Origin of the sequence: Burkholderia sp. BCC0322 (assembly GCF_902833045.1) — a bacterium.
Taxonomy (GTDB): Bacteria; Pseudomonadota; Gammaproteobacteria; order Burkholderiales; family Burkholderiaceae; genus Burkholderia.
This window is the reverse complement of the sequence record NZ_CADFDU010000008.1, coordinates 170,930-282,650: the sequence shown is the minus strand read 5'-3', so window position 1 is coordinate 282,650 and position 111,721 is coordinate 170,930. Positions and strand designations below refer to the sequence as shown.

Here is a 111,721-nt window from a genome sequence, read left to right as displayed (position 1 = left end):
GCGCAAGCGGTTCGCCGTACACAAGTGGACTGGGTTTCGAAGGGCGGGTCAAGGGCGCAAGCCAACCGCACACCCATCGCCATCTAATAAACTGGAGTTGTTCGTCATGCCTAAGATGAAGACCAAGAAGAGTGCTGCAAAGCGCTTCGTGGTGCGGCCGGGCGGTACCGTCAAGCGCGGTCAAGCCTTCAAGCGTCACATCCTGACCAAGAAAACCACGAAGAACAAGCGTCACCTGCGCGGCGCAACGGCAGTTCATGATTCCGATCTGAACTCCGTCCGCGCGATGCTGCCGTTCGCGTAACCCCTAACTGATACTCTAAGGAGAGAAACATGCCTCGAGTCAAACGTGGGGTAACCGCACGGGCCCGCCACAAGAAGATCATCAACCTGGCCAAGGGTTATCGCGGCCGCCGCAATAACGTCTACCGCATCGCCAAGCAGGCGGTGATGCGCGCTGGTCAGTACGCGTACCGCGATCGCCGCAACAAGAAGCGTGTGTTCCGCGCACTGTGGATCACGCGTATCAACGCGGCAGTTCGCCAGCACGACATGACCTACAGCGTGTTCATCAACGGCCTGAAGAAGGCGTCGATCGAACTCGACCGTAAGGTGCTGGCCGATATGGCGGTGTTCGACAAGGCTGCTTTTGCTGCGATCGTCAAGCAGGTGAAAGCCGCCGTTGCAGCCTAATTGCGAAATTAGCACTGCGTGGTTAGTTGCAGCGATGTTCCGGTAGTCTCGGCCGCTGCAGCGAAAACGGGGCTCTTCCGAGCCCCTTTTTTGTTTGGTGGGCGATTTCGCTCGCCAAGACCGAATGACGTTGGAAATGATGGGATCTATGGATCTGGACCAGATTGTCGCCGACGCGCAGCAGTCCTTCGAACAGGCTGCCGACATCACCACGCTCGAAAATGAGAAAGCACGATTTCTCGGCAAGTCGGGCGCGCTGACCGAGTTGCTGAAGGGTCTCGGCAAGCTCGATCCCGAAGCACGCAAGACCGAAGGCGCACGCATCAACGTCGCGAAGCAGCAGGTTGAAGCCGCGCTGACCGCACGCCGTCAGGCACTGGCCGACGCGCTGCTGAATCAGCGCCTCACTGCCGAAGCGATCGACGTGACGTTGCCGGGCCGCGGCGCCGGAGCAGGCAGCCTGCACCCCGTGATGCGCACGTGGGAGCGTGTCGAACAGATTTTCGGCTCGATCGGCTTCGATGTGGCCGATGGCCCCGAAATCGAGACCGACTGGTACAACTTCACGTCGCTGAACAGCCCGGAGAACCATCCGGCGCGTTCGATGCAGGACACCTTCTACGTCGAAGGCAAGGATGCCGACGGCCGCCAGCTGCTGCTACGCACGCACACGAGCCCGATGCAGGTGCGTTACGCGCGCATGAACCGTCCGCCGATCAAGGTGATCGCGCCGGGCCGCACGTATCGCGTCGACAGCGATGCGACCCACTCGCCGATGTTCAATCAGGTCGAGGGGCTGTGGATCGACGAAAACATCAGCTTCGCCGACCTCAAGGGCGTCTATACCGACTTCCTGAAAAAATTCTTCGAGCGCGACGACATCCTCGTGCGCTTCCGTCCGTCGTATTTCCCGTTCACGGAACCGTCGGCCGAGATCGACATGATGTTCGAGCAAGGCAAGAACGCCGGCAAGTGGCTCGAGATCTCCGGTTCGGGGCAGGTGCATCCGACCGTGATTCGCAACATGGGCCTCGATCCCGAGCGCTACATCGGCTTTGCGTTCGGCAGTGGCCTCGAGCGCCTGACGATGTTGCGCTACGGCGTCCAGGATCTCCGGCTGTTCTTCGAGAACGACCTGCGTTTCCTGCGCCAGTTCGCGTAACGCCGCGCGCCGCGCCGACCTGTGCCCGCACACGCCCCGACGGCCGATCCGACGGGGCCCGGGCGTCGATCTAACCTGTTTCGAACGTAGACATCCATGCAATTCCCTGAATCCTGGTTGAGAACCTTTGTCGACCCGCAGCTGACGACCGACGAACTGTCGCACGCGCTGACGATGGCGGGGCTCGAAGTCGAATCGCTGAGCAAGGCTGCGCCGCCGACGTCGAAGATCGTCGTCGGCCGCGTGCTCGAAGTCGTCAAGCATCCGGATGCGGACAAGCTCAATGTCTGCCAGGTCGACGCCGGCACTGGCGCGACGCTGAATATCGTCTGCGGCGCACCGAACGTCGCGCCCGGCATCAAGGTGCCGGTCGCGCTGGTCGGCGCGGAACTGCCGCCGGCAGAAGAGGGCGGCAAACCGTTCGCGATCAAGCTGTCGAAGCTGCGCGGCGTGGAGAGCCAGGGAATGCTGTGCTCGGCCCGCGAGCTGAAGCTGTCCGAGGATCACAGCGGCCTGCTGGTGCTGCCGGAAGATACGCCGGTCGGCCAGGACATCCGCGAGACGCTCAATCTCGACGACACGATCTTCGAAATCAAGCTGACGCCGAACAAGGCCGACTGCCTGTCCGTGTTCGGCATCGCACGCGAGACGGCCGCGATCACCGGCGCGCCGCTGACGCCGGTCGACATCCGCCCGGTGCGCGTCGAGCTCGACGAGACGCTGCCGGTGCGCATTGCCGCCCCCGATCTGTGCGGCCGTTTCTCGGGGCGCGTGATCCGCGGCGTGAACGCGCATGCGAAGACTCCGCAGTGGATGGTCGAGCGCCTCGAGCGTTCCGGCCAGCGCAGCGTGTCAGCGCTCGTCGACATCTCGAACTACGTGATGTTCGAGCTCGGCCGTCCGTCGCACGTGTTCGATCTCGACAAGATCCACGGCGGCATCGAGGTGCGCTGGGGCAAGCGTGGCGAGTCGCTGAAGCTGCTCAACGGCAACACGGTCGAACTCGATGAAACGGTCGGCGTGATTTCGGACGACCGCCAGGTCGAAAGCCTGGCCGGCATCATGGGTGGCGACAGCACGGCCGTTACGCTCGATACGACCAACATCTACCTGGAAGCCGCATTCTGGTGGCCGGACAGCATCCGCGGCCGGGCGCGCAAGTACAACTTCTCGACCGATGCGGCCCATCGCTTCGAGCGCGGTGTCGATTACGCGACGACCGTCGAGCACGTCGAGCGCATCACGCAGCTGATTCTGGATATCTGCGGCGGCAAGGCCGGGCCGGTCGACGATCAGTCCGTGAACCTGCCGCAGCGTGCGCCGGTGAAGATGCGCGTATCGCGCGCGAACCGCATCATCGGCGTGCAGATCGGCGCCGACGAGATCGCCAGCATCTTCACGCGCCTCGGCCTGCCGTTCGAGCGTGAAGACGACGCGTTCCTCGTCATGCCGCCGTCGCATCGCTTCGACATCGAGATCGAGGAAGACCTGATCGAGGAAGTGGCGCGCATCTACGGCTTCGAAAAGATCCCGGCGCGTCCGCCGGTCGCGACGAGCGAAATGCGCGCGACCAACGAGACGCGGCGCTCGATCCACGACATCCGTCACGCGCTCGCCGCGCGCGACTACGCGGAAACCGTCAACTTCAGCTTCGTCGATGCGGAGTGGGAGCGCGATTTCGCCGGCAACGACAACCCGATCCGGCTGCTGAACCCGATCGCGAGCCAACTGTCGGTGATGCGTACGACGCTGTTCGGTAGCCTGATTTCCGTGCTGCGCCACAACCTGAACCGCCGCGCGGATCGCGTGCGGGTGTTCGAGGCTGGCCGCGTGTTCCTCGCCGATGCGGCGGCGAAGGCCGGTGAGCTGACGGTCGAAGGTTATGTGCAGCCGAAGCGCGTCGGTGCGCTTGCCTATGGTCCGGCGCTCGATGAGCAGTGGGGCGCAGCGACCCGCGCGGTCGATTTCTTCGACGTGAAGGGCGATCTCGAGGCGCTGCTCGCGCCCGCTGCCGCGCGTTTCGTGAAGGCGGAGCATCCGGCCCTCCATCCGGGCCGCAGCGCGCGGATCGAAGTCGACGGCCGCGCGGTCGGCTGGATCGGCGAGCTGCACCCGCGCCTGATGCAGAAATACGAGCTGCCGCAAGCGCCGGTGATGTTCGAGATCGATGCGGACGCGCTGATTGCGCGTGCGTTGCCCGCGCCGACCGACGTGTCGAAATTCCCGCCGGTTCGTCGCGATATCGCCGTTGTCGTCGATCAGGCGGTCGAGGTTCAGGCACTTTTCGACGAAATGAAGAAGGCGCTTGCGGAAGAGGCCTGCCGATTCGTTCAGAAGGTTGTACTCTTCGACGAATTTCGTGCAAAATCAAATACTTCCGGTGGTCTTGCCGCGCACGAGAAGAGCCTTGCCTTCCGCGTGACGTTGCAGGACGCGGCTGGCACGCTACAGGATGAGGTCGTCGATCAGGCGATCCAGACGCTGGTCGAGCGGATGGCTCGCGCCGGTGCGCGCCTGCGCGGCTAAGGAGAGGGCCCGCCCGTTCGCGGGCGGCTTTTTCCCATCGTAAGTTTTGATTCAACGCGCTGTATGGCAGATATGAACGACATGACCTCGAGTGAATTCGAAGCCCTCCTGACGGCGCAACGCAGCGCCATGAACCGCGACGCTTCGGCGCCGGCGTCCACCGAGACGCCCACGCTGACGAAGGCGGAACTGGCGGAGCTGCTGTTCGACAGCGTCGGGCTGAACAAGCGTGAAGCGAAGGACATGGTCGAGGCGTTTTTCGAGGTGATTCGCGACGCGCTCGAAAACGGCGAAAGCGTCAAGCTGTCGGGGTTCGGCAATTTCCAGTTGCGCGACAAGCCGCAGCGTCCGGGCCGCAATCCGAAGACGGGCGAGGCGATTCCGATCGCGGCCCGCCGGGTGGTAACCTTCCACGCGAGCCAGAAGCTGAAGGCGCTGGTCGAAAACGGCGCGGAGTAAGCCCGCGCGCTGACGCCCCCGCGCGGCCGCCGCGCACCCTTTACCGACGGTTAACCGACGATGACCACTACGGTTGAGAAAGTCGTCTTGCCTCCGATTCCCGCGAAGCGCTATTTCACGATCGGTGAAGTCAGCGAACTGTGCGGGGTCAAGCCGCATGTGCTGCGTTATTGGGAACAGGAATTTACTCAACTGCGGCCGGTGAAGCGGCGTGGCAATCGCCGGTACTACCAGCACCACGAAGTGCTGCTGATCCGGCGGATTCGCGAATTGCTGTACGAGCAGGGATTCACGATCAACGGTGCGCGCAACCGGCTCGATTCGCCGGCCGCCGAGCGGGCTGCGGCCACTCCCGTCGAGCCGGAAGCGCAGGCTACCGATGCACGCGCGCCGGGCAAGCCGGGCGCGACCGTCGACGTCATTGCATTGCGGCAGGCGCTGCTCGACGTGATCGACGGACTGAAGCACGACTGAGCGCGAAGGATGAAATGAAAAGCCCGGTTGGCGACGTGCCACCGGGCTTCTTTCATGCGTGTCGTGTGCGCTTCAGCGTGATGCGAGCGGGTTTTTCTGCCCCATGTCGACGACCAGCGTGCCGTCCGGCAGCATCCGCACCGAGCCTTGCGCGACCTGGCTGCGGTAGTCGTACAGGTCGAAACGCATCGGGCCGGCCTCGGCCGAATTCCGGATCAGCGCGCGCACGTTCAGTTCGAGCACGTTGAACATCTTCATGTCGCCGCCTTCCATCCACATGTAGCTCGGAGCATCGATCTGCGGCCGTTGCGGCGCGGGCGCGCCTGCCATGCGCCTGAACGTGAGGCGCAGCCCGTCGCGCTCGACCGTTGCCTGTCCGAGCTTGCCGTTCAGCACGGGTGGCGGGAACACAGTGTATTGGTCGAGCACGAGCGTGTCGCCGCGTAGCTCCGCGCCGCGCCGCTGCAACGGTGTCAGCGAAGCGAGCTCGATGCCGAGCGAACGCAGCAGCTTCGCCTGCGGAATGCCGAGCACCGACACCTGGGACGGCTTGAACGCGAGGTGCCGATCGTCGAGCACGGACAGCGTGCCCTTCATGTCGGTCGGCAGCCAGACGCCCGGCACGTGATTCCACAGCTTGATGCCGCCCTGGACACGCAGGTTCGTGCCGTCCGCGCTCAGTTGCAAGTCGTTGAGCGAGCGCGGCGAGTAGTCGAGCAGATAGTTGTTGAAGAGCGCGGACATTGCCTTCCACGACTCGACGACCGTGCCGCCGAGAATGCGGATGTCGTACTGGTTCGGGTCGTCGAGATCGACGGGCTCGCCGGGCCGCTTCGATACGAGTTCCACGTCGAGATCCTCGACGTGAAAGCCGATATCGCCGGACAGGTTGAAGTCGACGTTGCGCAAGTGGATCGTCGGGTTGCGGTTCGACACGTGCCGTTCGTTGAACGGCGTGGTCGACGTGCGGCGCATCGCGACCTTCTGCATGCGGGGGGAGGCGGTGTTTGCCGCGAGCGCATAGGCTTCCCAGTGCTGTCGTATGTCGCGCAGCGCATTCTGCTGCGCGGCGAGGAAGCTGTCGTTCAGGCGCGCGGCCGCGTTGCCGAGCGGCGCGCCGCTGGCCGGGCCCGCATACGAGGGCATCCGGATCGCCATCGCCCCGCTTTCGTCGAAGTTGAAGTAGCCGGCCGATACCTGGTCGCGGTAGTGATACAGGTCGAACACGAAAGTCTGGCCGGGCTTCGTGGAATCGACCGGGCGGATCAGGATGTCCGCGTTCATCGGCATCGAGCGCATGAACTTCACATCGCCGCCGCGAATGACCATCGCCTGCTGCGGCGCGTTCGCGGGCATCGCGAAGCCGGCGTGCGTGCCGTCGTCGAGCTTCAGGTCGAGGCCGGCCGGCGTCACGCGCAACGCGGTGATCGTGAGCTTCAGGCGTGGCGGCGGCATCAGCTTGTCGACCGACATCACGAGATCGTCGCCGGCGAGCTGCGCGATCGGCGTCTGGACTTTCAGCAGGTCGGCCATCTTCACGTTGGCCGCGCGCATCACGGGCTGCGCGTTGATGCCGGAGACGTGCACGCCCGTTGGATGGAACACGAGTTGGCTGCCGTCGCGAATTGCGAGCGTGCCCGTCAGCGAGAACGGCACCCAGCCGTCGCGCTGCATCTCGCCTTGCAGGTGAATCACGCCGTCGCCGGCCGATACGGCGAGCTTGCGCAGCGGTGCGTTGCGGTAGCCGAAGATGTAGGTGTTGAAGAGGGCGGTCAGCTTCGCGTTGTCGAGCGTGACCGTGCCTTCATGCACGTCGATCTCGAAACTTGTCGGATCGTCGAATACGATCGGCGCGCCGGCCTGCGTCGGCACGAGCGTCGCTGACAGCTGGTGGATGAAGAAACCGAGGTTGTTGACGATACGGAAATCGACGTCGCGCAGGAACGTCATCGCGCCGTTCTGGCCCGAGTCGCGCAGCGTGAACGGGCGCGATTGCGTGAGGCTGATCGATGCGAGCGACGGCACGGTGCGTGCGACCTGCTGCTCGCGGGCGAGGCGTTCGGCCTTGGTGCGTTCGATCTTCGTCGACGCGGCCGACGTGTTGCCGTCGCGCTGCGCGGATGATTCCGCGCAACCGGCACACAGCATGGCGAGCGCCAGTACGCCGCAGCCGAACGCGCGGGATGTCCTGGACGAGATGGGGCGGGCCGCGCGTGGCGGGCCGGAAAACCAGTCGAAAATTGCCAAAGGCGAGCGATGGCCGCGCCGGACCGCATTCCGCATCGTCTGTCTCCATGTCTTGTCGTGATCGACGGCCGCGCGCGCCACTGCACGGCGCGAGCGTCGATGCGGTGCAGTGTGGCATAGCGCGCTAGAGCGGCGTTACCAAACAACGGGCGCCCGGACGGGGCCGGCCGGCGGGCTGCGGGACAACGGATTCGAGGTGGTTGGACGGCTGGATCAAACGGTCGTTTGGTTTACACGACCGGTCCCCGGCGGATCTTGTTGGGTCCGGGCAAACCCCCTCCAGCCTCGGCCAGCGCGGGTTTAGTCGGGCTTGCGTTGCCGCGGTCGCAGCGGTCGCGGCGTGGATGCGGTCCGGCCCCGTCGCAGCGGCTTGCGGGGTGATCAGACCAGCATGCGCTGCCGGATTGCGTTCAGCGTCGCCTGGTCGAGTTGCAGGCCGTTCGCGATATACGACGCCATCGAGCCGTACGACGCGGTGACCTGATCGAATGCCGCCTGCAGATAGTCGGTGTGTGCGCCTTGCAGCGCGGTCATCATGTCTGCCGCATTTTGCCCGCCGGCTTTTTGCGCCTGGGCGACCGAAGCGGCGATTTCCGATGCGCTATAGACGTTCGTTAGCAGATAGTCGGCGAGTATCGTCTGCTCGGATGTGCCAAGGATCGTATGCAGGATCGCGGTTGCCCAGCCCGTGCGATCCTTGCCGGCCGTGCAGTGGAACACCAGGTTTTCGCCGGAGGCAGCGAAGCCGGTGAAGAGCGCGTGATAGCGGGCATGCGCGGTGTCCGACGTGACGAACGCGCGGTACATGCTCAACATGAAAGCCGTCGCGGTGGCGCCGGTGGTCGGGATCGGATCGATGCTGGCGGCCCCGAGCACGTTGAGGTTTTGCCAGGTGGCGCCAGCCAGCGGCACATCCGGTTGCGTCTTGATCTCGGCGGGCGTGCGCAGGTCGCAAACCTGCCTGACGCCGAGCGTGCCGACGGTGGCGACATCCGCGGCCGACAACGCGAGCGCGGATGAACGATAGATCACGCCTTTCTTCATCCTGGCGCCGTTCGTTGTCGCGTAGCCGGCGCCGTCCGGCCCGGCCGTATCGCGAAAATTCGATGCGGAACTCAGCCGCGGTGTCGTGACGGGCGCGACCGAAATCGAGTCGCCTCCGCATGCCGACAGAAGCGATGCGCTCCCCAGCGCCATGCCTATCGTGCCGACGCCCAGCCGGAGAAAATGTCGACGGGAAATTTCGTTTTTCTGATGCATTCAATGCCCTGTGTCGAAGACGGTTACAAGAGGTCGCGACTGCGGTGGTGACAGAAACCGCCTCCTGTATCACGCGCGACGCGGCAAAGCCGGGGCGGCCGGGTCGATCGGCATGCAGTCGGACGGTTCACCCGCGCGCATCGATCTCGCGCCGGGTAACCGCACGGTAGCGATTTGCGGCGAACCGGCCATCGTCCTTTTCGATTAGGTTGGAAAGCGGGTTGCCACCGTCGGTTGCGCGTTCGGGCAGGTGGGATCGGTGGCAGCGGCGAGGTAAGATCGGCAGCAGTGACTGTATCGACCAAAGCACGGTAGCCATCACGGGGAAGCGTCATGGATCTCAAGGAAGTCGACGTATTAGGTGCAGGCGTGGGCGATCACTGGTACTACGCGTCGAAGGCGAGTGCGATCCGTCGGTTCCTGGGGGCGCCAGGCGCGAACCGGATACTCGATGTCGGTGCAGGCTCCGGCTTCTTCTCGAAGCACTTGCTGGAGCGTACGCAGGCGACGGAAGCTTGGTGTGTCGATACGAGCTACGCCGACGATACCGATGGCGAGGCGGCTGGCAAGCCCATCCACTTTCGGCGATCCGTTGATCGATTCGATGCCGATCTCGTGTTGCTGATGGACGTGCTCGAGCATGTCGACGACGACGTCGGTCTGCTCACGCAGTATGTAAAGGATGCGCCTTCGGGCAGCCGCTTCCTGATCACGGTTCCCGCGTTCCAGTTCCTCTGGAGCGGTCATGATGATTTTCTGGAGCACAAGCGCCGATATACGCTCGGCAGTCTCGAGGACGTGGTACGTCGCGCGGGGCTCGACGTCGAGCACGGCGCCTATTATTTCGGCCTCACGTTTCCGCTCGCGGCAGCGTTGCGGCTCGGCGAGCGCGTGCGTCGGCAACCGCGCGTGCCGGCGTCGCAATTGCGTCGTCACCATCCGTTCGTGAACGGCCTGCTCAAGACGATCTGTCGGATCGAGTTGCCGATGTTCCGTTTCAACCGCGTCGCCGGGCTGACGGTCATCTGTGTCGCACGCAAGCGGTGAATGCAAGGCCGTCTGGCCGGTGCGCAGCGTCGTGCCAAGCGCGTCGTTGCTTGCATCGGAACCGCCACACCCAAAAAAATTCACAAGAACATTCACAAAATGCATGCGACCCGTTCTAAATCGGAAAACTGTCTGTTATAATTTTTTTCTTTCGGGGCGTAGCGCAGCCTGGTAGCGTACCTGCATGGGGTGCAGGTGGTCGGAGGTTCAAATCCTCTCGCCCCGACCAGACAAGAACCCGCGTCAGCTTAAGCTGGCGCGGGTTTTTTCTTGGCCGTCGCTTTTTTGCACATCGTGGCGCGGCCCCGGTAAAATGCAAGGTTGATCCACGGAAAGCGCCGTGATTTAGCGGAAGAGGATTCCCCGAACATGACTGATCTTCGTCTTACCATGCGGTTCGCTGCAGTGCTCGCCACCGGCGCGCTCGTTGCCGGTTGCGGTACGTCGTCGCCCACGAAAGTGGACTACAAGAGCGATTCGAAATCGAAGGAAGCGTCGCTCGCAGTGCCGCCCAATATGCTCGACGAGACGGCCGATCAGCGTTCGCTGCCGCCCCAGGGCGGCGCGACTTCCCTTTCCGCGCTTCAGCAGGTCCAGCAGGCAGCGCCTGCGCTGGACACTGTCGCTCCGGCTGTGACCGGCATGCATATCCAGCGCGATGGCACCGAGAGCTGGCTCGTGATCGACGGCAAGCAGCCGGCCGACGTCTGGCCGCAGGTTCGCCGCTTCTGGCAGGAGCAGGGCTTCCTGCTCGTCGTCGACCAGCGCGACAAGGGCGTGATGGAAACCGACTGGAACGAAACTCATCCGCAGATCAACGACGGCCTGATCCGTAGCGTGATCTCGAAGGCGATGGGCAACTCGTACGTGACGGCCGAGCGCAACAAGTACCGTACGCGTCTCGATTCGGCGCCGAATGGCGGCACCTATGTCTTCATCAGCCAGAAGGGGATGCGCGAAGCGATCACGGGCTCGAACAACGATTCGAGCAAGTGGGAACCGAAGCCGAACGATCCGGCACTCGAGACCGAATACCTGAAGCGATTGATGGCGGTGCTCGCGCAGAACGAGCAGCGCGCGAAGAACGGCGAGCCGCCAATCGCGAACATCAAGGACAACACGGTCCCGAAGGACAAGAAGGCCGACGCCGACGCATCGTCGAAGGCTGCTGCAGCGATTGCCGCGCAAAACGTTTCCCGCACGTCGGCGCAAGGCAACGATGCGGCCGACGCTGCCGTTCCGTCGGAAGTCACGCTTGGCGAGCCGTACGACCGGTCGTGGCTGCACGTCGGTCTCGCGCTCGATCGTGCGAACTTCACGGTCGACGATCGCGATCGCACGAAGGGCCTGTATTTCGTGCGCTATGTTGATCCGAAGGATCTGACTTCGGCCGAGCAGGGCTTCTGGAGCCAGTTGTTCCACGGCAAGAAGGAAAAGCAGGCGAAGCAATACCGTGTCAACGTGAAGGCACTCACGGCCGACCAGACGCGTGTCGCGGTCGTCGACGATTCGGGCGCGATCGACACGTCGTCACCGGCTCGCCAGATCATGGGGCTGCTCGTGAATCAGCTCCGCTGATTTCGGCGTTTCTCCGCGCTACTGAAAAGCCCGCCATATGGCGGGCTTTTTTATGGCCGCTCGCCGGCGCGCACCTGTGCTGGAGGTTCGGTCCCTTCTCGTGACGTTACGTAACATCCGCGCGTTACGGCGGAAAAACGCATGCGGCATTGTCGGCGGAAAATTTTTTCCCTTATAAATCAACGAGATGGTCGGTTTGGTGCAGTTGGCACGCAACCTGCTTTATATGTTGAAATTGATGGAACAGGGAGGATGGCGTCAGAAACCGGGGGTGTGCCGCGAGCGCCCGATAAACGGTATCGACGTTTTCGAATGTCGGCGCGACGAGCGTCGGCGCAACTGATGACGATCCGCGCCAGCGTGCGGATCTCGATGGCCCCGTCGCCTATCCTCGTAGGGCGACGGTTTCGCCCGCGCTTCTCTGAAGCGCGGGCTATTTTTTTGGGGCTGTCGTGCGATACCGTGCTGGCGCAGCCGATGCGCGATTCGCGTATTCTCGGGCTTCTCAAGACGAAGGAGGCGGGAATGGCGGAAATTGCAGACGTGGCGCTGATCGTGGCGAAGCCGGGCGCCGAGGAGAAGTTGCGTGTCCAGCTCGAAGGGATCGTCGAGCCGACCCGCAACGAAGCAGGGGCATTGCAGTACGACCTGCACCGGGACTTGAAGGAGCCCGCGCGGTTCGTATTCGTTGAGCGCTGGGAAAGCGGGGAGGCGCTTGCTGCTCATGCGCGCTCCGCGCACATTCTCGCTTATCGCGAAGCGGCCGCGAATTGGATCGAGCGTTCCGAAATCCGCGTGCTGTCGAAGCTCGCCTGAGCCGGGTGGGGCGACCGGACCTGTTCGGTCGCGGGGTGCGTCAGTGCGACGTGTTGGGTACGTCGAGGATCAGGATGATCGTCCAGTCTGCGTCGCCGTCGTGATGGTACTGGCGCTCTGCGACGATGAACGGTTGCTGCTTGCCTTGCGGGCCGAGGAAAAGCACGTCGCCCTCCATCGGCAGGCACTCGATCGGCGGCAGCGCGAGGAACGCGTCAGCCGAGCCGCGGGGCATCAGTTGCTTGATCTGGCGAGTGGCTGCTTCGGTCCACTCGATGTCGAGTTGAATGTTGCTCATGCTGTCCTCCGCACCGGGGTGCGCACGGGTGGAAAATTTCGGTGCGCGACTTTAGCACAGCGCACGGGCACCGCAACCAAAAAAGCCGAACCCGGTTGCCCGGATTCGGCTTTTCGCTTGTGCGGTGCCGCCGAACTTACTGGCTGGCAGCGTCTGCGGCCTTGGCAGCCTTCTTGCCGGCCTTCTTCGCAGCAGCCTTGTGGTGAGCAGCCTTCTTGCCGTGGTGATGCTCTTCCTGCATCGCCGGCTGTGCGGCTTCAGCCGCTTGCTGCTGTTGCAGCGCCTGTGCGCGTTGCTCGATCTCGGAGATCTTGGCCGGATCGGTAATCGTCTTGATTTCCGTGCTCTCTTGCGCATACGCTGCGCCAGTCAGCGCCGACATCGCAACCAGGATAGCCAGGGACGTCTTCTTCATTGCTTTACCTCCGCTAAGTGGTGATGAACCCGAGTGTTGCCGTTTTGTCTGGCGACTGCAATCGAGTGCGTGTCGAGTGTAACAAAAGTGACGGATCAATGTGCATCGGATCGTGGCGCGACGCAAGGTCTCGTTGAAGTCGCGCAACACTTCGCACGCTTCGTCACGCGCCTGCCATCGTAGCCGCCGTAGTCATTTCCGCTCCGGTTTCCATGCAGCGGTCAGAACCATCCAAACCATCGATAGACATGGAATTGAGCGATGCCGACCAGTTCGTGCAGCGCTTGCGCGGCGTTGACGACATTGAGCCAGCGCGGCAGCCAACCCGTTTGAGCGCGTCGGCGATTCGCATAAACGGGCTGCGGATCGATCCCGAAACGGTGGAAATCGAGCAATGCGCGGCGCATCTGGTATGACGAAGTGACGAGAATGCGTGCGTCGTCATACTGTGAGCGTAGTATAGATGCAGTGAATTTCGCATTTTCGTAGGTTGTGCGGCTATCCGGTTCCAGAACGAGATCCGCGGGCGCGACGCCTTCGGCGACGAGTTGGCGGCCGTATACGGCAGCCTCGGTTTCGCCGTGATTCTGCGGGTCACCGCCAGACATCACCACGGTGCAGCGCTCGGCCCGTTGCCGGCAGGTGCGGTAGAGCGCGGCGATCTTGTGGATGCGGGCGGCTCCATCGGATGGCGGCCGCAGCCCGGAGTCGGTGCGCTTCGTGCCGGCGCCGATGAGAATCAGTGTGGTCCGTCCGTGCATGTCCGGGTGCTCGACGGGTACGACGCCCGCCTCGCTCCAGGCGATCAGCGGCGCGGCGAGCCAGCCCGTCGCGAGCAGCCAGAACAGCGCAACGGCGGCGATCGAGATGATTCGTCGCCGCTTGCGGCAGAGCATGAAACAGATGAAGAGAAGTACAAATGAATCGAACAGAATCAATTTGATTGGGGTATGGTGTCTTTTTATGGACGGCTGACGATCCGGCCCTGACGCGACGCCGAACGTCGGCTTCCAGAATCGGTGGCGGTATCGGCGGGCGGTGACGCCGCCCGGCGCGCCGCTTCGCATTGTCGCTGCACTTTAAGAAAGAATCGAGATGGCCACGTATTCCAATGAAGCGGTGCTCGACGCATTGAGACGAGTGCAGTACCGCCAGGTACCGTGGGCGCGCCGCCCGGGCGTGTTCGAGTATCTCCGTTCGCTCGGGCTGATGGACACGGTCAGGCAGAAAACCGTTGCTCCAGCGCCGGGCTTCCATGCACCGGTCGACATTGCCGTGCTGACCGAAAGCGGTCGAGCCGAATTCTCGCGCCTCGAGCGTGACGAGAAATTACTTTCCTGGACAGATCGCCGCATGGCCGACTACGCATTGAGCGAAGCGAGTGCCGTGGCAATTCTCGAAAGCCGCCTGTAGCGGCCGATCATCCCGCCGCCCGCATCGCCGTGCGGCTGGCGATGCCCCAAAAAAAAGCCCGTATCACGAGGATACGGGCGTACCGGATACTTTTGCTGTTGCCACGCTGTGCTCATGGCAACGTTGTGACTCATCGCGTGCGGCGCAGTTCCCGACTGCGGGTATTTTCTTTGGCGAAATCCCGAATTTGGCAGGACTACGGATGACGCGGTCCGTCGGACGGTTGCGAGCCGATGCGCGCTCGCGCATTGCTGGCGATGTCGCCGCGCAGGTCGCCACGCGGCACGGTCTGCCGGCTGGACGGGTTGGCGGACGGCGGTTGGCGGGGCGTGTTCCGGTGATCCTGCTGGCGATGGGGCGGCTTCGCGCGATCGTCGGCATGGGCTGGAGCGGACAACGCCAGGGAAATGACAATGCCGCATGCAACGAGCAGTGACATTGGTTTCATGGCGGGGCTCCCTTCAAGCCGTCGATGCGGCCTGTTGATATCTCGCTAAGGTAAGCGTGGGAGTGCAGGCTTGCTGTAAATATTGGTAAATAGATGTATCGCGGCACGACAACGGTAATCGACGGCAACGCCGGCGTCGCGAACAAGTCGCGTCGCAAAAAGAAACCGGGCGGCCGAGGCCGCCCGATCGATCATTCGTTACGCCATCTTCACGGGCGCGCGCCAGGATTCCGGGTTGGTCCAGAAGGCGCCGCGCAGCCGGTCGCGGCTCGGCGGTGCAGGCGGCTTCGCGGCGCTTGCGCCGATGCGCCCGCGCAGGGAGATCTGCCGACCGCTCGTGCCGAGTCGCTTCACGATTTCGGCGAGCGTGCCGTCGGCCTGCCATTCGTCGAAGCGACGGCGGCAAGTCGGCGGCGACGGATAGCGGCCCGGCAGCTTCGACCAGCCTTCTCCGGTCGACAGCACCCACAGCACGGCGTTCACCACCGAGCGGGCTTCCACCCGGGGGCGGCCGCGCCGCTCACTCCGTGCGGGTTCCGAGCAAAACAGACCCTCGACCAGCGCCCACTCGTTATCTCTCAAATCGTCGAACAGCATCATGTCCTCACCTCAGCGAAGCTAACTCCGGTGCGCTGCCCTGCGCCGCGCACTCTTCAAGCACTCGATCGTCGAGTGCCGGGTGGGGGCGTCCGGTTGGCCGGCAGCGGCGTTTCTGCTCTTCCGTCCGACGAAACCTGCGCCCTGTGCGTCAGGTAATGCACGAAGCGTGCCATGTCGGAGGTAATTCCCTCGAGAGCCGCTTGGCAGCGAGCTAACGGCTAAGTCAGCTAGGGGCGTATAAGACGCCAAAATAACCCACCAGCAAATCGGGACAATCACCAATCTTGTGCAGTTCGCCCGCACCACGTGCGTTCGCGGATGTATTGCACCGCAGCGAAACATGTGGGGCCGGTGCCTGATTCGCACATCGACGCCGGATTCGCGCATTAAAATCGCGCATCGATATCGACGATTGATGAGGTCATGAAATGAACGTCACGCTGCGCCAGCTTCGCGTCTTCATCGAGGTCGCGCGGCTCAAGAGCTTCAGTCGCGCGGGTGACGAGATCGGGCTCACGCAGTCTGCGGTCAGCCGCTGCGTGCGCGAGCTCGAGGCCGAGCTCGGATTGAAGCTGATTGACCGCACGACGCGCGACGTGCAACTGACCGATGTCGGTGCGAACCTGATCGCGAGCGTGTCGCGTCTGCTCGACGATCTCGACGACACGCTGCGAGAGATTCGCGAAATCGGCGAGCAGCGCCGCGGGCGCGTGATCGTCGCAGCAAGCCCGACGATTGCGTGCCGGCTGATGCCGCGCGTGGTTGCATCGTGCGAGCGCCAGTTTCCGTTCGTGACGCTCGGTTTGCGCGACGACGTGCAGAGCGACGTGTTGCGAAAGGTGAAGTCGAGCGAGGTCGATTTCGGTGTCGTGATCGGGCCGCTCACGGTGGCCGATCTGTTCTGCGAATCGCTGATGACCGATTCGTTCTGCCTGGTCGCGCGCGCCGACCATCCGCTCGCGGCGCGTGCCGAGGTGCCCTGGACGGCGCTGGACGGCGAGCGCCTCGTGCTCCTCGATCATGCGTCGGGAAGCCGGCCGCTGATCGATGCCGCGCTGGCTGCCCATCGCGTCAACGCGACGGTCATGCAAGAGCTTGGGCATTCGGCGACCGTATTCGGACTCGTCGAGGCCGGTGTCGGCGTGAGTGTGCAGCCGTGGCTGTCGCTGCCGCTCCCGGCCGGCTCGACGCTCGTCGCGCGGCCGCTCACGCCACGCACCGAGCGTACGGTCGAACTCGTGCGCCGCCGCGACCGGTCGTTGTCACCCGCTGCGCAGGCGATCTGGGAACTCGTGCGGCAGATGCCTGCGAGGGCGGAGGATCTCGACTGACGCGCTCCGACGCGCGCCAGTCCGGCTTAGGGGCCGGTACACTACGCGGATCGTGTTCCTCGAAGGTGGTTCTCGATGGCGCATTTCGCAGAGTCTTTTCCGGTAGCCGGCGCGCCTGCGGCGCGCGACGCAGTGCACGCGTTGCGTCCGTCGCTGATCCGGGAGGTGGCAAACGCCGGCTTTGGCGTGTCGGACATGCTGCCGTTCTGGTTCGGCGAATCCGATCGCGTGACGCCGAACTTCATCCGCGACGCCGCGGCGGCGGCGCTGCGCGACGGCGCGACCTTCTACACGCACAACCTCGGCACAGCGCCGCTGCGCGACGCGATCGCGACCTACGTCAGCGCTCGTCACGGTGTCACGACGGCCGACACCGTGGCCGTGACGAGTTCGGGCGTGAGCGCGCTGATGCTGGCCGCGCAGATGCTGGTCGGTGCGGGCGAACGCGTCGTCGCGGTCACGCCGCTGTGGCCGAATCTCGTCGAGATCCCGAAGATCCTTGGGGCTCGGATAGAATGCGTCCCGCTCGGCTATGGCGCTGCGGGCTGGCGGCTCGATGTCGGGCGGTTGCTCGCGGCGCTGACGCCCGATACGCGGATGCTGCTGATCAACTCGCCGAATAACCCGACCGGCTGGACGATGTCGCGCGACGACCAGCAAGCCGTGCTCGCCCATTGCCGTCGCCACGGCATCTGGCTGGTTGCCGACGAGGTGTACGAGCGGCTCGCTTTCGACGCATGTGGTGCGGACGGCGCGCCATCGTTCCTCGACATCGCATCGCGCGACGAGCGGGTCGTGGTCGTGAACTCGTTTTCGAAAGCGTGGGCGATGACGGGCTGGCGCCTGGGGTGGCTCATCGCGCCCGCAGCGGTGATGGCTGACCTGGCGAAGCTCGTCGAATACAACACGTCATGTGCGCCGGGCTTCGTGCAGGCAGCGGGTGAAGTCGCACTGCGCGATGGCGAGCCGTTCGTACGGTCGTTCGTTGCGGCGCTGCGCGATGCGCGCGATCACCTGGTTGCCGCGCTGCGTACGCTGCCGGGGGGCGAGGTGCCGCCTCCGTCGGGCGCGATGTATCTGTTTCTGCGCCTCCCGGGCGCGTCAGACAGTCTTGCGTTCTGCAAGACGCTGGTGCGCGAGGCGGGGCTCGGTCTTGCACCCGGGCGGGCGTTCGGCCCGGAGGGGGAAGGGTTCGTGCGCTGGTGCTACGCTTGTGATCCGGCACGACTCGACGCGGGTGTCGAGCGGTTGCGCCGGTTCCTCGCACTCGGCGCAGCTGTCCGCTGAAGCGGGGCCGGAGCGGACGCGGCGCGCGGGTGGCGGCTCGTTCGGCTCATCTTTACGCACCGGGCAATTTTGCGTAATATGGCGCTCAGTCACGCGGTTCCGTCGTTGAGCCGTGCTGTTCCGTCCGGTTTGGGCCTGGCCTGAAGTTGGTTCGCCGCCCCCGGTTCGTGCTCCCATCAATATGACCGATCAGAATCGGGCGAGCGCGTCTTCCGTTCCTTTCGTCTGTTTGTTGATCCGGTTCGTTTGACCACAGGGTCTGGCCTAGCTGCATGAATACCCAAGAGGCGAAGATCGTCCTCGAGACTGCTTTGATCTGCGCGCAGGAACCGCTGAAACTCGGCGATTTGCGCAAGCTCTTTGCCGACGGCGTGTCGGCTGACACGGTCCGCACGTTGCTCGAAGATCTGAAACAGGATTGGTCCGGTCGCGGCGTCGAACTGGTGGCGCTCGCAACCGGGTGGCGCTTCCAGAGCAAGCCGGCGATGCGTCACTATCTGGATCGCCTGCATCCCGAGAAGCCGCCGAAGTATTCGCGTGCCGTGCTCGAAACGCTCGCGATCATCGCGTACCGGCAGCCCGTCACGCGCGGCGACATCGAAGAGATTCGCGGCGTAACGGTCAATACGCAGGTGGTCAAGCAACTCGAGGATCGCGGCTGGATCGAAGTGATCGGTCATCGTGACGTACCGGGGCGCCCGGCGCTGTATGCGACGACCAAGCAGTTCCTCGACGACCTCGGCCTGAAGGCGCTCGATGACCTGCCTGCGCTCGAGGAACCGGCCGCGAACATCGAGGCCGCGCTGCTTGCGCAGCAGGCGATGGATTTCGACGAGGGCATGGCGGTCGCAGGCGACGCAGCGGGCGACGCGCCGCAAACGGATGAGGCATTCGCCGGTCAATCGGCAGGATTGCCGGATGATCCCGCGGCGGACGTCGCGTCGACGCATGAAATCGCGAGCCGCGATACGCTCGATACTGATCGCGGGCAAACGGAACAAATCGAACAGGCTGGCGCCGAAGCAGTGCCAGCCGGTGTGCAGCCCGAGGCGCTGCGCGCGGATTGGAGCGAGGAAGATCGCAAGCCGGCGGCCGAAGCGGTTGCCGGAGACGGAGCGGAAGCGGCCGGCGACATGCCTGGCGAGGCTGGTCGGGCCGACGCCCCCCGTTCCCGTCCTGCGGACGACGAGATGCTGGACGACACGTCCGACAGTCTCGCCGATGCCGTACGAAGCGCCAGTGCACCCATCGGTGCCGACGCGCTGCCTGACGACGAAGCAGAACCCGAACAGCGTCGCGCCTGATCGCGGCCAACTTCTTGCCGCGCCCGCGTCGGGCGCGAGACCTGACATTTTGAGGTTGTTTTGACAGATATCCACGATATTGAATCGTCCGCGCCTGCCGTGCAGGCGGCGCGTGCCGACGATGCACCGGAGCAGGGCGCTTCGGCCGAGGGTGGCGACGAGCGTCCCCGCCGCGGTCTGCGGCGAGGCCCGCGCAGCCTGATCGCGCGGCGTCGCGCGGCGGCCAAGTCGAAGGGCGCCGAAGGCGAACCGCAGGGCGGCGAAGGCGCTGACGCGCAGCCGGCCGAGGCCGCCGAAGCGCAGCAGCCGGCGCGTGCACCGCGCAAGGAAGGTGCGGCCAAGGGTGCTCGCAAGCCGGCCGCCAAGCGCGAAGGTGCTGCGGCCAAGTCCCAGGGCGGCCAGGGCCGTCGCGGTGGCGCATCGAAGGCTGAAGGCGGTGCGGCGAAGGTGGAGGGTGGCGATGCGTCCCAGGACGAGCTGTTCGCCTACGTGACGTCGCCGGCATTCGACGCCGACAACTCCGCGGGCGGTAGCGGCGTGCGCGCGCCGATGCTGCGTCGCGGCCGCAACCAGCCGGCGAACAAGCGCGTGCTGTCGCCTGACGACGACGCGCCGAAGCTTCACAAGGTGCTGGCGGAGGCGGGCATGGGCTCGCGCCGCGAAATGGAAGAGCTGATCGTTGCCGGCCGCGTGTCGGTGAACGGTGAGCCGGCGCACATCGGCCAGCGCATCATGCCGACCGACCAGGTGCGGATCAACGGCAAGCCGGTCAAGCGCAAGCTGCCGAACAAGCCGCCGCGCGTGCTGCTGTACCACAAGCCGACGGGCGAGATCGTCAGCCATGCGGATCCGGAAGGCCGTCCGTCGGTGTTCGACCGCCTGCCGCCGATGAAGACGGCGAAATGGCTCGCGGTGGGCCGCCTCGACTTCAATACCGAAGGTCTGCTGATGCTGACGACTTCGGGCGACCTTGCAAACCGCTTCATGCACCCGCGCTACAGCGTCGAGCGCGAGTACGCGGTGCGCGTCGTCGGCGAGCTGGCCGAAGGCATGCGGCAAAAGCTGCTGCACGGCGTCGAGCTCGATGACGGCCCGGCGAACTTCCTGCGCATCCGCGACGGCGGCGGCGAAGGCACGAATCACTGGTATCACGTTGCACTGGCCGAAGGCCGCAACCGCGAAGTGCGCCGGATGTTCGAGGCGGTCGGCCTGATGGTGAGCCGCCTGATCCGCACGCGTCACGGCCCGATTCCGTTGCCGCGCGGCCTGAAGCGCGGTCGCTGGGAAGAGCTCGACGACACGCAGGTGCGCAAGCTGATGGCGACCGTCGGGCTGAAAGCGCCGTCCGAGGAAAAGGGCAAGCGCGGCGCTGCCGGCCAGGCCGAGCGACGCCAGCCCGATCCGATGCAGACGTCGATGGGCTTCATCAGCCGTGAGCCGGTGCTGACGACGCACGGGCAGCTGGATCAGCCGCGTCGTGGCGGTGGTCGCCGCGGCGGGCCGGGCCTGCCGGGCCTGAGCGGCTACGGCAGCCTGCCGGTCGCGCCGTCGGGCTACGGCAATCGCGCCGGCGGCGGTCGAGATGGCAACCGTGCGGGCGGAGGTGGGCGCGATGGCAATCGCGTCGGCGGTGGCCGTGGCGATGTCGACGGCAACCGCGCGTCGTATGGTGCAGGCCCCAAGCGCGACAGCGCGGGCCCCAAGCGCGGCGGCAGCAAGGGCGGTAATCGCAACCCGAACGGCAATCGTGCCGACGGCGCCGGCAACGGCGGCGGCCCACGCGGCGGTCAGCGTCCGCAGCGCAGCCGCACGCGTAGCCGCTGAGCATTCAGGCATGCGGTGCAAGGCCGTCGGCGTGCCGGCCGGTCTTGTCGACGCGAGGCATCGCGTTTATTGCTTTCGGCTGTATATATGTCGCGCGGCGCTGGATGGCCGCCGGCATGACCGATTACCGGCATGCGTCGATCGCGCCGGTTGATCGAACAGCCCGATTTCGCTTTTTTGGGCCCGTAAAGGCAGTCGACACGCTGCTTTTACCGGCTGGCTTGGCGTTTGCGCCAAAAATCGCTATAATCGCGAAGTCGCTGGGCGTACGGATTCAATGTGCGGCTCAGGTGCGACCACCAGTAAGAAGATGGGCGTTCCGCCCATTTTTTTTTGCTGAAACGGTTAGGCATCTCGGGTAGCGCTTCCTGCGCCGGCTAAGGCGCGCGCCCGCGGGTGAATCGCGAGCGGCGGGCGCGAACACCTGAGAGGACACTGTGCAACTGACGGAACTGATAGAAACCACGGTCACCGGGCTCGGCTACGAGCTGGTGGATCTCGAGCGCACCGGGCGCGGCATGCTTTGCATCTATATCGATCAGCCTGCCGGCATCTCGCTCGAAGATTGCGAAAAGGTCACGCGTCAGCTCCAGCACGTCTTGACGGTCGAAAACATCGATTACGAACGGCTCGAAGTCTCGTCCCCGGGGCTCGACCGCCCGTTGAAGAAGCTGGCCGACTTCGAGCGCTTCGCCGGCAGCGAAGTTTCCGTGACCTTGAAAAAGCCGCTGGACGGGCGCAAGACGTACCGGGGCATTCTGCACGCGCCGAATGGCGAAACGATCGGTTTGGAATTTGAGGGGAAGAAGGGCGAGGCAGCCATGCTGGATTTCACGCTGGCCGATATCGACAAAGCCCGCCTGATTCCGCAAGTTGACTTTAGGAGCCGCAAATAATGAGTCGCGAAGTGTTGATGCTGGTGGATGCGCTGGCGCGCGAGAAAAACGTCGACAAGGATGTGGTGCTGGGCGCCCTCGAGGCCGCGCTCGCGTCCGCTTCCAAGAAGCTGTTCGACGAAGGCGCCGAAATCCGCGTCCATATCGATCGCGAAAGCGGCGAGCACGAAACCTTCCGTCGCTGGCTCGTCGTGCCCGACGAGGCAGGCTTGCAGGAGCCGGATCGCGAGATCCTGCTGTTCGAAGCACGTGAGCAGAAGCCCGACGTCGAAGTCGGCGAGTATGTCGAGGAACCCGTTCCGTCGATCGAGTTCGGTCGCATCGGCGCGCAGGCCGCGAAGCAGGTGATCCTGCAGAAGGTGCGCGACGCCGAGCGCGAGCAGATCCTGAACGACTACCTCGAGCGTGGTGAAAAGATCATGACGGGTACGGTGAAGCGCCTCGACAAGGGCAACTTCATCGTCGAGTCGGGCCGTGTCGAGGCGCTGCTGCGCCGCGACCAGCTGATCCCGAAGGAAAACCTGCGCGTGGGCGACCGCGTGCGCGCGTATATCGCGAAGGTCGACCGCACCGCGCGCGGCCCGCAGATCGAGCTGTCGCGTACGGCGCCCGAGTTCCTGATGAAGCTGTTCGAGATGGAAGTGCCGGAAATCGAGCAGGGTCTGCTCGAGATCAAGGCGGCTGCTCGCGACCCGGGCGTGCGCGCGAAGATCGGCGTCATCGCATACGACAAGCGGATCGACCCGATCGGCACCTGCGTCGGCATCCGCGGTTCCCGCGTGCAGGCCGTGCGCAACGAGCTCGGTGGCGAAAACATCGACATCGTGCTATGGTCGGAGGATCCCGCCCAGTTCGTGATCGGCGCGCTCGCGCCGGCAGCTGTCCAGTCGATTGTCGTCGATGAAGAAAAGCACTCGATGGACGTCGTCGTCGACGAGAACGAGCTGGCTGTCGCGATTGGCCGCAGTGGTCAGAACGTTCGCCTTGCAGGCGAACTGACCGGCTGGCAGATCAACATCATGACGCCGGACGAATCCGCCCTGAAGCAGGGTGAAGAGCGCGACCGGCTGCGTGCGCTGTTCATGGCGCGTCTCGACGTCGACGAAGAAGTTGCCGACATCCTGATCGACGAAGGCTTCACGAGCCTGGAAGAGATCGCGTACGTGCCGCTCAACGAAATGCTCGAAATCGAGGCGTTCGACGAGGACACCGTGCACGAACTGCGCAACCGCGCACGCGACGCGCTGTTGACGATGGCCATCGCGAACGAAGAAAAGGTCGAGAACGCAGCGCTGGATCTCAAGAGCCTCGACGGCATCACGCCGGAGCTGCTCGCGAAGCTGGCCGAACACGGCGTGCAGACGCGCGACGATCTCGCCGAGCTGGCTGTAGATGAACTGGTCGACATGACCGGAATGGAAGAGGATGCCGCTAAGGCGTTGATCATGAAAGCACGTGAACATTGGTTCCAGTGAGAAATGACCATGGCGCACTGATTTGATGGCGGCCGTATGGCCTGACCCGATGCTAACCGCAAGGAATCGGTCCTTGCACTAAGAGGAATGAATGGCGAGTAACAACGTAGCCCAATTTGCCGCGGAACTGAAAATGCCTGCTGGTGTGCTGCTCGAACAGCTGCAGGCAGCGGGCGTCCAGAAAGCGAGTGAAGACGATGCGCTGTCCGAAACGGACAAGGCGCGTCTGCTCGATCATTTGCGCAAGTCACACGGCGCAACCGACGGCGACAAGCGCAAGATCACGCTGACCCGCAAGCATACGTCGGAGATCAAGCAATCTGACGCGACGGGCAAGGCTCGCACCATTCAGGTCGAGGTCCGCAAGAAGCGTACGTTTGTCAAGCGCGACGACGTGAGCGAGGGTGCGGAACAGGGTCAGGCGCAAGTCGCCGAAGCGGACGACGATGCAGAACTGAAGCGTCGCGAAGAAGAGGCGCGCCGCGAGGCCGAGCTGCTCGAGAAGCAGGCGCAGGAACTCCGCGAGCGTCAGGAGCGCCTCGAGCGCGAGGAAGCGGAACGCCGCGCCCGCGAGGAGGCGGCCGAAGCCGAGCGCCGTCGCGCCGAGGAAGAAGCGGCGGCGAAGCGTGCCGCGGCCGAAGCTGCGGCGGCACAGCAGCAGGCGGTCGCGCAGCAGGCCGCTGCAGCCGAGCAGCAAGCGGCGCCTACGCAGTCGCAGTCCGCGCAGGACGAAGCACGCGCAGCCGCCGAACGTGCGGCGCAGCGCGAAGCGGCGAAGAAGGCTGAAGACGCTGCCCGCGAGGCGGCCGACAAGGCGCGCGCCGAGCAGGAAGAGATCAGCAAGCGCCGTGCGGCGGCGGAAGCCGAAGCGCGCGCGATTCGCGAAATGATGAACACGCCGCGTAAGGCCGTGGTCAAGGCAGTCGAGCCGCCGAAGCCGGTCGAGCCGCCGAAGCCGGCCGAAGCGAAGGGCACGCTGCACAAGCCGGCAAAGCCGGAAGGTGCGCAGGCGCGTCCGGCCGTGAAGAAGCCGGCTGGCGCAGCACCGGCAACGACGCAGGCGCCGGCAGGTGCGGGCGACCGCAACAAGAAGCCGGGCGCAGGCAAGGGCGGCTGGCAGGACGACGCGGCGAAGCGTCGCGGCATCAAGACGCGCGGCGATTCGAGCGGCGGCGTCGACCGCGGCTGGCGCGGCGGCCCGAAGGGGCGCGGCCGTCACCAGGACAGCGCATCGTCGTTCCAGGCGCCGACCGAGCCGATCGTGCGTGAAGTGCACGTGCCGGAAACCGTTTCGGTTGCCGATCTCGCGCACAAGATGTCGATCAAGGCCTCCGAAGTCATCAAGGTGATGATGAAGATGGGCCAGATGGTCACGATCAACCAGGTGCTGGACCAGGAAACGGCGATGATCGTCGTCGAGGAACTGGGCCACCGCGCGGTTGCCGCGAAGCTCGACGATCCGGAAGCGCTGCTCGTCGAAGGCGAAACCGGCACCGACGCAGAGCAACTGCCGCGTCCGCCGGTCGTCACGGTGATGGGCCACGTCGACCACGGCAAGACCTCGCTGCTCGACCACATCCGTCGTGCGAAGGTTGCCGCGGGCGAAGCGGGCGGCATTACGCAGCACATCGGCGCTTACCACGTCGAAACGCCGCGTGGCGTCATCACGTTCCTCGATACGCCGGGCCACGAAGCGTTTACGGCAATGCGTGCACGCGGCGCGAAGGCGACCGACATCGTGGTGCTGGTGGTCGCCGCTGACGACGGCGTGATGCCGCAGACGAAGGAAGCAATCGCCCACGCGAAGGCGGGTGGCGTGCCGATCGTCGTCGCGATCAACAAGATCGACAAGCCGGAAGCGAACCCCGATCGCGTCAAGCAGGAGCTGGTCGCGGAAGGCGTCGTGCCGGAAGAATACGGTGGCGATTCGCCGTTCGTGCCGGTGTCGGCAAAGACGGGCGCAGGCATCGACGATCTGCTCGAGAACGTGCTGCTGCAGGCCGAAGTGCTGGAACTGAAGGCACCGGTCGAGGCGCCGGCCAAGGGTATCGTGATCGAAGCGAAGCTCGACAAGGGCAAGGGCCCGGTCGCGACGATCCTCGTTCAGTCCGGTACGCTGAACCGCGGCGACATCGTGCTGGCGGGTACGGCCTACGGCCGCGTGCGTGCGATGCTCGACGAGAACGGCAAGCCGACGAAGGAAGCTGGCCCGTCGATCCCGGTCGAAATCCAGGGTCTGTCGGAAGTGCCGGGTGCGGGCGAGGAAGTGATCGTGCTGCCGGACGAGCGCAAGGCGCGTGAAATCGCCCTGTTCCGTCAAGGCAAGTTCCGCGACGTCAAGCTTGCGAAGCAGCAGGCCGCGAAGCTGGAAAGCATGCTCGAGCAGATGGGCGAAGGCGAAGTGCAGAACCTGCCGCTCATCATCAAGGCGGACGTGCAGGGCTCGCAGGAAGCGCTCGTACAGTCGCTGCTCAAGCTGTCGACCGACGAAGTGCGCGTGCAGATCGTGCACAGCGCGGTGGGTGGCATCAGCGAAAACGACGTCAACCTCGCAACGGCATCGAAGGCTGTCATCATCGGCTTCAACACGCGTGCGGATGCACAGGCGCGCAAGCTGGCCGAGTCGAACGGCATCGACATCCGCTACTACAACATCATCTACGACGCAGTGGATGAAGTGAAGGCGGCAATGTCGGGCATGCTGGCGCCGGAGAAGCGCGAAGTCATCACCGGCATGGTCGAGGTGCGCCAGGTGTTCAAGGTGCCGAAGGTCGGTACGGTCGCTGGCTGTATGGTCACGGACGGTATCGTCAAGCGCTCGTCGTCGGTTCGCGTGCTGCGCAACAACGTCGTGATCTTCACGGGCGAACTCGAATCGCTGAAGCGCTTCAAGGACGACGTGAAGGAAGTGAAGCAAGGCTTCGAGTGCGGTATGTCGGTGAAGAACTTCAACGACGTCATCGAAGGCGACCAGTTCGAAGTCTTCGAAGTGACCGAAGTCGCGCGTACGCTGTAATCGTCGCGCATCGGCTCATGGGCGGGGCAGGCTTGGGCCTGTCCCGCCCATTTTCATGGTGGCGTGCCAACACTGGCCGCCGCTTCATCCTGATAAAGGATACGGATCGATCATGTCCAGGAAACGGACTTCCCCCAATCGCAACGTTCAGATCGCCGACCAGATTCAGCGGGATCTGTCCGAACTCATCATGCGCGAGGTCAAAGACCCGCGCATCGGCATCGTGACCATCCAGAGCGTGGAGCTGACGCCGGATTACGCACACGCGAAGGTCTACTTCACTGCGTTGACCGGTGATCCGGCCAAGACGCAGGAAGCGCTGAACCACGCGTCGGGTCACTTGCACAACCTGTTGTTCAAGCGCCTGCACATTCATACGGTGCCGACACTGCATTTCCACTACGACCAGACGATCGAGAAAGCCGTGGAAATGTCGCGCCTGATCAAGGAAGCGAACTCGACGCGCGCGAAGGACGACGACGAGGCCGACGCGGCCACCAAGGACGACTGAGCTCGACCGGCCTATGACGACTGCAGCATCCCAACGTCCGCGCGTGCCCCGGCGCGTGCTGGACGGCGTCCTCCTGCTCGACAAGCCGGTCGGCCTGTCGAGCAACGACGCGCTGATTCGCGCGAAGCGCCTGCTGCTCGCGAAGAAAGCCGGTCACACCGGCACGCTCGATCCGCTGGCTTCGGGCCTGCTGCCGCTGTGCTTCGGCGAGGCGACGAAGTTCTCGCAGGATCTGCTCGAGGCGGACAAGACCTACGAAGCAACGATGCGGCTCGGCCAGCGTACGGCCACCGGCGACGCGGAAGGCGAGGTGATCGACACGCGGCCCGTCGAATGCGATCGCGCGGCGGTGGAAGCCGCGCTCGTCCGCTTCACCGGCGAGATCGTACAGGTGCCGCCGATGTATTCGGCGCTCAAGCGCGACGGCAAGCCGCTGTACGAATATGCGCGCGCGGGGCAAACCGTCGAGCGGGAGGGCCGCAACGTGACGATCCTCGCACTCGCGCTGCTCGCGTGCGAATTGCCTGACGTGACGTTTCGCGTGACCTGCAGCAAGGGCACGTACGTGCGCACGCTGGCGGAGGATATCGGCGAGGCGCTCGGTTGCGGTGCGCATCTGACGATGCTGCGTCGCACGGGCGTCGGTGCGCTGACGCTCGAGCATGCGGTGACGCTCGATGCGCTGTCCGATGCGGACGACGCGTCGCGCGATGCGTGGCTCCAGCCGGTCGACGCGTTGTTGTCGAGGTTTCCGCTGGTTCGTCTCGATGAGACCAGCGCGAAGCGGTTCCTGCACGGCCAGCGTCTGCCGCTGTCGGCGCTCGACCCGATCGATGCGGCCGAAGGTGAGCGTGTGCGTGTTTACGACGCGACTCGGCTGCTCGGTGTGGCTCGCAAGGCGAGCGGCGTACTGGCGCCGGAGCGGCTCGTCGTCACGGCGGCCTGACGCAGCCGAGCGAACGCGCGCCCGTCGAAATGAAAAAGCCCGGTCGACCGGGCTTTTTGTTTGCGTTCAGGCTACGTGCTCAGTGTGCAGCCGATGCCGCGGCACCTGCATCGCCACCACCGGAGCGCTCGGGCTTCGTGATCCAGATCAGCCCGATCAGCAGCACGAAGATCGCTGCCGAGATGTAGAACAGGTCGTTCACGCCGAGCTGCGCGGCCTGCTGCGTGGCCATGTTGTTGATCAGCCCGTGCGCCTGGTCCGGCGTCAGCCCGAGGTTGCCCATCTGCGTGACGGCCTGGTTGAACGTCGGGTTGTAGACGTTCGCCTGCTCGACCAGTTGCGCGTGATGGAAGTTGTTGCGATGGTCCCAGGCCGTCTGGAAGATCGATGTGCCGATACCGCCGCACATGATCCGCACGAAGTTCGACAGGCCCGATGCCGCAGGGATGCGATGGCCGGGCAGGCCGGACAACGTAATCGACACCAGCGGGATGAAGAAGCCGGCCATCGCGATGCCCTGCACGAGCGTCGGCAGCGTCAGCGACCATTCGTCGACACCCGTCGTGTAGCGCGACCGCATCCAGAAGCACAGCGCAAACGTCAGGAACGACGCCGTCGAGATAAAGCGCGGATCGGTGCGCGGCAGATACTTCCCGGTGAGCGGGGACAGCAGGATGGCGAACAGCCCGACCGGCGCCATCACGAGACCGGCGTCGGTCGCGGTGTAGCCGATCTGCGTCTGCAGCCACAGCGGCAACAGCACGAGGTTGCCGAAGTACAGGCCGTACCCGATCGACAACGCAACCGTGCCGCCGGTGAAGTTCCGCATGCGGAACAGCGACAGGTCGACAACCGGATGCTCGGCGGTCAATTCCCAGATGACGAAGAACGCGAACGCGATGACGGCAGTCAGTGCGAGCACGATGATGGTCGTCGACGCGAACCAGTCGAGATCCTTGCCCTTGTCGAGCATGATCTGCAGCGAGCCGACCCAGACGACCAGCAGCGCGAGGCCTACGCCATCGATCGGCGCGCGGCGCACGGCCGACTCCCGATTGCGGTAGATCGCCCACGTCGCGGCGGCGGCGGCGATGCCGACCGGGATGTTGACGTAGAAGATCCACGGCCACGAGTAGTTGTCCGAGATCCAGCCGCCGAGAATCGGGCCGGCAACGGGCGCGATCAGCGTCGTCATCGCCCATAACGCGAGCGCCATCGGCGCCTTGGCGCGCGGATAGCTCGACAGCAGGAGCGCCTGCGACAGCGGAATCATCGGGCCTGCGACCGCGCCTTGCAGCACGCGCGACGCAAGCAGGAACGGCAGGGTGGGCGAGAGCCCGCACATCCACGACGAAATCACGAACAGGATGATCGACGCGAGGAACAGGCGCACCTGCCCGAAGCGGTCGGTCAGCCAGCCGGTCAGCGGCACCGAGATTGCGTTCGCGACCGCGAACGACGTGATGACCCACGTGCCCTGGTCGGACGACACGCCGAGGTCGCCCGAGATGGTCGGGATCGCGACGTTCGCGATGGACGTGTCGAGCACGTTCATGAACACCGCGAGCGATACCGCGATCGTTCCGATCACGAGTTGCCCGCCCTGCAAGGGCGGGTGAGAGACAGGAGCCTGTGCCATGTCGGTTGTTTTTCCGGAGTCGGAACGGTTACATCATCTTCGCGGCGGCATTCGACTTCGACGCAGCCGGCGCCGATGCGTTGCCGCCTGCGTTCTCTGCGACGATGCGGGCGATTTCGGCGTCAGCTTCGTCGCCGTACTTCGCGAACACGTTGGTCTCGTAGACGGTGTTCGGCGCGTTGACGAGCTGGTCGCCGCGTTCGTCCTTGATGTCCACGTCGACCTGCATCGACAGGCCGATGCGCAGCGGGTGCTTGTCGAGATCCTTCGGATCGAGTTCGATCCGTACCGGCAGGCGCTGCACGACCTTGATCCAGTTACCCGTCGCGTTCTGCGCCGGCAGCAGCGAGAACGCCGAGCCCGTACCGGCCGAGAAGCCGACCACCTTGCCGTGGTAGACCGCCGACGAGCCGTAGATGTCGGCCGTCAGTTCGACCGGCTGGCCGATGCGCATGTGCTTGAGCTGGACTTCCTTGAAGTTCGCATCGACCCACACCGCGTTCAGCGGCACCACCGACATCAGCGGCGTGCCCGGCGATACGCGCTGGCCGACCTGCACCGAGCGCTTCGCGACATAGCCGGTCACCGGCGCGGGCAGTACGTTGCGGGCGTTCGCAAGATACGCGTCGCGCACCTTCGCGGCCGCGGCGAGCACGTTCGGGTGCGAGGCGATCGTCGTGTTCGCGGTCAGCGCGCGATTCGATGCGAGCTGCTGCTGTGCGGCGTCGAGCGATGCCTGAGCGGCCTTCACGGCGTCGCGCGCGTGCGAGATTTCTTCCTGCGACACGGCGCCCGTCTGCGCGACGGCCAGGCGGCGACGCAGGTCGTCCTCGGCCTTCGACAGGTCGGACTGGCGCAGCGCGACTTGCGCGCGGTACTGGTCGTCGTTGACGAACAGGCCGCGCACCTGGCGCACCGTTTGCGCGAGATTGGCCTCGGCCTGCTGCAGCGCGACCTGCGAATCGGCCGGGTCGAGCACGACGAGCGGATCGCCGGCCTTGACCGTCTGCGTGTCGTCGGCCTTCACCGCGATCACGGTGCCGGTGACCTGCGGCGTGATCTGCACGACGTTGCCGTTCACGTACGCGTCGTCGGTCCCTTCATGGAAGCGGGCGACGAGGAAGTAGTACAGGCCATACGCGATGGCCGCGATTACGATGACCGCGACGAGCAGCGTCATCATCCGTTTGCGCTTGCCGTTGTTCTGCGGCTGCGCGCTGGCGGCGTTTTGTTGGTCGCTCATGGCGATTTTCTCCGTCCGTTATTTCGAGTGTCTGCGTAGTGGTGGCGCCGGATCAGTTGGCGGCCTGTTTTGTCGGCTTGTCGGCGTCGGGTGCGGCGAGCGGCGTGCCGGTCGCGTCGAACCCGCCACCCAGCGCCTTGATCAGCGCGAGCTGCATGTCGCGGCGGCGCATCTTCAGGTTGGTCACCGTCTGCTCCGATGCGAGGCGGTTGCTGTCCGCGGTCAGCACCTGCAACTGCGGCGACAGGCCGGCCTTGTAGCGGATGACTGCGAGGTCGTAGGCGCGCGTCGATGCGTCGAGTGCGCGTTGCGCATCGCCCATCTGGCGATCGATCGCGCGGATCGATGCGACCTGCGTCGCGACGTCGTTCAGCGCATTGATCAGCGTCTGGTTGTAGTTCGCCACCGACAGGTCGAAGTCCGCGTAACGGCCCTTGAGCTGCGCGCGCAGCGCGCCGGCATCGAAAATCGGCAGGTGGATCGCCGGGCCGAACTGCGCCTGGCGGCTCGCGAAGTTCAGGAATTTGCCCCAGCCGAACGCATCGAAGCCGAAGCCGGCCGCGAGGTTCACGTCGGGATAGAACTCGGCCTTCGCTTCCTTCACGTCGTGCATCGCGGCTTCGACCTGCCAACGCGCGGCGACGATGTCGGGGCGGCGCGAGACGAGATCGGCCGGCAGGTTGCCGGGCAGCGCCACTTCGCCGCTCGGGTTCAGCACGGGCGCCGCGATCTGCAGCCCGCGATCCGGACCCTTGCCGAGCAGCGCGGCGAGCTGGTAGCGCACCGTCGTGATCTGGCCGTCGAGATCCGACAGCGAAGCCTGGGTCGTGGCGATATTGCCGCGAGCCGTCTGGCGTTCGACGTTGGTGTCGAGGCCGGCCGACACACGGCCGTCGGTGATCTTGCCGACCGTCTCGCGGTTGGTGATCTCGCGTTGTGCGATATCGCGCAGCGCATAGAGTTGCGCGAGCGAGTTGTAGGTGCGTGCGACCGACGACGCGAGCGTGATGCGCGCCTGCTGCATGTCGGCTTCGGCCGCCTTTTCCTGCGATACGGCGGTATGCAGGCGTTCGCGGTTCTTGCCCCACAGGTCGAGTTCCCACGACGCGCTCGCGAGCGCATTGTTCTCGCTGTACCACTGGCCGCCGTACGGGGGCGGGAACAGCGCGTTCGACGAATACAGCTCGCGCGTCCACGAATAGCTGGCTTCCGCCTTCGGCATCAGGTTCGAACGCGACGATTCAATGTATGACGACGCCTTTGCGATGCGCGCCTGCGCCTGCGCGATCGACGGATTGCCCTGCAGGGCTTCGTCGATCAGCTTCGGCAGTTGCGGATCGCCGAACTGGCTGGCCCAGTCGAGCGCCGGCCACTGGCCGCCTTGGGCCGGCAGGCTCTGGGCGGATTCGAATTGCGACGCGGGGGCGATCTGCTTGTCGCTCTTGATGCCGATGTAGTTCGCGCAGCCCGCCAGCGCCAGTGCGGCGGCCGCGGCGGCGACGGCGGTGCGGCACGACCTGGCGCGCACGGACAACGGGGAGGATTTCATCGCGCTGATCCCTGACTCGGAATGAATGATGGACACTGCAAGGATTTCCTTACATTAATCTGTCAAAAGTAATTGTTATGGCAACTATTACGTGATGCTGCCGCCGGCAGTCTCGCAGTAGTTGCTGAGAATGCGGCGCAGCATGCTCTTCAGGAACCCGACTTCTTCCGGCGTAAACCCGTCCAGCACCTGGTCGAGCACACTGCGGAAAATCGGCGGCAGCCGTTCGGCGAGCGCACGGCCTTCGTCGGTCAGCTCGAGGCGCACGACACGCCGATCCTCGATGCTGCGGACGCGAGACAGCAGGCCGCGTTTCTCGACCCGGTCGAGCAGGCGCGTGACCGCGCTCGCGTCGATCCCGTATTCGCGCGCGAGCTCGGCGGCCGTCGAGCACTTGCCGACCGCGATCATGAACAGCATGCTCGCCTGCGTGCCTGTGATGCCGAGCTCTTCCTGCGTGCGTTGCGTGACGAGGTTGGTCATCACCGACTTCACACGCGACATCAGATAACCGACGCTGTCGTTCATCTGATATGAGGACAGCGGCGAAACAGGTGGTGGGGTAGAAGAATCCGACATAAAACCCTGAAGCTGCAATAGTTGACTAGGCAGTAGTATAGGCACAGTTGCTTGCCGCGGCAAATGTTAATCGAACGGCAAAGGGCGCGCTTTACGTCACACAAATCCCTTGTCCCCGTAAGGGTTTTGGGCCCGCCGGTGACGTAGGCCATCGATTGATGGGCATGTCCGGGAGGAGGGCGAGCCGGCCGGCTTTTGTTGCGTCGCAACGTACCCGTCAGCTCTCGACATTCGCACGTGCTATAATTTGTGGCTTTCCAAGCTGCAATGCGCGCGCCCGTGAAAAACGAGCGGGCGCTTTTGCGCGTTCAAACGATTTCCAGGTTTCTATGACCCGCGCCCTTCGCAATATCGCCATCATCGCCCACGTCGACCACGGCAAGACCACGCTCGTCGACCAACTGCTTCGCCAGTCCGGCACCTTCCGCGAGAACCAGCAGATTGCGGAGCGGGTGATGGATTCGAACGACATCGAAAAAGAGCGCGGGATCACGATTCTCGCGAAGAACTGCGCGGTCGAGTACGAAGGCACGCACATCAACATCGTCGACACGCCGGGGCACGCGGACTTCGGTGGCGAGGTGGAGCGCGTGCTGTCGATGGTCGACTCGGTGCTGCTGCTGGTCGACGCGGTCGAGGGCCCGATGCCGCAGACGCGCTTCGTCACGAAGAAGGCGCTCGCGCTCGGCCTGAAGCCGATCGTCATCATCAACAAGATCGACCGTCCGGGTGCGCGGATCGACTGGGTCATCAACCAGACCTTCGACCTGTTCGACAAGCTCGGTGCAACCGAAGAGCAGCTCGACTTCCCGATCGTCTACGCATCGGGCCTGAACGGCTATGCGTCGCTCGACCCGGCTGCGCGCGAAGGCGACATGCGCCCGCTGTTCGAGGCGATCCTCGAGCACGTGCCGGTCCGTCCGGCGGATCCGGATGCGCCGCTGCAGCTGCAGATCACGTCGCTCGACTATTCGACGTATGTCGGCCGGATCGGCGTCGGCCGGATCACGCGCGGCCGCATCAAGCCGGGCCAGCCGGTCGCGATGCGCTTCGGCCCGGAAGGCGAAGTGCTGAACCGCAAGATCAACCAGGTGCTGTCGTTCACGGGCCTCGAGCGCGTTCAGGTCGAGTCGGCCGAAGCGGGCGACATCGTGCTGATCAACGGTATTGAAGACGTCGGCATCGGCGCAACGATCTGCGCGGTGGATACGCCGGAAGCGTTGCCGATGATCACCGTCGACGAGCCGACGCTGACGATGAACTTCCTCGTCAACTCGTCGCCGCTCGCCGGCCGCGAAGGCAAGTTCGTCACGAGCCGCCAGATCCGCGACCGCCTGATGAAGGAACTGAACCACAACGTTGCGCTGCGCGTGAAAGACACCGGCGACGAAACGGTGTTCGAAGTGTCGGGCCGTGGCGAACTGCACCTGACGATTCTCGTCGAGAACATGCGTCGTGAAGGCTACGAGCTTGCCGTGTCGCGTCCGCGCGTCGTGATGCAGGAAATCGACGGTGTGCGGCACGAGCCGTACGAGCTGCTGACCGTCGACGTCGAGGACGAGCATCAGGGCGGCGTGATGGAAGAGCTCGGTCGCCGCAAGGGCGAGATGCTCGACATGGCGTCGGATGGCCGCGGCCGCACGCGTCTGGAGTACAAGATCTCGGCGCGTGGCCTGATCGGCTTCCAGAGCGAATTCCTGACGCTCACGCGCGGCACGGGCCTGATGAGCCACATCTTCGACTCGTACGCTCCGGTCAAGGACGGTTCGGTGTTCGAGCGCCGCAACGGTGTGCTGATCTCGCAGGACGACGGCGCTGCCGTGGCCTACGCATTGTGGAAGCTGCAGGATCGTGGCCGCATGTTCGTGAAGCCGGGTGACGCGCTCTATGAGGGCATGATCATCGGTATCCACAGCCGCGACAACGACCTCGTCGTGAACCCGATCAAGGGCAAGCAGCTGACCAACGTGCGTGCGTCGGGTACCGACGAAGCCGTGCGCCTCGTGCCGCCGGTCCAGATGTCGCTCGAGTACGCAGTCGAATTCATCGACGACGACGAGCTCGTCGAAGTGACGCCGCAGTCGATCCGCCTGCGCAAGCGCTTCCTGAAGGAGCACGAGCGTCGCCGCGCGAGCCGCGAAGGCGCGATCGACTAAGCGTTTCGTCCGTTCGCTGCATCACGGGAAAGGCTGCCTGCGGGCAGCCTTTTTCGCATCTGCGCAGTGCGCAATCGGGGTGTCTGCAAAACACTGTTCCTGCGGGTCGTGGCAATCCGGCAAAACCCCGTCGCGCGGTGCTTTCAGGCACATTTCGCCGTGAACTTCGGTATCGGTTCTGTGATATGCTGCGCGCACGCAAGTTTTAGGTCCTTCCAAGCAAGACTTGATTCGCAATCCGCTAAACGGTCAGGCCGTGTCGCGGAAGGTTGAGCAACCCGCTATTTCTCGAGAAGCTCGAAGAAAGGTGAGCGTAAAATGTCAGATGTAATGAAGCAGTTTCAGCTGAACTCCTATCTGTTCGGCGGCAATGCTTCGTACGTTGAAGAACTGTACGATGCATACCTCAACAATCCGGCATCGGTGCCGGAGAACTGGCGAGAGTATTTCGACGCGCTGCAGAATGTCCCTGCAACCGACGGTTCGAATGCCAACGACGTCGCCCATTTCCCGATCGTCGAATCGTTCGCCGAGCGTGCGAAGGCCAATGCCTTCATCCCGCGCGAAAGCACCACCAATCTGGCTGCGGCACGCAAGCAAGTGCACGTCCAGTCCCTCATCAGCGCCTATCGCTTCCTCGGCTCGCAATGGGCCAATCTGGATCCTCTGAAGCGTCGCGAACGTCCCGCCATTCCCGAGCTCGAACCCGCGTTCTACGATTTCTCCGAAGGCGACCTCGACCAGACGTACAGCGCAAGCAACCTGTACTTCGGTTTCGACCAGGCTTCGCTGCGCGACATCGTCAAGGGTCTGCGCGACACGTACTGCGGCACGATCGGCGCCGAATACATGTACATCAGCGACCCGGAACAGAAGCGCTGGTGGCAGGAGCGACTGGAGTCGATCCGCGCGACGCCGAATTTCTCGGCAGACGAGAAGAAGCACATCCTGAATCGCCTGACGGCCGCTGAAGGCCTCGAGCGCTACCTGCATACCAAGTACGTCGGCCAGAAGCGCTTCTCGCTCGAAGGCGGCGAAAGCTTCATCGCGGCGATGGACGAAGTCGTCCAGCACTCGGGCAAGCGCGGCGTGCAGGAAATCATCATCGGCATGGCCCACCGTGGCCGTCTCAACGTGCTGGTCAATACGCTGGGCAAGATGCCGGCCGACCTGTTCGCCGAATTCGAAGGCAAGCACGTCGACGACCTGCCGGCCGGTGACGTGAAGTACCACAAGGGCTTCTCGTCGGACGTGTCGACGGAAGGCGGCCCGGTCCACCTGTCGCTCGCGTTCAACCCGTCGCACCTCGAAATCGTGAACCCGGTGGTCGAAGGTTCGGCGAAGGCGCGGATGGATCGTCGCGGCGACGAAGACGGCCTGCAAGTGCTGCCGGTGCAGATCCACGGCGACGCGGCCTTCGCTGGCCAGGGCGTCGTGATGGAAACGCTGAACCTCGCGCAGACGCGCGGCTACGGCACGCACGGCACGCTGCATATCGTCATCAACAACCAGATCGGCTTCACGACGTCCGACCCGCGCGATGCGCGCTCGACGCTGTACTGTACCGACGTCGTCAAGATGATCGAGGCGCCGGTGCTGCACGTGAACGGCGACGATCCGGAAGCCGTCGTGCTCGCGATCCAGATCGCGATCGACTACCGGATGCAGTTCCACAAGGATGTCGTGATCGACATCGTCTGCTTCCGCAAGCTGGGCCACAACGAGCAGGACACGCCGGCGGTCACGCAGCCGCTGATGTACAAGAAGATCGCGCAGCACCCGGGCACCCGTGCGCTGTACGCCGAGAAGCTCGTGCAGCAGGGCGTGATCACCGCGGAAGACGCCGACAACTACGTGAAGGCGTACCGCAAGGCGATGGACGACGGCCACCACACGGTCGATCCGGTCCTGTCGAACTACAAGAGCAAGTACGCAGTTGACTGGGTTCCGTTCCTGAACCGCAAGTGGACGGATGCAGCCGATACGGCCGTGCCGCTCGCAGAGCTGAAGCGCCTCGGCGAACGCATCACGACGGTCCCGGAAAACTTCAAGGTCCACCCGCTCGTCGAGCGCGTGATCAACGACCGTCGCAACATGGCGCGTGGCGACCAGCCGCTCGACTGGGGCATGGGCGAACACCTCGCGTTCGCGTCGCTCGTCGCATCGGGTTACTCGGTGCGCCTGACGGGCCAGGACTCGGGCCGCGGCACGTTCACGCACCGTCACGCGGTGCTGCACGACCAGAACCGCGAGCGCTGGAACGACGGCACGTACGTGCCGCTGCAGAACATCGCTGATGGCCAGGCGAAGTTCACGGTGATCGACTCGGTGCTGTCGGAAGAAGCCGTGCTGGGCTTCGAATACGGTTACTCGACCGCCGAGCCGAACACGCTCGTGCTGTGGGAGGCGCAGTTCGGCGACTTCGTCAACGGCGCGCAGGTCGTGATCGACCAGTTCATCTCGTCGGGCGAAGTGAAGTGGGGCCGCGTGTCGGGTCTGACGATGCTGCTGCCGCACGGCTACGAAGGCCAGGGTCCGGAACACTCGTCGACGCGTATCGAGCGTTTCCTGCAACTGTGCGCGGATCACAACATGCAGGTCGTTCAACCGACGACGCCGGCGCAGATTTTCCACCTGCTGCGTCGCCAGATGATCCGCCTGTTCCGCAAGCCGCTGATCGTCGCTACGCCGAAGTCGCTGCTGCGTCACAAGGAAGCTGTGTCGGACCTGTCGGAACTCGCGAAGGGTTCGTTCCAGCCGGTGCTGGGCGAAACCGACGGCGGCATCGACGCGAAGAAGGTCAAGCGCGTGCTGGTGTGCTCGGGCCGCGTGTATTACGACCTCGTCGCACATCGCCGCGAAACGAAGGCGAACGACGTCGCGATCATCCGTATCGAGCAGCTGTATCCGTTCGCGCACAAGCAGTTCGAAGCCGAAATGAAGAAGTACGAGAACGCGACTGAAGTGGTCTGGGTGCAGGACGAGCCGCAGAACCAGGGCCCCTGGTTCTACGTCGAGCACCATCTGAAGGAAGGCATGAAGGAAGGGCAGAAGCTGGCATACAGCGGCCGTCCGGCTTCGGCCTCGCCGGCGGTTGGCTACTACGCGAAGCACTACGAGCAGCAGAAGGCCCTCATCGAAGGTGCGTTCGGCCGCCTGAAGAGCGCATCGATCGCGAAATAACCGACGGAAGCGAAACGGGAAGGCGCCATGCGCTTTCCCGTCTCTTTTGGCCTGCCGGGCGCGTTGCGCGCCGCACTGGCTGAAGGAATCGCACGAACCTCGTCATACCCCAGATTAAGCATCCAGGAAAATCACATGGCTATCGTAGAAGTCAAAGTCCCCCAGCTTTCGGAGTCGGTTTCGGAAGCCACCATGCTGCAGTGGAAGAAGAAGCCGGGCGAAGCAGTTGCTCAAGACGAAATCCTGATCGAACTCGAGACCGACAAGGTCGTGCTCGAAGTGCCGGCGCCGGCCGCGGGCGTGCTCGCGCAAGTGCTGCAGAACGACGGCGACACGGTGGTTGCCGATCAACTGATCGCAACGATCGACACTGAAGCGAAGGCAGGTGCGGCCGAAGCTGCGGCGGGCGCCGCCGAAGTCAAGCCGGCGGCAGCACCTGCTGCAGCCGCGCCGGCAGCGCAGCCGGTCGCCGCTGCGGCATCGTCGGCGACCGCATCGCCGGCCGCATCGAAGCTGCTGGCCGAGAAGGGCCTGTCGGCGGGCGACGTCGCAGGTTCGGGCCGCGACGGCCGCGTCACGAAGGGCGACGCGCTGGCAGCAGGCAGCGCAACGAAGGCCGCTCCGGCTGCCGCACCGGCCAAGACGGCCGCTGCGAAGCCGTCGCTGCCGGAAGTGAAGGTGCCGGCATCGGCTGCGACCTGGCTGAACGACCGTCCGGAACAACGCGTGCCGATGTCGCGCCTGCGTGCGCGTATTGCCGAGCGTCTGCTCGAGTCGCAGCAGACCAACGCGATCCTGACGACGTTCAACGAAGTGAACATGGCCCCGGTCATGGAGCTGCGTAACAAGTACAAGGACAAGTTCGAGAAAGAGCATGGCGTGAAGCTCGGTTTCATGTCGTTCTTCGTGAAGGCGGCTGTCCACGCACTGAAGAAGTTCCCGCTCGTGAACGCGTCGATCGACGGTAACGACATCGTCTACCACGGCTACTTCGACATCGGTATCGCTGTCGGCTCGCCGCGCGGCCTCGTCGTGCCGATCCTGCGCAATGCGGATCAACTGAGCCTCGCCGAAATCGAAAAGAAGATCGCCGAGTTCGGCCAGAAGGCGAAGGACGGCAAGCTGTCGATCGAGGAAATGACGGGCGGTACGTTCTCGATCTCGAACGGCGGCGTGTTCGGCTCGATGCTGTCGACCCCGATCATCAACCCGCCGCAGTCGGCGATCCTCGGCGTGCACGCGACGAAGGAGCGTCCGGTCGTCGAAAACGGCCAGATCGTGATCCGTCCGATCAACTACCTCGCGCTGTCGTACGACCACCGCATCATCGACGGCCGCGAAGCCGTGCTGTCGCTTGTCGCGATGAAGGATGCGCTGGAAGATCCGGCACGCCTGCTGCTCGACCTGTAAGCCGAGTTTCACCGCATTGACCCGCATCGCACGGGCGCGCGACACGCGCTGCCCGTGCGGTTGCACAAGAAGAAAGGATTGTCATGTCCAAGGAATTTGACGTCGTCGTGATCGGCGCCGGCCCCGGCGGCTACATCGCCGCGATCCGCGCCGCGCAGCTCGGCAAGACCGTTGCGTGTATCGAGAAGTGGAAGAACCCGGCCGGCGCGCTGAAGCTCGGCGGCACGTGCCTGAACGTCGGCTGCATCCCGTCGAAGGCGCTGCTCGCGTCGTCGGAAGAGTTCGAGAACACGTCGCACCACCTGGCCGACCACGGCATCACGGTTGACGGCGTGAAGATCGACGTTGCGAAGATGCTCGGCCGCAAGGACGCGATCGTCGAGAAGATGACGAGCGGGATCGAGTTCCTGTTCAAGAAGAACAAGATCACCTGGCTGAAGGGCCATGGCAAGTTCACCGGCAAGACCGACGCCGGCGTGCAGATCGAAGTGAGCGGCGAGGGTGAAACCGAAGTCGTCACCGCGAAGAACGTGATCATCGCGACGGGCTCGAAGGCGCGTCACCTGCCGGGCATCCCGGTCGACAACAAGATCGTGTCGGACAACGAAGGTGCGCTGACGTTCGACGCGGTGCCGAAGAAGCTCGCCGTGATCGGTGCCGGCGTGATCGGCCTCGAACTCGGTTCGGTGTGGCGTCGCCTGGGTGCCGAAGTGACGGTGCTCGAAGCGCTGCCGGCATTCCTCGGCGCTGCTGACGAAGCGCTCGCGAAGGAAGCGGCCAAACTGTTCAAGAAGCAGGGCCTCGACATCCATCTCGGCGTGAAGATCGGCGAAGTGAAGACGACCGCGAACGGCGTGTCGATCGCCTACACGGACAAGGACGGCAACGCGCAGACGCTCGACGCCGACCGCCTGATCGTGTCGGTCGGCCGCGTGCCGAACACCGACAACCTCGGCCTCGAGGCGATCGGCCTGAAGGCGAACGAACGCGGCTTCATCGACGTGGACGACCACTGCCGCACGGCGGTGCCGAACGTGTACGCGATCGGCGACGTGGTGCGTGGCCCGATGCTCGCGCACAAGGCGGAAGACGAAGGCGTGCTGGTCGCGGAAGTGATCGACGGCCAGAAGCCGCACATCGACTACAACTGCATTCCGTGGGTGATCTACACGTACCCGGAAATCGCGTGGGTCGGCAAGACGGAGCAGCAGCTGAAGGCGGAAGGCCGCGAGATCAAGACGGGCAAGTTCCCGTTCTCGATCAACGGCCGCGCGCTCGGCATGAACGCACCGGACGGTTTCGTGAAGATGATCGCGGACGCGAAGACCGACGAACTGCTCGGCGTGCATGTGATCGCGGCGAACGCGTCGGACCTGATCGCGGAAGCCGTGGTGGCGATGGAATTCAAGGCGGCGTCGGAAGACATCGCCCGTATCTGCCATCCGCACCCGTCGATGTCGGAAGTGATGCGCGAAGCGGCGCTCGCCGTCGACAAACGTTCGCTGAACAGCTGAGCGCGGTATAGCGCCGGCCGGCCATCGGCCGGTGCAGCCGTCTCATGACGAGGGCGGGCGGGGTTACCCGTCCGCCTTCGTTTTTTCCGGTTTGCCCGATGAACGTCACCGAATACTACACGCGCGAACTGACCACGCGCGGCTATCAGTCCGATCCCGCGCAGCGCGCGGCCGTCGATCGCCTGCAGCTCTGTTTCGACGAGTGGGTCGAGTACAAGGCGCGCCGCTCGAACGCATTCAAGAAGCTCATCAATCATCCCGACCTCCCGCGCGGTGTCTACATGTGGGGCGGCGTCGGTCGCGGCAAGAGCTTCCTGATGGACAGCTTCTACGCGGTCGTGCCCGTGCAGCGCAAGACGCGCCTGCATTTTCACGAATTCATGCGCGAAGTGCATCGCGAGCTCGAGGAATTGAAAGGGCAGGCCGATCCGCTCGACGAACTCGCACGGCGCATCGCGAAGCGCTACCGGCTGATCTGCTTCGACGAGTTCCACGTGTCGGATATTGCCGATGCGATGATCCTTTATCGTCTGCTCGACCGCCTGTTCAACAACGGCGTGCAGTTCGTGATGACGTCCAACTACGATCCCGACGACCTGTATCCGGACGGCCTGCATCGTGACCGCATGCTGCCGGCGATCGCGCTGATCAAGTCCAAGCTCGACGTGCTCAACGTCGATGCGGGCGTCGATTATCGCCAGCGCACGCTTGCGCAGGTGAAGATGTATCACACGCCGCTCGGTGCGGATGCCGATCGCGAATTGCGGCATGCGTTCCAGAAGCTTGCTGCGGTTCCCGACGAAAGCCCGCTCCTGCATATCGAGAAGCGCGAACTGAAGGCGCTGCGCAAGGCGGACGGCGTCGTATGGTTCGACTTCGCGACGCTGTGCGGCGGCCCGCGCTCGCAGAACGACTATCTCGAGCTCGCAAGCCGCTTCCACGCGATCGTACTGTCCGAGGTGCCGCAGATGTCGCCGCGGATGGCGTCCGAGGCGCGCCGCTTCACGTGGCTCATCGACGTGCTGTACGACCACAAGGTCAAGCTGCTGATGTCTGCAGCGGTGCCGGCGGAGCAGTTGTACGTCGAAGGCCCGATGGCCAACGAATTTGCACGTACGGTGTCGCGAATCGTCGAGATGCAGTCGAAGGAATATATCGAAACGCCGCGCCGCATCGTCGATACGTCGCTGACCTGAGTGCGATTCCCGGCAACGGCCGGGATTCAAACGTCAATTCCGGTCAAATTCAGGTAATCTCGGGGTATTTTCGGATTTGTCTTATATTCATTGTTGAGGTGAGCCGATATCGTTGTGTCATGGTTACTAAGGCTGGAGAGATCCATGACACCGTATCGCGATCTGACCGAACACGAGTGGCGCTGCGTCGCGCCGCTTCTGCCCGAAATGCAGCCGCGCACCGAGTTGCGCGGCCGTCCGTTGGCCAATACGCGTGCCGTCCTGAACGGCGTGCTCTGGGTGATCTACAGTGGCGCAACGTGGTCGGCCATGCCGCGCCGTTACCCTTCGTACCAAACTTGCCATCGACGCTTCAAGGTCTGGCACGAGACAGGTACGTTGATGAGTATCATGCGTGAACTCTATGGCGACGCAGGCGTCAATCTGTGCAATGAATTGTCCACGCGAATGCGCAAGCACACGCAATCGAAAGCGGCGGAAGCGCGCAGCAATGTGGCGCCTGTGTATCGCGCACCTGGCAGCTATGCATCAGATACGCTGAAACATGCAGCGTGATGTCCGCGGGTTCCAGTTTTGCGCGCATCAAAACAAAATCGGCCTGACGACTTCGTCGCAGGCCGATTTTTTCATTGAGCCGCGCGTTTAAGCGCGAGTCGCATTATTGCTGGCGAACCCAGGTCTGCGAACGACCGAGCAGCGACACGCCGATGTAACCGCGCACCACGAGTTTCTGGCCGCCGTCTTCAAGCGTCATCTTGCACTTGTAGACCTTGCCGTTCTCCGGGTCGAGAATGTTGCCGCCGTCCCAGTGGTCGCCATCCTTCTTCATTGCCTTGATGATCGTCATGCCCTTGATGAGCTGATCCTTGCGCTCGTCCGTGCAGGCGGTGCAGCGGCGATCAGGCGTATCGTTCGCGCCGAGGCCCTTGACGACCTTGCCGGTCAGCGCACCGTCGCCGTCCTCGGCGATCTGCACGAGTGCCTTCGGCTGATGCGTGTTGTCGTCGATCGTCTGCCACATGCCGATGGGGCTGTCTGCTTGTGCGAACGTGGGGGCAGCGCAAGCGAGCAGTACGCCGGCGACGGCGATTGCACGAAACGGGCGGGTCAGTTGAATCATTGTCGTCCTCCTTGTTTTGCATGTCGTGTTCGATTTGCCCGCACGACCGTCTGCATGGGGCGGGCATGTTGCGAGCTGTGCCAGAATACGTGAAACAGCGCGCCACGTTTGATAGAGGGGACTCTAATCGAAACAGCCCGCGTGGCGCGGGCTGTTCGGTGACCGTTCAGTTGAGCTGATACGAGAATGCGGCGTTGATGCGCGGGCTGCGTGACGCGCTTTCGACGGGCGCGTCACCCACCGGCTTCGCGACGTTCAGGTCGAGGCTGTAGAAGCGGCTGTCGGTGAAACGCACGCCAATGCCGACCGATGACATGCGATTCGGCGACGGTGTACCCGCGTGCAGGTACACACGGGCCATATCGTAGGCGATGTACGGCGTAACGGACTTCATATACGTCCAGCCCGGCGTGAAGCCGCGGTTGACCTCCAACGACATCCCCCATCCCGAGTCACCCGACGCTTCGCCCGGCTGATAGCCGAGCGCGTAACGCGTCGAGCCGAACGAGATCTGCTCGGACGTCGGCAGCGAGTCGGGGCTGTATTGCCCGGTTAGCGAGACCGACGTGCCGATCCGGAACGGCCACTCGTTGGTTTGCGTGAAGGTCGCGCCGGTGCGGACGAAGGTCAGCGATGTCGGGTCGGCGTACGTAATCGTCGAGCCGTTCACCTGGGCGACCTGCGATTTCGACGCGCCGAGAATGTCGAACGCCTTGGCCACATTGACGCTCAATTTTCGTACCTGTTTCGGCTGGACGTTCGTGTAGTCGAGCTGCAGTTGCAGCACGCGAACCTGCGACCGGTTCTCGAGCGTCGCGCCGTTGATCTGGTTCTGGTAGTTGTCCTCGTTGTGCGCCGCGTAGCCCGACACCGTGCCGAGCAGGCTGCGCTGGTTGTTCAGCAATATCGGATAGGATGCCGAAAGACCCAGCTTCTCGTTCTTGACCGTACGCTGCACGTATGACGGCAGCCCCGGGTTGTCGGTCGGCTTGCCGCGATAGGTGCTCGCGTCGAGGCGCGTGATCAGGCCGCTGCTGCCCACGGGTACCGCGCCGCTGAATGCGAAATAAGTCTGCTTGTCGCGCCCCGGCGGCGCCAGCGCGGAAATGCTCAGTTGCTCGCCGAACGACGTGAGGCCGTTTTCCGTGGCGGTGATGAGGCCCTGGACGCCCGGGTGGTTGAAGTCGATACCGGTGCTGACGTTGAACGGCTTGCGGTCGACCGCGAGCTCGAGCGTCGTGGCACCGTCGGTGGTTTGCGGCGGCGGTACGTTCGCCTTTACCGTGAGGCCGGGCAACAGGCCGAACGTGTTCACGTAGCGTTCGAACGTCGCGCGGCGCAGCGGGCGATCGGCAGTGATATGTGCGGCGATCGCACGAATCTTCGGTTCCATCGCACCAGGCTTGCCGGTGACCTTGACGTCCGATACATAGCCTTCGACAACCGTGATGCGCACGACGCCGTTCTCGAACGTCTGCGCGGGAACGAACGCGAACGACAGCGCGTAGCCGCGATCCTGGTACAGCTTCGTCACGCCGTTGGCCGTTTCGATCAATTCGCCGATCGTGATGTCCTTGCCGACGAGAGGGGTGAAGCGACGCGAGATTTCCTCGAACGGAACGGACTTCACGCCTTCGACCTGGAACGTCGTCGGTGTCAGGTGGCGCGACAACAACTCCTGCAATTGGGGTGCTTGCGGTGCGACCTGCACGGTCACGCTCGGGCCGGTTTTCGGCGCGTTGATCTGCGGTAGGGAATCGAGCGGGTTACCTCCGACGCGTGTTTGTGCATGTGCCGTGCCTGCTGCCGCGATGGCGAGCATCATCATCCATCTGTCGAGTCTGGATTTCATTGTTCTTCCTCGTAGGCCTTGCTCTTCGTCTTCTTTGTAATGCCGGCGCGCGACACCAGGGTGCCGCGCGCCGCGTGCCGCAATGCCGGTTGTATTTGTACGGTCGCGCCATCCGCTCCGGCTGCGAAGGTGCGACCGTCCTCCTTATTTGCCAACGCTACCCAGCGTACCCAGCAATCCCGTTACCGGTGCCAGCAGACCCGTCGAGCCGCCGCCCGACGTCGCCGTACCCGTGACGCTGCCGACCAGCGACGTGACCGGCGCGAGCGGGCTCGCGCCACCGGATCCTGCTGCACCGCCAACTGCTCCGGTGACAGTATTCAGCAAACCGGTGACAGGCGCGAGAGGGTTTGCACTGCCTGCACCACCCGTTGCGCCGCCGAGCGTGCCCGTGACCGTCGACACGAGATTCGTGACCGGGGCGAGCGGGCCGCCGCTGCCGCCCGCCGCACCGCTCAGTGCGCCGGTAACGGTGGAGACGAGGCCCGTGACGGGTGCGAGCGGGCCGCTGCCCGAGCCGCCGGTTGCGCCGCCGAGTGCGCCGGTGAGCGAGCCGAGCGGCGTCGAGCCGAGACCCGACAGCAGGCCGCCGAGCGGATTCGTCGAGCCGGAACCCGACGACGTGCCGTTCTGTACGGTCGCCGTCGAGCCGCCGACGAGGCTCGTGATCAGGCCGGGGATCGGTGCCGCGCCGTTCGGGCCGTTCGGGTTGACGAGGCCACCCGCGTTGGTCACGGTGTTGCCGACCGCAGTCACGAGTTGACCCACGTCGCCGACGAGCGGCTGGCTTGACGTGCCGCCAACCTGCTTGCCGGCCGAGCTGATCGCGCCGCCGACCTGGCCGAGCAGGCCCGAGACGGGTTGGCCGAGGCCGGTCGTCGTGCCGACCTGTTGCGTGACCTGGCCGGCGGTGATCACGAGTGGCGTGATCGCCGAGCTGAGCGGCTGCGTCACCTGCTGCACCGCGCCCGACGACAGCGTCGAGCCGATCGTCGTGCCGGCGGCCGTCAAGCCGTTGGCCACCGTGTCGAGCACGGTGCCGACCGGGGTCGTGACGGGCGCGAGCGGCGCGAGCGGGCCCGTGCCGAGTGCCTTGACCGTCGAGCTCAGCCCGGACACCGTGTTGCTCGTCGCGCCGACCACATTGCCGAGGCCAGCGACGGTTGTGCCGACCGGATCCTTAGTCGTGCCGATCTGTCCCAGCCCGTTGCTCACGGCATCGGCGGCTGCGCCGACGATCGTGCCGGTGCTGGAGAGCGTGCTGCCGACGCCCTTCGTCACGCCGTCGCCGAGGCCCGGCACGCTGATGTTGCCGACCGTGCTGCCGAGGTCGGTGGCTGTCTGGCCAACCGTGCTGACGACACCCTTGGTGCCGGTTGACGTGCCGCTGGTGCCGCTCGTGCTCGGCGTGCCGCTCGTGCTGCTGGGGTTGTTGTTGCTGCTGGTCGGCGGCGAGCTCACGCCGCCGCCGCCGCAGGCGGCCAGCAGGCAGGCGGCGGCGAAGGCGGTGAGGGGCACGCGCCACTGGCTCAGGGCGGCTGTCGTGAGAGAACGTTGCTGGGACATGATTGACTCCTCGCTGTCTTGTCGATTGATGGATGTTGGTTTACTTGCCGTGCGTGCCGCCGAGCAGGCCACCGATCAGCGACGTGACGGGCGCGAGCGGATTCGACGACGAGCCCGAATTCGTCACTGCGCCCGTACCGCCGGTCAATGCCGGTGCGCCGACTGCGCTGGTCACCGTGGAGACGGCGTTCGTCACCGGGGCGAGCGGGCTGCTGCCGCCTGCACCGCCTGTCGCGCTGCCGAGTGCACCCGTCACCGCGCCGAGGAGACCCGTGACCGGGGCGAGCGGGCTGCTGCTGCCGCCCGTTGCGCCGCCGAGTGCGCCCGTGACCGTGGAGACGAGGCCGGTGACCGGGGCGAGCGGACCGCCGCTGCCGCCTGCTGCGCCGCCGAGTGCACCGGTAACCGTGGAGACGAGGCCGGTGACCGGGGCGAGCGGACCGCCGCCGCCGCCTGCTGCGCCGCCGAGTGCACCGGTAACCGTGGAGACGAGGCCGGTGACCGGAGCGAGCGGGCCGCTGCCGCCGCCCGTTGCGCCGCCGAGTGCGCCCGTGACCGTCGAGACGAGGCCAGTGAGCGGTGCGAGCGGGTTGGTCACGCCACCGGTGCCGCCCGTGAGCAGGCCGCCGACGGCCTTCACGGTGTTGCCCGTCGACGAGACCGTGTTGCCAAGGCCGGTCGTGACGGGGTTGCCGCCCGTCGACGCGAGCAGGGCGCCGGCCTGGTTCAGGCCGTTGCCGACCGTGCCGAGCAGTGTATTGACGGGCGCGCCGAGGCCGGTCGCCGTGCCGATCGTCTGGGTCGTCTGGCCGACCATCGTCGTGATCGGCGTGATGGCAGAGCTGACCGTCTGCGTGACTTGCTGGATCGGGCCGGTCGACAGTGCGTTGGTGAGGGTGGTGCCGCCGTTCGAGACGGCACCGCCGAGCGTCGACACGAGGCCGCCGACGGCGCCCGTGACCGGTGCGAGCGGTGACAGGGGCCCGCTGCCGAGGCTCGTGACCAGGTTGCCGGTCTGCGTGACTGCGCCGCCGAGCTGGTTGACCACGCCGCCCGTGCTGGCGAGCGTCGTGCCGAGCGGATCCTTCGTCGCGCCGAGCTGGCCGAGACCGTTGCCGAGTGCGGTCACCGCACCGCCGACGCTTTGCACGATGCCGCCGGCGGCTTGCGTGGTGGCCGGGTTGACGCCCGGCAGCGACTGGCTGCCGATGACGGAGCCGAGACCCGAGACGGTTCCGCCGACACCCGTGACGATGTTGCTGCTGCTTGCGAGGACAGTTCCCACTGGGTTCGACGACACACCCGAGGTGCCCGAGGTACCGCTCGTGCCCGACGTGCCGCTGGTGCCGCTCGTACCCGAGGTTCCGCTGGTGCCGGACGTACCGCTCGTGCCTGAGGTTCCGCTGGTGCCGGACGTGCCGCTCGTACCCGAGGTTCCGCTCGAGCCGGACGTGCCGCCGCCCGAAGTCGAGATCGAATCGCCGCCGCCGGAGCTCGAGCCGCCGCCAAGACCCTGGCTGATGGAGCCGGAACCACCGCACGCGGAGAGGGAAAGCATGGCTGCAACGGTGGCCGCGATCAGAGTCGTCCGGAACACGCCATGGGGGATAACCTTAATGTCCATTTTGTCCTCGCATTAAAAATGTGTTGTGAACTGCGTTGTGTTGAGTGGTGCGAGAACTACTCTGCAACTGTCGTGCCATTTCGATGGCCGACGGTTCGACAACAGGTTTTAAACGGGGCAATTCCTTGTCGGAAAAGGAGGTTATGGAAATTGAAAGATTGTTGAATCTTTTTAAGGGCAGACGAATGAGAACGGTTTCGAGCGTTGCGTAACGTAACGTCACAACATTGGCGTTACGCGTACGACGTAACGTGGGGGATGCGCAGGCTTGGTGGACGAGGCAATTGTTTTACTGGTGGATTAGGTGTGCACATCTAACCTATCGTAAATCCTATGTGTAAGCCGTACCGAAACGCCGTACAAATACGTTGTGCTTCCGGTCATTTTTTTCCATCCAAGTCGTTGAAAGAGGTTGGAAATTAAATGGGATCGGATATAGAATCCGAAGCAGATGTAAGGAAATGTACGGTTCGGTACACAGCGTTCGAGGAGGATCACTATCGCGAATGTTAACTTGCATCAAATGTTGAGCCATGCCCCTCGGGGCAACCTATAAAGAAAGCGCACCCGGTTGACGTCGCAGCAGATGTGGCGAACAGCGCGGGGCAATGGCCGGATATGCGGGGACGTTTACGTATAAAAGGCCAAAGAACGTAAATACAGGCACGAGGAATAAAATGAAAGCAATCATCAAGCGTTTCCTTAAGGAAGAAGACGGGGTTACCGCGATCGAGTATGGTCTGATTGCGGGTCTCATTGCTGTCGCAATCGTTGCCGGGGTGACGAACATCGGCAGTAGTCTTGGAAACATGTTCACCAATCTTGGCACTTGCGTGTCCTCCCCTTCGGCTACCAACTGTTCTGCCAGCGCGATCCGGGCAACCCCGGCGGGCTAAGCTGACACTTCTGTTTCGGGAGTCGTCTTGGCGCAGTAGCGGGCGGATTGCCTCGGTAATCCGCTCGCCCTCGTATTTGCTGCGGATCGTGGCGCGATGGGACATATTATTTTCAGCGGGGTATTTCTGACCTGGGCAGGTTTTGTCGTGGTCAGCGATATTCGTTTCCGCCGTATTTCGAACGCGCTTGTTCTGGTCGGACTGGTCGGCGGGTTCGGCGGCGCATGCGTGGCCGCGAATCCATTTGGCATTTCCATGCTTCAGTCAATGGTCGGCTTGCTGGTCGGCTTGATTGGGCTTATGCCGTTCTTCCTTCTACGCATGATGGGCGCAGCCGATGTAAAGATTTTTGCCGTGCTCGGCATCTGGTGTGGTGCGCATGCGCTGCTTGGACTGTGGGTGGCCGCCAGTCTGGTTGCGGGCCTGCATGCGTTCTCGCTGATGGTGCTGTCGCGCACCTCGCTCGGGGGCTTGTGGCGACCGCGCGAGCCTGCGCTGAGACTCGGGAGATATAGGGCAACGCCCTATGCCGCATGCCTTGCGGTGCCGGCTGCCGTATGGCTGATCTATCTTGCGGCAGCGGGGGGCGTGCAATGAAACGGCAGAACGCCTGGCGAGGACGTCGGCGGCAACGCGGAGCGACAGCGGTCGAGTTTGCGATCGTGTTTCCGCTGTTCTTCGTGATTTTCTACGCGATTCTGAGTTTCGGGATGATTTTTCTCATTCAGCAGAGCTTGACTTTGGCGGCAAGCGAGGGCGCGCGCGCTGGGTTGAGCTACGCACCTGATCTCACGGCACGCGTCGCGAACGCGAAGGCGACAACCCAGAACGTCCTCGGCTGGCTGAACAGTAGTCCGCCCAACGTTGTGGCGCAGCAGTGCAACTACAACGGGACGCCGACGCCGTTGCTGTACTGCCTGACGGTCACGGTGAGCTATACGCCGGACAACTGGATGACGATCATGCCGTTCCTGGGAACATTCATGACGGCACCGTTGACGGGCTCGGCAGTGGTGCAAATCCCGCAGGCCATGCTGTGAGCACGCCATCCACGAATCACGTAGCAAGAAGCTAACTGGATTTTTATTCCTGCATCCATTCGAGAACATGGCCAACAACGTAACGAAGATCATTGCGGGGCTGCTGATTGCGATCGCCGTTCTGCTTGGAATCTATGCATGGGTGCTTGGACGCAGTGCTTCGCGTCCCGTGCCGGTCCAGCAAGTGGCGACGGCAACAGCCGTACCTGTCGTGATTGCGACGCGCACCTTGCCGGGCGGTCAGCCGATCCCGGCTGACGCACTGAAGGTCCAGTCGACCGCGCTAGTACCGGTGGGCGCGTTTAGTGATCCCGTTCCGCTTGTCGGACGCGTGCCGGTTCGGGAAATCCCGGCTTCGGCGCCGGTCGTTGCGGATGCGCTGGTATCGGGGCTTGCCGAAGACGTACAGCCCGGCGAGCGCGCGGTTGCAGTTCGCGTCGACGAATCGAATGCGGTTGGCAACCGGCTGCGGCCCGGCAACTATGTCGACGTGTTCCTGAATCTGAAGCGTGAAGGTGGCGGCACGATGCTGGACGGCGAGGTCTCGCAGACGCAGGCGCGTCTTCTGTTGTCGAAGGTCCGCGTGCTGTCGTTCGGTGATGCGACATCGGATCGCGACAGCGGGAACAACAACGGTGGCAATGGGCAACAGGCCGGCGTCCGCATCGCGGTGCTCGCGGTACCGACCGCGCAGGTCGATGCGCTGACGCTCGGCGAGGCGAGCGGCCGGCTGACGTTCGCCTTGCGTAACCCGCGTGACGACGAGCTCGCGATACAGACGGTTGCGGTACGTACGGACAACAAGCTGTCGCCGTCGGCACTGGCCGCAGCGGGCGTTTCGTTGCAACAACTGTCGGGTACACCTAGAACGCCGGTGGCCAATGTGAGCGTGCCACCTTTACCGCCCCGTTTGCTGCCGGTGGCGCGGCCGAGCGGGGGCGGCGGCAACATCGAAGTGATCCGCGGCGGCCGGTCGGAAACGGTTGCCTATTGAAAGACATCGACGGCCATCGATATCAGCGACGACAAGTAAAGGGCCGCGCGACGGTCTACCAAACGATGAAAAAAACACTGATTGCATTCGCGACTGCCATCTTCACCCTGACTTTCGCATCGCTCGCGACTGCGAGCGACACGATCGAGCTAGCGGTCGGCGCGCAAAGACAGATTTCGGCGAGCCGCACGCTGCAGCGTGTCGCGGTCGGTGATCCTGCGATAGCCGACGTGCTGATTATGAAGGGGAGCCGCTCCGGATCGGTGCTGCTTACCGCGAAGGCGCCCGGCGCGACGAACGTCATGCTGTGGGAGCGCGGTCACGACGAGCCGACGGTCTGGAACGTCGAGGTCGTCGACGCGGCCGCGCAAGCGGTGCTCGACGGCGCTACGCCGCGCGTGAATGCATACGGTGGAACGGCGGTATTGCAGGGCTCTTCGGCGTCGCTCGAGGCGCACGCGCGGGCTGCCGCGGTCGGCAAGAATATGAGCGGGAAGGGGGCCGTGATCGACCGCTCGACGGTTCCCGGCAAGAGTGTCGTGCAGGTCGACGTGCGGGTCGTCGAATTCAGTCGTTCGGTGCTCAAGCAGGTCGGGTTCAATTTCTTCAAGCAAAGCAACGGCTTTTCGTTCGGATCGTTTTCGCCGGGAGGCGTGCAGTCTTATAGCGGAGGGTCCGGCCCAGGTACCGCGGGTTACGTTCCGACTCTCGGATCCCCTGTCGCGTCGGCGTTCAACCTGGTCGTGAACGCCGCCGGGCGCGGCATTTTTGCTGATCTGTCACTGCTCGAGGCGAACAATCTCGCTCGCGTGCTGGCGGAGCCGACGCTGGTCGCGCTGTCCGGGCAGAGCGCGAGCTTTCTCGCGGGCGGCGAGATTCCGGTGCCGTCACCGCAAGGGCTCGGCTCGACCGCGATCCAGTGGAAGCAATATGGCGTCGGGCTCTCGCTGATGCCGACGGTTCTGAGCCCGAACCGGATCGCGTTGAAGGTTGCCCCCGAGTCGAGTCAACTCGACTTCGTGAACAGCGTGACGATCAGCGGCGTTGCGGTGCCCGGCATCACGACTCGCCGCGCGGACACGACCGTCGAGCTCGGCGATGGTGAAAGCTTCGTGATCGGCGGGCTGATCGATCGCCAGACGATGTCGAACGTGAGCAAGGTGCCGTTGCTGGGCGATCTGCCGATTATCGGTACGTTCTTCAAGAATCTGAACTATCAGCAGAACGACAAGGAATTGCTGATCATCGTGACACCTCACCTTGTCGCGCCGATCGCCAAGGGGGCCGTGCTGCCCGCGACGCCCGGAGAGCTGTCCGAGCAGCACGACGGACCGGTCTGGAAATCATATCTGGGCGGAGCTGCGTCGCCGGACGCCGCTCCGGGGTTTTCGAAATGAGTGGGATGTCTCGCGGATTGCGACGCGTCGCCACGCTTTGTGTAGTCGGGAGTGTTCGACATGAACGCGCGAATCCAGTCATTGTGTGAACCCGCCGTGACCGACTATTTCGTTTGCGCGTCACAGCACGAGGCGCATGTCCGCTGGCTGGCCGACACGCTCGTATCGGCCGGTGCGGTCGAAGCTGCGCCGCTCGAGCCGGGCGTACTTGCCCAGCGCATCACGGGGCTCAATCCGGCACTCGTGTTCATCGATTTTTCTGACGGCAGCGCAGCTGCGAGCGTGGTCGCCGCGGCCGTACGTGCATCGCACCCGGGGCTGCCGATCATCGCACTCGGCTCGCTCGCGCAGCCGGAGAGCACGCTCGCCGCATTGCGCGCCGGTGTGCGCGATTTCATCGACGTGTCGGCTGCGGCGGAAGAGGCGTTGCGCACGACGCGCGGGCTGCTGGCAAACGTCGACGAGCCGGCAAGCCGTCACGGCAAGCTCGTCGCATTGCTTGGCGCGCGCGCCGGCATGGGCGTGAGTACGCTCGCGGCGAATCTCGCCGTGTGGCTGCAGAAGCGCGCGGTGACCCCGGGGGCAGCCGGCGAGCCGAATGGCGGCACACCGGCCGGTCGCCAGACAGCGCTCGTCGACCTGGGGCTGCCGGCAGGCGATGGCGCGCTGTTCCTGAATACCCGCTGCGAATTCCATTTCATCGATGCCGTTCACAACCTGCGCCGAATCGACCGGACCTTTGTCAATACCGCGTTGACCCGGCATGAGAGCGGCGTTGCGTTGACGACGTTGCCGGCCGATCTCGGAGGGCTGCGCGACGTCTCGTATGCGTCGTGTGTTGGTTTGTTGAACCGGTTTCGCGCATTCTTCGATCAGCAGGTCGTCGATCTCGGTGGCTTTTCGAACCGCGAGTTCGTTGCCCAGATTACGACCTCGGCCGATGAAGCATGGCTCGTCTGCGATCAGAGCGTCGCGTCGATCGTGTCCGCGGCCGATCTGCTCACTGGGCTGCGCGACGCGGGTGTCGACATCGATCGCGTACGGCTCGTCGTCAACCAGTACGATCCCGCACTCGACCTGACGCCCGCACAGATCGCCGAGCGTCTCGGCCTGGCGCTGGTGGGTACGTTGCCGTCGCGCCGCGTCGCGATCGGCCATGCGGCAAACCAGGGCCGGCTCATCGTCGACATGACGGAGCGCGACCCGTACGTGCGCGCGCTCGAGTCGCTCGCCGCGCGGCTGCCAGGCGTGTCGGTCAGATCGGCCGCTGCGCGACCGGCTTCAGGCCTGTCTGCGCTGAAGCGCTTCATTCAACCCTCGTCCAAGCGGTCGTAAGCGATGGCACACGACATTCAATTCGCCGACGGCGCAGCGCCGTTCTCCCAGACGCAGCAATTCCACGACATCAAGAATGCCGCGCATGAACATTTGCTGACACGCATCGAAGAACTGGGCGCCGAATTTGGCCGATGGTCCCGCCAGGCGATCAATCAGTTCGTCGATCTCGAGATCGACAGCTTCGTGCGTCTGCGCCGCATTCCGCTCAACGAGAACGAGGTGCGGGCGATCGCCGAGGCCCTGACGAAGGAGCTTGCGGGCTTCGGGCCGATCGAGGACCTGCTCGCGGACCCGGCGGTAGAAGACATCCTGATCAACGGCTACAACGACGTGTACGTGTCGCGTCACGGCATCCTCGCGAAGCTGCCGGTGCGCTTTACCGACAACGCGCATCTGCTGCGGATCGTACGCCGGATCCTCGCGCCGATCGGCCGACGTCTCGACGAGTCGAACCCGATGGTCGACGCGCGGTTGCCCGACGGTGGCCGCGTGAACGTCGTGATCGAACCGCTGTCGATCGACGGCCCGGTCGTATCGATCCGGAAGTTCCGCAAGGATCCGCTGAAGCCGTCCGATCTGCTCGGCAACGGGACGTTCAACGAAGAGATCAACACGCTGCTCCAGGCGGCGGTCGAGGCGCGATGCAACATTCTCGTGTCGGGCGGCACGAGTTCCGGCAAGACGTCGTTGCTCAACGCGCTCGCGTTCCACATCCCGGAGATCGAGCGTGTCGTGACGATCGAGGATACGGCGGAACTGTCGCTGAACCACCCGCACGTCGTGCGGCTGGAGAGCCGTCCGGGCGGTTTCGACGGCACCGGTGTCGTGTCGATTCGCGACCTGTTGCGCAATACGCTGCGGATGCGTCCGGACCGGATCATCGTCGGCGAAGTGCGCGGCGGCGAAGTGCTGGAAATGCTGCAGGCGATGAACACGGGCCACGACGGCTCGATGGGCACCGTGCATGCGAGTTCGCCGCGTGAGTGTCTGTACCGTCTCGAGATGCTGGCGGGTTTTGCCGGCTTCCAGGGTACCGAGTCGAGCTTGCGCAGGCAGATCGCGAACGCGATCGACTTCATCGTGCAGATCGGGCGCCTGTCGAACGGGCGGCGCCGAATCCTGTCGATCACCGAAGTGACAGGGCTGTCCGACAACATCATCGCGACGCAAGAGTTGTATCGCTATGAAGCGCGCGTGACTTCGGAGGGTGAGGAAGTCGACCACTGGGAGACGCTGGGCATTCATCCGCATTCGCCGAAGCTCGCGCGCTTCCGCCAGACACTGACGAACGGCGGGTTCGGCGACGGCGGGTTTGGCGGAGGTTTCGGTGGTGGCGGGTTCGGCCGCGGCGGTGGGGGCTTCAATGTATAGCGCGATGGTGTGGGCGCTGGCCTTCGCGATGCTGTGCGTCGCGGCCGCGATGATGCTGTGGCGTCACGCGGAAACCCGTCGCGCACGAACCGACGCCAAGCGCTTCATCGACAGCCGGCTCGAACCCGGCGCACGTGCCGGTGCCGCAGCGCAGGCAGCACGGCCACCGGCGGCAGGTGCCGCGCGCGCGGTGCCGATGCAGCCAAGCGCGGCACGGAACATATCGTCCGACGCATTCTGGGCACATTGGTATGCGACGGCGTCCGAATATCTGTCGAACCTCGCGAGCCGTGCAGGGATAGACGACGCGCGCGGCAAGGCGTTCATCGCGCTTGCAGTGCTTGTCGTGGTTGCATTCGTCGCGGGTAGTCACGGCGGCATGCTCGCATGCTTCGCGGCGCTCATTTGCGGAAGCGCGATACTCGGCGTCTGGCTCGCGTCACGAATTCAGCGGCGGCGATTGAAGATCGTCCGGCAGATCCCGTCGTTCCTCGACGGGATCGTGCGTCTCGTCACGCTGGGCAACAGCGTGCCGGCTGCCTTCCAGGCCGCACTCCTGACGACCGAGGAGCCGCTGCGCGGCTGCCTGGACGTCGTGTCGCGGATGCTGCGCGGCGGTATCGAGATCGATCGCGCGATGATGCACATCGCGAAGATCTACCGGACAGAAGAGTTTGAACTCGTCGGCTCGGTGCTGCGCTTGTCGGTCAAATACGGCGGTCGCGCGGACGTGATGCTCGAGCGGATGTCGGTGTTCATGCGCGATCTCGAGCAGGCCGAACGTGAATTGACTGCGATGTCGTCAGAGACGCGGCTGTCGGCGTTTGTCCTCGTCATGCTGCCGATTGCGATCGGCAGTTTTGTCGTGATGACAAACCCGAGATATCTATACGGGATGTGGGGCGACCCGAGCGGTCGGTCGCTGCTCACGATCGCATTCCTGGCGCAAGTGGCCGGCAGCATATGGCTGTACCGAATGGCTCGGCTCAGGTGAGGCTATGACAGCAAATCAAATCGGAGCGATTGCGCTGGCAGCGGGCGCACTTGGGGTGCTGCTGCTGGGCATGGTTGCCGTGCTGCGTGCGCATGCAGCGGGGCGTGCCGAACGTGCTCTGGTCGATGCGCTGGATCAGCGCATGGCTGCACTCGAGGCAGCGAAAGCACGGACCGCGCCGAACGGCGATACGCTTGCGAAACCCGATGTGCGCGGCGGGCAACGCGTCCAGCGTTTGCTGGACCGGTTGTCGGCGGCGGGCATGCGCTGGCTGGATACGGGATTCGGCAAATACGCCGTCGCGGAAGAGGATCGCCGCCTGCTCGAGCAAGCCGGATATGTCGACGCGCGCACGCGCGGGCTGTTTCTGAGCGCGCGGGTTGCGTGCGGGATCGTGCTGCCGCTGCTGTTTGTGACCTTCGCGAGCGGGCGCATGAAAGGCGGTGTCTGGATGGTCGGCATGTTCGTCGCTTTCGGGCTCGGCTTCATGCTGCCGAAACTCTATGTGCAGCGCCGCGCGGCGTCGCGGCGGCAGAGCGTTGTCGACGAACTGCCGCTGCTCGTCGACATGTTGCGCCTGCTGCAAGGTGTCGGGTTGTCGCTCGATCAGAGCCTGCAGGTCGTGACGAACGATTTTCGCGGGATGCTTCCAGTGCTGTCGTCGGAGGTGGGAATCGCGCAGCGTCAGTTCGCTGCAGGACGTACGCGCGAGCAGTCGTTGCAACGGCTGTCCGGCGGATTCGACAACGAGGATTTGCGCGCGATCGTGCGATTGATGATTCAGGTCGACAAGCATGGTGGTGCGGTGCAGGAGCCGCTCAAGCAGTTCGGCGATCGTTTGCGCGAGACGCGCCGCGCGATGCTGCGCGAACGTATCGGCAGATTGACCGTGAAGATGACGGGCGTCATGGTGCTGACGCTGTTGCCAGCATTGCTGATCGTGACGGCCGGGCCGGGCATGCTGGCAGTAATGCGCGCATTATCGTCGCAGCATTGAAAGACGGAAGGACAGATCATGAAGCGAATCGGCGAAACGGTGACGCGGGCAGGCATGTTGACAGCAGTGCTGCTGCTTGGCGCATGTGCCACCAAGGAAAGCGGGTATGGCGTCGGTGCGCAGACCGAGCGTGCGGCGCTGATGCAGGCAGCAGATCAGAAGCAGTCCGTGCCGGATACGCCGGGGATGTACCTGGGCCTGATTCAGCGCATGCAAACGCAAGGGCTCTATTACGCTTCGCTCGCGCACATCGACGCGTACGACAAGACATACGGCGTCATGCCGGAATCGGTTCTGCTGCGCGCGGATGCGCTGCGGATGACCGATCAGCCGGCCGCGAGCGCGGCCGCGTATAACCAGTTGCTGAAGACGCCGCTTGCTGCGCGCGGCTATCGCGGGCTGGGGTTGCTGGCGGGTGCCGCAGGGGATTTCGACCGTGCGGTGCAGGCATTGACGCAGGCGTCGGAGCTTGCGCCGACGGATCCGTCGCTGCTTTCCGACCTTGCTTACGCGAAGTTGCGCAGCGGCGACGTCGTCGGTTCGCGGGTGCCGCTGATGAAGGCGGCCGAACTCGATCAGCGCAATCCGAAGATCGTCAGCAACCTCGCGCTGTATCTGTTTGCGGCAGGACGTTCGCAGGATGCGCAACGGTTGATGAACCAGCAGCATCTGTCGGCCGATATTCGCAAGGACATCAACAGCGATGCCGCGAAGATCGCTATGGCCGTGCGCGCCCTGCAGCGTGCAGTTGCGACACCACCGGTGGTGTCGCGACGCGGCGCTCCAACACCGATCACGCCGATGGCGAACAACGTTGGCTATGACCAGACAGTGCCGCTGTTGCAACGGTTTGCACAATGAATGGATATCCGGGGAGCAACATGAACGACAACAAACATAATCGAAGCGCACGCATCGGCTGGATCGCGACGTTGGGCGCAATCGCCTGCATCGTAACGAGCTCAGGCGCGGCATATGGTCAACAGGCCGTGGCACCGGGCGCGTCAGACGTTGGCCGTTCCACCAAGGACTGGCTCTCGATGCAGCGTGACAATCGCGCGGCGGCGCCGGCGCAACCGGTGTTCGGCGATGTCGCATCGCTTGCCTACCAGCGCTATCTTGATTCGTTCAAGAACAAGATCCCTGATTCGATAAGTTCGCAACTCGGTGCAACGGGTGGCATGTCAGGCGGCGGGCAGGGCGCGCAATAAGAGATGACCATGCGCGCAGATCAATCGCACGCGGCGCGGCGGTGTGGCGCTGGCGGCCCGGGGAGAAGTCGCCAGCGGGGGAGCGTCGCGGTCATGGCGACGATCTGGGCACTGGTTGCGATTATCGTGCTGGGCGCGATCGACGTCGACCATTTCTATGCTGAAAGACGTCGAATGCAAGCGGCGGCCGATTTGGCCGCGCTGTCAGCGGTGTCGCAAATTGCCAGTGACTCGACTTGTCAGGCAGCGAAGACCGCTGCCGGTCAAATCGCCAACCCATCGAAGAACCCGTTGCCGACAGGTTCGAGCGTCTCCGTGTCTTGCGGCATCTGGTCCGCGCCTCAGGGCAGCGGCAGCGCGCAGTTCACATGGATTTCGGGAGACCCGATCAGCGGTGGCCAATGCGCCGGTCTGTCGGCCGGAACAGTCAATGGGCAATCGACTAATGCGGTTTGTGTCACGGTAGCCGAGCCGGTCGACGGGATATTTCGCGGTGGCGTCACGATCGGTGGATCCGCCATCGCCAAGAGCGTGCCGACCGATACCTTTACGCTGACCACGTCGCTGGCGACATTGAACGGCGGCTTGGCCAATCAGTTGCTCAAGGTGCTGACGGGGTCTCCGAATGCGCTGAGTCTGCAGGTTCTCGACTACCAGGGGCTGGCACAAGTCAATCTGAAACTGGCCGGCATTCTCGCCAATCTGCCGGTCGGCACGACCACAGGCGTATTGAACGGTACCGTGACGCTCGGGCAACTGGCGAACGCCGCAGTGCAGGCGGCGACGCAGCAGAATCTGGTCGGGGCGAACCTGAACGTTCTGAACGCGATTGTCGCTGCGCTCTGTTCCGGCAGCGTCTGCGGCGGTCCGCAGATCGCGCTCGGCCAACTGGTTTCTGCTGCTACCGCTACGGGAACCTCCGCCGTCGACGCCAGCGTCAATGCACTCGGATTGCTGTCGACGGCATTGCAGATCGCGAACGGCACGAATTCGGTCAACATCCCCAGCGTCACGGTTCAGACGCCCACCTTGCTCGCGCCGCTGCTGAACGTGAACGTATCGGGTTCGGTCAAACTCGGTGCGAATCCGCCGTCCACCGCGAGCGGTCCGCCGGGGCCGTCGAACTGCGGGACGTCCAATTGCACGACCAACACGTCGACCGCGCAGGGGAACATTTTCCTCAATACGTCGATATCGTTGCTGTCGACCTGTCCGACCGGCGGGCTGGTCTATCCGGGGGGCACGTGCCCGTCGGGTAGTCCCACGCCGCTCGCGGCGGTGCAACTGCCGATCACCGCCTATGTGGCACCGGCAACGGCGGGCCTGGCGTCGGTCACCTGTACTGCGGACGGCACGAAAAGTGCGACGGTGAACGTGCAGACCGGATTGGTTGCCGTGTATCTCGGCGGCTCGGCGAATACGCCGATCAACCTCAATGCACCGAGTGGATATACACAGAACGGTAGCGCAACACCGATAACGCTGGTGTCCGTCAACCTGCAGAGCCTGCTCAATCTGCTGAACTTGGGCGGTCTGATTTCCGGGTTGTCGACGTTGGTCAAGACCTTGACGCTCGGGCTCCTCGACCTGAGCCAGATCTCGGTCAACATTAACCTGACGCCTGGACAGTTGACCATTCCTGTTGCCAATCAGAGTGCGACACCATTGGCGTTTACCTATCCTGGTCCTGGATCATCCGCGTCGCCGGCTCCTGCATCGCCATACATGTTGAGCACCGGCACGGATCAGATTCTGTCACCCGCGGTTCAGAGCGCACTTAACAGTGGGCTGTCGATCCAGTTGACCGCCAACAGCGGTTTGCTCGCATTGCTGGGCGATGTTGTCACGCCGGTGCTGAACGTCGTTCTCGGGCCGATTTTGTCCGCACTGGGAACTACACTCGTCCCGCTGCTCCTGCAACCGATTGATTCGCTCCTGACCTCGGTCACGGGTCTGCTCGGCCTCAGCCTCGGGAATGCCTATGTCACGAACACACCGGACTCGATCAAATGCGGTAACCCCATGCTGGTTCAATAAATGCCTGAACGTTCCGTCATCAAAGCAGGCAGTGTCGCTGCCGCCTGCATTCGCTCACTGAGCAGCAATGCCGAGCAACTTGTCAATTACTGAAGCCGCACCCGAATCATGAGAACCACGCCCGCAATCGAAGAGCTCGACCTGTACGTCTGGGAAGGCAAGGCGGACATTGTCGACCGTGTCGCCCGGTGCATGGCGAGCTTCGACGTCGAAGTGATCCGTGCCGACAACGCGGAAGTCTCGCCCGAGCGCGCCGCATTGCGGCCATCGCTGGCGATCATCAGCGTGTCGATGATCGAGACCGGCGCGGCATTCCTGCGCGACTGGCAGGCCAACATCGGCATGCCGGTCGTCTGGGTCGGCGCGGCGCGCGATCACGACGCGTCGCAGTATCCGCCCGAGTATTCGCATATCCTGCCGCTCGACTTCACCTGCGCCGAACTGCGCGGCATGATCGGCAAGCTCGTCACGCAGCTGCGTGCGCATACGGCCGAAACGTCGCAACCGTCCGAACTCGTCGCGCACTCGGAATCGATGCAGGCGCTCCTGCACGAAGTCGATACGTTCGCCGACTGCGACACCAACGTGCTGCTGCACGGCGAAACCGGCGTCGGCAAGGAGCGCATCGCGCAACTGCTGCACGACAAGCACTCGCGCTATCGGCACGGCGAATTCGTGCCGGTGAACTGCGGCGCGATTCCCGATGGCCTGTTCGAATCGCTGTTCTTCGGTCATGCGAAGGGATCGTTCACGGGCGCGGTTGTTGCGCATAAAGGCTATTTCGAGCAGGCGGGCGGCGGCACGCTGTTCCTCGACGAAGTCGGCGATCTGCCGCTGTACCAGCAGGTCAAGCTGCTGCGCGTGCTCGAGGATGGCGCGGTACTGCGCGTCGGTGCGACGACGCCGGTCAAGGTCGATTTCCGCCTGGTCGCGGCAAGCAACAAGAAGCTGCCTCAACTCGTGAAGGATGGCCTGTTCCGCGCCGACCTCTACTACCGGCTCGCGGTGATCGAGCTGAACATTCCGTCGCTGGAAGAGCGCGGCGCCGTCGACAAGATCGCGCTGTTCAAGTCGTTCGTCGCGCAGGTCGTCGGCGAGGAGCGGCTCGCTCAGTTGTCCGATCTGCCGTACTGGCTGACGGATTCGGTCGCGGACAGCTATTTTCCCGGCAACGTGCGTGAACTGCGCAACCTCGCCGAGCGTGTCGGCGTGACGGTGCGACAGACGGGCGGGTGGGATGCCGCGCGGCTGCAGCGGCTGATCGCGCACGCGCGCAATTCGGCGCAGCCGGTACCGGCGGAGAGCGCGGCCGAGGTCTTCGTCGACCGCAGCAAGTGGGACATGAACGAGCGCAACCGCGTCATCGCGGCGCTCGACGCAAACGGCTGGCGGCGTCAGGATACGGCGCAGCAGCTTGGCATCAGCCGCAAGGTACTGTGGGAAAAAATGCGCAAGTATCAGATCTTCGACGAGGAGCCCGAGACCCGCGAAAGTGAGTAATTAATGAGATAAAATCGCGCTGAATTACAACGACTCGGGCGGGAATAGAACTTCATGAGCCATATGACGGGGTTGGGAAGGGCGTGCGTGTTGCTCGCCGTGGTGGGAGGCATCCAGGGCGCATACGCGCAAAGTCTGGCCGACAGCGGTTCGCCGGCCGTACAGCAGGCGTCGGCGCCGGTGGCGGCGATTCCGGTGATCGATTCGCAGACGTCGGTGCAGCCGCAGGCGGGCGAGTCGACGGGGCCGAGCACGGTCGATGAGTTGCAGCGCCAGATCCAGGCGCACACGCTGACGGAAATGCGCACGAGCTACAACGGCAGCTACGGCGCGAGCCTGCTGTTCAACGTGAAGGACGGTACGTACTTCGTCGCGTTGTTCCAGCAGAAGGCGTTTTGGCGCGTCATCAAGACTTACGACGAAACGCGTGCGGAAGCGATCTATCGCGATTTCTCGCGCCAGGCGGAGCGGCTGGCCGTGAACGAACTGCGGGCAGCGAAGCTGGAATCGCAGAAGGCGCAAATGGACAAGCAGATCGAAGTCACGCAGGATCGCGCGCGGCGTCTGCAGGCCGATATCTCGATCGCACGGCAGCAGCAGGCCGCGGTCGCGGATCGCCAGAAGAGCGTACGCAACGAGACGGCCGCATTGCAGGCGCAGCAGGCCGAGCTTCAATCGCAACTGCGCGCGTTGCAGCAGCAGGTGCGTTCGTTGCAGCGTGAGGCCGACGCGGGCCTGCCGACGACGGCGCGCTGAACCCGGCGGCGGTGCGGCGACATGCCGCGCCGGCCGCACAAGTAAGAAGGGCAAGCCGGTTGGCTTGCCCTTTTGCTTTACTGGCCGTCCGGCACGATTCGCCGGCGGCGCGTCACGATGACCGGCCCGGTGCCGCCGCGGGAGTCCGACGGCGATGCGTTGCCGGATGCGTCGCCGGTGTCGCGCGGCGCGCCGTAGTTTTCGCGCGGTTCACGGGGTTCGCGCGGGGCGCCGTAGCCTTCGCGCGGCTCACGCGAGCCGTAACCCTCGCGCGGTTCGCGCGAGCCGTAGCCGCCGTCGCCGCGCGATTCACGCGGGCCGCCGTGCGAGCCGTACGGGCTGTGACCGCCGCCTTCACGGCCGCCGGGGCGCCCGCCGGTACGCGGCCCGCGGGGGCCGCTGCCGCCCGGGCGCGAGCCGCCCGTGTCGAGCTGGATCGTGGAAATCGCGCGCTTGTAGATGCCTTGCAGACCCACGGGGGTGCGCAGCATCACCAGGTACTGGTCGAACGACTCGATACACCCCGTCAGACGAATGCCGTTGACGAGATAGATTTCAACGCGCTTACGTTCCTTGCGCGCCGAATTGATGAAGTCGTTTTGCGGATGGGATTCTGCGGGATTGGCCATTGAGGTGCGGCAGGAGCCTGCGTCAGAGAATATGTTGTGCGTGTGTGTGGCGTGTTCGTCCACAAGGTGTTTGGCGGGATTCTACCCTGTTCGATCGGGGAGCGCGAAATCGTGATTGTGTCGAACCGTAACCCACTATAGACGTTCCGGCGCATTTTCGCGATTCGGCCAAACGGCTAATGCCATTTCGTTAGGCCGCGTTACGACTCTCGCAGTGCCGTATCACCTGGGTCTACGCGCGGCGCTTACATTGGCCGCGCGAGCCGGGCGGGCCGGCATATCAGGAATTCGGAACATGAACAAGAGACGATGGGCAGCATGGGGCGGCGGCGTGGGGTTGCTGGCTTCCGGCAGTGCGATGGCGGGGCATGTCGACCTGTCGGTCGGCATCGGCGTTCCGGTCGCACCGGTCTATGTCGAGCCGGCGCCGGTCTATGTAGCGCCGCAGCCGGCCATGGTCGCCTATCCGGGCTACGGATACGACTACTACGGCGATGACGACGATCGCTACCGGAAGTGGCGCAAGCACGATTACAAGGTGTGGCACCGGCACCATGGCGACGATGATGACGATTGAGCCCGAGGTCGGCCCTGCCGGCGCGCATCAGAACGCGTAGTCAGGGTTTTTCGGGTCGAATGCGGTGTCGTCGAGCGTCGCTGGCGCGATTTTCTCGATGACGATCCGCTCGAAGATCTTGCCGTCGTTGTCATAGGACTCGACGGTCCGGAAATAGGGCGCGTGCAGATCGAGCCCCAGGACTTCCTTCTTCGCGTAGAACTGCGGCCGGCCGGTCGGCGTTTCGTAGGTGAGCGCAACGACCCGCACGCCGTTGATTGTCCTGGCGTCAACATCGGTCGGCCGTTGCACGCCGGCTTCCACGTATTTTTTCCCTTCGGTCAGGTACAGGTTCGTGATGAACTCGGTGCCGAGATCCTTCACCTGGTGATTCGACTGGGCGCGCGCGAGTGCGCCGTCGATTGCCGTCCACAGCGGAATCTTGCCGAGCAGGCCGCCGAGGTGGCCGTACATCTCGTCCTTGCGCTGCGTCGTGTCGTAGATGGTCTCCTGTCCGGCATGCGCGCCGCCCGGCAGCCATTTCGCATAGACGCGCAGTGGCTCGCGGGTGGTCTTCACGAGCATGCGGTCGGGTGTCTCGGACCATTTTCCGTTGATGCGCTCCTGGCGCACCATCGTGAACTGGTAGGACGGATAGCCGTTTGGGCCGTTACGGATATAGAGGGGTACTGCGAGCGGATCGAGTGCCTTGAAGAGCGCGGTGAGCGTCGCGTCGTCGAGCTGCGCGAGCGTGCCGCGCTGCGCGGCCGTGCGCAGCCAGCGCGCCTGCTGCGCGACCGGCTCGCGCGTGACTTTCGCGAGTTCCAACGGCAGTGTGACACCCGCTGCCGCACTCGCGGCGTCGGCCGTTTCCTGTGCATGCAGGCCTGCCTGTACGAGCGACAACAGGCAGGCGACGGCCACGGCGGCGGCATGCCGTGCGTGGCGCTTCTTTCCTTCGTTCATCGACGGCGTCTCCGGAGGCGATGGATCGTTCAGCCTTGCTTCGCGGCCTTGATTTTGGCGAGTTCCTCGTCGCGCAACGCGCGGCGCAGGATCTTGCCGACGTTGGTCTGCGGCAACGCGTCGCGGAATTCGACGAATTTCGGCATCTTGTAGCCGGTCAGGTTCTTGCGGCAGTGCGCGAGCACGTCGTCGACCGTCAACGACGGATCGCGGCGCACGACGAACACCTTGATCCGTTCGCCCTGTACCTCGTCGGGAATGCCGATCGCCGCGGCTTCGCTGATGCCCGGATGCATCACGAGCACTTCCTCGATTTCGTTCGGATACACGTTGAAGCCCGACACGAGGATCATGTCCTTCTTGCGGTCGATCAGGCGAATGAAGCCGCGTTCGTCCATCACGCCGATGTCGCCGGTGCTGAGCCAGCCGTCGGCGTCGATCACCTTGGCCGTCTCGTCGGGGCGCTGCCAGTAGCCGCGCATCACCTGCGGGCCGTGCACGCACAGCTCGCCTGGTTCGCCGATGGGCGCCCAGGTGCCGTCCTCGCGACGAAAGCGCACGACGGTGGACGGCGCGGGCAGGCCGATCGAACCGCTGAACGCGGCCATGTCGTTCAGGTCAACGGGGTTCATCGTGACGATCGGCGAGCATTCGGTCAGGCCGTAGCCTTCGACGACCGGCCGGCCCGTCACCTGCTGGAAGCGCTCGGCGACTGCGCGCTGCATCGCCATCCCGCCGGCCATTGCGAGCTTCAGCTTCGAGAAATCCCGCTTGCGGAATTCTTCGTTGTCGAGGAACGCGTTGTACAGCGTGTTGATGCCGGTGATCCCGGTGAACGTCTCGTTGCGGATGATCTTCATCACCATCGTCATGTCGCGCGGGTTGGCGATCAGGATGTTGCGCCCGCCGAGTCCCATGAAGATGAATGCGTTCACCGTCAGCGAATAGATGTGATACAGCGGCAGCGGCGTGAGCACGGTTTCGACGTCGCCGGATACCTGGTCGGCGATCCAGGCCTTCGCTTGCAGCAGGTTCGCAATCAGGTTGCCGTGCGTGAGCATCGCGCCTTTCGCGACGCCGGTCGTGCCGCCCGTGTATTGCAGGAACGCGAGGTCGTCGCGCGTGATCTGCACGGGCTGCGGCTTGCCGCGCGCGCCGAGCGCGAGGGCGGAGCGCAGCCGGACGGCCTGCGGCAGGTGGTAGGCCGGCACGAGCTTCTTCACGTGCTTCAGCACGAAATTGATCAGGCGTCCTTTCGCATTGAAGCCGTCGGCGAGCAGGTCGCCGAGCGCGGTGACGACGATGTTCTTCACCTGCGTTTCCGGCAGCGCGTCCTGCAGCGTGCGCGCGAAATTCTCGAACACGACGATCGTCTGCGCGCCGCTGTCCTTCAGCTGATGCGCGAGTTCGCGCACGGTGTAGAGCGGATTGACGTTGACGACGATCGCGCCGGCTTTCAACGTGCCGAACAGCGCGACCGGGTACTGGAACGTGTTCGGCAGCATGATCGCGACGCGGTCGCCGGGCTTGACGCCGATGCTTTGCAGGTACGACGCGAACGCGTCGACCTTCTGCGCGAGCGTGCGATAGGTCATCGATGCGCCTGCGCTCACGTAGGCGACGCGCTCGGCGAAGCGGCTCGTGCATTCGTCGAAGAACTGCACGAGCGATGCGTATTGCGTGACGTCGATGTCGTGCGGGACGCCGGGCGGGTATGACGCGTACCAGATGCCGTCGGTGTTCGGCGGAACCTGGGCCGCTGCGGTTGCTGCGGAAGATGACATGACGAGTCTCCGTTCTTTGCTCTCGGCGAGGGCGGACGTTTCAGCGCCGGCCCTTGCCCTGTGCCGCACGGTCGATCGACGGGGCGCCTCGACGCCCCGCACGACCGCGCGTTTCAATCAAATCGTGAACAGGTAGCCGCGCGTGGCCTCGCGCGCTCAGTTCGTGGAATGCAGCGTCGTCGCATCGACGGCGGTCGCGGCCGACTGCGGCAGCCCGAACGCTTCGCTCGCGCCCGCGTCGTCGAGCACGGCCGCGAAGATCGACAGTTGCGCACTGTCGGGCATCGGCGCTTTCAGCGCGGCGACGATCAGCGACGACAGTCGCGCGATCATCTGCACGTCGTTCATCGTGCGGCCTTGCGAGAACTCGTCGATCAGGCTTTCCGTTTCAGCGCCCGCGAGCGCGCCGGACAGCGCGCCGATCGCGAAGTGCAGACGCCAGCCGAGCTCCGTGCGCGGCAGGTGCGGCAATGCGCGCTGGAACGCATCGAAGAAGCGGCCCGCGACGCTTGCGTAGTGCGCGGTCAGGAAGTTGCGCACGAACGGCGACGGATCGGTGTACGCACGGCCGATCAGCCGCAGGAACCCGGGCCCGCCGCGCTCGGGATCGCGCGACGCCTTCAGCGCGGGAATGAACATCGCGCCGAGCACGTGCTCGCAGGTGATGTGCGTGCCGAGCTGCGCATCGAAGCGGTCGAGGATGCCCAGGCGCTCCTGGTTGAGCTGGTCGAGCCGGCGCGACAGCATCGCGTGGATCAGCGCTTCCTTGCTGCCGAAGTGGTAGTTGACCGCGGCGAGGTTGACCGCCGCGCGCGACGTAATCTGGCGCATCGACATCGCCTCGAAGCCATGCTCGATGAACAGGTCCTCGGCCGCATCGAGGATGCGCGCCTTCGTCCCGCCGTTCTGCCGCGTGCCGGATGACCGTGCCCCGGACGGCCGTCCCGCGGATGGCCGTCCCTCCTGACTTACTGCCATGTCCCGCCTCCCATGCCGGTCGCCCGGCCGCGAACTGGTGATTTTTTGTCTGATTCAAACAGTCGTTTTTATTAAGATAAAAAATCGCGGACGGAGCGGGCAAGCAGGGAATCTGGACAAATTCCTCTAGTTCGATGTGCGAATGCGGAAAGTATCGTGCGTGCCCTCGACCGGACGGGGCACGCGCGATGATGCGGTGCGGCAATGCGCGGGTTCAGGCGACCGTGCTACGCGTATTGACCGATTGCGTCATGTCGATGCCGCGCCGCTCGCGGCTGAACAGGATCAGCACGGCGATCACGACGGCAACGATGCCGGCCACGAGCGCGAGTGCGAAGCTGTAGTTGTTGTGGTTCGAAACGGCGAGCGACGCCTGCATCGTCGCGTTGCCCGACGCGAGCAGGTTGCCGAGCTGATAGACGACGCCGGGGAAGGTCGCGCGGATCTCGTCGGGCGAGATCTCGTTCAGGTGAACCGGGATCACGCCCCACGCACCCTGCACCGAGATCTGCATCAGGAACGCGCCAGCGGCGAGGGCAACCGGGCCGCTCGAGAACGCCCACAGCGGCAGCACGGGCAGGGCGATCAACGCGGCGATGAAGATGGCCCGACGTCGGCCGATCCGCTCCGAGATCGTGCCGAACGACAGGCCGCCGACGATGGCGCCGATGTTCAGCACGATCGTGATCCACGACACGGTATGCGGATCGAAGTGATGCTGTTCGCGCAGGAACGTCGGATAGAGATCCTGCGTGCCGTGCGAAAAGAAGTTGAACGCGGTCATCAGCACGATCGCGTAGATCGTGAGCTTCCAGTTCTGCTGCAACGTGGCGCCAAGGCTCGGGCGCTGGCGCTTCTCCATCTGTTTCCACGCCGGCGATTCGGGCACGTGAGCACGCACGTACAGCACGAGCAGCGCGGGCAGCACGCCGACCATGAACATCCCGCGCCAGCCGATGTACTGGTAGAACAGGCCGAACACGACGGACGCGAGCAGGTAGCCGCTCGGATAGCCGGCCTGCAGCAGCCCCGACACGAAGCCGCGCGCATGGGTCGGGACGGTTTCCATCGTCAGTGCCGAGCCGACACCCCATTCGCCGCCCATCGCGACGCCGAACAACGCGCGCAGCACGAGCAGCGCGGTCAGGCTCGGCGCGAAACCCGATGCGAGTTCGAGCAGCGAGTAGCACGCGATGTTGACCATCAGCGTCGGGCGGCGGCCGAAGCGATCGGCGAGCCGGCCGAAGATCAGTGCGCCGAGCGGGCGCATCGCGAGCGTCAGTGTGAGCGCGAACGCGACGGCGGGAATTGTCGACCCGAATTCGGCGGCGATGTCCTTCAGCACGAAGACCATCAGGAAGAAATCGAACGCATCGAGTGTCCAGCCGAGGTAGGCGGCGATCGTGACGTTGCGTTGTTCGCGGGTCCAGCTCATGTCCGAGTTCTCCTCGTTGGCTTGCGCGCCCTTGATGTGCATGCGGATGCCGGCCGGCTTGCGCGCGGTGCGGGGGCATGGATCGAGTGTAGGCCGCGACGCCGGACGAGGTGGGGCGCGATAACGTCGAATCAGGAATAATCCCTAGGAAATGAACTGTTTCGGAATGGGAAACGCCGTCGCACGAAACAGGCGGCACGCGTCTGTATCATTCTGGAAAGCTGTTTGTATCTGTTGTGTAATGTGCCCTATGCGCATCGTCACCGAATCAGGAGTCCCGATGACCGAACGTTCCGCCGCGACGCTGCCCGTGCTCGAAACTGCCCGGCTGTGGCTGCGTCCGCGTGTGCTGGCCGACCTCGATGCGTGCGTGGCGATGGATCGCGATCCCGAAGTCACGCGGCACATCGCGGGCCCGTGGCACGATCCCGTCGAGCATCGGCGCTTCGTCACGCACCGGATCACGCGCGACTATCCGCCGGGCCTCGGCTACTGGTCGATCTTCGAGAAGGCCGCGCCCGATGCGTTCATCGGCTGGATCCTGCTGATTCCCGACTATGCGGGCGGCGCACGCGACGTCGAGATCGGCTGGCGGCTGGTGCGGGCGGCATGGGGGCGTGGGATCGCGAGCGAAGCGGCGGCGGCGGTCGTGCGCCACGCCTTCGACACCGTGCATCTGCCACGCGTGATCGCCGATATCGCGGAGGCCAACAGCGGCTCGCTGAATGTCGCGCGCAAGCTCGGGATGCGTCGCGTGAGCGTCGTGCACGATGGTATTCCTTACATTCGACATCGTCTCGAACGCAACGATCTGCGTGCGTAGCGCGGCGCCGCACGGGCGTAGGCGGTTGTCAGAGATCGTTAACCGGATGCGTATCGAGGTCATGACGTATTAACGGCTCGCAGGATCAGGAGTATCGTTGCCGGAATTTCGCAACATGGGGTACGACCATGACGCTCGGCAACGATGTTCACCTGATTCCCGTCAAGCTGGAAGAACTGCGTCCCACGCAGATGACGGTCGGCTATCGCGAAGTCAAGGCGAAGCGCAAGCACTGGAAGGCGCTCAGCAAGCGCGCGCGCAAGACCGCGATCGAATCGCACTGGTTCCCGACGGTGCTCGGCCCGGATGGGCTGCACTACATCACCGATCACCACCACCTCGGCCTCGCGCTGATCGAGGAGGGCGAGGCACGCGTGAACGCGATGCTGCTGAAGGATCTGTCGTGGCTCGACCACACGATCTTCTGGCGGATGATGGAGCACAACCAGTGGGTGCATCCGTTCGGCGCGGACGGCACTCGCCGTGACTACGCGAATCTGCCGAAGGCGCTGACGGGGCTCGTGGACGATCCGTACCGCAGCCTCGCCGGCGAGCTGCGCACGGCGGGCGGCTATGCGAAGGACGCGACGCCGTTCAGCGAATTCCTGTGGGCCGACTACCTGCGCCAGCACGTGTCGCTCGACCAGATCCGCAAGAACTTTGCGAAGGCGCTCGACATCGCACTGCATCGCGCGCATGAGCAGGACGCACGCTATCTCCCTGGCTGGTCAGGCGTCATCGCCGTCAAGCCCTGACCCGCTCATGACGACCGCCCCGATCCGCCCCGACGCCGGCCCGCAGCATGCCGACCATTTCGCCGCGCTCGACGCGGCCTCGCCGCCGCCCACGCGACGCATCGGCCTCGATGCGCTGGCCGGCCTGTCGATCGCGGGCCTGCTGATCCCCGAGGCGGTCGCGTACGCGGGGCTGGCGAACCTGCCGCCGCAGGCCGGTCTCATCGCATTGCTGTCGGGGCTCGTCGTCTATGCGCTTACCGGCAGCAGCCGCTTCGCGATCGTGTCGTCGACGTCCTCGTCGGCCGCCGTGCTCGCGGCGACCGTGCTGGCGGAGTCGGGGATGGCGCTCGCCGCGCAGCTCGCGCTCGCGGCGGCGCTCGTCGCGATGACGGGCGTGCTGTTCATCCTGGCCGGTGCCGCGCGCCTCGGCGGCATGTCGGACTTCGTCGCGCGGCCGGTGCTGCGCGGCTTCACGTTCGGCCTTGCGCTGACGATCGTCATCAAGCAGTTGCCGAAGATTCTCGCGATCTCCGTGCAGCACAGCGATGCGCCGCATGTCGCGCTCGACCTGATCACCGGCGCGCCGCATGCGAATCTCGCGAGCGCCGTGCTCGGTGCGATCGCACTGGCGTTGCTGTTCGCGCTCGGGCGGAGCTCGCGCGTGCCCGCGACGCTCGTCGTGATCGTGCTGTCGATTGCGGCCGGCTATGCGATCGACTGGCAGCGATACGGGATCGCGATCGTCGGCCATATCGATTTCAAGCATCTCGAGTTCGGCCTGCCGACCCTCGACCGCAATGCGTGGATGCAGACCATCGAGCTTGCGTTCGCGCTGATGCTGATCCTGTACGCGGAATCGTACGGATCGATCCGCAACTTCGCGCTGAAGCATGGCGACAGCGTATCGCCGAACCGCGACCTCGTCGCGCTCGGCTGCGCGAATCTCGTGTCGGGCCTGCTGCACGGGATGCCGGTCGGCGCCGGCTATTCGGCGACCTCGGCGAACGAAGCGGCCGGCGCGCAATCGCGCTTTGCCGGCCTGTGGGCGGCGGGCGTGGTTGCGCTGATCGTCTTGCTGCTGCTGCCGCAGCTCGCGCGCACGCCGGAGCCCGTGCTCGCGGCGATCGTGATCTTCGCGGTCAGCCACTCGCTGCATCCGTCGGTATTCCGGCCGTACTGGGCCTGGCATCGCGACCGGCTCGTCGTGATCGCCGCGCTGCTCGCGGTGCTCGTGCTCGGCGTGCTGCACGGGTTGCTCGCGGCCATCGGCGTGAGCCTGCTGCTGACGCTGCGCAAGCTGTCCGAGCCGAACGTCAGCGTGCTAGGCAGGTTGCGCGACAGTCATGATTTCGTCGACGTGGCGAGCCATGCCGACGCGAAGCCGGTGCCGGGCGTGCTGATCGTGCGACCCGAGGCGCAACTGTTCTTCGCGAATGCGGACCGGATGCTGAACCGTGTGCGTGCATTGATGAAGGCCGCGCCGGACGCGCATACCGTGATGCTGAGCCTCGAGGAAACGCCGGATATCGACAGCACGACGATCGAATCGTTGCGCACGTTCGCGGCCGAATGCACGGCGCGCGGGTTGCGGCTCGCGATCGTGCGGCTCAAGGTGCACGCGCTGCACGCGTTGCGCCGCGCGGCCGACGATACGCTGCGCGACGACGCAATGTCGGAACTGAGCGTCGACGAGAGCCTGCAACTGCTGCAGGCCGGGATGCCGGCGGACGGTGGCGCCGGCACGACCGCCGGGTGACGGGGCGGCGCGCCGGCGCGTGCTATTGGGAAACGACGACGTCGGCGGAGCGATCGATCATGCTGGTCACTTCGGCTGCCGTCGGCGCATAGGCGCCGGCATGCGCACAGGCGACCGCCGCGCACGCGGCTGCGTAGCGCAGGTGTTCGGCGGCTGATGCATCGGGACGCGTGAGCTGGCTGGCGAGCCAGCCGCCGATGCTCGCATCGCCGCAGCCGACGGTGTCGGCCACTTCGGTCGGGAACGCGGGCTGGAACAGCACGGTGTTGCGATGCAGAAGCTGCATGCCGGATGCGCCGCGCGTGACGAGCATCGTCGCGTCGGGCGCCCACGTACGCAGTTGCGCGAGCGCGGTGGCTTCATCGAGTTCGGGAAACAGCCCGCGCAGATCCTCGTCGGAGACCTTGATCCAGTCGGCGAGCCCGGCCAGCCGGCGCAGCGTGTCGCGATACGACGGCGCGGCCATCGGCGCACGAAAGTTCGGGTCGAACGAGATCCGCTTGCCGGCCGCCCGCGCAGCTTGCGCAACTTCAATCAGGCGCGATGCGAGCGGCTCGCGCACGACACCGAGTGAACCGATGTGCACGATCTCGGTCGCGTCGAGTGCGCCGGCGGGCAGGTCCGCCGGATCGAACGCGAGATCGGCGCTGTTCTCGCCGATGAAGAAGTAGTGGGGCGGCTGCTTCGACACGATCATCGCGAGCAGCGGCGCGCGATCGACCTGCCGCATGAAGCGCAGGTCGAGCCCGGCGTCGGCGCTCTTGCGCATCAGCTCGTCGCCGAAGGTGTCGCGGCTGACCGTGCCGGCGAAAGCCGTCGGCACGCCGAGTCGCGCACCGACACGCGCGACGTTCCAGCACGAGCCGCCGGCGACGCTGTGCCAGTGCTGCGCGTCGTCGCGGATGAAATCGGTCAATGCTTCGCCGAATACGATCAGGCGGGGAAACGTCGTCGTCATGTCGAAACCTTGTGCCGCGGCGTTGTGCGCGGCCATGCAGCGATTGATCTGAAAAGGCGGGCAGTGCGGGCCGTCGCACGTTGCGATGCGGCCCGGCACTGCCCGGTTGCGCGGGTGAACGGGCGGCGCGATCAGCGCGGCGCGCTCCAGCCCTTGTAGGTCTTCACGTTGTCGCGCGTGATGAGCGTCGGTTCGATCAGGATCATCGGGTTGGCCGGCTTCTGGCCGTTCATGATGCCGTAGCCGACGTTGACTGCCTGCTGCGCCATCGCCCACGGATCCTGGCTCGACGACGCCTGCACGAGCGTATTCGACTTGAGCGCGACCTCGATGTCGGGCGCGCCGTCGACCGACGTGATCACGATGCCCGGGCGGTTCAGCTGTTTCGCGGCGAGATCGCTGCCGATCGCCTGCGGGTCGTTGATCGTGAATACCGCATCGAGCTTCGGAAAACGCGTCAGGTAGCCCTGCATCGCATTCATCCCGCCTTCACGCGAGCCCTTGCCGTCCTGGTCGCTCGACAGCACCTTGATGCCGGCGCTTTTCGCGAGCACGGTCTTGCAGCCGTTGACGCGATCGATCACGGCCGACACTTGCGGGCCGTTCTCGATGATCACGTTGCCCTTGCCGTTGAGTTTCTTCGCGATGTAGTCGCATGCCAGCTCGCCGGCCTTCACGTTGTTGGTCTGCACGGTCGCGTTCGCGCCGGCGGCCGCGACGTCGACCGCAACGACCGTGATGCCGGCCGCCTGCGCCTTCTTCACCGCCGGCTCGATCGCCTTCGGATCGGTTGCGTTGAGCAGGATTATGTCGACTTGCGCGGAGATGAAGTTGTCGATCTGCGTGAACTGCTTGTTCAGGTCATAGTCGGCCGACACGGCCGTGACCTTCGCATTCGGGTTGATCTGTTTGGCGCGCGCCTCGGCGCCCTTGACGATCGTGACGAAGTACGGGTTGCCGAGCGACCCGACCGTGACGCCGATCGATTTGAGCGGCTTGTCGGCCGCGTGCGCGACGGAAGCGCCGAAGGCGAGTGCGCAGGCGACGGCGGTGAGGGCGGCTTTGTGCTTGAACATGTCGTTGTGTCTCCGTGAAGTTGCTTGTCGAGCGGGCGCAGGGATCGGTCTGCGCCGCAAGGTTGAATGAATGGAAAGGCGCTCAGGTACGCGCCGAATCGCGCTGGCGGTAGCGGTCGAGCGCGACGGCGCCGATGATTACGAGCCCCTTGATGATGTACTGCCAGATGTCGGACACGCCGAGCAGCACGAGGCCGTTCGTCAGCACCGCGATGATCAGCGCACCGATCAACGTGCCGACGATCGAGCCGACGCCGCCGACGAAGCTGGTGCCGCCGAGGATCACCGCGGCGATCGCGTCGAGTTCGTACGACTGGCCGAGCTGCAGGCCATTGGCCGCGTAGAGCCGCGCGGCCGACATCACCGCACCGAGGCCGGCGAGCAGGCCCGACGCCGCATAAACGAACATCTGGATCGCGCGCACGTTGATGCCTGACAGGCGGGCGGCTTCCGGATTGCCGCCGACCGAATAGATGCGCATTCCGAGCACCGTGCGGCGCAGGATGAACCACGAAATCGCGATCACCGCGCACGCGATCACGACGAGCCACGGCACGCCGAGGATCGTGCCGTTGCCGATGAACGCGAACGGCAACTGCGGATTGAACACGGTCGTGTCGTTGCCGATCAGGCGCGCGACGCCGCGCACGGCCGTCATCGCGCCGAGCGTGACGATGAACGGCGGCAGGCGCAGGAACGAGATCAGGCCGCCGTTGATCGCGCCGAACACGAGGCCGACGAGGAGCGCGAACGGCACGCCGAGCCAGCCCCAGCCCGGGATGGTCGACGCGAGCAGCGCCGCGACGGCGGCGGCAGCGAGCACCGAGCCGACCGACAGGTCGATGCCGCCCGTCAGGATCACGAAGGTCATGCCGGCGGCGAGCACGATGTTGATCGACGCCTGCTGCGTGACGATCGACAGGTTCTGCAGCGTGAAGAAACCGTCGGTCAGGAAGCCGAAGCCGATGCACAGTACGAGCAGCACCGGCAGCATCCCGGCGGTGCGGATCAGCGACTGCATGCGGGCGCGGTGATCGGCGCCGCGCATCAGGGGCGTACGGTTGGCGACCGGATGGGCCGTCGCGGAAGCGAGGTTCCGCTGCTTGGTCGGGTTGATCATTTCGGTAACCTGATTGTAAGAAAGAAATGAATTGAGCTCAGTGCGCGTCGGCGAGTTCGGCCTGCGAGCCGGTGGCGAGCGCGATGATGGCTTCCTGCGTGATGGGCGTCGGCGTGTAGCCGCCGAGTTCGCCCGCGATCTCGCCCTCGCGCATCACGAGCACGCGATCGGCGACACCGATGATCTCCGGCAGTTCGCTCGAGATCACGATCACACCGACGCCGGCGCGGGCCAGTTCGTTGATGATCCGGTAGATCTCGGATTTCGCGCCGATGTCGACGCCGCGGGTCGGTTCGTCGAGGATCAACACGCGCGGCTTCGTCTCGAGCAGCCGCGACAGCAGCACCTTCTGCTGGTTGCCGCCGGACAGCGCGCCGACGTTGACGTTCGCGTGGGGAACGCGGATCGACAGCGATGCGATGGCGTCGCGCGCGCGTTCGGCGCCGCGCGCGAGGTCGAGTGCGCCGAGCCGCGCATCGCGGTTGCAGACTGAGATGTTGATGTTGTCGCGCACGCTCATGTCGAGGAACAGGCCCTGGCGCTTGCGATCTTCGGTCAGGTAGACGAGGCCGGCATCGATCGCGTCGCGCGGCGAGTGCGCGCCGAACGTGCGCTCGCCCACCTTCACATCGCCGCGCACGCGCGGCTCGGCCCCGAAGATCAGTCGTGCGAGTTCGGTGCGGCCTGCGCCGACGAGCCCCGCGATGCCAAGCACTTCGCCGGCGTGCAGGTCGAGGCTGCAGCCGCGCACACGCGAGCCGTCGGCGATGTCGCGTACCGACAGCAGCAGGTGGCCGGGGTCGTACGGCGCATGTTCCTTCTTGTAGAAGCCGGAGATGTCGCGGCCGACCATCATGGCGACGAGACGCTCGGCTGACAGCGACGCGCGTTCGAGCGTGCCGACGTACGTGCCGTCGCGCAGCACCGACACCCGGTCGGACAGTTCGTAGATCTCCGCCATCCGGTGGCTGATGTAGATGATCGCGAGACCCTCCTCGCGCAACTGGCGGATCAGCCGGAACAGGTGCTCGGTTTCGCGCGACGACAGCGGCGTGGTCGGCTCGTCCATCACGAGAATGCGCGCACGGGTGTGCACGGCGCGCGCGATCTCGACGAGCTGCTGCTCCGCGATCGACAGCGTATCGACAAGCGTGTCGGGCCCGAACGATGCGCCCAGGCGCGCGAGCACGTCCTCACAGCCGCGCGCCATCGCCGCGCGGTCGATCGTGCCCCAGCGCCGGTTGCCGCGCCGCAGTTCGCGGCCGATATAGATGTTTTCCGCGACGGTCAGATTCGGCGACAGGCACAGTTCCTGGTAGATCACCGCGACGCCCGCATCGCGCGCGGCAAGCGGGCCGTCGATGTCGATGCGGGCGCCGTCGATCAGGATCTCGCCGCCGGCGTCGGCGCGGTATGCGCCCGACAGGATTTTCATCAGCGTCGATTTGCCCGCGCCGTTTTCGCCCATCAGCGAATGGATCTCGCCCGGATAGACGGTCAGGCTGACGTTGTCGAGCGCGCGCACGGCCGGGAACGTCTTGCTGATCCCGCGCATCTCGAGCAGCGGGCGGGGCGACTCAGATCGCGACATGGTTGACCTCCTGCGAGTCGGTGCGGGCGCCCTTGAGAATGCCGGCCCGCGGGGAGAAGTTGAAGAACATCGGCAGCGTGGCCGCGCCGATCGCACCGGCGTCGGCGCCGAACGTGCCGCGTACGAGTACCGGCGTGCCGCGCGCTTCGGGCGCGGTGGCCACGAGCGCTGCACGCAGGCGCGTCGTGACCGCGTCGAGCAGGCCGGCGTCGGTATCGGCGTCGAGCACGACCACCGGCGCATCGATCACGCATAGCATCGCGCGCAGTGCGGGTGCCAGCGCGTCGACGCAATCGTCGATCCATTCGTCGACGGCTGGCAGGCCGCGGGCGATGCACGCTTCGAGATCGGCCCGGTTGTCGACCGTCTCGCCGTGATGGCGCAGGTGGCGCACCAGCGCATGCAGCGATGCGCGCGCGAGCAGGATGTCCCACGGGCCGCGCGGCGGCGGCGCGGAAGCCAGCCGGCTCGGCGGCACGGGAATCACGGCGATGTCGCCCGCATTGCCGGTCACGCCGCGCAGGCAGTCGCCATCGATCGCGATGCCGCCGCCGATTGCCGGCCCGATGAACAGGTAGACGAAGTCGTCGCACTGCCGGCCGTATCCGTAGAACAGTTCGGCGATCGCGGCCGCGTTGCCGTCGTTTTCGCCGAAGACGGGCAGCGATTGCGTGCGACCGAGGTCGGCCGCGAAATCGACGTCTTCCCACGCGCGGAACGTGTCGGGTGCGAGGCCGAGTTCGCGCATCCAGGCGCCGAGGTTGTAGGGCTGAGCGACGCCGATGCCGGTCAGGCGCGCGCGCTCGTGGTCGGGGAGCAGGGCCTGCATGGCGTCGATGTCGTGGCGGACAATCTCGAGCACGTTGGCGGGCGGCGGCAGCAGCGTGTCGTGCGAGCGTCGGCCGAGCACGTCGCCCGCGAAGTTGACGAGTGCCGTTTCGATGCGCATGCGGTCGAGATGGACGCCGATGCCGAACGCGCCGCGCGGATCGAGGCGGATCAGCGAGGCCGGCTGGCCGCGCTGGCCTTCGGTGCGGCCCGCGAATTCGATCAGCTTCGCGCTGGCGAGCGACGTGATGATGCTGCCGACCGCCGTTCCCGTCATGTTCGCAAGGCGGGCGAGGTCAGCCTTCGACGCGCTGCCCGCGCGCCGCAGCGTCTTCAGCAGCAGGCGCTCGTTGTAACGGCGCACGTTGGCCGAGTTGCTTCCCTGGCCGAAGTGCGGGCTTCTCATGGCGTCTCCTTCCATGGTGCGCCGTTCGGCGGCGCATTAAATAAATCACGTTGATTTATTTAACCGCGTGAGCGGCGGTATGTCAGCCTAGGGAAATCCCGGTTTGTGGTGGAGGCGGGGATGCTGGTGCGGGGTGTCCGGAATCGGGGATGGGCGCGGAGATCGAGAAAATCCGGCCCAGGGTGGCTTGTGGCGTGGTCCGAACCCGGGCAATGGGTTGTCGCCGGGTTTGCCGCGTGCCGTTACGGTTCGCTGGCGCTGGCCGCGCAAACCGAAGTGACCGGTTTGCTTTCGGGATGGGGCGGCCGGAAATGAAAAAAGGCCGGCTAGAAGCCGACCTTTTTAAATACAGATGGTGCCCAGGAGAGGACTCGAACCTCCACGATGTTGCCACCGCTAGGACCTGAACCTAGTGCGTCTACCAATTCCGCCACCTGGGCACGTTTTGCAGTAGTTGCTTGCTGCAAAGAAGCGAAATTATAGCGCGTATTGCTTGGCTGTCAACAGAATTTGAGGTCACGAACGAAAATAATTTGGCAGGCTTGTTCGGGGCATCGGGCGGGGCGCGCACACGTCGCGGTCGCCGACGTGCATCGTCGAATTTGTGATTCCGGTTGTGCACGCGGACACATCAATACCGCGGTCGGGAATGAAAAGAGATCGACTGGAAGCAGGCCGCTTTTGAAAGCAGATGGTGGTCAGGAGGGGAGGGTTCGGTCACGCATGCGCGCCCCTGGTTTCACTCGCAGGCGCAGCCTTTCGAGACCTCGTGCGAAGCGAGCAGGCGCTTTGCTTCCTGGGCCGGAAATGAAAAAAGGCCGGCTAGAAGCCGACCTTTTTAGAAAACAGATGGTGCCCAGGAGAGGACTCGAACCTCCACGATGTTGCCACCGCTAGGACCTGAACCTAGTGCGTCTACCAATTCCGCCACCTGGGCACGTTTCGCTTATTTCTGCAGTGCGAAGACCGCTATTATAGCGTGTTGGCAGAGTCTGTCAACACAATTTCACTCAAGGCGATAAAAATTATTGCCCCTTGCGCGACGGATTCTCGCGCGCCCGGTGGATCAACGCGTTTCGCGGGGAAATTCCAGCGCTGGGCCCCTGGCTCGTGTCGACGCGGGCCGGCAGCAGTCCGGCGGTGGCGAACGTGTCGGCGATCTTCTGCTGCTCGCCAAAGTTTCGCGCGACTACTGCGCGGACGACGTAACTGCGGCGCGCGTTCGTCGTCGCCTCGAGCCCGCAGATCGGCGCTCGCAGCCTCCTGCGGGTGGCCGCGCAGTCATGTGCCCGCCTGCGACAGCTGGTCAAACAGGATCTGAAACCGAGGGGGCGGGGTGTTCGTGCTCGTGAAGGCACGCAATCCGATTACGTCCGAGATGGACGCGGCGTTGAAGGATCTCGATATCAGGGCGCAGCAAATGGGTGTCCTGCTGCCCCTGCGCACCGACAGTGCGGCGACGCCTTTCGAACTACGAAGCTGCTCTGCGTCGACACCGGGCTGATGGCGCGCGTGCTCGACAAACTGGAGGGCAGGGGCTCGTCGAGCGGTCGCGCAGCGTGAGCGATCGGCGGGTAGTGAGCCTCGCGCTGACCGAAGCGGGGCGGGCGGTTGTCGTGCGGACTCCGGAGATTGCGCCGAAGGTGCTCAACGCCCGCTTGCGGAAATTTTCGAAGGCCGAGTTTGACGAACTGTCACGGTTGCTGCACACGTTCATCGGCGAGTAAGCCGAACGCCATTCCTTGGCGCCGGAAATGAAAAAGGCCGGCTAGAAGCCGACCTTTTTAAATACAGATGGTGCCCAGGAGAGGACTCGAACCTCCACGATGTTGCCACCGCTAGGACCTGAACCTAGTGCGTCTACCAATTCCGCCACCTGGGCACGTTTTGCAGTAGTTGCTTGCTGCAAAGAAGCGAAATTATAGCGCCCCAATTATTCGTGTCAACACATTTTTGCGATGCATCGCAATCCGGGCTCCGCTGCGCCTGCTGGCGGCATTCCGGTCTTTTGGTGACACAGGCGGATGATAGAATGACCCGCCGCCGTCAATATAGAACTGTCTGAAGGACACCTCTATGTTGATGCCGTGCACCATCAATCAACGCAACGAGAACAACCATCGACAAACCCTTGAGCAAATATCCGTACCCCATTCCGAGCCGTGAAGAAATTCTCGGCGTGCTGCGTACGAGCGACGCGCCGCTGGCCGCCAACGACATCGCAGAAGCACTGTCGATCAAGCGTCAGGAGCGCGAGGGGTTCTTCCGGCGTGTCGCCGCGATGGAACGCGACGGCCAGATTCGCCTCGACAAGCGCGGCCATTACCAGTTGACCCATCCGTCGAACTTCGTCGCCGGGCGCGTGCAGGGGCATCGCGACGGCTACGGGTTCGTCATCCGCGACGACGGCCAGGACGACCTGTTCCTGCCGAACGGCGAAATGCAGAAGGTGATGCACAACGATCGCGTGCTCGCGCGGATCGTCGGCTACGATCGCCGCGGCCGCCCGGAAGGGCATGTCGTCGAAGTCACCGAGCGCGCGAACAAGCGCGTGATCGGCCGCCTGCTCAACGAGAACGGCGCGCTGATCGTCGCTCCGGAAGACAAGCGCATCGGCCATGACATCCTGATCACGCAGAACGTGAAGAAGGCGAAGGTCGGGCAGGTCGTTGTCGTCGAGCTGACCGATTTCCCGAGCCGCCATTCGCAGCCGCTCGGCCGTGTCGTCGAGGTGCTCGGCGACATCGACGATCCGGGCATGGAAATCGAAATCGCGGTGCGCAAGTACGGCGTGCCGCACGAGTTCAGCCAGCCGGCGCTCGACGAAGCGGCCGCGCTGCCCGACAAGGTGCGGCCGACCGACCTGCGTTTCCGCGTCGACCTGCGCGACGTGCCGCTCGTGACGATCGACGGCGAGGACGCCCGCGACTTCGACGACGCCGTCTACTGCGAGCCGGTCAAGGTCGGCCGTGGCGACGGCTACCGGCTGATCGTCGCGATCGCCGACGTATCGCACTACGTACAGCCGGGCAGCGGGCTCGATGCCGATGCGCTCGAGCGCAGCACGTCGGTCTACTTCCCGCGCCGCGTGATTCCGATGCTGCCGGAGAAACTGTCGAACGGCCTGTGCTCGCTGAATCCGCATGTCGACCGCTGCGTGCTCGCGTGCGACATGGTGATCACCGCGCGCGGCGAGATCAAGGCGTACCAGTTCTATCCGGCCGTCATCCATTCGGCTGCGCGCCTCACGTACACCGAAGTCGCCGCGGTGCTGTCGAACACGAAGGGGCCGGAGGCTGCGCGCCGCGCGGACCTGCTGCCGCACCTGCAGGACCTGTACGGTGTCTACAAGTCGCTGTTCGCCGCGCGGCAGAAGCGTGGCGCGATCGACTTCGACACGACCGAGACCTACATCGTCTGCAACTCGCAGGGCAAGATCGAGCAGATCGTGCCGCGCCAGCGTAACGATGCGCACAAGCTGATCGAGGAATGCATGCTGGCCGCGAACGTCTGCGCGGCCGATTTCCTGAAGCGCAACAAGCATCCGGGCCTGTACCGCGTGCACGCGGGGCCGACGCCGGAGAAGCTCGAGAACCTGCGCGCGTTCCTGCGCGGCATGGGCCTGTCGCTCGGCGGCGGCGACAAGCCGCATGCGAGCGACTACGCGGCGCTGATGGCGCAGATCCGCGACCGGCCCGATGCGCAGATGCTGCAGCCGATGCTGCTGCGCTCGATGCAGCAGGCCGTCTACAGCCCGGACAACATCGGTCACTTCGGCCTTGCCTACGAGGCGTACGCGCACTTCACGAGCCCGATCCGCCGCTATCCCGACCTGCTCACGCACCGCGCGATCTACGCGATCCTGTCGGGCAAGAAGTATGTGCCGAAGGCACCGGATGGCTTCGAGCTGAACACCGCGCTGTCGCCGCGTGCCCGTGCGATGCAGCAGGCCGACGACGAAGCGCGCGGCCGCTCGCGCTCGAACAACACGGCGATCTGGGAAGAACTTGGACTGCACTGCTCGGCGAACGAGCGACGCGCGGACGAAGCGTCGCGCGATGTCGAGGCATGGCTGAAGTGCTATTTCATGCGCGACAAGCTCGGCGAGGAATACGGCGGGATGGTGAACGGCGTCACGTCGTTCGGCATCTTCGTGCAGCTCGACACGCTCTTCATCGAAGGGCTCGTGCACGTCACGGAACTTGGCTCGGACTACTTCCAGTACGACGAGATCAAGAACGAGTTGCGCGGTGAACGCACGGGCATCCGCTATCGCCTGTCGGATCGCGTGCGCGTGCAGGTGAGCCGCGTCGATCTCGATGCACGCAAGATCGACTTCCGTCTCGTGCGCGATACGCCGGTGAAGGCGCCGCGTCCTTCGCCCGCGCCGGCTTCGGCTGGCGGCGCTGTCGACCGCGGCAACGGCAACGGCCCGCGCGTACGCGCGCTGCCCCAGGCGGAGGAGCCTGCGCTGCGTCGCAAGAAGGCCGCGAGCGCGCCGAGCGTCGCGGTGAAGGAAGCGCGCGCCGCGCGTGCCGCCGCGAAGAAGAAGGGCCCAAGCGGCGGCGGCGCGGCGGCGAAGCCGGCCGCGAAGAAGACGCGCGCCCGCAAGAAGTATTGAGCATTCGGGGCGGCGTCAGCGTCCGCCCTGCAGTATCGAGAGACGCCGCGTTACCGGTCATCAGCCGGCAACGCGGCGCTTTCCTTTTCCATGGATCGCGGCTGCGCGCGTCGCGCGGCCGCACGTTTGATCGAAGGTTGTTCCAGTCATGTCACGTCTGAAGGTTCTTTACGGTTTTCATGCGGTGACCGCACGTTTGCGGCACGATGCATCGACGGTTGCGGAGGTGCTGTATGACCAGACGCGCCGCGACCGCCGCATGCAGGACTTCCTGCACACCGCGAAGGAAGCGGGCGTGCGGCTGATCGCGGCCGACGAAACGCGCCTGTGGGGCCTCGCCCATACCGAGCGTCACCAGGGCGTCGTCGCGCGTGTCGAGGACATCCCGCTCGCGCAGAACCTGTCGGAGCTGCTCGACGGCATCCAGGGCCCGGCGCTGCTGCTGGTGCTCGACGGTGTCACCGATCCGCATAACCTCGGCGCGTGCCTGCGTGTCGCCGATTCGGCCGGCGCGCACGCGGTGATCGCGCCGCGCGACCGTGCGGTCGGCCTGAACGCAACCGCGGCCAAGGTCGCGAGCGGCGCGGCCGATACGGTGCCGTACATCACGGTGACGAACCTCGCCCGCGCCCTGCGCGAGCTGAAGGACGCCGGCGTGTGGATCATCGGCACGTCGGACGAGGCATCGTCAACGCTCTACGAAACGAAGCTCGACGGCCCCGTCGCGCTCGTGATGGGCGCGGAAGGCGAAGGCATGCGCCGGCTTACGCGCGACACCTGCGACGAAGTGATGAGCATTCCGATGGCCGGCAGCGTGGAGAGCCTGAATGTGTCGGTCGCAAGCGGCGTGTGCCTGTACGAAGCCGTGCGCCAGCGGCGCGTGAAGGGCTGACGCAGCCCGTCCCGCGCGCCCTGCGCGGGCCTTGAATGACCCGAACGCCGCGTGCCGCGATCCGATGCGGCACGCGGCTCTCCGGAGTTCGCAACCGATGACCCCGTTTCGCGTTGGTGCATCCTGCGCCGTGCTGTGCCTGCTGGCCGCCTGCACGTCGCCGTCGCTCGTCGAACGCGGCACTTACTACGCCGACACGAGCTTGCACGCACGTGGCGCCGATTCGCGGATCCGCTTCCTCGTGATGCATTACACCGAAAGCGACGAGGCGAAATCGCTGCGCACACTGACGGGCGATTCGGTCAGCGTGCATTACGTCATCCCGCCGCAACCGCGCATCGAGCGCGGGATGCCGGTCGTCTACCAGCTCGTTCCGGAATCGGAGCGTGCATGGCACGCGGGCGTCAGCGAGTGGCAGGGAACGACCGAGCTGAACGCGGTGTCGATCGGCATCGAGAACGTGAACCGCGGGCCGCTCGATCCGCAGAACCGCACCTGGCAGCCCTATCCGCCCGAACAGGTCGCGGCGCTGACCCGGCTGTCGAAGGACATCGTCGCGCGCTACGGGATTCCGCCGACGCGCGTGGTCGGGCACAGCGACATCGCGCCGCAACGCAAGATCGATCCGGGGCCGCTGTTTCCTTGGCATGCGCTGGCCCAGGCCGGCGTCGGCGCGTGGCCGGACGATGCGACCGTGACCGCGCGGCTCGGTGGTCGTGATCCGCATGCGCCGGCCGACGTGCGCGAACTGCAGATCAAGCTCGCGCGCTACGGTTACGACGTGGCCACCGATGGGGTGCTCGACGCACGCACGCGACGCGTGTTCGCGGCGTTCCAGATGCATTTCAGGCCGTCCGACTATGCGGGCAACCCGGACGCCGAAAGCGACGCAATCGCGCAGGCGTTGCTCGACAAGTACTTCCCCGGCACGCAGCCGGCGGACGACGCGCCCGCGGCGGGCGCGCCCTGACTCCACAGTGCACCGTGTGCCGAAAAACGCGAGCCGTCGTCCGAGTCCGGTAAACTGGCAGTTTTCCGCAATCCCGCAGCATTACCACTCCATGACTCAAGACGAACTCAAACGCCTCGTCGGCCAGGCCGCCGCTGATTACGTGATCCAGAACGTGCCGGAAGGCGCCGTGATCGGCGTCGGCACCGGCTCGACCGCCAACTGCTTCATCGACGCGCTCGCCGTCGTCAAGGCGCGCTATCGCGGCGCCGTGTCGAGCTCCGTCGCCACGACCGAGCGCCTGAAGTCGCACGGCATCAAGGTGTTCGACCTGAACGAGGTCGACTCGCTGCAGGTGTACGTCGATGGCGCCGACGAGATCGACGCGAGCGGCGCGATGATCAAGGGCGGCGGCGGCGCGCTCACGCGCGAGAAGATCGTCGCGTCGGTGGCCGACACGTTCGTCTGCATCGCCGACGCCAGCAAGCGCGTGCCGGTGCTCGGCGCGTTCCCGCTGCCTATCGAGGTCGTGCCGATGGCGCGTACGGCGATCGGCCGGCGCGTGACTGCCCTCGGCGGCGTGCCCGTGCTGCGCGTGACGAAGGACGGTGCGCCGTACATCACCGACAACGGCAACGAGATCATCGACGTGAAGGGGCTGCAGATCGCCGATCCGCGCGGCTTCGAAGCGCAGGTGAACGCATGGCCGGGCGTCGTGACGGTCGGCCTGTTCGCTGAGCGCGGCGCGAATCTGTGCTTGCTCGGCACGGAAAACGGCGTTGAAACGATCCTGTATTCGGCTACTTGAAAGACATGGCAAGCAGTCCGTAATGACGTGTCACATGCCGTAATGGACTGAATGTTTAAATCTTGTGGAAATCGGGGCCCGGCAGGCGCAATGCGCTTCCCGGGCCTTATTTTTAGCCGTATAAATCACCCCGTCAAAAAGAGGGATAACCCTGTCAGGTGTTTACCAGATAGCGAAATATCCCCGAACTCATCAACTTATAGATCATAAGAACAGTCGTAACCAGGGCCGGCGGAACTGCGGAGCAGGAGTTCGCAAATCGACGCACGGGGAGGTGTCATGGAGCAGGGCAAAGACCGGTCACTGGTCGCCAAAGTGATGGATGGGCTTGTCTCGGGTATCGTCGAGGACAAGTACGGCGGCATCTTGCCGCCGCAGGACGTGCTGTCGAAAGAGTTCGATGTGAGTCGCACCGTGATGCGGGAAGCGTTGTCGATGTTGCTTGCGCGCGACATGCTCGACGTGCGTCCGAAAGTCGGCACGCGCGTGCGGCCGATGCGTGACTGGCGGATGATCGACGAAGACGTGGTGAGCTGGCGATTCCGGGCGAAACCCGATCCGCAGTTCATGCGCGATGTCATCGAATTCCGGATGTTGATCGAACCGCGCGCGACCGCGCAGGCGGCGGTGCGTGCAACGGCTGCCGACATCGCGGGTATCCGCGAAGCATTCGATGCGTTCAAGGTGCTGCAGCCGGGAGACCCTGGCTACGACACGGCGGACGAGTTGCTGCACACGCGGATCGTCCAGGCAAGCGGCAACCAGTTTTTCCAGCAGATGGCGGCGATCGTGCGCGGTGCGGTGCGTCTCGTGAATCCGCGTGTCGTGCAGAAGGAAGGTGCGCACGACATCGTGGTGAAGGCGCATGCGCGTGTGGTCGACGCGATCGAGCGGCGCGACCCGCGCGAAGCCGAAGCCGCTTCGCTCGCGCTGATCGATTTCAGCGCCGACGAGATCTCGCGCGATTTCTCCGTCGACGTCCCCATGCGCGCCTGACGCTGCGCGTGTCGCTCATCCGTGTGCCGCCGGGCCGTTTATCATGACGGCCGGCCGGCAGCGTGCCGGCCATCGTCATACGACCGACACGGAAGATCAGGATGAACGACAACGACCATCACTCGGTGCGCTTCGGCATCGTCGGTGCAGGCAGCATCGCGCGCCGTTTCGCGCAAAGCCTCGCACACGTGCCGGGCGCCACGCTCTCCGGCGCCTGGGCCCGCCGCGCCGATGCCGCGGCAGATTTTTGCGGCGCATACGGCGGCACGCCTGCCGCAAGCCTCGAAGCACTCCTCGCGAGCGATATCGACGCGGTCTACATCGCGACGCTCCATGACAGTCATGCGCAGTACACGCTGGCCGCGCTTGCTGCCGGCAAGGCCGTGCTGTGCGAAAAGCCCGCGACGCTGAACGCGGCGCAACTCGACACCGTGCTGCGTGCGGCACGCGACGCCGGGCGGCTTTTCATGGAGGCGATGAAGCCTCCGTTCTTTCCGCTGTACCGTCAGGTGCGCGCGCATCTGCATGACGATCCGATCGGCGAGATCCGGCTCGTGCGGGCAGGGTGTGCATCGTCGTCGGTCCCGGACGACCACTCCGTCTATCGTCTCGATCGAGCGGGCGGCGCGCTGCTCGATATCGGGATCTACGAGGCCTTTCTCGCGGTCGACTGGCTCGGCGCGGCGCTCGACGTGCAGACGCTCGGCCGCGTCGGCGCGACGGGAGTCGACCTGTTCGCGAGCCTGAACAGCGTGCATGCGAACGGCGGGATCGCGCAGCTCTTTTGCGGGCTCGACGTGATGGGGCGCGGCGACGCGCTGATCGCCGCGGCCGGCGGCCACGTGACGATTCACGAGAAGTGGTGGAACCCCGCGCGTGCGACGATCCGCTACGCGGACGGGCGCACCGTCGAACTCGATGCGCCGGTCGACGGCGGCGGGCTGAACTACGAGACCGCGCATTTCTGCGACCTGCTGCGCGAGGGCAAGACCGAAAGTCCGATCATGACGCACGACCATTCTCGGCAGATGATCGCGATGACCGATGCCGCGCGAGCGGCGCTGGGCGTGCGCTATACGGGGGAATAAGCGGGAAGAAGGAGGCCGGGCGCGCGCGTGCGGCCCGGCGGACGGCGTGCGCTCAGTGCCGAGACGGCAGCGACAGGCGTTTTTCGTACCAGCGCTGCACCCATTCGAGGATCTGGCACAGGATCCAGTACACGGCCGCGGCGGCGAGATAGAGCGGCAGCGGTTGATAGGTCGCCGCGATCACTTCCTGCGCGCTGCGCAGCAGTTCGGTCACGGTGATCACGGACACGAGCGACGTGTCCTTGATCAGGCTGATCAGGCTGTTCGACAGGCTCGGTACCGCGATGCGCAGCGCCTGCGGGCCGATCACGTAGCGCAGCGTCTGTCCCCACGACAGCCCGAGGCTGTACGCGGCGAGCCATTGGCCGCGCGCGATCCCGTTGATCGCGCCGCGCATGCTTTCCGACATGTAAGCCGCGACGTTTGCGGACAGCGCGATGACGCCGGCGGGCGTCGGGTCGAGCGAGATGCCGAGGCTCGGCAGCCCGTAGTAGATGACGAAGATCTGCACGAGCAGCGGCGTGCCGCGCATCAGGCTCACGTACGCGCGTGCCAGCCACGCGAGCGCGTTGACCCAGATGCGTTCGAAGCCGTCGAGCGCTTCGCTTTGCCGGATGCCCATCATCGCGAGCACGACGGCGCCAAGCAGGCCGAACACCATCGACAGCACGGCGAACTTGACGGTCAGAACGGCGCCCTGGGCGAGCACCGGCAGCGATTGGACGAGCAGGGACGTTGTCGACATGGAATACGAATCGAAGGCGTGCGCGAAAGCGCAATCATAAACCGGACGAACAAAACAAAGGGCGGCATCGTGACGGATGCCGCCCTTTCCGACCCGCCGTCAGGCGGGAAATGCAGGCGTGCTTACTTGATCGGTTTCGTCACGTCGACGCCGAACCACTTGTCCGAGATCTTCGTGAAGGTGCCGTCTGCTTCGAGTTGTGCCATCGCGTCGTCGATTGCCTTCTGGAACTTCGGGTTGCCCTTCTTGAACGGGATGCCCGACGGGTTCGCCGAGCCGACGTTCGCACCCGGGCGCAGCGGCAGCTGCGAGTTCTTGGTCAGGTACGCGAGCATCAGGCGGTCGTTGAGCGCCGCGTCGAGACGGCCGGCCGCGAGGTCACGCAGGTACTCGGGCGCGCCCGGGTACGTCTTCACGTCGATGCCGGGCACCGACTTCGCCATGTCCATGTAGTTCGTGCCGAGCGCGACGCCGAGCTTCTTGCCTTTCAGGTCTTCGAGCGACTTGAACTGGCGCGTGTCGTCGTTGCGCTGGATCAGTTGCGCGGACGAGTACGTGTATGCGGGCGAGAAGTCGAGCGTTTCCTTGCGCTTGTCGGTGATGCCGACCTGGTTGGCGATCACGTCAAACTTGCCGGCCTGCAGGCCCGCGATGATGCCGCTCCATTCGGTCGTCACGAATTCGGCCTTCACGCCGAGCTTCGCGGCCACGGCCTTCGCAATGTCGACGTCGAAGCCGACGAGTTCGCCTTGCGGGTTCTTCGAGTTGAACGGCGGGAACGTGCCTTCGAGGCCGACCCGCAGCGTGCCGCGTTGTTTCACCTGGTCGAGGAGGTCGGCCGCATGCGCGGTGGCGGCAGCGAACGACGTGCCGATCAGGCCGGCAACCAGCAGCTTCTTCAGCAGCGCAATCTTCATCGTGTGTTTCCTTGCCCTGTCCGGGTCATTGATTCTGATAACGGGGCCGATGATAGCAAAAATGCAATCGACCGCTAAATATCGTTTGTTTATGCCTATATTACGCGGTGCGTTCGCGGGCGACGGCCTTCACGCATTCCGCGACGAGCGCGGGGCCGCGGTAGATGAACCCCGTATAGAGCTGCACGAGCGCCGCGCCGGCCGCGAGCTTTTCACGGGCATCCTCGCCCGAGAAAATGCCGCCGACGCCGATGATCGGCACTTCGCTGCCGACTTCGGCGTGCAGCTTGCGGATCACTTCGTTCGACGCGTCGAACACGGGGCGGCCGGACAGGCCGCCGGCTTCGTCTGCATGCGGCAGGCCCTGGACGGCCGCGCGCGACAGCGTCGTGTTGGTCGCAATGACCGCCTCGATCTTGTGGCGCAGCAGCGTATCGCCGATTTCCTTGACCTGTTCGTCGTCGAGATCGGGCGCGATCTTCAGGGCGAGCGGCACGAGCTTGCCGTGCAGGTCGGCGAGGCGCTGCTGCTTGTCCTTCAGCGCCGCGAGCAGCGCGTCGAGCTCGCCCGCACCCTGCAACTGGCGCAGGTTCTTCGTGTTCGGCGACGAGATGTTGATCGTCACGTAGCTCGCGAACGGGTACACGCGCTCGAGGCAGTACAGGTAGTCCTCGGCGGCGCGCTCGATCGGCGTATCGGCGTTCTTGCCGATGTTCAGGCCGAGGATGCCGCGATAGCGCGCGGCCTGGACGTTCTTCACGAACTGGTCGACGCCATGGTTGTTGAAGCCCATCCGGTTGATCAGCGCGTCGGCTTGCGGCAGGCGGAACATCCGCGGGCGCGGGTTGCCGGGCTGCGGGCGCGGCGTGACCGTGCCGACCTCGATGAAGCCGAAACCGAGCGCCGCAAGGCCGTCGATGGCCGCGCCGTCCTTGTCGAGGCCGGCCGCGAGGCCGACCGGGTTGCGGAACGTGAGCCCCATCACGGTGCGCGGCGCGTCGGGCACGCGGGCCGACAGCGCGCAGGCAAGGCCCGTGCGGCCGGCCGCGCCGAGCGCGCGCAGCGTGAGGTGGTGAGCGTCTTCCGCATCCATCTTGAACAGGGATGCGCGGGCCAGCGGATAGAGGGAACTGAACACGGGAATTGGGCGGACAGCCGGAATGAATGACAACCCGCTATTTTACCGGGAGTTGAGCGGCAGGGGCGCGCTTCGCTTCGTCACCCCCGCGGCGCGCGTCAACCCGAGCCGGAATGCCCGCCCGGCAACGGCGCACGGGCCAGCGCCGCGTCGACGGGCGGCAGGTCGATCCGTTCCGGATCGAGAATCTTCCAGCGGCCGTCGATCAGCCCTTCGAGCGGGTGGAAGTTTGCCTTGTACGCCATCTTCGGGCTCTCGCGGATCCAGTAGCCGAGGTACACGTAGGGCAGGCCAAGGCTCTTCGCCTGCTCGATCTGCCACAGAATGTTGTAGGTGCCGTAGCTCGTGTGCTGGTCGTCCGGCTCGAAGAACGTGTAGACGGACGACAGCCCGTCGCCGAGGATGTCGATCATGCTGACCATGCGCAGCTTGCCGGGCTCGCCGCCCGGGGCGTCGAGGTCGCGGAATTCGACGAGGCGCGAGTTGATCCGGCTTTGCAGCAGGAATTGCTCGTACTGGTCGCGGCTGTCGCGATCCATGCCGCCGCCCGCGTGGCGCGCGGACTGATAGCGCATGTAGAGCGCGTAGTGCTCTTCGTCGTAGTGCAGCGGCGAAACCGTCGCGACGAGCGCGCGGTGCCGCTTCCACATCCGACGCTGCGTGCGCGACGGCGCGAATGCGCCGACGGGCACACGCACCGGCACGCAGGCGCGGCAGCCGTCGCAGTACGGGCGATATGTGAAGACACCCGAGCGCCGGAAGCCGGCCTTGACGAGCTCGGTGTAGATGTCGGAATTGATCAGGTGGCTCGGCGTCGCGACTTGCGAGCGCGCAACGCGGCCGTCCAGATAGCTGCACGGATAGGGCGCCGTTGCATAGAATTGCAACGCCGAAAGCGGTGAAAGCGGCAGCTCAGTCGGGTGAGTCATGGGCAGCTCTCGATGCAGGGGAGGAGTGCCGCGCTAGCGTTCGATTCCGGAGGGGGCCGCCGGTTCGGCGCGGGCCGTCAGCGCGGCGAGCACGCGCTTGTCGAATTCCCACGGAATCGGCGGTTCGGCTACCGCGCTGCGCACGTGAGCGACAAAGGCCTTGCGTGCGATCTCGCGGCCGCCGAGCGACGCTAGATGCGACGTATTCTGCTGGCAGTCTATCATTTCCAGCCCCTGCTCGCGAAGGTGTGCGACGAGCGTGGCCAGCGCGATTTTCGAGGCGTCGGTCGCGTCCGCATACATCGACTCGCCGAAAAACATCCGCCCGAACGACACGCCGTACAGGCCGCCGACGCGTCGCCCGCCGTGCCACGTTTCGATGCTGTGCGCGTTGCCGGAGCGGTAGAGCGACGTGTACGCGTCGATGATCTCGGCCGTGATCCACGTGCCGCGCTGCCCGCGGCGCGGCGCCTGTGCGCACGCACGCATCACGCCCGGAAAGTCGTGGTCGACGCGCACCTCCCATTCGGGCTCGCGCAACACGCGCTTCAGCGTCTTGCGCAGCGATGGCGACACCTTGAATTCGGCGGGCACGAGGATCATGCGCGGGTCGGGGCTCCACCACAGCACGGGCTGGCCGTCGGAATACCACGGGAAGATGCCGCGCCGGTACGCGTCGATGAGGCGCGACGGCAGCAGGTCGGCGCTCGCGGCGAGCAGCCCTGGCGCGCCGGTCGCGGGACCGAGCGCGCGTTCGATGGGCGGAAACGGATCGTCCGGGCCGAGCCAGGGGACCATGGGGCGGGAGCTCAGCCGTTGCGCAGCGAGCGGAAGATATCGCCAGTGTGCACGCCGTAGTCGCCCGTGGCGCGATCGGCGAAGAAGAATCGCAGGGTCTGGCTGACGGTCGGGAACGCGATCTCGTCCCACGGGATGTCGGCTTCGTCGAACAGCTTCACTTCGAGGCTTTCCTCGCCGGCCTCGAACCCCGGATCGGTGAGCCGCGCGAGGTAGAACAGGTGGACCTGATGCACGTGCGGTACGTTGAGCAGCGTGAAGAGGTTCTGCACCTCGACGCGCGCACCGGCTTCTTCGAGCGTTTCGCGTGCGGCGGCTTCAGCCGTCGTCTCGCCCATTTCCATGAAGCCCGCGGGCAGCGTCCAGAACCCGTAGCGCGGCTCGATCGCGCGGCGGCACAGCAGGATCTGATCGCCCCAGACCGGGACCGTGCCGACGACGTTGCGCGGATTCTGGTAGTGGATCGTGCCGCAGTGATCGCAGACGAAGCGCTCGCGGTTGTCGCCCGGTGGAATGCGCGCGATGACTTCGTGACCGCAGACGGAGCAGAATTTCATGTCGAGTGGAAGGGACGAGGTGATGCGAGTGTATCACCGGGGCGCGGCATTCTTGAACGCCTGAGCGTGCAGGCCGCGTGTCGCGCGAAGTGGAGCGCGGGCGCGCGAGGCGGGACGGCGAGTGCGACTGGAAAACAAAAAGCCCGGCACTGAGCCGGGCTTTTTGCGTCATTCTGGACGTTGGTTGCGGGGGTAGGATTTGAACCTACGACCTTCGGGTTATGAGCCCGACGAGCTGCCAGACTGCTCCACCCCGCGTCCGTCGAAGAAATCAATTATAAGGAGTAACCCGAGTGCGTGCAAGCGCTTTCTGACAATTTCTTGTCGCCGCTTGTAGGGACGGTACGGCATGGGCGTGCGCTAGAATCGAGCGGTTTGTTTCGTTTCTTCGGCAGCGGGGCCGCGCGATCGCAGCGGCGCCGTTGCGACTCTCATTACTGTATCGACGGATTCATGGACATCGCTCACGATCTGCAATCGATCGGCGCGCAGGAACAGGCGCTCGTGTTTCCCCATTTCGACCCGGCCCGCGCGTGGGCGCTCGGCAACCGGATGCACGCGCTCGCGACGTCGCGCGGCCATGCGATCGCGATCGACATCGTCACGTTCGGCCAGCCGCTGTTCTACGCGGCGCTCGCCGGCGCCACGCCTGACAATGCCGACTGGGTGCGCCGCAAGCGCAACGTCGTCGCGCATTTCCGCCGCAGCTCGTACGCGATCGGCCTGCGCATGCAGCAGGCCGGCGCGACGCTTGCCGACAAGCACGGGCTGCCGATCGCCGAATATTCGCCGCACGGCGGCTCGTTCCCGTTGACCGTCGCCGGTGCCGGCGTGATCGGCTCGATCACTGCGTCGGGGCTGCCGCAGCGCGCGGACCACGAATTCGTCGTCGAGGCGCTGTGTGCCGAGCTCGGCCACGACTACGCCGTGCTGGCCCTCGCAAGGAGCTGAGCGATGCAGCTGCCCGGTTACGCATGGCTCGCGATCGCGATCGTCGCGGAAGTGATCGGCACGTCGGCGCTGCGCGCGGCGGATGGCTTCACGCGCCTCTGGCCGTCGTTGCTGGTCGTCGCCGGCTACGGCATCGCGTTCTACTGCCTGTCGCTCACGTTGCGCACGATGCCCGTCGGCATCATCTATGCAGTCTGGTCGGGCGCCGGCATCGTGCTGATCACGCTCGTCGCGATGCTGCTCTATCGCCAGGTGCCGGACCTGCCGGCCGTGATCGGCCTCGGCCTGATCGTCGCCGGCGTCGTGGTGTTGAACCTGTTTTCGAAGATGCAGGCGCACTGAGCATGCGACTGCCATTTGCCGGATGACCCTCATGACCGATTCCACTTCCGCTGCCGTTTCCGCCGAATCCACTCAGCCCGACGTGCGCGCGTATGTCGTGAATCGCATCGGCTTTCTCGAACTGAACCGGCCGAAGGCGCTGAACGCGCTGTCGGTCGGCATGATCCGGCTGATGCAGCAGGCGCTCGACGCGTGGCGCGACGATCCCGAAGTCGTCGCGGTCGTCGTGCACAGCCCGCATCCGCGCGCGTTCTGCGCGGGCGGCGACGTGCGTTTCTTCCACGATGCGTGGCAGCGCGGCGACCGCGATGCGGTCGACACGTTCTTCATCGAGGAATACACGCTCAACCACACGATCTTCACGTATCCGAAGCCCTATATCGCGCTGATGCACGGTGTCGTGATGGGCGGCGGCATGGGTATTTCGCAGGCGGCGCGGCATACGGGCGGCCTGCGTGTCGTGACCGATTCGACGAAGATGGCGATGCCGGAAACGCGCATCGGCCTGTTCCCGGACGTCGGGATGAGCTGGTTCCTCGCGCGCACGCCCGGCGCGATCGGCCGCTATCTCGCCGTGACCGGCGCGACGCTCGACGCGGCCGGCGCGCTGTACGCGCAGCTCGCTGACGTCTATCTGCCCGATCCCGCAATGCCGGCGCTGCTCGATACGCTGCACGGCGCGCGCATCGACAGCGGCGAGCAGGCGGTCGCGTGCGTGGCCGCCGCGGCCGCCGCGCACAAGGTCGTGCCGACGCCCGACACGTCGGCGCTGGCCGACGCGCGTGCCGGGATCGATCGGCATTTCGCGCAGCCGGACATCGGCGCGATCCTCGCGTCGCTCGACGCCGAGCAGGATTGCGCGGCCGTCGACGGATGGGTCGAGAAGGCGACCCATGCGATGCGCGAACAGTTGTCGCCACTGTCGATGGCCGTGTCGCTGGAAGTCGTCGAACGCGCACGCGGCGCGACAATGGCAGACTGCTTGCGCCGCGATCTCGATCTCACGCGCTCGACGTTCGCGCGCGGCGACGTGATCGAAGGCGTGCGCGCGCTGATCGTTGACAAGGATCACCAGCCGGCCTGGCGTTTCAAGTCGTCCGCCGATATCGACCGCGTGGACCTGCTGGCGATGTTCGACAGCCCGTGGACGCCTGATACGCATCCGCTGCGGAAACTGCAGGACTGAAGTTAGCTGGACCGACCGAGCGCGAGCTGGAAACAAAAAGCCCGACCGGTATGAGCCGTTCGGGCTTTTTTCATTGTGTAGACCGGTTGGCGGTCGAAGGGCGTAGCGCTTGCGTCCGCGTTATTCGTCGCCAGCGTCGTCCGACATGAACGCGCGCATGAACACGAGGGCACCGAAGCCCCATACCGCGTTCGCCGCGAAGCCGGCTGCGAGCACGGGCATCATGTTGCCCGACGGCCAGATGCCGCGCAGCGGATCGATCGCGAACACGCGGGCGGCCGTCAGCACGATGCCGCCGAACACCAGTGCGCCGATCCACGATGCCTCGCGCTCCGGCGAGACGCGCAGCAGCCATGCCATCGGGATCGCACAGCACGCGCTGATCAGCGCATTCGCGACAAATTCAGGAATGCCGAGCGGCGCGAACGGCTGCGTGGAGAAGCCGGTTGCGGCGATCAGGTCGGCCGTATGAAGGAGTGCGAGCGTGGCTTCGCGGAAAAACAGGGCGGCCAGGAAGCCGGACAGGAATGGCAGGATGACTTTCTGCATCGATGAGTGCACCGCGGGCGCGCACAGCCGGGGCCGTCCGCGCGGAGTTATTCGGATAGGTGCGTCATTATAGGGCCCGCCCGCCGCGATATTCGCTCCAGCGTCGTGCTAATCACGAAAGCGGAAAACCTAAGCTCAAAAAAATCGTTCCAAAGCCCTGCACCGATCCCTAGACTGATTTCCCAGAAACAGCCGTGCAATCGCGTCCTCGCCCGCTGCACGGCCTGACCGGCGAGCCATCCCGATTCGAACGCACACCATGCATGCGCCGCTCATCCGCGACGCGAGCAGGGCGGTGTTTTTTCAAATTCCGGCAAGGACAGTCAAGCAGGAGCAGCAGATGAATGTGTTCTGGTTTATCCCCACGCATGGCGACAGCCGCTATCTCGGCACGGCCGAAGGTGCGCGCGCCGCGGATTACGATTACTTCAAGCAGGTCGCGGTGGCGGCCGATACGCTCGGTTACGAGGGCGTGCTGCTGCCGACCGGCCGTTCCTGCGAGGATGCGTGGGTCGTCGCATCGAGCCTCATCCCGGCAACGCAGCGCCTGAAGTTCCTGGTCGCGATCCGTCCCGGCATTGCATCGCCGGGGCTGTCGGCGCGGATGGCTGCAACGTTCGACCGCCTGTCGGGCGGCCGCCTGCTGATCAACGTCGTGACCGGCGGCGATGCCGCCGAACTCGAAGGCGACGGCCTGTTCGCGGATCACGACACGCGCTACGAAATCACCGACGACTTCCTGAACATCTGGCGCGGGCTGCTGTCCGCGTCGCACGACAACGGCGGGTTCGACTACATCGGCAAGCATCTGCAGTCGAAGGGCGGCAAGGCACTTTATCCGCCCGTGCAGCGTCCTCATCCGCCGCTGTGGTTCGGCGGCTCGTCGCCGGCCGCGCATGAGATCGCGGCCGATCACATCGACACCTACCTGACCTGGGGCGAGCCTCCCGAGGCCGTCGCGAAGAAGATCGCCGATATTCGCGCCCGCGCGGAGGCACGCGGCCGCAAGATCCGGTTCGGTATTCGTCTGCACGTGATCGTGCGCGAGACCGAGGACGAGGCATGGCGTGACGCCGAACGCCTGATCAGCCGCCTCGACGACGAAACCATCGCGCGTGCGCAGAAAGCGTTCGCGAACATGGATTCGGAAGGCCAGCGCCGGATGGCCGCGCTGCACGGCGGCAAGCGCGGCGGCCGCGAGGCGCTCGAGGTGTATCCGAACCTGTGGGCCGGCGTCGGTCTGGTGCGCGGCGGCGCGGGCACTGCGCTCGTCGGCAATCCGGAGCAGATCGCGGAGCGCATGCGCGAATACGCGGATCTCGGCATCGAGACCTTCATCCTGTCCGGCTATCCGCACCTGGAGGAGTCGTACCGTTTCGCGGAACTCGTATTCCCGCTGATCAAGGGCAACGGTGCGGCGAAGGCGACCGGCCCGCTGTCGGGCCCGTTCGGCGAGATCGTTGGCAACAGCTATCTGCCGAAAGCGGCCCAGAGCTGAGCGACAGGAGGCCTGCGATGACAACGAAAACGTCGACGACGGGCGCGGCCGTCGCCGCCCGCGCATGGCGCGGCGTCGCACCGTGGCTCGTGCCGCTTGCGCTGCTGGCGGCATGGGAAGTCGGTGCGCGCATCGGCTGGCTGTCGACCCGCGTACTGCCGGAACCGGTGGCGGTCGTGCGAGCGGCCTGGTCGCTCGTGACGTCGGGTGAAATGTGGGCGAACGTGAAGGTCAGCACCTGGCGCGCGCTGTTCGGTTTCGCGATCGGCGGCGGCGTCGGCCTCGCGCTGGGGCTCGCGACCGGCTTGTCGAAGGCGGCCGAGGTTGCACTCGATTCGACGATCCAGATGATCCGCAACATCCCGGCGCTCGCGATGATTCCGCTCGTGATCCTGTGGTTCGGCATCGACGAGAAGGCGAAGCTGTTCCTCGTTGCGCTCGGCGTGTTCTTCCCGGTCTACATCAACACGTACCACGGGATTCGTTCGGTCGATGCAAACCTGATCGAAATGGCGAAGAGCTATGGCGTGCGTGATTTCGCGCTGTACCGCGACGTGATCCTGCCCGGAGCGCTGCCGTCGATTCTCGTCGGCGCGCGCTTTGCGCTCGGGCTGATGTGGGTGATGCTGATCGTCGCGGAAACGATCTCCGCGCAGTCGGGCATCGGCTACATGACGATGAACGCACGTGAATTCCTGCAAACCGACGTGGTGGTGGTCGGCATCCTGCTGTACGCGGTGCTCGGCAAGCTGGCCGACGTGCTGGCGAAATGGCTCGAGCGTGTGACGCTGCGCTGGCACCCCGCGTATCAATCAGGAGCAAAGGCATGAATGCGACGACTTCGGCGGCCGCCTACGGCCCGCTCGCCGGCGCGGACCTCGAGGCCGAACTTGCGCAGGCGCGTGTCGCGGACAGCGACGCGCGGGACGCGGCGGTTCTCGAGCGTGACGGCAGCGCATCCGTCGTTCCGCTCGCGCGGCGACGGCCAGGAAGCCCGGCGCCCGACGATGCCGTGACACTGTCGGGCGTCAGCAAGCGCTTCGGGGCACGCACGGTACTCGACAACGTCGAGCTCGGCATCGCGCGCGGCAGTTTCGTCGCGATCGTCGGACGCAGCGGCTGCGGGAAATCGACGCTGCTGCGTCTCGTTGCCGGGCTCGAGCAGCCGAGCAGCGGCGCGCTCGAGACGCGCGGCGAGGGCGGCGGCGAACTCGATACGCGGATCATGTACCAGGATGCGCGCCTGCTGCCGTGGAAAACCGTGCTGCAGAACGTGATGCTGGGCCTCGGGCGCGGCGCGCGCGACCAGGCACGCGCGGTGCTCGATGAAGTCGGCCTGCTGGAACGCGCGAACGACTGGCCCGCGCAACTGTCGGGCGGACAGCGGCAGCGTGTCGCACTGGCCCGCGCGCTCGTGCACCGGCCTCAACTGCTGTTGCTCGACGAGCCGCTCGGCGCGCTCGACGCGCTGACCCGCATCGAGATGCATGCGCTGATCGAGCGGCTGTGGCGTGAGCATCGATTCACCGCGCTCCTCGTCACACACGACGTGCAGGAGGCCGTCGCGCTCGGCGATCGCATCCTGCTCATCGAGCAGGGGCGGGTGGCGCTGGATCAGCCGGTGCCGCTCGACCGGCCGCGCGCCCGCGCGTCGGCGGCGTTTGCGGCGCTGGAGGATCGCGTGCTGAAACGCGTGCTCGCCGGCGGGCCCGGTGCGGCCGATCAGGGCGCGGTGCATGAGACAGACAACGTTCGACCGGTCGGGCAGATCCGCTGGGCCGTTTAAATCCGGGCGGCAGCGGCCGCCCGTTCTGAGATCTTTTTCTTCGGAGCGATCAACCTGATGAGCATCACTGCAATCAACGTACGTAACCAGTTCAAGGGCAAGGTCAAGGAGATCATCCGCGGATCGGTGGTCTCCGAGGTCGACGTCGAGACGCCGTTCGGCATCGTCACGTCGGTGATCACGACCCGTTCGGTTGACGAACTCGAACTGAAGGTGGGCGCGGAAGTCGTCGCGCTCGTGAAATCGACGGAAGTATCGATCGCGCGCCTCTGAGCCCGCGTGTCCTGCACCGACGCGGCGCCGCGGGCAACCTGCCCGTTGGCGCCGCTCGGCATTGGCGCAGCGCGTTTGCGTTGGTATTCGACGTCCGGACGAAGTGCTAGGATGGAGCGACACCGATGCCGGAGGCGAACGCATGACCCCCATCCTTTCCCCCGAAGCCATCGAGGCGCTGAAGTGGATCGACCAGTTCGGCGAAAGCCGGCCGGTTCCCGCTGCGTTCGACGACGTCGTCTACGCGTTGCTGAACGAGGGGCTGATCTACCAGGCGACAGCCGACCGGGTCGACCTGACGGCCGATGGCAAATCCTTTTTATCCGACGAATACGATTGAGCGCACGGCGCCGGCCGCGCGGGCGGCCGGGCGCTGCGTCGCCACGGAGCGTGAGATGGAACCGAGAGGCAGCGACCTCGGCGATTTCAGCGAGCCGTATCGCGGCTTCGAGATCGAGGTGAAGACCGAGCAGGTCTGGGACGGCGAGCATGCGCATTACCGCGTGCTGCAGGGTGAGGCCGTGCGGATCGACTGGCGGCTCGTCAAGGTCGACGGGATGCTGCTGACCGAACGGCGCGTGATCGAGCGCGTGCTCGCCGAGGCGCGGCGGGCCGTCGATGCGGAGCTGGGCGAGGGGTAGCCTGCGTGCCGGGCAGGTACGGCCCGTCTTGCGGTAAAATGCCGGGTTGTTTCCGCGCTGCCCGGCCTGTTGCCCGAAATCCATGTCCGTACCGTCCTCGCTTCCTCCCCGCCGCGTATCCGTCGCGCCCATGCTCGACTGGACCGACCGCCATTGCCGGTCGTTCCACCGTACGCTGACGCGCGACACGTGGCTGTATACGGAGATGATCACGACCGGCGCGCTGCTGTTCGGTGATGCCCAGCGGCATCTCGCGTTCACGCCGAACGAATCGCCGGTTGCGCTGCAACTGGGCGGCAGCGAGCGCGACGATCTCGCGCGCGCGGCGAAGCTCGGCGAGCAGTGGGGCTACGACGAAATCAACCTGAATTGCGGATGCCCGTCCGAGCGCGTGCAGCGCGGCGCGTTCGGCGCGTGCCTGATGAACGAGCCGCAGCTCGTCGCCGACTGCGTGAAGGCGATGCGCGATGCGGTGTCGGTGCCGGTCACGGTCAAGCACCGGATCGGTGTCGACGCGGTCGAAGACTACGCATTCGTGCGCGACTTCGTCGGCACGGTGGCCGAGGCTGGCTGCGAAACGTTCGTCGTGCATGCGCGCAATGCGATCCTGAAGGGGCTGTCGCCGAAGGAGAATCGCGAGATCCCGCCGCTCAAGTACGACTATGCGTATCAGTTGAAGCGCGATTTCCCGTCGCTCGAGATCGTGATCAACGGCGGCATCACGACGCTCGACGAGGTTGCGCAGCATCTCGAGCATGTCGACGGCGTGATGCTCGGCCGCGAGGCGTATCACAACCCGTACGTGCTCGCGGAGGTTGATACGCGCTTCTACGGATCGACCGCAGCGGTGCCGACGCGCGAAGAGGCCGAGGCGAAGCTGATCGAATACTGTGCGGCCGAACTGAAGCGCGGGACCTACCTCGGCGCGATCGTGCGGCACGCGCTCGGGCTGTATCGCGGCATGCCCGGCGCACGCGGTTGGCGTCGTGTGCTGTCCGACAACAAGAAGCTTGCGCGCGCTGATCTGGCCGTGTTCGACGAGGCGCGCGCGCATCTGAACGAGGCCGAAGAAGTTTTTGAAAAAAAAGCTTTGCAAGATTCAAAAGTGTTCGTATAATCTTGTTCTTCGCTGCTGAAACACAAAAGCAGCGAAGAACAAAAAGCAGTAACAGTGGTGGCTGTAGCTCAGTTGGTAGAGTCCAGGATTGTGATTCCTGTCGTCGTGGGTTCGAGTCCCATCAGCCACCCCAAAGAATTCCAAGCAGTATCAAGTCGTTAGAAACGGCACTGTCCCAAAAGACAGTGCCGTTTTTGTTTTGGAATGCCCAATTTGGGAATTCCATACCTCATCGCTTTACGAGCGTCATTCGATCCTCGTGCCGACCGCGCAAGCGACCAACAACACGACACTCCGGTCTTTGGTCTACGCGAGAAACGCCAGCGCGAACTGAACTGAAACGAAACGACGACGACCTCGACAACGAACAACGCCGCTATACGCGCAACCCGCTCTTAACGATCGACCGCATTGCTCGCAATCCCCGCCTGAACCGTTCGAGTATTTCGAAAAACCACCCACGACCACAAAGCGCCGCCCGCGACCTTCGCGACGAACTGCAATGCGGCGATCGTCGGGAACACTGTCCCGAATGCAATCAGTGGAAAGATGATGGAGTCGACGGCCGCGCCCGCGACGTTCGCGCCGTTTGCGCGTGCCAGTATCGGAAAGCGACGTGCGAGTTGAAACACGATTGCGCTCGCCAAGGCTGCCGAACCGAACGCTACGAGAGACGCGAGGGCGATTTCCTTGGCAGCCGGATTGAGCGCGTAACTGACGACGCCAGCGGCCGCGATCAACGCGAACATCCGTGACCAAAGCGCGCGGCCGCGCCAGTCCAGGTGGAGCCGGTCTCGGATCGCGAGATCGAGTCCGATCAGAAAGAACGCGATGATCGGTGTAGCAGCCGGCCCGAAATGAGCGACCATCAGGTTCGCGACAGCGACTGCTGCGATATAGATCAGGACGTACATGTTTTCCCTGCGGTAAAGAGTGCGCGCTGCATCGATTCGGAGCCGAAGTTTGCCATACATGGCCGATTAAACGGACTGGCTAAGCGAACGGGCGCATCGCTGCGAGCAAGCCGGGTGGAATTGCGCACGATGGGCGGGCGGCCGGGGTTGGGAGCGACGGGTATCGTCACTGTGTCGCAGGTTTTCATCCATGGACCTTCAACGCGAGCGTGTATGGCCGTATCCCGTCGACGTGACGTTGCGAAGTTTCGTTTTCCGCCTAATGTTCTTGCGCCCCGTGCCGTTATCTTTCATGGACAGCCCTCGTGCCTCGAATGCTGATCCGTTTTCTTGCCTGCTCGCGTTCCGCGTGAGCAGGCTTTTTTCGTTCATGGCCGCGCTTTGCCGCATGAATGGCGGAATGGGGCAGGGATTTGGCGCGAGCCGACAATGCGCAACAGTCTTACATGGGTGTAATGTGTCGACTTCCTCGTGCCCTCATGCTTTGCAGGGCCGTTCGATCCCGGCGACCAATGAAGGTGTCGGGATTTTTTTTGCCTGCATCCCGTTGCACTGGCAACGAGTTGCAGCGACGCCCGGCAGGTAGGCGCTGACGCGATCGGCTTCTATGAGCACAACGGCTGGCAACTGGCGGGTATCGAAACGAGCCGCATCGGCCAGACGGAGGTCACCGACCGGATCTACGCGATACAGGCGTAGCGGCCTCGCGGCATTCGCACGAATGGCCACACGAGAAGCGGCCATCGCCGGGCAACGGTCGAACGTACTCCGTCGTTACCCGCCGCAGTACCGCATGAGCAGATCGGCTTCCGTCTCGTGCACCTCGACGGGCAGGGTCGTTGCGCCTGCATAGGCGAGATAACGCGCGCGATGCTGGCCGTTGCGGAACGACGCCACGCCGACTTTCGACAGGCCGGGGATGCCGAGCAGCGTTCGCGTTCTCGTCTCGCGAAACGTGATGTACGGCATGTCCGGAATCCTGTCCTGCTCAGGATCGAGGAATTCGCGAATGCCCGCGGCCTTTCCAGGGGCCCAGTACAGCACCGACGGCAACACGTAGTCCGTCGTGTCTCGGTCGGCGCATTCCAGCAGTTTTTTCACGTCGATCGTCACGACGCGGTGTCGCGTATCGTCGGACGAGAATACCCGCTTGAGATGCGCATAGGCATAGGGGGCGTGCCCGGGAAGCTGGATAATCCAGACTTCTACGCCATTCTGTTGTGCGCGGGCGAGTGCCATGGTTTCCTCTGGTGCTGCAAGCGGTCTTCTTGACTGGAGTTTAGCAGTGCGATCGCATTGGCGAAGCAGGGCCATACCCGGCACAGGGAAGCGGCGCGATTCGCGGCAGAACCTGAACCGCGAGCAAAAGCGCAGGGAGGAATGGTGGGTAAATTGAATGCGGTCATGCGTCGGCGATCAATATCGGCAGGTCGCGAGCGTATCGCGATGCCGTCAGGGGCAATGGCGCACCGCGCGAATTTCATCGAAAATGCACACGGTGTCGTGAAACCCGGCGTACAAGGGGCGTCATAAGAACTGAGAGGGCAAATTGGCCGGAGAAAACCATGTCGTCGAAACTTGAGATCGAGTACCTCGATTACCGTTTCACGGCGACGCTCGAAATCCGGGAGTCCGGCCGGACCAGCGTTGTCGATTGGCATCTCGAATCCGATTCGCGAAGCAAGACGCTTGCGTGGATCGTATTCGACCGCTTTCTCGCACGGCATGATTTCGTCGATGAAGAGGATGCGCGTGCCAACATCGTCGACTGGCTGGAACGGCTGGCCGATCCGAGATTGGGCGCGTCGGTCGAAATGGCGAAGGCGAACGCGGCGGCTGCCGGAGTGGTGGCGACGGGCGCCTCAACCACGTCGACTGCCGAAATCGTCGGCGAAACCGTCATGGATATCGCCGGCGATCTCGACTGGATCGAGGTGGTCGCGGAATGGCTTTTCAGCTGACCGTCACGATGTCGAAACCCGGTTGTCATGACGCGAGTTCCTGTGTTCACGAAGCGCGGGTTCGAAAAAGACGGTACATAAAATAGAAGCCCGAATCATGCCGATCGGAAAAATAGAATAATCCTGCTTTGACAACATCCGTGGCATACCGGAAACTGGTCCCGGGCCTGAAAATATCCGATTGAATTAAAGCAAAACAAAATTCCAGACATGAAAAGAAGAGCGCTGCTGACGGCGGGCGCGATCGTTGTCGCCGCCGGCCTGACAGCCTGCACTGCAATGCTGTTCGAAGACGACAGAGACGAAGCGACAGTCGACTAATTTCTCGTCAGCGAGGACGGCAAGCAATATCACTCCATCGTCGATATGCCGGAGCATGTCGGCGTTGTGCTGGCATCGCCTTACCGGAAATCGATCAATGCATCGTTATATGGGCGCGTCGCGCAGGGCAGCAAGGTCTTGGGCGAGTTCTCGCTGCAGCTGCGCCGCGATACCGACCGCATCACGACGGCAGGAGGCCGTGCCTGTGCCGGCGACGCCTGTCACGCTTGCGGCCGACTGCGTGATGATGACCGGGGCCGTGGTGCTGTCGCCGATCATCGAGGTGAGGCTCGTGCCGGTCGCGGGCGTTGTGCTCGAACCGTGGCGCGATCCGAGCGGCGCGCGAGCGAACCGAATGCTGCGGCATCGTCACCAAACGGTGAGTTGCCGCACAGATCGTCGCGCGGCCCGCGCACACAATTTGGCCGGTTGACCGTTCTTCCCCGGCCCGGTCAACCGTTTCCCCGCTCGCTCGCGCAGGAGCGGGGGCTTTTTGCCCGTCCGACGCCGGAAGGTTGCGTTGGCGGAACCGGACAGGCGTCCGGCGGGCGGCGTAACCGCATCGGTTGCGCGCCCCGGCGTCCGTTCGCCTGGTCCGCACGAATCGCTTTCCTCGTGCCTGAGCGAACCCTCAGGCCCATCGCCGGCTTCGGCCGGTGATGCCTTGGTCCCGGCGGCGCGCAAGCATGCCGCCGGGATATTTTTTGCACCGGACGCTTCGCATCACGTGTCGCGCAGCGGGCAGGTCAACTCGCTCAGCCAGCCTGTTCGACGCTGGTTTCCCATCCGTCGTATGCCCCGCCGAGCGAACGTACTTCGCGGCTGATCGCGACCGTATGGCGCGTGATGTCAGCCAGCGCCATCGTGCCTTCGTGCGAAAACCGTACGGCCGACTTGCCGTCTTCGGTGGGCGCAACCGACTCGACCGGATAGCCTTTCGCTTCGGCCCAGTCCGCGAACTGATGTGCGTCGCCAGGGTCGGGAAAGTATGCCCAGTGCATCACGCGCCGGCTGACGTCGCCGGCGTCGCCTTTCTTCCGCAATTCATCCAGCACGCGCATGTCGCGCATGATCTGCCAGTCGTCGTCGGTCGGGTAGAGCGTCTGCCAGTACGCTTCCTTGTCCGGATCGTCCTGGTGCGCGTACTGCAGTGCGTAGGTTGTCTGATCGGCCAGCGCGTCGACGATCTCCGCCGCTGCCTCTTCGTCGAACGGTACGTAGAACAGGAAATCGCGATGGCCGTCGACGGTGATGCGGCCAACCTGCACGCCACCTTTCGCGGTAATGGTGCCGTCCAGCAGATCCTCGATCTGCGCGAGGCCGGTGAATTCGTCGCCGGTCGGCAGGCCTTCCGGCGTCGGGTGCGCAAAGGGGACGCGCACGCTGAGCAGCGACGTGCGCGGATCGCCTTCGGCGATGTCCGCAAAGCCGTGGTTGAAGCTGATGAAAGCCTGATGGTCGCCCATTCTGGCAGGGAAGGTTCCCCAGGCGTCGGTCATGTGTTTCTCCCGTGCACGATTGTCTGTTGACGGTTGTAAAGCGTCGCAATGTATCATCGAAAATCGCGTTGGCCGGAGAAGCGCACATGATCGAGCGTCTGGGCATCCTCGTGCCGGTCGAGGACGATCGCTTCCGGGCCGTGGTGGATTTCTATCGGTTGGCGCTTGCGCTACCGGTGCATTCCGAAGGTGTGTCGGCTGCGGGGAATCCATGGTATCGCTTTGTCGTGGACGGGGCGACGCTGACCATTCATACCGGCCGCGGTGGCGAGTTTCCGTATCCGGAGTTTCGGCCGACCGGCCATGGCATTGCGCTGGCCATCGAAGTGGCGCATGTCTCGGAAGCCATTGCGCGACTTGAATCGTGCCGCGTCGGCATCCTGAACGAGTGGGACTACGGCGACGGCACGATCGCGATATCCGTGGCGGATCCGGCGGGAAACGTCTGCGAGATCTGGGGCCGTCCGTGACCGCGCATCGGTACGGCGGGCAGCAATCAAATTCGAAGGAGATGTCGATGTCGATGTTTGCGGTGAATGGCGTGCGAATCGATCCGCTCAGCGCGCGCGTGACGCACGTGCGCTGGGCGGCCGTGAATCCGGCTGACCGGTCGTGGGCGGCGACGCCAAGCGAGGCGCCGGTGGCGGACGTGGCGCGCGCGCTTGCGTCCGGCAACGATGTCCGCGCAATTTTCTCGGCATCGGATGCCACCGCGATCGGGCCCAGGCTCAAACGCGTGCTGTATCGCGATGCATCGGAAGGCATCGAACTCGACATCGATGCAACGAACGAGTCGCGTACGTTGCGCGATCTGCCGCAAATCTGACCGGCGCGGTGTGCCTCAGCACAAGCGGGTGCCGCTGCGTGGATGGCGGTGCCTGGCGAACGGCCGGTCGCACGACGTCGATGGCGAGGCGTAGTATTGGATGACCGTCATGCGGCATTGGCGGTTGCGCCGGACGGTCTGACGGGGCACGTGATCTACAGCGCGGGCCCGTTTGACCGGAGGCGAATATCGCAAACGCGTACGAAACCATGTCCAGAACGCTCATCGCCCCGTTGGCATCCGCTCTTTGTCTGGCGCTGTCGGCTTGCCAGACCGCCTCCGAGCCGCCTCCGCTGCCGTCGCCCGACACCGCGTCGGCAGCCAAGGCCATTCCGGCATCGTCGCCTTCCGAGCCGATCCGTGGTGTCGGCCTGGCCCCTCATCTGGCAGGGCAAAGTCACTGGGCCATCGGTCAATGCACGACCAACGGCACCGTCAAGGTGTGCAACTGAAAATGCCCGATGCCGACGGCGTGCTGCCCGTTTCGCGCGGACAAAAACGCGTTGTCGTGCGTCGATGCTTACCTTCGTCGATCACGACCATTTCCTGTCGACAAGCTGTCCGTCTCGGCGGGGCGATAGGGTGTCCGATCTTGATGAACCGATTGTCGTCGATGTGAGCGATCGCGCGATGAACGACGAAAGCGAAACCCCCGATTCCGGCTGGCACGTCGACCCCGTCGCGGGAACCGTCGTCGGCCAGTTGCCAGTGACGCTGGCAGTCGACGGCCGGAGCCTGAAAAGAAGGGCGAGCGCGTGCGCGGTGCTGGCCGCGGCGAGCCTGTGCGGTTATGCGGCCGCCCCGGCGCTCTGGCCGGTGGCGGCATTGGCCGTGTTGCTGGCGCTGGCGGCGGCCCTCTTCCTCGTGTCGTCGCGGCGCAGGATGGCGCTGCATGTCGACGAGACGGGCTTCAGGCTGATCGGGGCTTTGCGCGAACAACCCGTCACGCCATGGCGCGACGTCACCGAATTCCGGATCATCAGCGTCGCCGGCAATCGTTACATCGGCTATCAGTTCTCGGCGCATTCGTCGCGCACCAGGGTGCCGGGTGGCGTGATGCTGCCGATCGCCCGGTTTGCCGATCTGCCGCTCGATGCGGTGGTCGGATTGCTGGAGGCATGCCGTCGGCAGTTCGGTGCGCCGGACAACGAGGCCGGCCGAGCGGGCCGATGACGCACGGTGCGGGGAACCCACGCGCGCCGATACCCGAGAAAACAAAAAATTGTCGGGCACCGTGTCGATTTCCGCCGGGTTCGTCCGTCGTAGCATCGGAGGCGTGCGCATCGCGCGTCCGTCCCGATTCCGATACGACAACCGACCGAAGGAGCGATACCCATGTCCACGTCCGTCAAACCGATCCCGGAAGGGATGCGCACGCTGACGCCGCACCTGATCTGCGCCGGCGCAACGGCAGCCATCGACTTCTACAAGCGCGCGTTCAATGCGAGCGAACAGTTTCGCCTGGCGATGCCCGACGGTCGGCTCGCGCACGCGTGCCTCGTGATTGGCGATTCGACACTGATGCTGGTGGATGAGATGCCCGATCACGGCGCGCTCGGGCCGAAGGCGCTGAAAGGCACGCCGGTCTGCCTGCACCTGTACGTGCCGGACACCGACGCGGCGATCGCGAAGGCGGTCGACGCTGGCGCGACGGTCACGATTCCGGCGGCCGACATGTTCTGGGGCGATCGCTACGGACAGGTCGAGGATCCGTTCGGCCATCGCTGGTCGCTCGCGACGCACCAGCGCGACCTGACGCCCGAGCAGATCGCGGAGGCCATGGCCAGCGCGCCGCCGTGCGGAAGCTGACGCTGACGCAACCACGCCACCGCAGTTGAGCGGCAGGGCGGCACCACGCGCCCGGTCGGCCCGTACTTACGCGCCGGCCGTCTTGCCGCGCTGCTTGTCCTCGTACATCCGTTGATCGGCCGATGCGAGCAGGTCGGCCACGTCGCGATGGTGCGCGGGATCGTAGTCGACGTGCCCGACGCTGAACCGGATGTCATAGCCGCGTGCGTCGGCCGCGTTGCGCAATGCGAGCGCCTGCGTCACGCGTTCGACCGGCTCGGCAACGTCGGCCGGATCGGTGGCGCTCAGCAGCACGACGAACTCGTCGCCGCCAAGCCGTGCGATCACGTCGCTGTCGCGCAGCGCGCCCGTCAGCGTTTCGGCGAATGTCTTGAGCGCGTGGTCGCCTTCGGCGTGGCCGAAGTGGTCGTTGATCGACTTGAAACCGTTCAGGTCGAAGAACAGCAGCACCGCGTGACGGTCAAGGCGATCGCACAGCCTCAACACGTGACGGGCCAGGATCTCGAAACCGCGCCGGTTGGTCAGTTGCGTGAGTTCGTCGGTGGTCGCGAAATGCAGTGCGGCGATTTCACGTTCGGTCATGTGGGCGAGATCGCCGAGCAGCGCGAGTTCGTCGGGCTCGAGCGAGCGCGGCCGCGTGTCGATCAGGCACAGCGTGCCGATGGGCGCACCGTTCGGCGCCGTCAGCGGCCGACCGGCGTAGAAGCGGATGCCGGGCGCGCCGGTGACGAGCGGATTGTCGTGGAAGCGGTTGTCGCTCAGCGCATCCTGGATCACCATCGTATTGCCCTCGAGCAACGCATGGGCGCAGAAAGACACGTCGCGCGACGTTTGCGTGACGTCGAGCCCGGCGTGGCTCTTGAACCACTGCCGATCGTCGTCGACGAGGCTGACGAGTGCGATCGGTACGTCGAACAGCCTGCGTGCGAGACGCGTCAGGCGATCGAAGCGCTCTTCGGGCGGCGTGTCGAGGATCGAGAGCGAATGAAGCGTATCGAGCCGGGCCGCCTCGTCGGCCGGTTTGGGTGCGATTTGCATGGGCGTTGTCTTTTGTCCCGGCTGCGAGGCCGGTCATGGGATCGTATGGCGGACAGTATCGCGCATTGTTCGGCGCATCGCCACGGTGCAAATCCGCCGGCGGGTGGTTTGGGCCTGGCGCGGATCGATGCAGAAGGGGGGAGAAGCGGGCGTCATGGGATGGTGTTTCACCCCGATGCGCAATCGGAGGCGCGATGCCTCAAGGTGCCCGGCGCAGTGCCGTAAACAGGGCGAGTCCACTCGTTCAACGCTTCCCATCGCACCATGGTTCGATTTCTGTACGCGGGCTATCTCGCGTTTGCGCTGTATCTTCTTTATCCGATGGTTCAGAACACGCTGGCATTCGGCGTCGTTTGCGTGAGCAGCGCGCTGCCAGGTGGCGCCAGCGGTTTGTCGACGTCTTCGGCAAGCGGCGCGAGCGGTCAGGCGAATCGTTGTGCACCGACGACGCAGGCCGGTGCGGCGACCGGGCGGGCGCCCGAAATCCATTGACTGCGGGGCGCGCTGGCCATTCGGCTGAATTGAACGTCGCGCCATGCTCGCCGATCATCGGCAACACGGCGGATCGAACACGGTGGTGCGCGCCGCGCGGCCTGCCTCAGTAGCTGGAGCGGTACGGCGTGCCCTGGTCGAAGCGGCTTTGCCAGTGCGTGAGATAACGCGACGCGAGTTGCGGGTTGTTCCACACCACGACGACGTTTTCGGAATTGCGGCTGGCCGCCGACGCGCTGTAGTTGAACGAACCCGTTTCGACGTGCTCGGCGTCGATCACGAGGTACTTGTCGTGATGGATCGCGTAGGCGTCGATCGTGCGCGTCGGGATACCTGCGTTGACGAGCAGGTTCAACGCCTGCTTGCTGCTCTTTGCGCGATTGCCCTTGTCGTCGACGACCACCGCGACATTCACGCCGCGTCGCCTAGCGGCGAGCAGTGCGCGCGTGACAGGCGGCGACGTGAACGAATAGGCGGCGACACGGATCGAACTGCGCGCGGCGCCGATCGCTTTCAGCACGAGCGCTTCGGCACCGCCGTCGGGTGAAAAGGCCGATTCGACGACCTGTGTCGCAGGCGCTTCGTGAGTGGGGGCCGGCAGCCAACGTGCAACGAAGTCGATCGCCTGCTGAAGCAGCGATTCACTTTGCGTCTTGCCGAAGGCGGCGAACGGAGTGGCGAGCAGGGAGGCGGCGAGACAGGCAGCGGCGAGGCGATTGCGCGACAACATCTTGGACAGCGAACAATTTCGAGACAGCGGGCCGTGAGTGTAACGCAGACGTGGCGGCGCGGTCACGTGCGGATGAGACGGGGTAACTCATCGCGATGACCGGCGATGGCGGAGGCGGTGACGCAAAGTTGCGTTGTGCGATATCCGGGTGCTTGATCGGTTTAATCGGTGGATGTGATCGAAAGCTGCATGCGAATGCGCGTGCGGCGGTGGCGGAATTGCGGCATGCAAGCCATGCACGATTGCAGCCGGACGGGCTCGATGCGGCCCGCGACAGCACCGCGAGCGCGACTAACGATCGGTGCCCGTCGCGCGTTCATTCATGCGTGCACGACGCTGCGTCAATCGTCGGCCACGGGCGCTCCGGCTGCCTCGTCTGCGATCCACCCTGGGCCACGCTCCGGCTGCACGTCGCGTGCGTCGAGCGGTTCGCCGCACGCCGAGCATACGGTGACCGCATGCATCAGATGGCCGCAGGTGCGGTGGCGCAACTGCACCGGCGGCCCCTGGCCGTCGCCT

The 111,721-nt window shown here is 64.7% G+C and carries 105 protein-coding genes, 6 tRNA genes and 4 pseudogenes (1 of these 115 only partly in view); 70 read left to right on the top strand and 45 right to left on the bottom strand.

The genetic code is table 11. The annotated features are described in order from the left end of the window. Positions 1–106 precede the first annotated feature (106 nt). From rpmI to HWX39_RS23270, 6 genes are all read left to right on the top strand, one after another. The gene (gene rpmI / locus HWX39_RS23295; protein ID WP_004191477.1) at positions 107–304 is read left to right on the top strand and encodes a 50S ribosomal protein L35; all 198 of its coding nucleotides are present in this window, start codon (positions 107–109) and stop codon (positions 302–304) included. A gap of 29 nt (positions 305–333) precedes the next feature. Continuing rightward, positions 334–693: a 50S ribosomal protein L20 gene (gene rplT / locus HWX39_RS23290; RefSeq protein WP_004192938.1), complete on the top strand. Its 360-nt coding sequence runs from the start codon at positions 334–336 to the stop codon at positions 691–693. A 148-nt stretch (positions 694–841) separates the two neighbouring features. After that, complete coding sequence (gene pheS, locus HWX39_RS23285) at positions 842–1,855, top strand: phenylalanine--tRNA ligase subunit alpha (RefSeq protein ID WP_006486107.1); 1,014 nt, start codon at positions 842–844, stop codon at positions 1,853–1,855. A gap of 96 nt (positions 1,856–1,951) precedes the next feature. Next, positions 1,952–4,381 carry a phenylalanine--tRNA ligase subunit beta gene (pheT, locus tag HWX39_RS23280; RefSeq protein WP_175970160.1) on the top strand — a complete coding sequence of 810 codons (2,430 nt, stop codon included), beginning with the start codon at positions 1,952–1,954 and terminating at the stop codon, positions 4,379–4,381. Between the two features lie 72 nt (positions 4,382–4,453). After that, positions 4,454–4,840 (top strand): integration host factor subunit alpha, encoded by a 387-nt coding sequence (locus HWX39_RS23275; protein WP_006486093.1) that lies wholly within the window; start codon positions 4,454–4,456, stop codon positions 4,838–4,840. A 60-nt stretch (positions 4,841–4,900) separates the two neighbouring features. Further along, the gene (locus HWX39_RS23270; protein WP_175970159.1) at positions 4,901–5,314 is read left to right on the top strand and encodes a MerR family transcriptional regulator; all 414 of its coding nucleotides are present in this window, start codon (positions 4,901–4,903) and stop codon (positions 5,312–5,314) included. Between the two features lie 72 nt (positions 5,315–5,386). On the opposite strand, the gene HWX39_RS23265 is transcribed toward HWX39_RS23270, so the two are convergent. Together HWX39_RS23265 and HWX39_RS23260 are read right to left on the bottom strand one after the other, a co-directional pair. Continuing rightward, positions 5,387–7,597, bottom strand: coding sequence for a hypothetical protein (locus tag HWX39_RS23265; protein WP_175970158.1), 2,211 nt, complete (start codon positions 7,595–7,597; stop codon positions 5,387–5,389). A gap of 345 nt (positions 7,598–7,942) precedes the next feature. After that, positions 7,943–8,758: a tyrosine-protein phosphatase gene (locus HWX39_RS23260; protein WP_244135077.1), complete on the bottom strand. Its 816-nt coding sequence runs from the start codon at positions 8,756–8,758 to the stop codon at positions 7,943–7,945. Positions 8,759–9,154: 396 nt separating this feature from the next. On the opposite strand from HWX39_RS23260, the gene HWX39_RS23255 reads away from it, so the two are divergent. From HWX39_RS23255 to HWX39_RS23240, 4 genes are all read left to right on the top strand, one after another. Further along, a complete protein-coding gene (locus HWX39_RS23255) occupies positions 9,155–9,868 on the top strand; it encodes a methyltransferase domain-containing protein (RefSeq protein ID WP_175970156.1) in 714 nt (237 codons plus the stop codon). 152 nt (positions 9,869–10,020) lie between these two features. Then, positions 10,021–10,097: transfer RNA gene (locus HWX39_RS23250), tRNA-Pro, on the top strand. A 140-nt stretch (positions 10,098–10,237) separates the two neighbouring features. Beyond that, positions 10,238–11,446 (top strand): outer membrane protein assembly factor BamC, encoded by a 1,209-nt coding sequence (gene bamC, locus HWX39_RS23245; protein ID WP_175970155.1) that lies wholly within the window; start codon positions 10,238–10,240, stop codon positions 11,444–11,446. 525 nt (positions 11,447–11,971) lie between these two features. Next, a complete protein-coding gene (locus tag HWX39_RS23240; protein WP_175970182.1) occupies positions 11,972–12,262 on the top strand; it encodes a putative quinol monooxygenase in 291 nt (96 codons plus the stop codon). Between the two features lie 40 nt (positions 12,263–12,302). On the opposite strand, the gene HWX39_RS23235 is transcribed toward HWX39_RS23240, so the two are convergent. From HWX39_RS23235 to HWX39_RS23225, 3 genes are all read right to left on the bottom strand, one after another. Further along, complete coding sequence (locus tag HWX39_RS23235; protein ID WP_021162409.1) at positions 12,303–12,560, bottom strand: hypothetical protein; 258 nt, start codon at positions 12,558–12,560, stop codon at positions 12,303–12,305. Between the two features lie 136 nt (positions 12,561–12,696). Next, positions 12,697–12,975, bottom strand: coding sequence for a hypothetical protein (locus tag HWX39_RS23230; protein ID WP_011351789.1), 279 nt, complete (start codon positions 12,973–12,975; stop codon positions 12,697–12,699). A 221-nt stretch (positions 12,976–13,196) separates the two neighbouring features. After that, the gene (locus tag HWX39_RS23225) at positions 13,197–13,913 is read right to left on the bottom strand and encodes a YdcF family protein (protein WP_175970181.1); all 717 of its coding nucleotides are present in this window, start codon (positions 13,911–13,913) and stop codon (positions 13,197–13,199) included. A 157-nt stretch (positions 13,914–14,070) separates the two neighbouring features. Between HWX39_RS23225 and HWX39_RS23220 the strand changes: the two genes are divergently transcribed. After that, positions 14,071–14,388 carry a hypothetical protein gene (locus tag HWX39_RS23220; protein ID WP_011351791.1) on the top strand — a complete coding sequence of 106 codons (318 nt, stop codon included), beginning with the start codon at positions 14,071–14,073 and terminating at the stop codon, positions 14,386–14,388. A 196-nt stretch (positions 14,389–14,584) separates the two neighbouring features. On the opposite strand, the gene HWX39_RS36385 is transcribed toward HWX39_RS23220, so the two are convergent. Further along, positions 14,585–14,836 (bottom strand): hypothetical protein, encoded by a 252-nt coding sequence (locus HWX39_RS36385; protein WP_244135076.1) that lies wholly within the window; start codon positions 14,834–14,836, stop codon positions 14,585–14,587. Positions 14,837–15,046: 210 nt separating this feature from the next. Continuing rightward, a pseudogene (locus HWX39_RS23210) lies at positions 15,047–15,433 on the bottom strand (transposase); the annotation flags it as partial. A gap of 431 nt (positions 15,434–15,864) precedes the next feature. On the opposite strand from HWX39_RS23210, the gene HWX39_RS23205 reads away from it, so the two are divergent. From HWX39_RS23205 to truB, 9 genes are all read left to right on the top strand, one after another. Continuing rightward, entirely contained in the window at positions 15,865–16,767 is a 903-nt protein-coding gene (locus tag HWX39_RS23205; protein WP_175970153.1) for a LysR family transcriptional regulator, read from the top strand. A gap of 75 nt (positions 16,768–16,842) precedes the next feature. Further along, a complete protein-coding gene (locus HWX39_RS23200) occupies positions 16,843–18,054 on the top strand; it encodes a pyridoxal phosphate-dependent aminotransferase (RefSeq protein WP_175970152.1) in 1,212 nt (403 codons plus the stop codon). A gap of 272 nt (positions 18,055–18,326) precedes the next feature. Further along, positions 18,327–19,358, top strand: a complete 1,032-nt coding sequence (gene scpB, locus HWX39_RS23195) for an SMC-Scp complex subunit ScpB (protein WP_175970151.1) — start codon at positions 18,327–18,329, stop codon at positions 19,356–19,358. A gap of 60 nt (positions 19,359–19,418) precedes the next feature. After that, entirely contained in the window at positions 19,419–21,182 is a 1,764-nt protein-coding gene (rluB, locus tag HWX39_RS23190; protein WP_175970150.1) for a 23S rRNA pseudouridine(2605) synthase RluB, read from the top strand. 437 nt (positions 21,183–21,619) lie between these two features. Then, complete coding sequence (gene rimP / locus HWX39_RS23185; protein WP_011351796.1) at positions 21,620–22,078, top strand: ribosome maturation factor RimP; 459 nt, start codon at positions 21,620–21,622, stop codon at positions 22,076–22,078. Then, positions 22,078–23,553, top strand: a complete 1,476-nt coding sequence (gene nusA, locus HWX39_RS23180) for a transcription termination factor NusA (RefSeq protein WP_006476166.1) — start codon at positions 22,078–22,080, stop codon at positions 23,551–23,553. The genes rimP and nusA overlap by 1 nt, the downstream gene beginning before the upstream one ends. A 91-nt stretch (positions 23,554–23,644) precedes the next feature. Continuing rightward, positions 23,645–26,569 carry a translation initiation factor IF-2 gene (infB, locus tag HWX39_RS23175; RefSeq protein ID WP_175970149.1) on the top strand — a complete coding sequence of 975 codons (2,925 nt, stop codon included), beginning with the start codon at positions 23,645–23,647 and terminating at the stop codon, positions 26,567–26,569. 112 nt (positions 26,570–26,681) lie between these two features. Continuing rightward, positions 26,682–27,080, top strand: a complete 399-nt coding sequence (gene rbfA / locus HWX39_RS23170) for a 30S ribosome-binding factor RbfA (RefSeq protein ID WP_021162402.1) — start codon at positions 26,682–26,684, stop codon at positions 27,078–27,080. A 13-nt stretch (positions 27,081–27,093) separates the two neighbouring features. Beyond that, positions 27,094–28,026 (top strand): tRNA pseudouridine(55) synthase TruB, encoded by a 933-nt coding sequence (gene truB, locus HWX39_RS23165; RefSeq protein WP_175970148.1) that lies wholly within the window; start codon positions 27,094–27,096, stop codon positions 28,024–28,026. Positions 28,027–28,105: 79 nt separating this feature from the next. Here the strand turns inward: truB and HWX39_RS23160 are convergent, their stop codons facing one another. The 4 genes from HWX39_RS23160 to HWX39_RS23145 all read right to left on the bottom strand — a co-directional run bounded on the left by HWX39_RS23160 (position 28,106) and on the right by HWX39_RS23145 (position 33,036). Beyond that, positions 28,106–29,665: a DHA2 family efflux MFS transporter permease subunit gene (locus tag HWX39_RS23160; protein WP_175970147.1), complete on the bottom strand. Its 1,560-nt coding sequence runs from the start codon at positions 29,663–29,665 to the stop codon at positions 28,106–28,108. A gap of 28 nt (positions 29,666–29,693) precedes the next feature. After that, a complete protein-coding gene (locus tag HWX39_RS23155; protein WP_175970146.1) occupies positions 29,694–30,908 on the bottom strand; it encodes an HlyD family efflux transporter periplasmic adaptor subunit in 1,215 nt (404 codons plus the stop codon). A 52-nt stretch (positions 30,909–30,960) separates the two neighbouring features. Then, the gene (locus tag HWX39_RS23150; RefSeq protein WP_175970145.1) at positions 30,961–32,457 is read right to left on the bottom strand and encodes an efflux transporter outer membrane subunit; all 1,497 of its coding nucleotides are present in this window, start codon (positions 32,455–32,457) and stop codon (positions 30,961–30,963) included. Positions 32,458–32,544: 87 nt separating this feature from the next. Beyond that, positions 32,545–33,036 (bottom strand): MarR family transcriptional regulator, encoded by a 492-nt coding sequence (locus HWX39_RS23145; RefSeq protein ID WP_175970144.1) that lies wholly within the window; start codon positions 33,034–33,036, stop codon positions 32,545–32,547. Positions 33,037–33,365: 329 nt separating this feature from the next. Between HWX39_RS23145 and typA the strand changes: the two genes are divergently transcribed. From typA to HWX39_RS23115, 6 genes are all read left to right on the top strand, one after another. Further along, on the top strand, positions 33,366–35,192 hold the full coding sequence (gene typA, locus HWX39_RS23140) for a translational GTPase TypA (RefSeq protein ID WP_175970143.1): 1,827 nt from the start codon (positions 33,366–33,368) through the stop codon (positions 35,190–35,192). 318 nt (positions 35,193–35,510) lie between these two features. Further along, positions 35,511–38,375, top strand: coding sequence for a 2-oxoglutarate dehydrogenase E1 component (locus HWX39_RS23135; protein WP_175952946.1), 2,865 nt, complete (start codon positions 35,511–35,513; stop codon positions 38,373–38,375). 135 nt (positions 38,376–38,510) lie between these two features. Then, the gene (gene odhB, locus HWX39_RS23130; protein WP_175970142.1) at positions 38,511–39,785 is read left to right on the top strand and encodes a 2-oxoglutarate dehydrogenase complex dihydrolipoyllysine-residue succinyltransferase; all 1,275 of its coding nucleotides are present in this window, start codon (positions 38,511–38,513) and stop codon (positions 39,783–39,785) included. Between the two features lie 83 nt (positions 39,786–39,868). Then, positions 39,869–41,299 (top strand): dihydrolipoyl dehydrogenase, encoded by a 1,431-nt coding sequence (gene lpdA / locus HWX39_RS23125; protein WP_175970141.1) that lies wholly within the window; start codon positions 39,869–39,871, stop codon positions 41,297–41,299. Positions 41,300–41,397: 98 nt separating this feature from the next. Continuing rightward, the gene (gene zapE, locus HWX39_RS23120) at positions 41,398–42,495 is read left to right on the top strand and encodes a cell division protein ZapE (protein ID WP_175970140.1); all 1,098 of its coding nucleotides are present in this window, start codon (positions 41,398–41,400) and stop codon (positions 42,493–42,495) included. A gap of 144 nt (positions 42,496–42,639) precedes the next feature. After that, positions 42,640–43,050 (top strand): transposase, encoded by a 411-nt coding sequence (locus tag HWX39_RS23115; protein WP_175970139.1) that lies wholly within the window; start codon positions 42,640–42,642, stop codon positions 43,048–43,050. Positions 43,051–43,153: 103 nt separating this feature from the next. Here the strand turns inward: HWX39_RS23115 and HWX39_RS23110 are convergent, their stop codons facing one another. From HWX39_RS23110 to HWX39_RS23095, 4 genes are all read right to left on the bottom strand, one after another. Next, positions 43,154–43,615 (bottom strand): DUF2147 domain-containing protein, encoded by a 462-nt coding sequence (locus tag HWX39_RS23110; RefSeq protein ID WP_175970138.1) that lies wholly within the window; start codon positions 43,613–43,615, stop codon positions 43,154–43,156. Between the two features lie 166 nt (positions 43,616–43,781). Then, a complete protein-coding gene (locus tag HWX39_RS23105) occupies positions 43,782–45,467 on the bottom strand; it encodes a ShlB/FhaC/HecB family hemolysin secretion/activation protein (protein ID WP_175970137.1) in 1,686 nt (561 codons plus the stop codon). Positions 45,468–45,611: 144 nt separating this feature from the next. Then, on the bottom strand, positions 45,612–47,033 hold the full coding sequence (locus HWX39_RS23100; protein ID WP_175970136.1) for a collagen-like triple helix repeat-containing protein: 1,422 nt from the start codon (positions 47,031–47,033) through the stop codon (positions 45,612–45,614). A gap of 40 nt (positions 47,034–47,073) precedes the next feature. Then, a complete protein-coding gene (locus tag HWX39_RS23095; protein ID WP_175970135.1) occupies positions 47,074–48,657 on the bottom strand; it encodes a collagen-like triple helix repeat-containing protein in 1,584 nt (527 codons plus the stop codon). A gap of 677 nt (positions 48,658–49,334) precedes the next feature. Here HWX39_RS23095 and HWX39_RS23090 point away from each other — a divergent pair. The 14 genes from HWX39_RS23090 to HWX39_RS23025 all read left to right on the top strand — a co-directional run bounded on the left by HWX39_RS23090 (position 49,335) and on the right by HWX39_RS23025 (position 63,188). Next, a complete protein-coding gene (locus HWX39_RS23090; RefSeq protein ID WP_175970134.1) occupies positions 49,335–49,553 on the top strand; it encodes a Flp family type IVb pilin in 219 nt (72 codons plus the stop codon). 96 nt (positions 49,554–49,649) lie between these two features. Then, positions 49,650–50,150, top strand: coding sequence for a prepilin peptidase (locus HWX39_RS23085; protein WP_175970133.1), 501 nt, complete (start codon positions 49,650–49,652; stop codon positions 50,148–50,150). Then, on the top strand, positions 50,147–50,593 hold the full coding sequence (locus HWX39_RS23080; RefSeq protein WP_175970132.1) for a TadE/TadG family type IV pilus assembly protein: 447 nt from the start codon (positions 50,147–50,149) through the stop codon (positions 50,591–50,593). Before HWX39_RS23085 ends, HWX39_RS23080 begins: the two co-directional genes overlap by 4 nt. Before the next feature lie 67 nt (positions 50,594–50,660). Beyond that, a complete protein-coding gene (cpaB, locus tag HWX39_RS23075) occupies positions 50,661–51,587 on the top strand; it encodes a Flp pilus assembly protein CpaB (protein WP_175970131.1) in 927 nt (308 codons plus the stop codon). Between the two features lie 65 nt (positions 51,588–51,652). Continuing rightward, the gene (locus HWX39_RS23070; RefSeq protein WP_175970180.1) at positions 51,653–52,984 is read left to right on the top strand and encodes a type II and III secretion system protein family protein; all 1,332 of its coding nucleotides are present in this window, start codon (positions 51,653–51,655) and stop codon (positions 52,982–52,984) included. Between the two features lie 60 nt (positions 52,985–53,044). Beyond that, a complete protein-coding gene (locus HWX39_RS23065; RefSeq protein WP_175970130.1) occupies positions 53,045–54,319 on the top strand; it encodes a fimbrial protein in 1,275 nt (424 codons plus the stop codon). A 3-nt stretch (positions 54,320–54,322) separates the two neighbouring features. Further along, complete coding sequence (locus HWX39_RS23060; protein WP_175970129.1) at positions 54,323–55,693, top strand: CpaF family protein; 1,371 nt, start codon at positions 54,323–54,325, stop codon at positions 55,691–55,693. Continuing rightward, on the top strand, positions 55,686–56,687 hold the full coding sequence (locus HWX39_RS23055; RefSeq protein ID WP_175970128.1) for a type II secretion system F family protein: 1,002 nt from the start codon (positions 55,686–55,688) through the stop codon (positions 56,685–56,687). Before HWX39_RS23060 ends, HWX39_RS23055 begins: the two co-directional genes overlap by 8 nt. A gap of 4 nt (positions 56,688–56,691) precedes the next feature. After that, entirely contained in the window at positions 56,692–57,684 is a 993-nt protein-coding gene (locus HWX39_RS23050; RefSeq protein WP_175970127.1) for a type II secretion system F family protein, read from the top strand. A gap of 18 nt (positions 57,685–57,702) precedes the next feature. Beyond that, entirely contained in the window at positions 57,703–58,545 is an 843-nt protein-coding gene (locus tag HWX39_RS23045) for a pilus assembly protein (protein WP_175970126.1), read from the top strand. Positions 58,546–58,565: 20 nt separating this feature from the next. Next, positions 58,566–58,895 carry a DUF3613 domain-containing protein gene (locus HWX39_RS23040; protein ID WP_175970125.1) on the top strand — a complete coding sequence of 110 codons (330 nt, stop codon included), beginning with the start codon at positions 58,566–58,568 and terminating at the stop codon, positions 58,893–58,895. A 3-nt stretch (positions 58,896–58,898) separates the two neighbouring features. Continuing rightward, on the top strand, positions 58,899–60,932 hold the full coding sequence (locus HWX39_RS23035) for a pilus assembly protein TadG-related protein (protein ID WP_347879595.1): 2,034 nt from the start codon (positions 58,899–58,901) through the stop codon (positions 60,930–60,932). Between the two features lie 108 nt (positions 60,933–61,040). Then, complete coding sequence (locus HWX39_RS23030) at positions 61,041–62,432, top strand: sigma-54 dependent transcriptional regulator (protein ID WP_175970123.1); 1,392 nt, start codon at positions 61,041–61,043, stop codon at positions 62,430–62,432. Between the two features lie 54 nt (positions 62,433–62,486). Further along, positions 62,487–63,188, top strand: a complete 702-nt coding sequence (locus HWX39_RS23025) for a DUF2968 domain-containing protein (RefSeq protein ID WP_175970122.1) — start codon at positions 62,487–62,489, stop codon at positions 63,186–63,188. Positions 63,189–63,265: 77 nt separating this feature from the next. Here HWX39_RS23025 and hfq read toward each other — a convergent pair whose 3' ends face one another. Then, positions 63,266–63,817 (bottom strand): RNA chaperone Hfq, encoded by a 552-nt coding sequence (gene hfq / locus HWX39_RS23020; RefSeq protein WP_175970179.1) that lies wholly within the window; start codon positions 63,815–63,817, stop codon positions 63,266–63,268. A 295-nt stretch (positions 63,818–64,112) separates the two neighbouring features. Between hfq and HWX39_RS23015 the strand changes: the two genes are divergently transcribed. Next, positions 64,113–64,394 carry a PXPV repeat protein gene (locus tag HWX39_RS23015; RefSeq protein ID WP_175970121.1) on the top strand — a complete coding sequence of 94 codons (282 nt, stop codon included), beginning with the start codon at positions 64,113–64,115 and terminating at the stop codon, positions 64,392–64,394. 27 nt (positions 64,395–64,421) lie between these two features. On the opposite strand, the gene HWX39_RS23010 is transcribed toward HWX39_RS23015, so the two are convergent. From HWX39_RS23010 to HWX39_RS22995, 4 genes are all read right to left on the bottom strand, one after another. Then, the gene (locus tag HWX39_RS23010) at positions 64,422–65,339 is read right to left on the bottom strand and encodes a DUF1571 domain-containing protein (protein ID WP_175970120.1); all 918 of its coding nucleotides are present in this window, start codon (positions 65,337–65,339) and stop codon (positions 64,422–64,424) included. A gap of 29 nt (positions 65,340–65,368) precedes the next feature. Continuing rightward, positions 65,369–67,123 (bottom strand): AMP-binding protein, encoded by a 1,755-nt coding sequence (locus tag HWX39_RS23005; protein ID WP_175970119.1) that lies wholly within the window; start codon positions 67,121–67,123, stop codon positions 65,369–65,371. 156 nt (positions 67,124–67,279) lie between these two features. Then, on the bottom strand, positions 67,280–68,101 hold the full coding sequence (locus tag HWX39_RS23000) for a TetR/AcrR family transcriptional regulator (RefSeq protein WP_175970118.1): 822 nt from the start codon (positions 68,099–68,101) through the stop codon (positions 67,280–67,282). A 214-nt stretch (positions 68,102–68,315) separates the two neighbouring features. After that, the gene (locus HWX39_RS22995; RefSeq protein ID WP_175970117.1) at positions 68,316–69,536 is read right to left on the bottom strand and encodes an MFS transporter; all 1,221 of its coding nucleotides are present in this window, start codon (positions 69,534–69,536) and stop codon (positions 68,316–68,318) included. 280 nt (positions 69,537–69,816) lie between these two features. Here HWX39_RS22995 and HWX39_RS22990 point away from each other — a divergent pair, with 280 nt between their 5' ends. From HWX39_RS22990 to HWX39_RS22980, 3 genes are all read left to right on the top strand, one after another. After that, positions 69,817–70,359, top strand: a complete 543-nt coding sequence (locus tag HWX39_RS22990; RefSeq protein WP_175970116.1) for a GNAT family N-acetyltransferase — start codon at positions 69,817–69,819, stop codon at positions 70,357–70,359. Between the two features lie 128 nt (positions 70,360–70,487). Next, on the top strand, positions 70,488–71,114 hold the full coding sequence (locus HWX39_RS22985) for a ParB-like protein (protein WP_175970115.1): 627 nt from the start codon (positions 70,488–70,490) through the stop codon (positions 71,112–71,114). A gap of 7 nt (positions 71,115–71,121) precedes the next feature. Next, complete coding sequence (locus HWX39_RS22980; protein WP_175970114.1) at positions 71,122–72,852, top strand: SulP family inorganic anion transporter; 1,731 nt, start codon at positions 71,122–71,124, stop codon at positions 72,850–72,852. Positions 72,853–72,874: 22 nt separating this feature from the next. Here HWX39_RS22980 and HWX39_RS22975 read toward each other — a convergent pair whose 3' ends face one another. The 8 genes and pseudogenes from HWX39_RS22975 to HWX39_RS36380 all read right to left on the bottom strand — a co-directional run. Beyond that, positions 72,875–73,810: a carbohydrate kinase gene (locus HWX39_RS22975; protein ID WP_175970178.1), complete on the bottom strand. Its 936-nt coding sequence runs from the start codon at positions 73,808–73,810 to the stop codon at positions 72,875–72,877. A 131-nt stretch (positions 73,811–73,941) separates the two neighbouring features. After that, a complete protein-coding gene (locus HWX39_RS22970; protein WP_175970113.1) occupies positions 73,942–74,886 on the bottom strand; it encodes an ABC transporter substrate-binding protein in 945 nt (314 codons plus the stop codon). A gap of 82 nt (positions 74,887–74,968) precedes the next feature. Beyond that, entirely contained in the window at positions 74,969–76,006 is a 1,038-nt protein-coding gene (locus HWX39_RS22965; protein WP_175970112.1) for a ribose ABC transporter permease, read from the bottom strand. A gap of 37 nt (positions 76,007–76,043) precedes the next feature. Next, on the bottom strand, positions 76,044–77,597 hold the full coding sequence (locus tag HWX39_RS22960) for a sugar ABC transporter ATP-binding protein (protein ID WP_175970111.1): 1,554 nt from the start codon (positions 77,595–77,597) through the stop codon (positions 76,044–76,046). Continuing rightward, the gene (locus HWX39_RS22955; protein WP_175970110.1) at positions 77,584–78,831 is read right to left on the bottom strand and encodes an ROK family protein; all 1,248 of its coding nucleotides are present in this window, start codon (positions 78,829–78,831) and stop codon (positions 77,584–77,586) included. The genes HWX39_RS22960 and HWX39_RS22955 overlap by 14 nt, the downstream gene beginning before the upstream one ends. Positions 78,832–79,184: 353 nt before the next feature. After that, positions 79,185–79,271 (bottom strand) — tRNA-Leu (locus HWX39_RS22950). A gap of 410 nt (positions 79,272–79,681) precedes the next feature. After that, positions 79,682–79,768: transfer RNA gene (locus HWX39_RS22945), tRNA-Leu, on the bottom strand. Between the two features lie 116 nt (positions 79,769–79,884). Then, positions 79,885–80,151: pseudogene (locus HWX39_RS36380) on the bottom strand (aliphatic sulfonate ABC transporter substrate-binding protein); the annotation flags it as partial. 16 nt (positions 80,152–80,167) lie between these two features. Here HWX39_RS36380 and HWX39_RS22940 point away from each other — a divergent pair. Further along, a pseudogene (locus HWX39_RS22940) lies at positions 80,168–80,558 on the top strand (MarR family transcriptional regulator). A 68-nt stretch (positions 80,559–80,626) separates the two neighbouring features. Here HWX39_RS22940 and HWX39_RS22935 read toward each other — a convergent pair. Beyond that, positions 80,627–80,713 (bottom strand) — tRNA-Leu (locus HWX39_RS22935). Between the two features lie 249 nt (positions 80,714–80,962). On the opposite strand from HWX39_RS22935, the gene rnr reads away from it, so the two are divergent. The 6 genes from rnr to HWX39_RS22905 all read left to right on the top strand — a co-directional run bounded on the left by rnr (position 80,963) and on the right by HWX39_RS22905 (position 88,185). Next, a complete protein-coding gene (gene rnr, locus HWX39_RS22930) occupies positions 80,963–83,452 on the top strand; it encodes a ribonuclease R (protein ID WP_175970109.1) in 2,490 nt (829 codons plus the stop codon). A 148-nt stretch (positions 83,453–83,600) separates the two neighbouring features. Beyond that, positions 83,601–84,344 carry a 23S rRNA (guanosine(2251)-2'-O)-methyltransferase RlmB gene (gene rlmB, locus HWX39_RS22925; RefSeq protein ID WP_174912508.1) on the top strand — a complete coding sequence of 248 codons (744 nt, stop codon included), beginning with the start codon at positions 83,601–83,603 and terminating at the stop codon, positions 84,342–84,344. 97 nt (positions 84,345–84,441) lie between these two features. Beyond that, positions 84,442–85,314, top strand: coding sequence for an N-acetylmuramoyl-L-alanine amidase (locus HWX39_RS22920; protein ID WP_175970108.1), 873 nt, complete (start codon positions 84,442–84,444; stop codon positions 85,312–85,314). Positions 85,315–85,405: 91 nt separating this feature from the next. Then, complete coding sequence (gene rpiA, locus HWX39_RS22915) at positions 85,406–86,101, top strand: ribose-5-phosphate isomerase RpiA (protein ID WP_175970107.1); 696 nt, start codon at positions 85,406–85,408, stop codon at positions 86,099–86,101. Positions 86,102–86,380: 279 nt separating this feature from the next. Further along, entirely contained in the window at positions 86,381–87,097 is a 717-nt protein-coding gene (locus tag HWX39_RS22910; protein ID WP_046545537.1) for an FCD domain-containing protein, read from the top strand. Between the two features lie 101 nt (positions 87,098–87,198). Then, complete coding sequence (locus tag HWX39_RS22905; protein ID WP_175970106.1) at positions 87,199–88,185, top strand: Gfo/Idh/MocA family oxidoreductase; 987 nt, start codon at positions 87,199–87,201, stop codon at positions 88,183–88,185. A gap of 52 nt (positions 88,186–88,237) precedes the next feature. On the opposite strand, the gene HWX39_RS22900 is transcribed toward HWX39_RS22905, so the two are convergent. The 7 genes from HWX39_RS22900 to HWX39_RS22870 form a co-directional block, all read right to left on the bottom strand. Continuing rightward, positions 88,238–88,930, bottom strand: a complete 693-nt coding sequence (locus tag HWX39_RS22900; RefSeq protein ID WP_006484207.1) for an amino acid ABC transporter permease — start codon at positions 88,928–88,930, stop codon at positions 88,238–88,240. A 122-nt stretch (positions 88,931–89,052) separates the two neighbouring features. Beyond that, positions 89,053–89,847, bottom strand: a complete 795-nt coding sequence (locus HWX39_RS22895; protein ID WP_175970105.1) for a cystine ABC transporter substrate-binding protein — start codon at positions 89,845–89,847, stop codon at positions 89,053–89,055. Positions 89,848–89,947: 100 nt separating this feature from the next. After that, positions 89,948–90,985 carry a quinone-dependent dihydroorotate dehydrogenase gene (locus tag HWX39_RS22890; protein ID WP_175970104.1) on the bottom strand — a complete coding sequence of 346 codons (1,038 nt, stop codon included), beginning with the start codon at positions 90,983–90,985 and terminating at the stop codon, positions 89,948–89,950. Between the two features lie 98 nt (positions 90,986–91,083). Further along, positions 91,084–91,914, bottom strand: a complete 831-nt coding sequence (locus HWX39_RS22885; RefSeq protein WP_175970103.1) for an arginyltransferase — start codon at positions 91,912–91,914, stop codon at positions 91,084–91,086. Positions 91,915–91,947: 33 nt separating this feature from the next. Further along, positions 91,948–92,712, bottom strand: coding sequence for a leucyl/phenylalanyl-tRNA--protein transferase (gene aat, locus HWX39_RS22880; protein WP_175970102.1), 765 nt, complete (start codon positions 92,710–92,712; stop codon positions 91,948–91,950). 11 nt (positions 92,713–92,723) lie between these two features. Continuing rightward, positions 92,724–93,269, bottom strand: a complete 546-nt coding sequence (locus tag HWX39_RS22875) for an NUDIX hydrolase (RefSeq protein WP_175970101.1) — start codon at positions 93,267–93,269, stop codon at positions 92,724–92,726. Between the two features lie 181 nt (positions 93,270–93,450). Then, positions 93,451–93,527: transfer RNA gene (locus HWX39_RS22870), tRNA-Met, on the bottom strand. A 195-nt stretch (positions 93,528–93,722) separates the two neighbouring features. Here HWX39_RS22870 and HWX39_RS22865 point away from each other — a divergent pair. Genes HWX39_RS22865 through HWX39_RS22855 form a run of 3 tightly spaced genes read left to right on the top strand, consistent with a single transcriptional unit; the run spans position 93,723 to position 95,748 of the window. After that, positions 93,723–94,220 (top strand): heme-degrading domain-containing protein, encoded by a 498-nt coding sequence (locus HWX39_RS22865; protein WP_011351856.1) that lies wholly within the window; start codon positions 93,723–93,725, stop codon positions 94,218–94,220. 3 nt (positions 94,221–94,223) lie between these two features. Then, positions 94,224–94,562 carry a multidrug efflux SMR transporter gene (locus HWX39_RS22860; RefSeq protein WP_011351857.1) on the top strand — a complete coding sequence of 113 codons (339 nt, stop codon included), beginning with the start codon at positions 94,224–94,226 and terminating at the stop codon, positions 94,560–94,562. Between the two features lie 31 nt (positions 94,563–94,593). After that, on the top strand, positions 94,594–95,748 hold the full coding sequence (locus tag HWX39_RS22855; RefSeq protein ID WP_175970100.1) for an enoyl-CoA hydratase/isomerase family protein: 1,155 nt from the start codon (positions 94,594–94,596) through the stop codon (positions 95,746–95,748). A 120-nt stretch (positions 95,749–95,868) separates the two neighbouring features. Here the strand turns inward: HWX39_RS22855 and HWX39_RS22850 are convergent, their stop codons facing one another. Continuing rightward, positions 95,869–96,297: a hypothetical protein gene (locus HWX39_RS22850; RefSeq protein WP_006484223.1), complete on the bottom strand. Its 429-nt coding sequence runs from the start codon at positions 96,295–96,297 to the stop codon at positions 95,869–95,871. Between the two features lie 340 nt (positions 96,298–96,637). On the opposite strand from HWX39_RS22850, the gene ssuD reads away from it, so the two are divergent. From ssuD to HWX39_RS22810, 8 genes are all read left to right on the top strand, one after another. Continuing rightward, positions 96,638–97,795, top strand: a complete 1,158-nt coding sequence (gene ssuD / locus HWX39_RS22845) for an FMNH2-dependent alkanesulfonate monooxygenase (RefSeq protein WP_175970099.1) — start codon at positions 96,638–96,640, stop codon at positions 97,793–97,795. 17 nt (positions 97,796–97,812) lie between these two features. Beyond that, positions 97,813–98,625: an aliphatic sulfonate ABC transporter permease SsuC gene (gene ssuC, locus HWX39_RS22840; RefSeq protein WP_175970098.1), complete on the top strand. Its 813-nt coding sequence runs from the start codon at positions 97,813–97,815 to the stop codon at positions 98,623–98,625. Further along, a complete protein-coding gene (locus tag HWX39_RS22835) occupies positions 98,622–99,581 on the top strand; it encodes an ATP-binding cassette domain-containing protein (RefSeq protein WP_175970097.1) in 960 nt (319 codons plus the stop codon). The genes ssuC and HWX39_RS22835 overlap by 4 nt, the downstream gene beginning before the upstream one ends. 57 nt (positions 99,582–99,638) lie before the next feature. Beyond that, positions 99,639–99,854, top strand: coding sequence for a TOBE domain-containing protein (locus HWX39_RS22830; protein WP_006476104.1), 216 nt, complete (start codon positions 99,639–99,641; stop codon positions 99,852–99,854). Positions 99,855–99,996: 142 nt separating this feature from the next. Next, a complete protein-coding gene (locus HWX39_RS22825; RefSeq protein WP_048243884.1) occupies positions 99,997–100,194 on the top strand; it encodes a hypothetical protein in 198 nt (65 codons plus the stop codon). A gap of 55 nt (positions 100,195–100,249) precedes the next feature. After that, positions 100,250–100,495, top strand: coding sequence for a hypothetical protein (locus HWX39_RS22820; protein ID WP_175970096.1), 246 nt, complete (start codon positions 100,250–100,252; stop codon positions 100,493–100,495). A gap of 130 nt (positions 100,496–100,625) precedes the next feature. Continuing rightward, a complete protein-coding gene (dusA, locus tag HWX39_RS22815; protein ID WP_071334403.1) occupies positions 100,626–101,612 on the top strand; it encodes a tRNA dihydrouridine(20/20a) synthase DusA in 987 nt (328 codons plus the stop codon). Positions 101,613–101,669: 57 nt separating this feature from the next. Continuing rightward, positions 101,670–101,745: transfer RNA gene (locus HWX39_RS22810), tRNA-His, on the top strand. A gap of 262 nt (positions 101,746–102,007) precedes the next feature. Here HWX39_RS22810 and HWX39_RS22805 read toward each other — a convergent pair. Then, positions 102,008–102,526: a VUT family protein gene (locus HWX39_RS22805; protein ID WP_175970095.1), complete on the bottom strand. Its 519-nt coding sequence runs from the start codon at positions 102,524–102,526 to the stop codon at positions 102,008–102,010. A gap of 594 nt (positions 102,527–103,120) precedes the next feature. Between HWX39_RS22805 and HWX39_RS36850 the strand changes: the two are divergent. Continuing rightward, positions 103,121–103,225 (top strand): annotated as a pseudogene (locus HWX39_RS36850) (GNAT family N-acetyltransferase); the annotation flags it as partial. 75 nt (positions 103,226–103,300) lie between these two features. Here HWX39_RS36850 and HWX39_RS22800 read toward each other — a convergent pair. Next, positions 103,301–103,765 carry a hypothetical protein gene (locus HWX39_RS22800; protein WP_175970094.1) on the bottom strand — a complete coding sequence of 155 codons (465 nt, stop codon included), beginning with the start codon at positions 103,763–103,765 and terminating at the stop codon, positions 103,301–103,303. 326 nt (positions 103,766–104,091) lie between these two features. Here HWX39_RS22800 and HWX39_RS22795 point away from each other — a divergent pair, with 326 nt between their 5' ends. Further along, positions 104,092–104,487, top strand: a complete 396-nt coding sequence (locus tag HWX39_RS22795) for a hypothetical protein (RefSeq protein ID WP_175970093.1) — start codon at positions 104,092–104,094, stop codon at positions 104,485–104,487. Between the two features lie 186 nt (positions 104,488–104,673). On the opposite strand, the gene HWX39_RS22790 is transcribed toward HWX39_RS22795, so the two are convergent. The 3 genes from HWX39_RS22790 to HWX39_RS22780 all read right to left on the bottom strand — a co-directional run bounded on the left by HWX39_RS22790 (position 104,674) and on the right by HWX39_RS22780 (position 106,307). After that, complete coding sequence (locus HWX39_RS22790) at positions 104,674–104,865, bottom strand: hypothetical protein (protein WP_175970092.1); 192 nt, start codon at positions 104,863–104,865, stop codon at positions 104,674–104,676. A gap of 48 nt (positions 104,866–104,913) precedes the next feature. Continuing rightward, entirely contained in the window at positions 104,914–105,087 is a 174-nt protein-coding gene (locus HWX39_RS22785) for a hypothetical protein (RefSeq protein ID WP_175970091.1), read from the bottom strand. A 476-nt stretch (positions 105,088–105,563) separates the two neighbouring features. Next, the gene (locus HWX39_RS22780; RefSeq protein WP_175970090.1) at positions 105,564–106,307 is read right to left on the bottom strand and encodes a DUF695 domain-containing protein; all 744 of its coding nucleotides are present in this window, start codon (positions 106,305–106,307) and stop codon (positions 105,564–105,566) included. 86 nt (positions 106,308–106,393) lie between these two features. Here HWX39_RS22780 and HWX39_RS22775 point away from each other — a divergent pair, with 86 nt between their 5' ends. The 5 genes from HWX39_RS22775 (at position 106,394) to HWX39_RS22755 (ending at position 108,942) form a co-directional block, all read left to right on the top strand. Beyond that, entirely contained in the window at positions 106,394–106,777 is a 384-nt protein-coding gene (locus tag HWX39_RS22775) for a VOC family protein (RefSeq protein ID WP_175970089.1), read from the top strand. A gap of 47 nt (positions 106,778–106,824) precedes the next feature. After that, complete coding sequence (locus HWX39_RS22770; RefSeq protein WP_046546333.1) at positions 106,825–107,133, top strand: phosphatidylserine/phosphatidylglycerophosphate/cardiolipin synthase; 309 nt, start codon at positions 106,825–106,827, stop codon at positions 107,131–107,133. 209 nt (positions 107,134–107,342) lie between these two features. Continuing rightward, positions 107,343–107,585: a hypothetical protein gene (locus HWX39_RS22765; RefSeq protein WP_175970088.1), complete on the top strand. Its 243-nt coding sequence runs from the start codon at positions 107,343–107,345 to the stop codon at positions 107,583–107,585. Positions 107,586–107,763: 178 nt separating this feature from the next. Next, entirely contained in the window at positions 107,764–108,306 is a 543-nt protein-coding gene (locus HWX39_RS22760) for an aspartyl-tRNA synthetase (protein ID WP_175970177.1), read from the top strand. A gap of 162 nt (positions 108,307–108,468) precedes the next feature. Further along, entirely contained in the window at positions 108,469–108,942 is a 474-nt protein-coding gene (locus HWX39_RS22755) for a VOC family protein (protein WP_175970087.1), read from the top strand. A 66-nt stretch (positions 108,943–109,008) separates the two neighbouring features. Here the strand turns inward: HWX39_RS22755 and HWX39_RS22750 are convergent, their stop codons facing one another. Beyond that, entirely contained in the window at positions 109,009–109,980 is a 972-nt protein-coding gene (locus tag HWX39_RS22750) for a sensor domain-containing diguanylate cyclase (RefSeq protein ID WP_175970086.1), read from the bottom strand. Positions 109,981–110,244: 264 nt separating this feature from the next. On the opposite strand from HWX39_RS22750, the gene HWX39_RS36375 reads away from it, so the two are divergent. Beyond that, a complete protein-coding gene (locus HWX39_RS36375; RefSeq protein WP_244135075.1) occupies positions 110,245–110,472 on the top strand; it encodes a hypothetical protein in 228 nt (75 codons plus the stop codon). 106 nt (positions 110,473–110,578) lie between these two features. Here HWX39_RS36375 and HWX39_RS22745 read toward each other — a convergent pair whose 3' ends face one another. After that, the gene (locus HWX39_RS22745) at positions 110,579–111,202 is read right to left on the bottom strand and encodes a phospholipase D family protein (protein ID WP_175970085.1); all 624 of its coding nucleotides are present in this window, start codon (positions 111,200–111,202) and stop codon (positions 110,579–110,581) included. A 341-nt stretch (positions 111,203–111,543) separates the two neighbouring features. Next, a protein-coding gene (locus HWX39_RS22740) for a helix-turn-helix domain-containing protein (RefSeq protein WP_175970084.1) crosses the window boundary here: on the bottom strand, positions 111,544–111,721 show its 3' end. 311 nt of this gene lie beyond the right edge of the window; only the last 178 of its 489 coding nucleotides appear in the window; its start codon lies beyond the right edge, outside the window; the stop codon is at positions 111,544–111,546.

What these genes read in the sequence shown, in the direction of transcription:
- rpmI (WP_004191477.1), top strand. Translation starts at nt 107, where the DNA reads ATGCCTAAGATGAAGACCAAGAAGAGTGCTGCAAAGCGCTTCGTGGTG.
- rplT (WP_004192938.1), top strand. Translation starts at nt 334, where the DNA reads ATGCCTCGAGTCAAACGTGGGGTAACCGCACGGGCCCGCCACAAGAAG.
- pheS (WP_006486107.1), top strand. Translation starts at nt 842, where the DNA reads ATGGATCTGGACCAGATTGTCGCCGACGCGCAGCAGTCCTTCGAACAG.
- pheT (WP_175970160.1), top strand. Translation starts at nt 1,952, where the DNA reads ATGCAATTCCCTGAATCCTGGTTGAGAACCTTTGTCGACCCGCAGCTG.
- HWX39_RS23275 (WP_006486093.1), top strand. Translation starts at nt 4,454, where the DNA reads ATGAACGACATGACCTCGAGTGAATTCGAAGCCCTCCTGACGGCGCAA.
- HWX39_RS23270 (WP_175970159.1), top strand. Translation starts at nt 4,901, where the DNA reads ATGACCACTACGGTTGAGAAAGTCGTCTTGCCTCCGATTCCCGCGAAG.
- HWX39_RS23265 (WP_175970158.1), bottom strand. Translation starts at nt 7,597, where the DNA reads ATGCGGAATGCGGTCCGGCGCGGCCATCGCTCGCCTTTGGCAATTTTC.
- HWX39_RS23260 (WP_244135077.1), bottom strand. Translation starts at nt 8,758, where the DNA reads ATGGCGCTGGGGAGCGCATCGCTTCTGTCGGCATGCGGAGGCGACTCG.
- HWX39_RS23255 (WP_175970156.1), top strand. Translation starts at nt 9,155, where the DNA reads ATGGATCTCAAGGAAGTCGACGTATTAGGTGCAGGCGTGGGCGATCAC.
- bamC (WP_175970155.1), top strand. Translation starts at nt 10,238, where the DNA reads ATGACTGATCTTCGTCTTACCATGCGGTTCGCTGCAGTGCTCGCCACC.
- HWX39_RS23240 (WP_175970182.1), top strand. Translation starts at nt 11,972, where the DNA reads ATGGCGGAAATTGCAGACGTGGCGCTGATCGTGGCGAAGCCGGGCGCC.
- HWX39_RS23235 (WP_021162409.1), bottom strand. Translation starts at nt 12,560, where the DNA reads ATGAGCAACATTCAACTCGACATCGAGTGGACCGAAGCAGCCACTCGC.
- HWX39_RS23230 (WP_011351789.1), bottom strand. Translation starts at nt 12,975, where the DNA reads ATGAAGAAGACGTCCCTGGCTATCCTGGTTGCGATGTCGGCGCTGACT.
- HWX39_RS23220 (WP_011351791.1), top strand. Translation starts at nt 14,071, where the DNA reads ATGGCCACGTATTCCAATGAAGCGGTGCTCGACGCATTGAGACGAGTG.
- HWX39_RS36385 (WP_244135076.1), bottom strand. Translation starts at nt 14,836, where the DNA reads ATGAAACCAATGTCACTGCTCGTTGCATGCGGCATTGTCATTTCCCTG.
- HWX39_RS23205 (WP_175970153.1), top strand. Translation starts at nt 15,865, where the DNA reads ATGAACGTCACGCTGCGCCAGCTTCGCGTCTTCATCGAGGTCGCGCGG.
- HWX39_RS23200 (WP_175970152.1), top strand. Translation starts at nt 16,843, where the DNA reads ATGGCGCATTTCGCAGAGTCTTTTCCGGTAGCCGGCGCGCCTGCGGCG.
- scpB (WP_175970151.1), top strand. Translation starts at nt 18,327, where the DNA reads ATGAATACCCAAGAGGCGAAGATCGTCCTCGAGACTGCTTTGATCTGC.
- nusA (WP_006476166.1), top strand. Translation starts at nt 22,078, where the DNA reads ATGAGTCGCGAAGTGTTGATGCTGGTGGATGCGCTGGCGCGCGAGAAA.
- infB (WP_175970149.1), top strand. Translation starts at nt 23,645, where the DNA reads ATGGCGAGTAACAACGTAGCCCAATTTGCCGCGGAACTGAAAATGCCT.
- rbfA (WP_021162402.1), top strand. Translation starts at nt 26,682, where the DNA reads ATGTCCAGGAAACGGACTTCCCCCAATCGCAACGTTCAGATCGCCGAC.
- truB (WP_175970148.1), top strand. Translation starts at nt 27,094, where the DNA reads ATGACGACTGCAGCATCCCAACGTCCGCGCGTGCCCCGGCGCGTGCTG.
- HWX39_RS23160 (WP_175970147.1), bottom strand. Translation starts at nt 29,665, where the DNA reads ATGGCACAGGCTCCTGTCTCTCACCCGCCCTTGCAGGGCGGGCAACTC.
- HWX39_RS23155 (WP_175970146.1), bottom strand. Translation starts at nt 30,908, where the DNA reads ATGAGCGACCAACAAAACGCCGCCAGCGCGCAGCCGCAGAACAACGGC.
- HWX39_RS23150 (WP_175970145.1), bottom strand. Translation starts at nt 32,457, where the DNA reads ATGAAATCCTCCCCGTTGTCCGTGCGCGCCAGGTCGTGCCGCACCGCC.
- HWX39_RS23145 (WP_175970144.1), bottom strand. Translation starts at nt 33,036, where the DNA reads ATGTCGGATTCTTCTACCCCACCACCTGTTTCGCCGCTGTCCTCATAT.
- typA (WP_175970143.1), top strand. Translation starts at nt 33,366, where the DNA reads ATGACCCGCGCCCTTCGCAATATCGCCATCATCGCCCACGTCGACCAC.
- HWX39_RS23135 (WP_175952946.1), top strand. Translation starts at nt 35,511, where the DNA reads ATGTCAGATGTAATGAAGCAGTTTCAGCTGAACTCCTATCTGTTCGGC.
- odhB (WP_175970142.1), top strand. Translation starts at nt 38,511, where the DNA reads ATGGCTATCGTAGAAGTCAAAGTCCCCCAGCTTTCGGAGTCGGTTTCG.
- lpdA (WP_175970141.1), top strand. Translation starts at nt 39,869, where the DNA reads ATGTCCAAGGAATTTGACGTCGTCGTGATCGGCGCCGGCCCCGGCGGC.
- zapE (WP_175970140.1), top strand. Translation starts at nt 41,398, where the DNA reads ATGAACGTCACCGAATACTACACGCGCGAACTGACCACGCGCGGCTAT.
- HWX39_RS23115 (WP_175970139.1), top strand. Translation starts at nt 42,640, where the DNA reads ATGACACCGTATCGCGATCTGACCGAACACGAGTGGCGCTGCGTCGCG.
- HWX39_RS23110 (WP_175970138.1), bottom strand. Translation starts at nt 43,615, where the DNA reads ATGATTCAACTGACCCGCCCGTTTCGTGCAATCGCCGTCGCCGGCGTA.
- HWX39_RS23105 (WP_175970137.1), bottom strand. Translation starts at nt 45,467, where the DNA reads ATGAAATCCAGACTCGACAGATGGATGATGATGCTCGCCATCGCGGCA.
- HWX39_RS23100 (WP_175970136.1), bottom strand. Translation starts at nt 47,033, where the DNA reads ATGTCCCAGCAACGTTCTCTCACGACAGCCGCCCTGAGCCAGTGGCGC.
- HWX39_RS23095 (WP_175970135.1), bottom strand. Translation starts at nt 48,657, where the DNA reads ATGGACATTAAGGTTATCCCCCATGGCGTGTTCCGGACGACTCTGATC.
- HWX39_RS23090 (WP_175970134.1), top strand. Translation starts at nt 49,335, where the DNA reads ATGAAAGCAATCATCAAGCGTTTCCTTAAGGAAGAAGACGGGGTTACC.
- HWX39_RS23085 (WP_175970133.1), top strand. Translation starts at nt 49,650, where the DNA reads ATGGGACATATTATTTTCAGCGGGGTATTTCTGACCTGGGCAGGTTTT.
- HWX39_RS23080 (WP_175970132.1), top strand. Translation starts at nt 50,147, where the DNA reads ATGAAACGGCAGAACGCCTGGCGAGGACGTCGGCGGCAACGCGGAGCG.
- cpaB (WP_175970131.1), top strand. Translation starts at nt 50,661, where the DNA reads ATGGCCAACAACGTAACGAAGATCATTGCGGGGCTGCTGATTGCGATC.
- HWX39_RS23070 (WP_175970180.1), top strand. Translation starts at nt 51,653, where the DNA reads ATGAAAAAAACACTGATTGCATTCGCGACTGCCATCTTCACCCTGACT.
- HWX39_RS23065 (WP_175970130.1), top strand. Translation starts at nt 53,045, where the DNA reads ATGAACGCGCGAATCCAGTCATTGTGTGAACCCGCCGTGACCGACTAT.
- HWX39_RS23060 (WP_175970129.1), top strand. Translation starts at nt 54,323, where the DNA reads ATGGCACACGACATTCAATTCGCCGACGGCGCAGCGCCGTTCTCCCAG.
- HWX39_RS23055 (WP_175970128.1), top strand. Translation starts at nt 55,686, where the DNA reads ATGTATAGCGCGATGGTGTGGGCGCTGGCCTTCGCGATGCTGTGCGTC.
- HWX39_RS23050 (WP_175970127.1), top strand. Translation starts at nt 56,692, where the DNA reads ATGACAGCAAATCAAATCGGAGCGATTGCGCTGGCAGCGGGCGCACTT.
- HWX39_RS23045 (WP_175970126.1), top strand. Translation starts at nt 57,703, where the DNA reads ATGAAGCGAATCGGCGAAACGGTGACGCGGGCAGGCATGTTGACAGCA.
- HWX39_RS23040 (WP_175970125.1), top strand. Translation starts at nt 58,566, where the DNA reads ATGAACGACAACAAACATAATCGAAGCGCACGCATCGGCTGGATCGCG.
- HWX39_RS23035 (WP_347879595.1), top strand. Translation starts at nt 58,899, where the DNA reads ATGACCATGCGCGCAGATCAATCGCACGCGGCGCGGCGGTGTGGCGCT.
- HWX39_RS23030 (WP_175970123.1), top strand. Translation starts at nt 61,041, where the DNA reads ATGAGAACCACGCCCGCAATCGAAGAGCTCGACCTGTACGTCTGGGAA.
- HWX39_RS23025 (WP_175970122.1), top strand. Translation starts at nt 62,487, where the DNA reads ATGAGCCATATGACGGGGTTGGGAAGGGCGTGCGTGTTGCTCGCCGTG.
- hfq (WP_175970179.1), bottom strand. Translation starts at nt 63,817, where the DNA reads ATGGCCAATCCCGCAGAATCCCATCCGCAAAACGACTTCATCAATTCG.
- HWX39_RS23015 (WP_175970121.1), top strand. Translation starts at nt 64,113, where the DNA reads ATGAACAAGAGACGATGGGCAGCATGGGGCGGCGGCGTGGGGTTGCTG.
- HWX39_RS23010 (WP_175970120.1), bottom strand. Translation starts at nt 65,339, where the DNA reads ATGAACGAAGGAAAGAAGCGCCACGCACGGCATGCCGCCGCCGTGGCC.
- HWX39_RS23005 (WP_175970119.1), bottom strand. Translation starts at nt 67,123, where the DNA reads ATGTCATCTTCCGCAGCAACCGCAGCGGCCCAGGTTCCGCCGAACACC.
- HWX39_RS23000 (WP_175970118.1), bottom strand. Translation starts at nt 68,101, where the DNA reads ATGGCAGTAAGTCAGGAGGGACGGCCATCCGCGGGACGGCCGTCCGGG.
- HWX39_RS22995 (WP_175970117.1), bottom strand. Translation starts at nt 69,536, where the DNA reads ATGAGCTGGACCCGCGAACAACGCAACGTCACGATCGCCGCCTACCTC.
- HWX39_RS22990 (WP_175970116.1), top strand. Translation starts at nt 69,817, where the DNA reads ATGACCGAACGTTCCGCCGCGACGCTGCCCGTGCTCGAAACTGCCCGG.
- HWX39_RS22985 (WP_175970115.1), top strand. Translation starts at nt 70,488, where the DNA reads ATGACGCTCGGCAACGATGTTCACCTGATTCCCGTCAAGCTGGAAGAA.
- HWX39_RS22980 (WP_175970114.1), top strand. Translation starts at nt 71,122, where the DNA reads ATGACGACCGCCCCGATCCGCCCCGACGCCGGCCCGCAGCATGCCGAC.
- HWX39_RS22975 (WP_175970178.1), bottom strand. Translation starts at nt 73,810, where the DNA reads ATGACGACGACGTTTCCCCGCCTGATCGTATTCGGCGAAGCATTGACC.
- HWX39_RS22970 (WP_175970113.1), bottom strand. Translation starts at nt 74,886, where the DNA reads ATGTTCAAGCACAAAGCCGCCCTCACCGCCGTCGCCTGCGCACTCGCC.
- HWX39_RS22965 (WP_175970112.1), bottom strand. Translation starts at nt 76,006, where the DNA reads ATGATCAACCCGACCAAGCAGCGGAACCTCGCTTCCGCGACGGCCCAT.
- HWX39_RS22960 (WP_175970111.1), bottom strand. Translation starts at nt 77,597, where the DNA reads ATGTCGCGATCTGAGTCGCCCCGCCCGCTGCTCGAGATGCGCGGGATC.
- HWX39_RS22955 (WP_175970110.1), bottom strand. Translation starts at nt 78,831, where the DNA reads ATGAGAAGCCCGCACTTCGGCCAGGGAAGCAACTCGGCCAACGTGCGC.
- rlmB (WP_174912508.1), top strand. Translation starts at nt 83,601, where the DNA reads ATGTCACGTCTGAAGGTTCTTTACGGTTTTCATGCGGTGACCGCACGT.
- HWX39_RS22920 (WP_175970108.1), top strand. Translation starts at nt 84,442, where the DNA reads ATGACCCCGTTTCGCGTTGGTGCATCCTGCGCCGTGCTGTGCCTGCTG.
- rpiA (WP_175970107.1), top strand. Translation starts at nt 85,406, where the DNA reads ATGACTCAAGACGAACTCAAACGCCTCGTCGGCCAGGCCGCCGCTGAT.
- HWX39_RS22910 (WP_046545537.1), top strand. Translation starts at nt 86,381, where the DNA reads ATGGAGCAGGGCAAAGACCGGTCACTGGTCGCCAAAGTGATGGATGGG.
- HWX39_RS22905 (WP_175970106.1), top strand. Translation starts at nt 87,199, where the DNA reads ATGAACGACAACGACCATCACTCGGTGCGCTTCGGCATCGTCGGTGCA.
- HWX39_RS22900 (WP_006484207.1), bottom strand. Translation starts at nt 88,930, where the DNA reads ATGTCGACAACGTCCCTGCTCGTCCAATCGCTGCCGGTGCTCGCCCAG.
- HWX39_RS22895 (WP_175970105.1), bottom strand. Translation starts at nt 89,847, where the DNA reads ATGAAGATTGCGCTGCTGAAGAAGCTGCTGGTTGCCGGCCTGATCGGC.
- HWX39_RS22885 (WP_175970103.1), bottom strand. Translation starts at nt 91,914, where the DNA reads ATGACTCACCCGACTGAGCTGCCGCTTTCACCGCTTTCGGCGTTGCAA.
- aat (WP_175970102.1), bottom strand. Translation starts at nt 92,712, where the DNA reads ATGGTCCCCTGGCTCGGCCCGGACGATCCGTTTCCGCCCATCGAACGC.
- HWX39_RS22875 (WP_175970101.1), bottom strand. Translation starts at nt 93,269, where the DNA reads ATGAAATTCTGCTCCGTCTGCGGTCACGAAGTCATCGCGCGCATTCCA.
- HWX39_RS22865 (WP_011351856.1), top strand. Translation starts at nt 93,723, where the DNA reads ATGGACATCGCTCACGATCTGCAATCGATCGGCGCGCAGGAACAGGCG.
- HWX39_RS22860 (WP_011351857.1), top strand. Translation starts at nt 94,224, where the DNA reads ATGCAGCTGCCCGGTTACGCATGGCTCGCGATCGCGATCGTCGCGGAA.
- HWX39_RS22855 (WP_175970100.1), top strand. Translation starts at nt 94,594, where the DNA reads ATGACCGATTCCACTTCCGCTGCCGTTTCCGCCGAATCCACTCAGCCC.
- HWX39_RS22850 (WP_006484223.1), bottom strand. Translation starts at nt 96,297, where the DNA reads ATGCAGAAAGTCATCCTGCCATTCCTGTCCGGCTTCCTGGCCGCCCTG.
- ssuD (WP_175970099.1), top strand. Translation starts at nt 96,638, where the DNA reads ATGAATGTGTTCTGGTTTATCCCCACGCATGGCGACAGCCGCTATCTC.
- ssuC (WP_175970098.1), top strand. Translation starts at nt 97,813, where the DNA reads ATGACAACGAAAACGTCGACGACGGGCGCGGCCGTCGCCGCCCGCGCA.
- HWX39_RS22835 (WP_175970097.1), top strand. Translation starts at nt 98,622, where the DNA reads ATGAATGCGACGACTTCGGCGGCCGCCTACGGCCCGCTCGCCGGCGCG.
- HWX39_RS22830 (WP_006476104.1), top strand. Translation starts at nt 99,639, where the DNA reads ATGAGCATCACTGCAATCAACGTACGTAACCAGTTCAAGGGCAAGGTC.
- HWX39_RS22825 (WP_048243884.1), top strand. Translation starts at nt 99,997, where the DNA reads ATGACCCCCATCCTTTCCCCCGAAGCCATCGAGGCGCTGAAGTGGATC.
- HWX39_RS22820 (WP_175970096.1), top strand. Translation starts at nt 100,250, where the DNA reads ATGGAACCGAGAGGCAGCGACCTCGGCGATTTCAGCGAGCCGTATCGC.
- dusA (WP_071334403.1), top strand. Translation starts at nt 100,626, where the DNA reads ATGCTCGACTGGACCGACCGCCATTGCCGGTCGTTCCACCGTACGCTG.
- HWX39_RS22805 (WP_175970095.1), bottom strand. Translation starts at nt 102,526, where the DNA reads ATGTACGTCCTGATCTATATCGCAGCAGTCGCTGTCGCGAACCTGATG.
- HWX39_RS22800 (WP_175970094.1), bottom strand. Translation starts at nt 103,765, where the DNA reads ATGGCACTCGCCCGCGCACAACAGAATGGCGTAGAAGTCTGGATTATC.
- HWX39_RS22795 (WP_175970093.1), top strand. Translation starts at nt 104,092, where the DNA reads ATGTCGTCGAAACTTGAGATCGAGTACCTCGATTACCGTTTCACGGCG.
- HWX39_RS22790 (WP_175970092.1), bottom strand. Translation starts at nt 104,865, where the DNA reads ATGCTCCGGCATATCGACGATGGAGTGATATTGCTTGCCGTCCTCGCT.
- HWX39_RS22785 (WP_175970091.1), bottom strand. Translation starts at nt 105,087, where the DNA reads ATGATCGGCGACAGCACCACGGCCCCGGTCATCATCACGCAGTCGGCC.
- HWX39_RS22780 (WP_175970090.1), bottom strand. Translation starts at nt 106,307, where the DNA reads ATGACCGACGCCTGGGGAACCTTCCCTGCCAGAATGGGCGACCATCAG.
- HWX39_RS22775 (WP_175970089.1), top strand. Translation starts at nt 106,394, where the DNA reads ATGATCGAGCGTCTGGGCATCCTCGTGCCGGTCGAGGACGATCGCTTC.
- HWX39_RS22770 (WP_046546333.1), top strand. Translation starts at nt 106,825, where the DNA reads ATGTCGATGTTTGCGGTGAATGGCGTGCGAATCGATCCGCTCAGCGCG.
- HWX39_RS22765 (WP_175970088.1), top strand. Translation starts at nt 107,343, where the DNA reads ATGTCCAGAACGCTCATCGCCCCGTTGGCATCCGCTCTTTGTCTGGCG.
- HWX39_RS22760 (WP_175970177.1), top strand. Translation starts at nt 107,764, where the DNA reads ATGAACGACGAAAGCGAAACCCCCGATTCCGGCTGGCACGTCGACCCC.
- HWX39_RS22755 (WP_175970087.1), top strand. Translation starts at nt 108,469, where the DNA reads ATGTCCACGTCCGTCAAACCGATCCCGGAAGGGATGCGCACGCTGACG.
- HWX39_RS22750 (WP_175970086.1), bottom strand. Translation starts at nt 109,980, where the DNA reads ATGCAAATCGCACCCAAACCGGCCGACGAGGCGGCCCGGCTCGATACG.
- HWX39_RS36375 (WP_244135075.1), top strand. Translation starts at nt 110,245, where the DNA reads ATGGTTCGATTTCTGTACGCGGGCTATCTCGCGTTTGCGCTGTATCTT.
- HWX39_RS22745 (WP_175970085.1), bottom strand. Translation starts at nt 111,202, where the DNA reads ATGTTGTCGCGCAATCGCCTCGCCGCTGCCTGTCTCGCCGCCTCCCTG.